This is a genomic window from Sphingosinicella sp., assembly GCF_041916975.1.
Taxonomy (GTDB): Bacteria; Pseudomonadota; Alphaproteobacteria; order Sphingomonadales; family Sphingomonadaceae; genus Sphingosinicella.
In genome coordinates, this window is sequence record NZ_JAYRYK010000001.1 from 1563513 (window position 1) to 1676058 (window position 112546).

At 64.7% G+C, this 112546-nt stretch carries 104 protein-coding genes and 1 tRNA gene (2 of these 105 only partly in view); 51 read left to right on the top strand and 54 right to left on the bottom strand.

What is annotated here, in order from left to right:
• Positions 1–1694, bottom strand: the 5' portion of a protein-coding gene (locus tag ACE3TJ_RS07280; protein WP_374595322.1) for a TonB-dependent receptor. It extends 520 nt beyond the left edge of the window; 1694 of the gene's 2214 nt are visible here — the first part of the coding sequence; its start codon is at positions 1692–1694; its stop codon lies off the left edge, out of view.
• A gap of 322 nt (positions 1695–2016) precedes the next feature.
• Here ACE3TJ_RS07280 and ACE3TJ_RS07285 point away from each other — a divergent pair, with 322 nt between their 5' ends.
• Together ACE3TJ_RS07285 and ACE3TJ_RS07290 are read left to right on the top strand one after the other, a co-directional pair.
• Entirely contained in the window at positions 2017–2778 is a 762-nt protein-coding gene (locus tag ACE3TJ_RS07285; RefSeq protein ID WP_374595326.1) for a TetR/AcrR family transcriptional regulator, read from the top strand.
• Positions 2779–2879: 101 nt separating this feature from the next.
• A complete protein-coding gene (locus tag ACE3TJ_RS07290) occupies positions 2880–4763 on the top strand; it encodes an amidase (RefSeq protein WP_374595328.1) in 1884 nt (627 codons plus the stop codon).
• Between the two features lie 13 nt (positions 4764–4776).
• On the opposite strand, the gene ACE3TJ_RS07295 is transcribed toward ACE3TJ_RS07290, so the two are convergent.
• From ACE3TJ_RS07295 to ACE3TJ_RS07315, 5 genes are all read right to left on the bottom strand, one after another.
• Positions 4777–6357: a serine hydrolase domain-containing protein gene (locus ACE3TJ_RS07295; RefSeq protein ID WP_374595330.1), complete on the bottom strand. Its 1581-nt coding sequence runs from the start codon at positions 6355–6357 to the stop codon at positions 4777–4779.
• Positions 6354–7826, bottom strand: coding sequence for an amidohydrolase family protein (locus ACE3TJ_RS07300; RefSeq protein ID WP_374595332.1), 1473 nt, complete (start codon positions 7824–7826; stop codon positions 6354–6356). Before ACE3TJ_RS07300 ends, ACE3TJ_RS07295 begins: the two co-directional genes overlap by 4 nt.
• Before the next feature lie 316 nt (positions 7827–8142).
• Positions 8143–8922 (bottom strand): hydroxyacylglutathione hydrolase C-terminal domain-containing protein, encoded by a 780-nt coding sequence (locus ACE3TJ_RS07305; RefSeq protein ID WP_374595334.1) that lies wholly within the window; start codon positions 8920–8922, stop codon positions 8143–8145.
• Entirely contained in the window at positions 8922–9368 is a 447-nt protein-coding gene (locus ACE3TJ_RS07310; protein WP_374595336.1) for an SRPBCC family protein, read from the bottom strand. The genes ACE3TJ_RS07305 and ACE3TJ_RS07310 overlap by 1 nt, the downstream gene beginning before the upstream one ends.
• Positions 9365–9925 carry an Lrp/AsnC family transcriptional regulator gene (locus ACE3TJ_RS07315; RefSeq protein WP_374595338.1) on the bottom strand — a complete coding sequence of 187 codons (561 nt, stop codon included), beginning with the start codon at positions 9923–9925 and terminating at the stop codon, positions 9365–9367. The genes ACE3TJ_RS07310 and ACE3TJ_RS07315 overlap by 4 nt, the downstream gene beginning before the upstream one ends.
• Before the next feature lie 190 nt (positions 9926–10115).
• Here ACE3TJ_RS07315 and ACE3TJ_RS07320 point away from each other — a divergent pair, with 190 nt between their 5' ends.
• Genes ACE3TJ_RS07320 through ACE3TJ_RS07345 form a run of 6 tightly spaced genes read left to right on the top strand, consistent with a single transcriptional unit; the run spans position 10116 to position 15887 of the window.
• Positions 10116–11108, top strand: a complete 993-nt coding sequence (locus tag ACE3TJ_RS07320; protein WP_374595340.1) for an aromatic ring-hydroxylating dioxygenase subunit alpha — start codon at positions 10116–10118, stop codon at positions 11106–11108.
• 18 nt (positions 11109–11126) lie between these two features.
• On the top strand, positions 11127–11564 hold the full coding sequence (locus ACE3TJ_RS07325) for a nuclear transport factor 2 family protein (protein WP_374595342.1): 438 nt from the start codon (positions 11127–11129) through the stop codon (positions 11562–11564).
• 34 nt (positions 11565–11598) lie between these two features.
• The gene (locus tag ACE3TJ_RS07330; protein WP_374595344.1) at positions 11599–13791 is read left to right on the top strand and encodes a TonB-dependent receptor; all 2193 of its coding nucleotides are present in this window, start codon (positions 11599–11601) and stop codon (positions 13789–13791) included.
• A gap of 11 nt (positions 13792–13802) precedes the next feature.
• The gene (locus ACE3TJ_RS07335; protein WP_374595346.1) at positions 13803–14201 is read left to right on the top strand and encodes a RidA family protein; all 399 of its coding nucleotides are present in this window, start codon (positions 13803–13805) and stop codon (positions 14199–14201) included.
• The gene (locus ACE3TJ_RS07340) at positions 14198–14638 is read left to right on the top strand and encodes an SRPBCC family protein (RefSeq protein WP_374595348.1); all 441 of its coding nucleotides are present in this window, start codon (positions 14198–14200) and stop codon (positions 14636–14638) included. The genes ACE3TJ_RS07335 and ACE3TJ_RS07340 overlap by 4 nt, the downstream gene beginning before the upstream one ends.
• 4 nt (positions 14639–14642) lie before the next feature.
• Complete coding sequence (locus ACE3TJ_RS07345; protein ID WP_374595350.1) at positions 14643–15887, top strand: NAD(P)/FAD-dependent oxidoreductase; 1245 nt, start codon at positions 14643–14645, stop codon at positions 15885–15887.
• Between the two features lie 162 nt (positions 15888–16049).
• Here ACE3TJ_RS07345 and ACE3TJ_RS07350 read toward each other — a convergent pair whose 3' ends face one another.
• The 4 genes from ACE3TJ_RS07350 to ACE3TJ_RS07365 are packed head-to-tail and all read right to left on the bottom strand — an operon-like array spanning position 16050 to position 20181.
• Positions 16050–16688: a hypothetical protein gene (locus tag ACE3TJ_RS07350; protein ID WP_374595352.1), complete on the bottom strand. Its 639-nt coding sequence runs from the start codon at positions 16686–16688 to the stop codon at positions 16050–16052.
• A complete protein-coding gene (locus tag ACE3TJ_RS07355) occupies positions 16685–17386 on the bottom strand; it encodes a hypothetical protein (protein ID WP_374595354.1) in 702 nt (233 codons plus the stop codon). The genes ACE3TJ_RS07350 and ACE3TJ_RS07355 overlap by 4 nt, the downstream gene beginning before the upstream one ends.
• Positions 17386–17928 carry a hypothetical protein gene (locus tag ACE3TJ_RS07360; protein ID WP_374595356.1) on the bottom strand — a complete coding sequence of 181 codons (543 nt, stop codon included), beginning with the start codon at positions 17926–17928 and terminating at the stop codon, positions 17386–17388. The genes ACE3TJ_RS07355 and ACE3TJ_RS07360 overlap by 1 nt, the downstream gene beginning before the upstream one ends.
• A gap of 9 nt (positions 17929–17937) precedes the next feature.
• Complete coding sequence (locus ACE3TJ_RS07365) at positions 17938–20181, bottom strand: TonB-dependent receptor (protein WP_374595358.1); 2244 nt, start codon at positions 20179–20181, stop codon at positions 17938–17940.
• A gap of 174 nt (positions 20182–20355) precedes the next feature.
• Here ACE3TJ_RS07365 and ACE3TJ_RS07370 point away from each other — a divergent pair, with 174 nt between their 5' ends.
• On the top strand, positions 20356–21654 hold the full coding sequence (locus tag ACE3TJ_RS07370) for a LuxR C-terminal-related transcriptional regulator (RefSeq protein ID WP_374595360.1): 1299 nt from the start codon (positions 20356–20358) through the stop codon (positions 21652–21654).
• A gap of 6 nt (positions 21655–21660) precedes the next feature.
• On the opposite strand, the gene ACE3TJ_RS07375 is transcribed toward ACE3TJ_RS07370, so the two are convergent.
• The 3 genes from ACE3TJ_RS07375 to ACE3TJ_RS07385 are packed head-to-tail and all read right to left on the bottom strand — an operon-like array spanning position 21661 to position 26169.
• Positions 21661–23526 carry an AMP-binding protein gene (locus ACE3TJ_RS07375; protein WP_374595362.1) on the bottom strand — a complete coding sequence of 622 codons (1866 nt, stop codon included), beginning with the start codon at positions 23524–23526 and terminating at the stop codon, positions 21661–21663.
• Positions 23527–23530: 4 nt separating this feature from the next.
• Entirely contained in the window at positions 23531–23926 is a 396-nt protein-coding gene (locus tag ACE3TJ_RS07380; protein ID WP_374595364.1) for a 2,4'-dihydroxyacetophenone dioxygenase family protein, read from the bottom strand.
• Between the two features lie 26 nt (positions 23927–23952).
• On the bottom strand, positions 23953–26169 hold the full coding sequence (locus ACE3TJ_RS07385) for a TonB-dependent receptor (RefSeq protein ID WP_374595366.1): 2217 nt from the start codon (positions 26167–26169) through the stop codon (positions 23953–23955).
• Positions 26170–26449: 280 nt separating this feature from the next.
• On the opposite strand from ACE3TJ_RS07385, the gene ACE3TJ_RS07390 reads away from it, so the two are divergent.
• The 6 genes from ACE3TJ_RS07390 (at position 26450) to ACE3TJ_RS07415 (ending at position 31207) form a co-directional block, all read left to right on the top strand.
• On the top strand, positions 26450–27442 hold the full coding sequence (locus tag ACE3TJ_RS07390) for a helix-turn-helix domain-containing protein (protein ID WP_374595368.1): 993 nt from the start codon (positions 26450–26452) through the stop codon (positions 27440–27442).
• Positions 27443–27519: 77 nt separating this feature from the next.
• The gene (locus ACE3TJ_RS07395) at positions 27520–28302 is read left to right on the top strand and encodes an SDR family NAD(P)-dependent oxidoreductase (protein WP_374595370.1); all 783 of its coding nucleotides are present in this window, start codon (positions 27520–27522) and stop codon (positions 28300–28302) included.
• Positions 28299–29279, top strand: a complete 981-nt coding sequence (locus ACE3TJ_RS07400; RefSeq protein WP_374595372.1) for a thiamine pyrophosphate-dependent dehydrogenase E1 component subunit alpha — start codon at positions 28299–28301, stop codon at positions 29277–29279. The genes ACE3TJ_RS07395 and ACE3TJ_RS07400 overlap by 4 nt, the downstream gene beginning before the upstream one ends.
• Positions 29266–30303: an alpha-ketoacid dehydrogenase subunit beta gene (locus tag ACE3TJ_RS07405; protein WP_374595374.1), complete on the top strand. Its 1038-nt coding sequence runs from the start codon at positions 29266–29268 to the stop codon at positions 30301–30303. Before ACE3TJ_RS07400 ends, ACE3TJ_RS07405 begins: the two co-directional genes overlap by 14 nt.
• A gap of 4 nt (positions 30304–30307) precedes the next feature.
• Positions 30308–30538, top strand: coding sequence for a biotin/lipoyl-containing protein (locus ACE3TJ_RS07410; protein ID WP_374595376.1), 231 nt, complete (start codon positions 30308–30310; stop codon positions 30536–30538).
• 6 nt (positions 30539–30544) lie between these two features.
• Complete coding sequence (locus ACE3TJ_RS07415) at positions 30545–31207, top strand: biotin/lipoate A/B protein ligase family protein (RefSeq protein WP_374595378.1); 663 nt, start codon at positions 30545–30547, stop codon at positions 31205–31207.
• Positions 31208–31250: 43 nt separating this feature from the next.
• On the opposite strand, the gene ACE3TJ_RS07420 is transcribed toward ACE3TJ_RS07415, so the two are convergent.
• The 4 genes from ACE3TJ_RS07420 to ACE3TJ_RS07435 all read right to left on the bottom strand — a co-directional run bounded on the left by ACE3TJ_RS07420 (position 31251) and on the right by ACE3TJ_RS07435 (position 36691).
• Positions 31251–32402 (bottom strand): serine hydrolase domain-containing protein, encoded by a 1152-nt coding sequence (locus ACE3TJ_RS07420; RefSeq protein WP_374595380.1) that lies wholly within the window; start codon positions 32400–32402, stop codon positions 31251–31253.
• A 25-nt stretch (positions 32403–32427) separates the two neighbouring features.
• Positions 32428–33462, bottom strand: coding sequence for a DUF1611 domain-containing protein (locus ACE3TJ_RS07425; protein ID WP_374595382.1), 1035 nt, complete (start codon positions 33460–33462; stop codon positions 32428–32430).
• An 8-nt stretch (positions 33463–33470) separates the two neighbouring features.
• The gene (locus ACE3TJ_RS07430) at positions 33471–35771 is read right to left on the bottom strand and encodes a TonB-dependent receptor (RefSeq protein ID WP_374595384.1); all 2301 of its coding nucleotides are present in this window, start codon (positions 35769–35771) and stop codon (positions 33471–33473) included.
• Positions 35772–36025: 254 nt separating this feature from the next.
• Complete coding sequence (locus ACE3TJ_RS07435; RefSeq protein WP_374599345.1) at positions 36026–36691, bottom strand: helix-turn-helix domain-containing protein; 666 nt, start codon at positions 36689–36691, stop codon at positions 36026–36028.
• Between the two features lie 108 nt (positions 36692–36799).
• On the opposite strand from ACE3TJ_RS07435, the gene ACE3TJ_RS07440 reads away from it, so the two are divergent.
• Positions 36800–38425 (top strand): amidohydrolase family protein, encoded by a 1626-nt coding sequence (locus tag ACE3TJ_RS07440; protein ID WP_374595386.1) that lies wholly within the window; start codon positions 36800–36802, stop codon positions 38423–38425.
• Positions 38426–38457: 32 nt separating this feature from the next.
• On the opposite strand, the gene ACE3TJ_RS07445 is transcribed toward ACE3TJ_RS07440, so the two are convergent.
• Positions 38458–40821 carry a penicillin acylase family protein gene (locus tag ACE3TJ_RS07445; RefSeq protein WP_374595388.1) on the bottom strand — a complete coding sequence of 788 codons (2364 nt, stop codon included), beginning with the start codon at positions 40819–40821 and terminating at the stop codon, positions 38458–38460.
• Between the two features lie 70 nt (positions 40822–40891).
• On the bottom strand, positions 40892–43696 hold the full coding sequence (locus ACE3TJ_RS07450) for a TonB-dependent receptor (RefSeq protein ID WP_374595390.1): 2805 nt from the start codon (positions 43694–43696) through the stop codon (positions 40892–40894).
• A 320-nt stretch (positions 43697–44016) separates the two neighbouring features.
• Between ACE3TJ_RS07450 and ACE3TJ_RS07455 the strand changes: the two genes are divergently transcribed.
• Positions 44017–46404, top strand: a complete 2388-nt coding sequence (locus ACE3TJ_RS07455) for a penicillin acylase family protein (protein ID WP_374595392.1) — start codon at positions 44017–44019, stop codon at positions 46402–46404.
• Between the two features lie 76 nt (positions 46405–46480).
• Positions 46481–47119 (top strand): helix-turn-helix domain-containing protein, encoded by a 639-nt coding sequence (locus ACE3TJ_RS07460; protein ID WP_374595393.1) that lies wholly within the window; start codon positions 46481–46483, stop codon positions 47117–47119.
• A 10-nt stretch (positions 47120–47129) separates the two neighbouring features.
• Here the strand turns inward: ACE3TJ_RS07460 and ACE3TJ_RS07465 are convergent, their stop codons facing one another.
• Complete coding sequence (locus tag ACE3TJ_RS07465; RefSeq protein WP_374595394.1) at positions 47130–48206, bottom strand: NAD(P)/FAD-dependent oxidoreductase; 1077 nt, start codon at positions 48204–48206, stop codon at positions 47130–47132.
• Positions 48207–48286: 80 nt separating this feature from the next.
• Here ACE3TJ_RS07465 and ACE3TJ_RS07470 point away from each other — a divergent pair, with 80 nt between their 5' ends.
• Entirely contained in the window at positions 48287–49924 is a 1638-nt protein-coding gene (locus ACE3TJ_RS07470) for an amidohydrolase family protein (protein WP_374595396.1), read from the top strand.
• Here ACE3TJ_RS07470 and ACE3TJ_RS07475 read toward each other — a convergent pair.
• Both ACE3TJ_RS07475 and ACE3TJ_RS07480 read right to left on the bottom strand, forming a co-directional pair.
• The gene (locus ACE3TJ_RS07475) at positions 49921–51135 is read right to left on the bottom strand and encodes a cytochrome P450 (protein WP_374595398.1); all 1215 of its coding nucleotides are present in this window, start codon (positions 51133–51135) and stop codon (positions 49921–49923) included. The genes ACE3TJ_RS07470 and ACE3TJ_RS07475 overlap by 4 nt on opposite strands.
• A 4-nt stretch (positions 51136–51139) precedes the next feature.
• Positions 51140–52558, bottom strand: coding sequence for a serine hydrolase domain-containing protein (locus ACE3TJ_RS07480; RefSeq protein WP_374595400.1), 1419 nt, complete (start codon positions 52556–52558; stop codon positions 51140–51142).
• Positions 52559–52759: 201 nt separating this feature from the next.
• Here ACE3TJ_RS07480 and ACE3TJ_RS07485 point away from each other — a divergent pair, with 201 nt between their 5' ends.
• On the top strand, positions 52760–53503 hold the full coding sequence (locus tag ACE3TJ_RS07485; protein WP_374595402.1) for an HPP family protein: 744 nt from the start codon (positions 52760–52762) through the stop codon (positions 53501–53503).
• A gap of 9 nt (positions 53504–53512) precedes the next feature.
• On the opposite strand, the gene ACE3TJ_RS07490 is transcribed toward ACE3TJ_RS07485, so the two are convergent.
• Positions 53513–53998, bottom strand: coding sequence for an Lrp/AsnC family transcriptional regulator (locus tag ACE3TJ_RS07490; protein ID WP_374595404.1), 486 nt, complete (start codon positions 53996–53998; stop codon positions 53513–53515).
• A gap of 120 nt (positions 53999–54118) precedes the next feature.
• On the opposite strand from ACE3TJ_RS07490, the gene ACE3TJ_RS07495 reads away from it, so the two are divergent.
• Genes ACE3TJ_RS07495 through ACE3TJ_RS07510 form a run of 4 tightly spaced genes read left to right on the top strand, consistent with a single transcriptional unit; the run spans position 54119 to position 58640 of the window.
• Entirely contained in the window at positions 54119–55174 is a 1056-nt protein-coding gene (locus tag ACE3TJ_RS07495) for a Leu/Phe/Val dehydrogenase (protein ID WP_374595406.1), read from the top strand.
• 17 nt (positions 55175–55191) lie between these two features.
• Complete coding sequence (locus ACE3TJ_RS07500; RefSeq protein ID WP_374595408.1) at positions 55192–56421, top strand: 3-methyl-2-oxobutanoate dehydrogenase (2-methylpropanoyl-transferring) subunit alpha; 1230 nt, start codon at positions 55192–55194, stop codon at positions 56419–56421.
• A gap of 13 nt (positions 56422–56434) precedes the next feature.
• The gene (locus ACE3TJ_RS07505; protein WP_374599347.1) at positions 56435–57439 is read left to right on the top strand and encodes an alpha-ketoacid dehydrogenase subunit beta; all 1005 of its coding nucleotides are present in this window, start codon (positions 56435–56437) and stop codon (positions 57437–57439) included.
• Positions 57440–57443: 4 nt separating this feature from the next.
• Positions 57444–58640: a dihydrolipoamide acetyltransferase family protein gene (locus tag ACE3TJ_RS07510; protein WP_374595410.1), complete on the top strand. Its 1197-nt coding sequence runs from the start codon at positions 57444–57446 to the stop codon at positions 58638–58640.
• A 1-nt stretch (position 58641) separates the two neighbouring features.
• Here ACE3TJ_RS07510 and ACE3TJ_RS07515 read toward each other — a convergent pair whose 3' ends face one another.
• Together ACE3TJ_RS07515 and ACE3TJ_RS07520 are read right to left on the bottom strand one after the other, a co-directional pair.
• Entirely contained in the window at positions 58642–59313 is a 672-nt protein-coding gene (locus ACE3TJ_RS07515) for a peptidylprolyl isomerase (RefSeq protein WP_374595412.1), read from the bottom strand.
• 53 nt (positions 59314–59366) lie between these two features.
• Positions 59367–60182, bottom strand: coding sequence for a ferredoxin--NADP reductase (locus ACE3TJ_RS07520; RefSeq protein WP_374595414.1), 816 nt, complete (start codon positions 60180–60182; stop codon positions 59367–59369).
• Positions 60183–60377: 195 nt separating this feature from the next.
• Here ACE3TJ_RS07520 and ACE3TJ_RS07525 point away from each other — a divergent pair, with 195 nt between their 5' ends.
• Genes ACE3TJ_RS07525 through ACE3TJ_RS07535 form a run of 3 tightly spaced genes read left to right on the top strand, consistent with a single transcriptional unit; the run spans position 60378 to position 62906 of the window.
• Entirely contained in the window at positions 60378–61796 is a 1419-nt protein-coding gene (locus tag ACE3TJ_RS07525; protein ID WP_374595416.1) for a cytochrome ubiquinol oxidase subunit I, read from the top strand.
• Positions 61793–62797: a cytochrome d ubiquinol oxidase subunit II gene (cydB, locus tag ACE3TJ_RS07530; protein WP_374595418.1), complete on the top strand. Its 1005-nt coding sequence runs from the start codon at positions 61793–61795 to the stop codon at positions 62795–62797. The genes ACE3TJ_RS07525 and cydB overlap by 4 nt, the downstream gene beginning before the upstream one ends.
• Positions 62784–62906, top strand: a complete 123-nt coding sequence (locus ACE3TJ_RS07535) for a DUF2474 family protein (protein WP_374595420.1) — start codon at positions 62784–62786, stop codon at positions 62904–62906. The genes cydB and ACE3TJ_RS07535 overlap by 14 nt, the downstream gene beginning before the upstream one ends.
• A 4-nt stretch (positions 62907–62910) precedes the next feature.
• On the opposite strand, the gene ACE3TJ_RS07540 is transcribed toward ACE3TJ_RS07535, so the two are convergent.
• Together ACE3TJ_RS07540 and ACE3TJ_RS07545 are read right to left on the bottom strand one after the other, a co-directional pair.
• Positions 62911–63303, bottom strand: coding sequence for a PilZ domain-containing protein (locus ACE3TJ_RS07540; protein ID WP_374595422.1), 393 nt, complete (start codon positions 63301–63303; stop codon positions 62911–62913).
• Positions 63304–63572: 269 nt separating this feature from the next.
• A complete protein-coding gene (locus tag ACE3TJ_RS07545; RefSeq protein ID WP_374595424.1) occupies positions 63573–64481 on the bottom strand; it encodes a LysR substrate-binding domain-containing protein in 909 nt (302 codons plus the stop codon).
• A 312-nt stretch (positions 64482–64793) separates the two neighbouring features.
• On the opposite strand from ACE3TJ_RS07545, the gene ACE3TJ_RS07550 reads away from it, so the two are divergent.
• Positions 64794–65108 carry a hypothetical protein gene (locus ACE3TJ_RS07550; RefSeq protein ID WP_374595426.1) on the top strand — a complete coding sequence of 105 codons (315 nt, stop codon included), beginning with the start codon at positions 64794–64796 and terminating at the stop codon, positions 65106–65108.
• 122 nt (positions 65109–65230) lie between these two features.
• Positions 65231–65304 (top strand) — tRNA-Gly (locus ACE3TJ_RS07555).
• A 3-nt stretch (positions 65305–65307) separates the two neighbouring features.
• On the opposite strand, the gene ACE3TJ_RS07560 is transcribed toward ACE3TJ_RS07555, so the two are convergent.
• Together ACE3TJ_RS07560 and ACE3TJ_RS07565 are read right to left on the bottom strand one after the other, a co-directional pair.
• Positions 65308–65718: a hemerythrin domain-containing protein gene (locus ACE3TJ_RS07560; protein ID WP_374595428.1), complete on the bottom strand. Its 411-nt coding sequence runs from the start codon at positions 65716–65718 to the stop codon at positions 65308–65310.
• A gap of 62 nt (positions 65719–65780) precedes the next feature.
• Positions 65781–66407: a TetR family transcriptional regulator gene (locus tag ACE3TJ_RS07565; RefSeq protein ID WP_374595430.1), complete on the bottom strand. Its 627-nt coding sequence runs from the start codon at positions 66405–66407 to the stop codon at positions 65781–65783.
• A 213-nt stretch (positions 66408–66620) separates the two neighbouring features.
• Here ACE3TJ_RS07565 and ACE3TJ_RS07570 point away from each other — a divergent pair, with 213 nt between their 5' ends.
• Genes ACE3TJ_RS07570 through ACE3TJ_RS07600 form a run of 7 tightly spaced genes read left to right on the top strand, consistent with a single transcriptional unit; the run spans position 66621 to position 72553 of the window.
• On the top strand, positions 66621–68819 hold the full coding sequence (locus ACE3TJ_RS07570) for a TonB-dependent receptor (protein WP_374595432.1): 2199 nt from the start codon (positions 66621–66623) through the stop codon (positions 68817–68819).
• A gap of 26 nt (positions 68820–68845) precedes the next feature.
• Positions 68846–69241, top strand: coding sequence for a cytochrome c family protein (locus tag ACE3TJ_RS07575; RefSeq protein WP_374595434.1), 396 nt, complete (start codon positions 68846–68848; stop codon positions 69239–69241).
• Between the two features lie 22 nt (positions 69242–69263).
• Entirely contained in the window at positions 69264–70409 is a 1146-nt protein-coding gene (locus tag ACE3TJ_RS07580; protein ID WP_374595436.1) for an amine dehydrogenase large subunit, read from the top strand.
• Positions 70410–70417: 8 nt separating this feature from the next.
• Positions 70418–70969 (top strand): MauE/DoxX family redox-associated membrane protein, encoded by a 552-nt coding sequence (locus ACE3TJ_RS07585; RefSeq protein ID WP_374595438.1) that lies wholly within the window; start codon positions 70418–70420, stop codon positions 70967–70969.
• Positions 70966–71592, top strand: a complete 627-nt coding sequence (gene mauD / locus ACE3TJ_RS07590) for a methylamine dehydrogenase accessory protein MauD (protein ID WP_374595439.1) — start codon at positions 70966–70968, stop codon at positions 71590–71592. Before ACE3TJ_RS07585 ends, mauD begins: the two co-directional genes overlap by 4 nt.
• Complete coding sequence (locus ACE3TJ_RS07595) at positions 71589–72098, top strand: methylamine dehydrogenase light chain (protein ID WP_374595441.1); 510 nt, start codon at positions 71589–71591, stop codon at positions 72096–72098. The genes mauD and ACE3TJ_RS07595 overlap by 4 nt, the downstream gene beginning before the upstream one ends.
• Before the next feature lie 2 nt (positions 72099–72100).
• The gene (locus ACE3TJ_RS07600; RefSeq protein WP_374595443.1) at positions 72101–72553 is read left to right on the top strand and encodes a cytochrome c; all 453 of its coding nucleotides are present in this window, start codon (positions 72101–72103) and stop codon (positions 72551–72553) included.
• On the opposite strand, the gene ACE3TJ_RS07605 is transcribed toward ACE3TJ_RS07600, so the two are convergent.
• From ACE3TJ_RS07605 to ACE3TJ_RS07645, 9 genes are all read right to left on the bottom strand, one after another.
• Complete coding sequence (locus tag ACE3TJ_RS07605; RefSeq protein ID WP_374595445.1) at positions 72526–73206, bottom strand: hypothetical protein; 681 nt, start codon at positions 73204–73206, stop codon at positions 72526–72528. The two genes, ACE3TJ_RS07600 and ACE3TJ_RS07605, sit on opposite strands and share 28 nt — an antisense overlap.
• Positions 73203–74309, bottom strand: coding sequence for a class II histone deacetylase (locus tag ACE3TJ_RS07610; RefSeq protein ID WP_374595447.1), 1107 nt, complete (start codon positions 74307–74309; stop codon positions 73203–73205). The genes ACE3TJ_RS07605 and ACE3TJ_RS07610 overlap by 4 nt, the downstream gene beginning before the upstream one ends.
• Before the next feature lie 11 nt (positions 74310–74320).
• On the bottom strand, positions 74321–76024 hold the full coding sequence (locus ACE3TJ_RS07615; RefSeq protein WP_374595448.1) for an amidohydrolase: 1704 nt from the start codon (positions 76022–76024) through the stop codon (positions 74321–74323).
• A 23-nt stretch (positions 76025–76047) separates the two neighbouring features.
• Positions 76048–77574: an HD domain-containing protein gene (locus ACE3TJ_RS07620; protein ID WP_374595450.1), complete on the bottom strand. Its 1527-nt coding sequence runs from the start codon at positions 77572–77574 to the stop codon at positions 76048–76050.
• A complete protein-coding gene (locus ACE3TJ_RS07625) occupies positions 77571–79292 on the bottom strand; it encodes an amidohydrolase (protein ID WP_374595452.1) in 1722 nt (573 codons plus the stop codon). Before ACE3TJ_RS07625 ends, ACE3TJ_RS07620 begins: the two co-directional genes overlap by 4 nt.
• A gap of 26 nt (positions 79293–79318) precedes the next feature.
• The gene (locus tag ACE3TJ_RS07630; RefSeq protein WP_374595454.1) at positions 79319–80992 is read right to left on the bottom strand and encodes an amidohydrolase; all 1674 of its coding nucleotides are present in this window, start codon (positions 80990–80992) and stop codon (positions 79319–79321) included.
• A 94-nt stretch (positions 80993–81086) separates the two neighbouring features.
• A complete protein-coding gene (locus ACE3TJ_RS07635) occupies positions 81087–83453 on the bottom strand; it encodes a TonB-dependent receptor (RefSeq protein WP_374595456.1) in 2367 nt (788 codons plus the stop codon).
• Between the two features lie 47 nt (positions 83454–83500).
• Complete coding sequence (paaK, locus tag ACE3TJ_RS07640) at positions 83501–84796, bottom strand: phenylacetate--CoA ligase PaaK (RefSeq protein WP_374595458.1); 1296 nt, start codon at positions 84794–84796, stop codon at positions 83501–83503.
• A complete protein-coding gene (locus ACE3TJ_RS07645) occupies positions 84793–86220 on the bottom strand; it encodes an aldehyde dehydrogenase family protein (protein ID WP_374595461.1) in 1428 nt (475 codons plus the stop codon). Before ACE3TJ_RS07645 ends, paaK begins: the two co-directional genes overlap by 4 nt.
• Positions 86221–86516: 296 nt before the next feature.
• Between ACE3TJ_RS07645 and ACE3TJ_RS07650 the strand changes: the two genes are divergently transcribed.
• On the top strand, positions 86517–87170 hold the full coding sequence (locus ACE3TJ_RS07650) for a TetR/AcrR family transcriptional regulator (protein WP_374595463.1): 654 nt from the start codon (positions 86517–86519) through the stop codon (positions 87168–87170).
• Between the two features lie 9 nt (positions 87171–87179).
• On the opposite strand, the gene ACE3TJ_RS07655 is transcribed toward ACE3TJ_RS07650, so the two are convergent.
• The gene (locus ACE3TJ_RS07655; RefSeq protein ID WP_374595465.1) at positions 87180–87650 is read right to left on the bottom strand and encodes an Lrp/AsnC family transcriptional regulator; all 471 of its coding nucleotides are present in this window, start codon (positions 87648–87650) and stop codon (positions 87180–87182) included.
• Positions 87651–87853: 203 nt separating this feature from the next.
• On the opposite strand from ACE3TJ_RS07655, the gene ACE3TJ_RS07660 reads away from it, so the two are divergent.
• The 3 genes from ACE3TJ_RS07660 (at position 87854) to ACE3TJ_RS07670 (ending at position 91175) form a co-directional block, all read left to right on the top strand.
• Entirely contained in the window at positions 87854–88462 is a 609-nt protein-coding gene (locus tag ACE3TJ_RS07660) for an RBBP9/YdeN family alpha/beta hydrolase (protein WP_374595466.1), read from the top strand.
• Between the two features lie 29 nt (positions 88463–88491).
• Positions 88492–88653, top strand: a complete 162-nt coding sequence (locus ACE3TJ_RS07665; RefSeq protein WP_374595468.1) for a YezD family protein — start codon at positions 88492–88494, stop codon at positions 88651–88653.
• A gap of 80 nt (positions 88654–88733) precedes the next feature.
• Positions 88734–91175: a TonB-dependent receptor gene (locus ACE3TJ_RS07670; protein ID WP_374595470.1), complete on the top strand. Its 2442-nt coding sequence runs from the start codon at positions 88734–88736 to the stop codon at positions 91173–91175.
• Positions 91176–91233: 58 nt separating this feature from the next.
• Here ACE3TJ_RS07670 and ACE3TJ_RS07675 read toward each other — a convergent pair whose 3' ends face one another.
• Together ACE3TJ_RS07675 and ACE3TJ_RS07680 are read right to left on the bottom strand one after the other, a co-directional pair.
• Positions 91234–91791 carry a tetratricopeptide repeat protein gene (locus tag ACE3TJ_RS07675; protein WP_374595472.1) on the bottom strand — a complete coding sequence of 186 codons (558 nt, stop codon included), beginning with the start codon at positions 91789–91791 and terminating at the stop codon, positions 91234–91236.
• Between the two features lie 61 nt (positions 91792–91852).
• A complete protein-coding gene (locus tag ACE3TJ_RS07680) occupies positions 91853–92050 on the bottom strand; it encodes a YdcH family protein (protein WP_374595474.1) in 198 nt (65 codons plus the stop codon).
• A 245-nt stretch (positions 92051–92295) separates the two neighbouring features.
• On the opposite strand from ACE3TJ_RS07680, the gene ACE3TJ_RS07685 reads away from it, so the two are divergent.
• Entirely contained in the window at positions 92296–92454 is a 159-nt protein-coding gene (locus ACE3TJ_RS07685) for a YdcH family protein (protein WP_374595476.1), read from the top strand.
• Between the two features lie 45 nt (positions 92455–92499).
• Here the strand turns inward: ACE3TJ_RS07685 and ACE3TJ_RS07690 are convergent, their stop codons facing one another.
• From ACE3TJ_RS07690 to ACE3TJ_RS07725, 8 genes are all read right to left on the bottom strand, one after another.
• Positions 92500–93171, bottom strand: a complete 672-nt coding sequence (locus ACE3TJ_RS07690) for a tetratricopeptide repeat protein (RefSeq protein ID WP_374595478.1) — start codon at positions 93169–93171, stop codon at positions 92500–92502.
• A complete protein-coding gene (locus tag ACE3TJ_RS07695; RefSeq protein WP_374595480.1) occupies positions 93168–93539 on the bottom strand; it encodes a cytochrome c-type biogenesis protein CcmH in 372 nt (123 codons plus the stop codon). The genes ACE3TJ_RS07690 and ACE3TJ_RS07695 overlap by 4 nt, the downstream gene beginning before the upstream one ends.
• On the bottom strand, positions 93536–94075 hold the full coding sequence (locus tag ACE3TJ_RS07700) for a DsbE family thiol:disulfide interchange protein (protein ID WP_374595482.1): 540 nt from the start codon (positions 94073–94075) through the stop codon (positions 93536–93538). The genes ACE3TJ_RS07695 and ACE3TJ_RS07700 overlap by 4 nt, the downstream gene beginning before the upstream one ends.
• Positions 94072–95964: a heme lyase CcmF/NrfE family subunit gene (locus ACE3TJ_RS07705; RefSeq protein ID WP_374599349.1), complete on the bottom strand. Its 1893-nt coding sequence runs from the start codon at positions 95962–95964 to the stop codon at positions 94072–94074. The genes ACE3TJ_RS07700 and ACE3TJ_RS07705 overlap by 4 nt, the downstream gene beginning before the upstream one ends.
• A gap of 105 nt (positions 95965–96069) precedes the next feature.
• Positions 96070–96921 carry a diacylglycerol kinase family protein gene (locus ACE3TJ_RS07710; protein ID WP_374595484.1) on the bottom strand — a complete coding sequence of 284 codons (852 nt, stop codon included), beginning with the start codon at positions 96919–96921 and terminating at the stop codon, positions 96070–96072.
• Between the two features lie 35 nt (positions 96922–96956).
• On the bottom strand, positions 96957–97415 hold the full coding sequence (gene ccmE / locus ACE3TJ_RS07715; protein WP_374595486.1) for a cytochrome c maturation protein CcmE: 459 nt from the start codon (positions 97413–97415) through the stop codon (positions 96957–96959).
• Complete coding sequence (gene ccmD, locus ACE3TJ_RS07720; protein ID WP_374595488.1) at positions 97412–97546, bottom strand: heme exporter protein CcmD; 135 nt, start codon at positions 97544–97546, stop codon at positions 97412–97414. Before ccmD ends, ccmE begins: the two co-directional genes overlap by 4 nt.
• Positions 97543–98265: a heme ABC transporter permease gene (locus ACE3TJ_RS07725; protein ID WP_374595490.1), complete on the bottom strand. Its 723-nt coding sequence runs from the start codon at positions 98263–98265 to the stop codon at positions 97543–97545. The genes ccmD and ACE3TJ_RS07725 overlap by 4 nt, the downstream gene beginning before the upstream one ends.
• 169 nt (positions 98266–98434) lie before the next feature.
• On the opposite strand from ACE3TJ_RS07725, the gene ACE3TJ_RS07730 reads away from it, so the two are divergent.
• From ACE3TJ_RS07730 to ACE3TJ_RS07740, 3 genes are all read left to right on the top strand, one after another.
• Complete coding sequence (locus ACE3TJ_RS07730; protein ID WP_374595492.1) at positions 98435–100573, top strand: M3 family metallopeptidase; 2139 nt, start codon at positions 98435–98437, stop codon at positions 100571–100573.
• A 159-nt stretch (positions 100574–100732) separates the two neighbouring features.
• A complete protein-coding gene (locus ACE3TJ_RS07735; RefSeq protein ID WP_374595494.1) occupies positions 100733–101338 on the top strand; it encodes a PEP-CTERM sorting domain-containing protein in 606 nt (201 codons plus the stop codon).
• Positions 101339–101629: 291 nt separating this feature from the next.
• Positions 101630–103075 carry a DEAD/DEAH box helicase gene (locus ACE3TJ_RS07740; protein ID WP_374595496.1) on the top strand — a complete coding sequence of 482 codons (1446 nt, stop codon included), beginning with the start codon at positions 101630–101632 and terminating at the stop codon, positions 103073–103075.
• Between the two features lie 56 nt (positions 103076–103131).
• On the opposite strand, the gene ACE3TJ_RS07745 is transcribed toward ACE3TJ_RS07740, so the two are convergent.
• Positions 103132–104190, bottom strand: a complete 1059-nt coding sequence (locus ACE3TJ_RS07745; protein ID WP_374595498.1) for a hypothetical protein — start codon at positions 104188–104190, stop codon at positions 103132–103134.
• Positions 104191–104347: 157 nt separating this feature from the next.
• On the opposite strand from ACE3TJ_RS07745, the gene ACE3TJ_RS07750 reads away from it, so the two are divergent.
• Entirely contained in the window at positions 104348–104869 is a 522-nt protein-coding gene (locus ACE3TJ_RS07750) for a DUF2061 domain-containing protein (RefSeq protein WP_374595500.1), read from the top strand.
• The gene (locus ACE3TJ_RS07755) at positions 104866–106137 is read left to right on the top strand and encodes an MgtC/SapB family protein (protein ID WP_374595502.1); all 1272 of its coding nucleotides are present in this window, start codon (positions 104866–104868) and stop codon (positions 106135–106137) included. Before ACE3TJ_RS07750 ends, ACE3TJ_RS07755 begins: the two co-directional genes overlap by 4 nt.
• On the opposite strand, the gene ACE3TJ_RS07760 is transcribed toward ACE3TJ_RS07755, so the two are convergent.
• Entirely contained in the window at positions 106124–107131 is a 1008-nt protein-coding gene (locus ACE3TJ_RS07760; protein ID WP_374595504.1) for a DUF6607 family protein, read from the bottom strand. The genes ACE3TJ_RS07755 and ACE3TJ_RS07760 overlap by 14 nt on opposite strands.
• A gap of 17 nt (positions 107132–107148) precedes the next feature.
• Complete coding sequence (locus tag ACE3TJ_RS07765; RefSeq protein ID WP_374595506.1) at positions 107149–109329, bottom strand: TonB-dependent hemoglobin/transferrin/lactoferrin family receptor; 2181 nt, start codon at positions 109327–109329, stop codon at positions 107149–107151.
• Between the two features lie 105 nt (positions 109330–109434).
• On the opposite strand from ACE3TJ_RS07765, the gene ACE3TJ_RS07770 reads away from it, so the two are divergent.
• A complete protein-coding gene (locus ACE3TJ_RS07770; protein WP_374595508.1) occupies positions 109435–109875 on the top strand; it encodes an addiction module antidote protein in 441 nt (146 codons plus the stop codon).
• Here ACE3TJ_RS07770 and ACE3TJ_RS07775 read toward each other — a convergent pair.
• Positions 109858–110421, bottom strand: coding sequence for a hypothetical protein (locus ACE3TJ_RS07775; protein WP_374595510.1), 564 nt, complete (start codon positions 110419–110421; stop codon positions 109858–109860). The two genes, ACE3TJ_RS07770 and ACE3TJ_RS07775, sit on opposite strands and share 18 nt — an antisense overlap.
• 19 nt (positions 110422–110440) lie before the next feature.
• On the opposite strand from ACE3TJ_RS07775, the gene ACE3TJ_RS07780 reads away from it, so the two are divergent.
• From ACE3TJ_RS07780 to ACE3TJ_RS07790, 3 genes are read left to right on the top strand one after another with little or no spacing between them, the layout of a single operon-like run.
• Complete coding sequence (locus ACE3TJ_RS07780; RefSeq protein WP_374595512.1) at positions 110441–110680, top strand: hypothetical protein; 240 nt, start codon at positions 110441–110443, stop codon at positions 110678–110680.
• Between the two features lie 59 nt (positions 110681–110739).
• Entirely contained in the window at positions 110740–110904 is a 165-nt protein-coding gene (locus ACE3TJ_RS07785; protein ID WP_374595514.1) for a Flp family type IVb pilin, read from the top strand.
• A 59-nt stretch (positions 110905–110963) separates the two neighbouring features.
• Positions 110964–111581 carry a glutathione S-transferase family protein gene (locus ACE3TJ_RS07790; protein WP_374595516.1) on the top strand — a complete coding sequence of 206 codons (618 nt, stop codon included), beginning with the start codon at positions 110964–110966 and terminating at the stop codon, positions 111579–111581.
• A 19-nt stretch (positions 111582–111600) separates the two neighbouring features.
• Here ACE3TJ_RS07790 and ACE3TJ_RS07795 read toward each other — a convergent pair whose 3' ends face one another.
• Entirely contained in the window at positions 111601–112182 is a 582-nt protein-coding gene (locus ACE3TJ_RS07795) for a TetR/AcrR family transcriptional regulator (RefSeq protein WP_374595518.1), read from the bottom strand.
• 134 nt (positions 112183–112316) lie between these two features.
• Here ACE3TJ_RS07795 and ACE3TJ_RS07800 point away from each other — a divergent pair, with 134 nt between their 5' ends.
• Positions 112317–112546, top strand: partial view of an amidohydrolase family protein gene (locus ACE3TJ_RS07800; RefSeq protein ID WP_374595520.1) — the beginning only. 844 nt of this gene lie beyond the right edge of the window; 230 of the gene's 1074 nt are visible here — the first part of the coding sequence; the start codon lies at positions 112317–112319; its stop codon lies off the right edge, out of view.

Here is a 112546-nt window from a genome sequence, read left to right on the forward strand (position 1 = left end):
ATCGCAGCGTCCTTACGCTTCGTCACGAAGGCCGACAGATTGACCTGCAGCAGATCATCCAACCAAACGCCCTTGTAGCCGAGCTCGTAGGTCAGCGACTTTTCCGGGTCGAACGGAATGTCCTCCGCCCGGCTCGCCTCGTTGTTGAAGCCGCCCGCCTTGAAGCCCGTCGCGATACGGGCGTAGATGTTGTTCTTGTCGTTCGGACGGTAGGAGAGCGTTCCCTGCGGCGAGAAGTTGTTCCAGCTCTTCTTCACGTTGCGATCCATGAACCAGGGCGCGCCCTGCAGCTGGAAACCCGGGAAGAAGATGGGTGCCCCAACCCCGATATCGGCACCGGTGCCGAAGAACGGTATCGCGCTCGGCGTCTCCACGAAGAAGTCATAGGTCTTGCGCTCGTTCGTGTAGCGCGCGGAGCCAGTGAGATCGACCTTGTCCGACACATGCCAAGTCGCTTCGACGAAACCCGCCCAGGACCGCGTATCGGTGGTCGCCGAAGTGATCGGCGAAAGCGTGCCGAGATTGATGAAGTTTGGCGGCAGCGCCGGCGGATTGTTCGGAACCATACCGATGGGAAGGTTGAGGATACGGTAGAAATCGCTGGTTTCGTTTATGTAGTTGAGACCGACCACATAATCGAAATTCTCGCCCCGATCGGATACGTAGCGCGCTTCCACGAACCAGTTGTCCTGCTCGCTCTGGCGAACGGCGCCGCCGGTCCCCACGAACGGGGCGAAGCCGGTGCGCGAGTCGACGTCCATGGATCGGAAACTGACGATATTCGTGAACGTCCCTTCCCCGACGCGCCAGTTGAGCGTCTGGTAAAGGTGCAGGACATCACGCTTGACCCCGTGCTCGCTGGAATAGACCAGCGCGCCCTCGTCTTCGCCGGGAGGTGTCGTGCGCGAGCTGAGGATGATCGCCGCAGGCTGATCGGCATCTAGCCATTCGGCGGTCCACGTCACGTCGAGATCATCGTTGACGAGCAGCTTGGCCTGCCCGCGCAGCCCTGCCGAACGAACGGCATCGAGCTGGTCGCCCGTCACCGATGAAACGGCCTTTCCACCGTCCTGATCGATAAGGAAGCCGTTGATCCGGACGAAGAACTTGTCCGCAACGATCGGTACGTTGATCGTGCCGCGATACTCCTGCCGATCGAAGTTCGCCGCCGTGAACGCGAAGCGCCCTTCGATCCGGTTCACCGGTTGATTGGTGATGACGTTGATCGCGCCGCCAATGGCGTTTCGGCCATAAAGACCGCCCTGCGGCCCCTTTAGGATTTCGAGCCGCTCCAGATCGGTGAATTCATCGAGGCCGACGACGGAAGAGCCGATATAGACGCCATCCTTGTAAAGCCCATACCCCGGTTCTTCCACGTCGGTAAGACGCACGACGCCGCGAATCGCGATGCTGCCCGTGAAGGAGTCGTTCTGGAAATCGTCGAAATCGACGTTCGCCGCGTATTGGAGCGCATCCTCAAGACTGTTGACGCGCAGATCTTCAAGAAACTTTTCGGAGAATGCCGTGATGGACATCGGCACCTCGATCAGCGTTTCCTCGCGCTTGCGGGCCGTGACGATCAGCACGTCATCCTGATTGGCCCCCGCTTCCGCGGCATATGCCGATACGACAGGCATCCCGAGTATGCTCGTCGCCAGCAGCGCCCCGCACACACCCATTTTCAGTTTCTGCATAAATCATACCCCCATTTTTGCTGCGATCTCTGCGGATCGCGTACCGCTGCCAAACGAATCAAGTTTATCCTTGATTTCAAGTTTATACTTGGTTTTTTATGCCGTTCAAAGCGGTGATTTTTATGTTTAATTACAGTAAGTTAGAAATACTCTGGCTCCGTAAGCACGGATTCTTTCTGAAAAATGAGGCGCTTCGCGGCCTACAGGGCAGGTCCGGCGCGCGACGCGCTCATTTTGATTTTGTCGGGACGTTGCGTATTGAGGCAGGTGCAGGAACGGGGCACCCCCGGCGATCGGAATCTTTGGGGCAGAACAGGCGACCATGGCCAAACCGGGTACGACGACGACGACAACACCTCTCCCTCAACGCAAACGGCGCAAGAACGCGCGCAAGACGAGCCCCGAGCCGCCGAGCACGGAGCGCGGCAAGATCGCGCGCGAGAAGTTCAAGAAGGCGACCGCGAAGCTCCTTGAAAGCAAGAGCTATCGCGACCTGACGCTTGCGGACATCGTCCGCGCCGCAAAATTCAACATCGCGACCTTCTATTACTATTTCAAGGACAAGCAGAGCATCGTGCGTGAGGTCATACAGGATCTCTTTCCCCACGATTCCCTCGTCGCCGAATACCGCAGCAACAGCGTCGCGCTGGACGAACTCTTCGGGATCATCTTAGAAACCACCAAGGGCCAGACCGTGGCCTATTCGCAGCATCCCGGTCTCATGCGCAGCATCGCGCAGCTCGCGGACGACGAGCCGGAGCTTGCGGAAATCCTCTACAAGCGCGACCAGATGTGGACGGAGCTGATTGCCGAAGACATTCTGCTGCGCTTTTCCGCGAACGCCATGAAACCCGAATTCGCCCGGGCGCTTGCGGAACTGCTGAACGGAAACGTGAAATCGTTCCTCACCGATATGTATGTTATCAGGAAACCGTCGCTCACGCAGACCTTCAAGTCGGAAGAGGATGTCGCCCGGTTTCTGGCGATATTCTGGTGGCGCGCGCTGTTCCTCAGCAACCCGCAGTCGTCGGATCTCGGGCCGTTCGACGAATTCAGCCGTCTGATGCAAACCACGCTTGAATAGCCCCAGGCCAATAAGCATGGGCCGCAGGGCGTGACATGGCGAACGCGCGCGGTATCGTCGGCTGCCGTTCAAAGGGCTCCAAAAAAGGGGGAGACATCCGCATGACGATCGCCAGGCTGAATGCGCTCACCTGTGCCGGTATGCTGCTGCTGGCGACGGCAATGCCCGCCGCGGCAGGAGCGGATCGCCTCGTGTTCGAAACGTCGATCCCTGAATTGCAGGAGGCGATGGCCGAAGGCAAGGTCACGTCCCGCCAGCTTGTCGAGGCGTATCTCGCGCGCATAGCTGCTTACGATCAACGCGGCCCCAGGCTGAACGCAGTGATCACGCTCAACCCGCAAGCGCTCGGAGATGCGACCCGCATGGATCGCGAGCGCGCCGAAAAAGGCCCGCGCGGCCCGCTTCACGGTATCCCCGTTCTCATCAAGGACAATTTCGCCGTCACCGGGCTTCCCACATCCGATGGCACGCTGGCGCTGGCGACCTACACCGCCACAACCGATGCCTTTCAGGTGCGCCGCCTGCGCGCGGCGGGCGCGATCATTCTCGGCAAGACGACGATGCACGAACTCGCGATGAGCGTGATCACCGTCTCCTCACTCAGCGGCGAAACCCGCAATCCCTACGATCCCCGCCGCACGCCCGGCGGATCGAGCGGCGGCACCGGCGCAGGCATCGGCGCGAGTTTCGCAGCGGCGGGCATGGGAAGCGATACCTGCGGATCGATCCGCATCCCGGCCGCCTATCAAAGCCTGTTCGGGATGCGCGGTACGTCTGGGCTTTCCAGCCGATCGGGCGTCGTCCCTCTCTCTTCGACGCAGGACGAGGCCGGGCCGCTCGCGCGCACGGTTACGGACCTTGCGATCATGCTCGATGCCACAGTCGGGGCAGACCCCGATGATCCCATCACGAAGGCGATGGCGGAAAAGCCCGCCCCCGCCTATCGGGACAGGCTTCGCCCCGGCGGCTTGAAGGGTGCGCGGATCGGGGTTTTGCGTACCCTGTTAACACCCGAAATGATGGATGCGGCGATGCGCGACAAGACGCTCGCGGCGCTTGAAGCCATGAAGACGGAAGGCGCCGAGATCGTCGATGTCACGATTCCCGATCTCGATCCTACGATGAAGGCCGCGAGCGTGATCGCGCACGAGTTCACACGCGATTTCGCCGCCTATCTCGCGCGCCATCCCGGCGCACCGATCGCTTCGGCTGCCGACATCGCAGGCAAGGGCCTCGTCCACGAAGCCGTGGATGCGCGGCTGAAACAGCGCGCCGCGGTCGGCGCGCACGATGCGAAGGCCTATGCCGAAGCCCTCGCAAAACGGGCGGTTGCCCGGCGCACGATCCTGGAAGCAATGGCGACGGCAGACGTGGATGTCCTTGCTTATCCGACCGCCTTGCAGCCGCCGCCGCTTCGGGGCGCCGAGATGTTCGGCGTGGGCACGTGCATGATAAGCGCCGTCACCGGCCTCCCGGCTCTCTCGGTACCGCTCGGGCTCAGCGTCAATGCGCTGCCCGTAGGGCTCGACCTGCTGGGCAGGCCGTTTGAGGAAGCAAAATTGCTGAACCTCGCTTACGGCTGGGAACAGGCCGCGCAACCGCGCACACCGCCATTCAGCACGCCGCCGCTCGCAGGCGGAAAGCCCCCGGCACCGTCACATTTCAAGGTGCGCACGGCCGACAAGGGCCCGCGCGCCGAGGTGGCCTTCATCTTTGATCCGCTCGTCGCAACGCTGCGCTACGATGCCCGTCTCGACCATCTTGGAGACGACACGCCTGTCGCGCTCACACTGCAGCGCACCGAAGACGGGAAGCCCGGCGCCATCATCGCAAACCTGCTGCGACCCGGGCAGCAAAAGGCGAAAGGCGAGCTGCAACTCGATACCCGCGCCCGTGCCGATATCGCCGCCGGCCGCCTTTACCTCCGGCTCTATACGCGCGCGCATCCGCTTGGTTGGGCAGAAGCACCGCTGCAACGGCAATAGTGGTCGCTCCCGCTCAGGGCGTCCGCGTAAATTTCACGGCCCAGGCGCGGCTATCACCGTAAGTCAGGCCGCTCACCTTCCCAGAGACGTCGCGCAGGAAGCGAACGGTCGCATATTTGCTCGTAAACAGGTCTGTGGATGCGGGCTGCAACGGCTGCGCGGCAAGGCTCGGCCGTCCTGTTGTCGCGATCGCCAGTCCGCCTTCGGACGTACGGCTGACCACCATGCAGAATGGATTGTCGTCGCTGCAATACTGACCGACAAAAGGAACGGGGTCGACAGTCTCGACCGGCTCTATGCGCTGATAGCGCAGCTTCTCGCCATTGGCTTCGACGACGAGATCGTTGCCGCGCCCGAACACGAAATCCGTACCGGAGAGACTCCATCGTCCCGGTCCGACCGGATCAAGCGCGGTACCGTCTGCCCATAGGGTTCTATCGGCGCGCGCGGCAATCGCGATCGGCGCACCCGTGGCCTCGCCCACATAAAGACCTTCAGGCAGCTTGCCGGAGGGCTTGTGGACGGGCACGGGGCTCAAACCAGAAAGATAATGTTCGGCAACGCTCTGACCGATCGCCACCGGATCGACATCGCCGGCATTGCACAGGAGCGCGATAGACAGGTGCTGTGCCGGATAGCGCGCGAGCCACGCCCGGTAGCCGCCCGTCGACCCCGAATGGGCAACCTCTGCGACCCCGCGATGCTTCGAGACACGCAGCCCGGAAGCATAGACGATCTGCGTACCGTCCGTCAGGACACCGGTACGTTCCATCGCCGCGCGAAAGCCCGCTCCCAAACGGTCGGCATCAAGCGCGGCATTCCATGCCAGCAGGTCCTTCACCGTCGTCAGCAGGCCGCCATTGCCGTGCGCGTCTTCGATCGGCTGATCGATCACATAGGTGTCGCCTTCGCGCGCATAGGCCGTCGCTCGTCCGGGAACCAGCGTTCGGTACCGTTCGCGCCACTGCGTGCTCGTCATGCCGAGCGGATCGAAAATGCGCGCCTTGGTGAAAGCCGCAAAACTCTGTCCGCTCACGCGCGCAACAATAATTGCGGCCAGATTGAAGTTGGTGTTGGAATAGCTGTAGTGCGCGCCGGGCGGATAATTGAGCCCCTTCTGCCGCGCGGCGATGGCCAGCACGTCGTCGTTGTTGGCGCTCCGGCTGTTGCGCGGCCAGCCTTCCATGCCGCCGATCGATCCCCAGTCCCGTAGGCCGCTGGTGTGCTGGATCAGGTGCTGGAGTGTGATCGGCGTGCCGTAATCGGGCATCTCGGGCAGATATTTGCGGATATCGTCCGAAAGCGACAGCTTGCCATCCCGCGCTAGCAGCACAATCGCCGCCGCCGTGAACTGCTTGGAGACCGAGCCGGCTTCATAGATGCTGCTCGGCTGCGCGCGAACGCGCTCCTCGATATCCGCCATGCCATAGGCACGCTCCAGAACGGTCTGGCCGTCTTTCTGGGCGCTGACCGTACAGCCTGGAACACTCTCGCCCGTGTAGCGCGCGAAGATGGCGTCAATACCGTCGTCCGCCTGCGCCGATGCGGGAAGCGCTGTCATCGAAAGCGCAAACGCGGCTGCGATTGTTTTCATTCGGTCGTTTCTCCACGAATTGCGCGGCCGGGGCGCGCGGACGCGATCAGCTTGCCGTCCCGGATAACGAAGGTGCCGCCCACCAGAACGTGGCGCATTCCCCTCGCCGGTTCTGCCGGCTTTTCATAGGTTGCGGCCGCACCCACCGTAGCGGGATCGAAAACGACGATATCGGCATCCATCCCGATACCGATACGCCCCTTGCGTTTCATGCCGGGTGCGACGGGCTCCAGAAGCTGCGCGGGGAGCAGCGTCGAACGGCGGATCGCATCGGCAAGGCCAAGCAGGCCTCGCTCACGAACATATTCGCCGAGCACCTTCGTGAAGGTGGCGGCCGAACGGGGATGACCGGCAACACCGGCAGGCAGCGGCCAGACCGCTTCGGTCACGATCCGGTCCTTCACGGAATAGCGAACCGCGTCACTTGCGATGATCCCGTCTTCAAGAACGAGCGCCTGCTCGATCAACGCCCGCTCCGTCTCGATCGTCTCGTTCAAGTAGTGCACGATCACCCGTTCCTCCGGCTTCGCCTCGCGCAGCTCCGCAAGGCGCCCCACCGTTGCAGGCCGCTCGCCAGTGGCGATAAACTCGATGTTCTCCGGCCCGATATCCAGCAGGGGCAGGTTCTCGGGCGCAAGAAACGGCGCCCCGATCGAAGTCGAGCCCGCGCCCCAGGGATAAGCCTCGCTCGTCACGGGAATACCATAGGCGCGTGCCTTGGCTATCATGCCGGTGAGCCGCGGAATGTCGCGCAGGCCCGAGCTGTTGATATGGCAGAGATGCATGTGCGCGCCGGTCGTTGCGGCAGTGGAGATCACCTCCCCGAATGCTTCAAGCGCACTGTCCGGATCGCGCCCGTTCTTGGTGCGGACATGAGTGAATACCGGCACACCGCGCTTCGCGGCGAGCGCCGCCACGTCCCAGTACTCGGTCCGATTGGTCCGGGTGGAATAGCCGACCGGCGTCCCGACACCGAGGCCTCCGGCATCGAGCCCCTCCGACACTCGCGCCAGAATCGTTCCGATTTCAGCACCCGTCGCAAGATCCTGCGCGCGATCCCCCAGCACCTCCCGCCGGATTCCCGACCACGCCACCGAATAGCCGTAGTTGATCGGGCGCCCTTGCTGGGCAGCCGCGCGATAGGCGTCTGCAACCGGCCATGCGCCGGTTTCAAGTTCGAGCGCGGTCGTCACTCCATCGAAGGCCTGCAGCCAGCCATTCGGAATGGTCATGCCGTGCGAGTGCACGTCGATGAAGCCGGGTGCCACGACAAGCCCGTCAGCGTTGATCGTAACACGGCCCGAGAGCGGCTCCGTCGACATGGCGGCAATGCGGCCATCGGCAATCGCCACGTTCCGAACCGAATCCAGACCGGTTGCGGGATCGATCACCCGTCCGCCGCGGATGACGATATCGTACGCGGTGTTTGCCGACACCGATGGCGCGAGCGGCACGCCAGCCAGAACCACCAAAAAGCTCGCGACAAAAGCCCTCAGACGGTGAATGTTTCTGCCTGCGCCCATAGCCGCCCCGCTCCCCTGCCCCGGACATTCGCAAAAACCATTCTAGAGCCGGGACAAATGATAACCTCCACAAAATCCGCCATCTTCCATAACCGATGGCTATGGCTTCCAGGGTAGCAGGTCGCACGCCCCGGGCTCGACGAGCGCCGCAGCGAAACATGTCTTCAAATAGACCCTCGACACCACCGAGCGAGATTCGATCAGGTGCACCCAGGGCGTATCCTGACGCCGCCGGAGGAGAAGGAAATACTTACCAGGCCCGCTACCAACGATCGCGGCGCGCTCTGATCGCGAGGAAAACATCCGCATCTCTCGCCGAAGCTGGAAGTTCGAGATTTACGCGGACTTCACTGCTGTCGGGCCGTAAGAACAGATTGATCGCGCGCTCTTCGCCGATCGTTGTGAAATGCGGTGCTGTGCCGTCCGACGCCGCGAGCAGAGATGCCAGAGCGCGCGCGGCCGCATTGCCCGGCTCGATGGACAGCGTGAAGGCAAGGTTGCGTTTCAGGTAATCGTGGCCCGGATAGACGCGCGTCTCGTCGGCGAGCGGTGCGAATACGCCGCTGATCGTTTCTTGAAGCGTTGGTGCGTGACCGCCATAGCCGCAGTTGCCGACGCCCGCGCCGAACAGCGTATCGCCGGAGATGACGAAGGGTGTGCCGCCCTCCTCCTCACCGAATAACGCTATGCTCGCCATCGTGTGTCCCGGCACGGCGCGGACCGTCACGCTTTCGACGCCGACCGAAATCGTATCGCCGTCAACCAGCAGGTGGTCCAAACCTTCGAGCGTGCCCGCCGCCGCGCGCGGCGCCATCACCACCGCGCCAGTTCGCGCCTTCATCTCGGCGTTCTTGCCTGCATGGTCCCAGTGTTCGTGCGTGTTGACGGTGCTGGTGATTGTCACGCCCAGCGCCTCAGCCTCTGCGACCATGCGCGGGACATCGTAGGGATCGACGGCGATCGCCTCTTTCTTTACGCTGCACACCAGAAGATAGTTGATGTGATCGAAGGCGTTCCGCAGCGGGATCGGAACGACACGCATCAGACGTCTCCGGCCGCCACCGCCGCGTGCACGTTCGCGATGAACAGCCGGTAGTTTTCTTCCGACACCGCCCGCGCCTCGGCCTCCGGCATATCGACGGGAACGAACGTCGAGCGCATCAGCAGCACGCAGGCAGAGGCGCCCGCCGGAATGATCTTCGCAAAGCCGCAATAGTCGGCGAACGGCACGACGTCGCCCGTATCGATGATGCGGAACATCATCTCCATTTCCGCCTCGTTATAATGATCGAGACGCTCCTTCACGTAGCCGTCGCCGATATGCCCTTCGGTACGCATCGTGCGCACCATGCCGAGCCCCTCGCCTTCGAATTCGATCGAGGAAACGAAGCCCTCCTCGGCGCGCCGCTGGCCTTCCTCGGTCGCGAACAGCTTCCAGACCCGATCCGCAGGGGCCGCGACACGAACCGCACGCTCGACCGTGATCATGACTGCTCCTTCCCACGCAGGGTTGGGCGACGATCGCCCTCCAGATTCCACTGCAGCTTCATCTTGTGCACCTTCAGAACCATGCAGGTTTCGATGAGCGCGATGTCCGGTTGCCCGTAGCAATGCGCCGCCAGAAAGGCGCGGTAGTGCTCGTGCGACTGGTGATAGGTCGCCATGCCGAGATCGAAACGGCCGAGCGTCGATGTCAGATAGAAGACCTCCGGAACCGCGGACAACCGCGCGATCACCGCCTCGATATCGGCGCCGCCCGCCACCTTGATGAAGGTCTGCGCGTTGAAATTATAGCCGAACGCCTCGGGCATGGCCTCGGCCTGGATCGTGATGATGTTCTCGTCGATGAGCTGGCGCACGCGGTTGCGCACGGTTCCTTCCGAAACGCCGAGCGCCGTCGCGATCGTCGAATAGGGCATCCGCCCGTCCTGCTGCAGCAGTGCGATGATCTGGCTGTTGAGCGCATAGACATCCCCCGCCGAGTCGAGAGGATTCGGCTGCTGCTTGTCTCGTGCGTCGCGCGATGCGCCCTTGCGACCTGCCATCAACGGCCCTTCCCCGGTCAGGATTTCACGCAACCTGATACGGAAAGCCTGATGTAACCGCAACGCAGAAATGGATTTCTTACGAATTTCATTTCATATCAAACATTGCTTTACGAATATCGTATTGACTCTGAGCCCGGGCCGAGGATATCGAAGCGTCCGTACACAAATGTATCTTTCCGAGGGTGAGATGACGGCAGGCGCAGTGCGGATCGCAGACCGACCGAGGCCGGAAGCAGAAGGCTCCGGGGACGTGTTCAGCCAGACGTGGTTCCCCGTCTGCCTCTCCGAAGAGGCAACCGAAGGCGCCGTCAAAGGCTTCGACTTCCTCGGCGGCCGCGTCATCGTCGTTCGCGACGCCGATGGCCGCGCGCAGGTGCTGAGCGCCTACTGCCCGCACCTCGGCGCGGACCTCTGCACCGGCGAGATCGTGGATGGCACCGTGCGCTGCCCGTTCCATTTCTGGCGCTACGGCCCTGACGGCCGCTGCGTGGCGACAGGATCGGGCGACCCCATTCCCCCGACCGCCAACCTCTTCGCATTCCCGACGGTCGAGAAATTCGGCTGCATCTTCGCCTTCAACGGCGCCGAGCCGCTGTTCGATCTTCCCGACTTTCCGGGCGCCCCCGAAAAGCTCGTCTGGAAGATCGGCGAATACGATCGCCTGATGCCTGCGGACCCGTGGGTGATCTGCTGCAACACGCCCGACATGCAGCACATCCAGGTGGTGCACGGCATCAGCTTCGACAACGGAATGCCGCATCAGGATGTCGAATGGACACGGCATTCGATGGTCTATCATTTTCGCGGCAAGATGCGTGACGGAACCGCAATCGAATTCCGCGTCGGCATCTTCGGCACCAATATCTATTGGCAGGACGGCTACGTGGACGGGCGCTGGTTCGGCTTCGTCGCGCCGATGGGGCTGCCCGAGCCGGGCAAGTCCCGCCTGTTCTTCGCCGTCGCGGTGGGCGCGGACGATGCCGACCCCGAAGGCACGCAGGCGTTTCTGGACGCGATGTACGACATGGAAGTCCGCATCGCGACCGAAGACCTGCCGATCATCGAACGCGCCCGATTCCGGCCGGGCACGCTGACCAAGGCGGACCGGACGCTGGGGCGCTTCCTGCAATATCTGCGCGACCATCCGCGCGCGCATCCATCCGCCGATTTCATCGGCTGACGACACGGGGAGACGCACATGTCCGGCATCACCGACACCGATCTCGACGACATTCTGGCACTCTGCCCACGCCTGTATGCGGCCGTGGGCTGGAATGCGCAGAAGGCGCCCGACTGGGGCACCTTCCGTGCCTGCTGCCACCCCGATGCGACACTCGCTGCGCTGAGTTCCGGTACCGCAAGCCCGATTCCGGTGGAGACGTTCGTCGTCGCCATGAACGAGCAGCGGGCGACGGGCGCGCTCACCGATTTCAGCGAAGTGGAGATCGCGCGCCACGTGGAAGCCTTCGGCAATGTCGCGGGCGTGCGCAGCAGCTTTGTCGCCGAGATGAACGGTGAAAAACGCAGAGGCGTCACCTTCGCGCAGATCGTTCGCCACGAGGGCCGGTGGGTCATCCTGTCGGCGATCTGGGACAATGAAGGTGACGGGAAAACCATACCGGCGAGCCTGATTTGAACGGGCCGTCAATCAAAAGGGAGCGGAGGGAAACATGAGGAGCAAGGTGAAGAGCACGGGCCGTTTCGTGCTGATGATGTCGACGGCGTTTTCGGCACTTTGCGGTACGGCCGCCGCGCAAGAGCAGGCGCGGACGGGTGCGAGCAGTGGTGGCTTCGAGGAAATCATCGTGACGGCGCGCAAACGCGAGGAGAACCTGCAGCAGGTCCCCGATACGGTCACGGCCTTTTCCGCAAGCGTGATCGAGGAACGCCGCCTTGAACGGATCAACGACTTCCTCGCCGTGACGCCCAACGTCCACATCACCAACGATCAGGACACGGCGACGAACAACATCTCGATCCGTGGCCTCGGTTCCAACCGCAACCAGGCAGCCGCTGTGGCATTTTCGGTGGACGGCGTGATCCTGCCGGATGCCGACGCCTTCACGATGGACCTGACCGACGTCGAGCGACTGGAAGTGCTGAAGGGCCCGCAAGGCGCGCTCTACGGCAAGGGCGCCATCGCCGGCGCAATCAACATCACCACGAAACGCCCGACGAACACGTTCGAAGGCGAGGCGAAGCTCAGCTACGGCACGGGCGACGCATGGCGCGTGTTCGGCGCGGTAAGCGGCCCGATCGTGCCCGATGTCGTGCTCGCGCGTGTTACGGTCTCGCATCGTGACAGCAACGGCACGATCAAGAACGATTTCGATGGCCGAACGCTCGACCGCAACCGCCAGACGCGCGTTTCGGGCCGTGTGCTCATCCAGCCGAGCGATGATTTCAGCATCGATCTGCGTGCCGCGCACATGGATGAGAAAGGCGGCGCTCTCTGGTTCAGCCTCGTCGACGTGCTCGGCACAACGGGCGGCGAGATTACGGAGGACATGGCGACGAAGCGACCCAATCTCGACGGGCCGTCATCGACGGATCGGACCGTGACCGATCTTTCAATGTCGCTGAATTACGACACGTCCATCGGCACCTTCACGTCGATCACCGCATGGGACAAGATCGACGTCGATTTCAGCGAAGATCTCGATATCTCGCCTTATCCGATGGTGCCGCTCGCCCGGCAGCTTCGCGTGACCGAGAGCTGGAGCCAGGAATTCCGCCTGACCTCGCCGAGCGCCGAGCGTTTCCGCTACATCATCGGCGGCTATTACCAGCATTCGAAGCGCGACGTGACGACGCTCGCGCAGCTCGATCTCTGCCTGTTCGCGGGTAGCTGCATCACCCCGGACGGATTCGAATCCTCGGGCGTGGTGGTGGACGCGACGCTCGCGAACACGCGCCTCACCTTCAACCAGTATGCCGTGTTCGGGCAGGTCAACTACGACATTCTCGAAACGCTCGAGCTGACCGCAGCGCTGCGCTACGACACCAACAAGGCGAAGCAGGACGACCGCCTCGCCTCGGAGATCGACAAGGCGACGTTCTCGAAGCTACAGCCCAAGCTGTCGCTCGCCTACAAACCTTCGGACGATCTGACGCTCTACGCGACCTATTCGCAGGGCTTCAAAAGCGGCAGTTTCAATCCGATCGCGGCGGGATCAGCCTTCCCGCGCGTGATCGGCAAGGAAACCTCACGCAACTACGAGATCGGCGCGAAAACCTCTTGGCTCGATCGGCGCGTCATCTTCAACGTCGCGGCTTTCTACACCGAGCATCTCAACCCGCAGATCTTCCAGCTCGATGCCGTCACCTTCACGCAGGGCTCACTCAATGCGCGCAAGGCGGCGATCAAGGGCTTCGAGTTCGAACTTGCCGCACGCCCGGTCAAGGGCATCGATCTCAATGCCGCGTTCGGTTACATCGACACCGAGATCAAGGATTTCGACGGCGTGACCGACGCCTATGTCGGCCAGCAGTTGCCGAACGCGCCGAAATACACGCTGAACCTCGGCGCCCAATACGCACACGATCTTTTGGACAGGTTGACCGCGAAAGCGCGCGTCGATTTCAATGCGCAGGGCCGGCAGTCCTTCCAGGACTTCCAGCTTCCGGCGGCGCCGAACGTGTATCTGTTCCAGAAGGCCTATTCGACGGTCGATGCGCAAATCGGCCTTGAAGCCGGACAGTGGGCGATCAGTGTCTTCGGGAAGAACCTGTTCAAGGAGCATTATGCAACCTCGGCCTTCTCACGCTACATTTTCGGGGCAGCGCTGGTGCCGCTCGCCAGCGATGCGATCCAGCCCGATCCAGGCCGGACGTTCGGCGTCGAAGCGCGCGTGAAATTCTGAAAGGCACCGGCATGATCGACAGGCAGACGTTTCACCTCCGGCCCGAAGGAGAAAAGGCGTTCGGCTACGCGCAGGCCGTGCGGAGCGGCAACACGCTCCACATCTCCGGCTCGCTCAGCGTCGACGATGCGTTCCGGCCGGAGTTTCCGGGCGACATGGCCGCGCAGATCGGCAGCGCCTATGGAGCGATCCGGCGGACGCTCGATGCCTTCGGCGCAACGATGGCGAACGTGGTGAAGGAAAACATCTACGTGACCGACATGGATGCCTTCATCGCGGCGAACGGCGCTCGCATCGCGCACTACGCTGGGCTCGACCTGCCCGCCACGACCGCTGTCGAGGTGCGCAGGCTGGCGTTCCCCGAATGCATGATCGAAATCGAGATCACGGCAGCACTGCCGACAGCATGACCGGGAAGAGCGATATCGCCTGCACGGGCGAGGCGCTTATCGCCGCCGACGCCGATGCTGTGTGGGCGCTGATCGGCGACCTGCGCAACATGGCGATCATGGAGGGTCTGGTTGAACAGCTGGAGGTCGAAGGTGATGGAGAGGGTGCGGTGCGCAGACTCATCCTGCCCGATGGTGCGATCGTGACCGAAGCGATCGAGCGCTACGACAGTGAAGCGCGCTCCTATGGATACCGCATCCTCGATCCAGGCCCCCTGCCATTCAGGGATTATACGGGCGCGGCGCGCGTGATGCCGGTATCCAAGGGTACGTGCCGGCTTGTCTGGGAAGCGAGCGCCACGCCGCTGGTTGATGCGGACGCCGTGCGCGCTGCGATCCAGGGCAACATCGACCACGTACTTCGCGTCGTCTCGGCGCGCTTCGGATCGGGAGCCTGAATGCTTGTCTGAAGTCTGGACCGTCGACAGCTCACCCCGGTTCGATGCACTCGAAGCGGATACACATGCTGATGTTGTCATTGTGGGCGCCGGATACCTGGGGCTTGTCGCAGCGCTCGCGCTTCGTGCGCGCGGAGCATCCGTCATCGTTATCGATACAAATGCGCCCGGCGCCGGCGCCTCCGGCCGTAACGCCGGGCATTTTGCGCCGATGATGCTCGGCGGCAAGAAAACGCCGGAAAGCACGGTGAAGCTTCTGGGTCCGGTGCGCGGAGAACGCTGGAACCGGCGCGTGGCGGGTGCGGGCCGCGCTCTTACCGATCTCGTCGCCGATAACGCCAACGCCTGCGATCTGAAACCGGGTTACCTCTGCGTGGCGCGCACAGACACGAGCCTGGACCGCGCGGAACGAAACTTCGCCGCATGGGCGCCGTTCGGCGGGATATTCACGCGTCTGGATGCCGCCGAGATCCAACGCCGCACAGGCACGCGCCGCTACGCGGGCGGCATCTTCTTGCCCGAAGGTGGCACCCTGCATCCTCTGAAACTCGCTCTCGGCCTTGCCGTGGCGGTGCAGGCGCGCGGTGGACGTGTCCACGGGCGCACCCATGCGACTGTCATTGAAAGGCAGGGCCGCGTATGGCGTGTAAGAACGTCGCGCGGGCATGTTGATGCGCCCCATGTTCTGGTGGCGGCCGGCGTTTCAGCCGCGCCGCTTTTTCCGGAAACGGCAGCCGGTGTCTATCCGATCGGGTGCAACATCGCGGCCACCGCACCGCTTGCCGCGCCGCTGATCCCCGAAGCACAGGCGTTTGTCGATCTCGATGCTTCGGCGATCTTCTCGCCCGCGCTCGACGCCGAACAACGCCTTGTCGTCAGCGCACTTTCGGAAACGCACAATCCCACCCTGCCCTCCGCCGCCAAGCCCGCCGAAAGGCAGCTCGCACGCGCCTACCCGAATTTCACGCCCCGCTTCCAAAGCCTTTCATCGGGGACGATCGGCATGACCCCGGATGGCCTGCCACGCATCTTCCGCCTCGGCGAAAACCTCCACGCCGTCGCCGGATGCAACGGCTTCGGCCTCACGCTCGGGATCAGCGCCGCGCACGAAGCCGCCGCCCTTATCGGCGGCGCGCCCGAAGACGACCTCGCGCTGCCGGTCCTGACGCCGTCTCCGCTCACCGGCGCACGCATGATCCCATGGGCCATGCGAACGATTGCCGTGCCTATCATGAACAGGATTGGATAACCCACTCCTGAGCGACTCAAAGTCGCTTCTTCGGTTTACTGGCTCATTTCGGGGAATTCGACAGGACGGCTTTCGCTTGCCTTGCGAATGGAAGCAGCGGGAGCGCCGCTATCGCGACCCTCGGAAGGATATACACTGCGTCGGGTCCGTCAGGGCCCGACGCTATTTCTCGACGAACAATCGCAGTTCCACGGTCCCCGTCAGCACGCCGTCGACCGAATAGTGCGTCAGCCGATCCACCTCGACGAAGCTGCCCGCGATATCCGCGAATTCACCGCTTCCGCCAACGATCCGGCCCCGGCCACTGGGCAGAGGGCCGACGGTGGTGGTGACGGTCCAGTCTCCGGACCACGGTTTTCCGGTTGCCATGGTTGGCCCGACGATATCCGTGACGAGCCGGCCGGAGCGTTCGATCTGGTGCAGGTAGATCATGCCGCGACCCGGAATGGCGAGGGTCCAGGCTGTCGGCCAGCTTGTGTCGACGGCGGATGGGTCGGCGGGAAATATCTCCAGTTCCGAGGCGAAACCCACAACCTTGCCCCCGGCATCGGCGAGCTTGCAGATCAGTGCGAGCGTGTTGTCGAGCGACGGCTCGGCAAGGGCCGCGATACCCTCCGGCCCACGCCGCATTTTCACGGCGCCGCCCGTCGTCAGCGCAACGCCGTGATCAGGCAGTTGCACGAAGAACGAAAGAACCCTCTCGCCGGGCAGTGGCGTAGCCGGGTCGGCGCTTGCGGTTTGTGATGCCCCCAGAAGCAGCGCGGCGGCAAGAAGCGAACACCTCAGACGATTGGCCATCATTTTCCCTCCGCATGATCACGTGAAACCAGCAGGTCCATCACGCCCTCGAAAATCGCGTCGGGCTGAAAGCCGCGCAGCTCGGCGACTTCGACAAAGCGCCCATTCCGCCCGGCAAAGACGCCCGTCCCCGCGATGACCTCGCCATAACCCTGCGGCAACGGCCCCAGCGTGTTGAGGTGAAGCCAGCGCCCATGCCAGGGGTCTCCCTTCAAGAGGCTCGGCAGCAGAAAGCGGGTCACGAGCGTCCAGTTGTCTTCGGTCTGGTAGAGGAACAGTACGCCGCGTCCCGGCAGCACCACGGTCCACGTCGTGTGCGTCATCAGCCGGCCGCGCAGGAAGCTGCTGTCCTCGTGCGCCGCCTCGAGTTCTGTCGCGAAGCCGACGATGCGATTGTCGGCGTCCCGAATATGGGTGATGAGCGCGAGTCCCATGCTGACGTTGGGCTCAACGAGCGGCGGCGTTCCCGCCGGCCGATTAGGAAAGATCGCCGGGGTCGGCGACGTCGAAACCGACACCAGATCGCCCGAAAGTCGCAGGCGGTAGGTTTCGTGATCCGGCACGGCAGCCAGAAACGCCGGCAGCACATGTTCGGTCCGGTTCACGTGGCGAAACGGAAAGGCATAGAGCGCGGCCAGCACCAGCACCGCGCCTGCCAGCGCACCCGCCAGTGCCGTAACCCCTTTGAGCAGAACACCCATCAGCGCTCTCCCGTGCCTGTCAGCGCCAGCGCATAGCCGGCACCGCGTGCGGTTTCCTCCAGGCGTCCGCGGAATGCTGCGAACGTGCCCGTTCCCCCGAGCACGTTGCCGCAGGCCGCCGCCGCGTCCGCCGAGCAGTTCGTGGCGAGCGTTCCGCGCCGGGTGATGACGAGCGTCCACAGCCGGTCCGGCCGATCAGGACTGTCCGTCGTCAGTGTGTAGCGGCTGGCGACCCCGATCACCGTGCCACGCGCGTTCCGAAGCTTCGCCGTCAGCACAGAACTGCCCGCCGACGGCCCGCCGACGGGCGCAATACCGACGGGAAACGCCCGTACTCCCTGGCTGCCGTCGCTGGTATGCGCGATGATGTCGACCGGCCGGATCTCGAACCGTTCGACGAAATGCCCATCGGCTGCGCGCGTACGGATGGGCGTCGCGCCCGGCGGGTCGACCGGTGGAATGGCGAGCAGGGCCACCATCGCCAATGCGCCCACCGCAGCCCCGCCCATGCCATAGCGGAGACCTGTCGCTATCCGGCCCATGCGCGCGCCCTAGAAACGCACGCGGGTGGTGAGCGACCACTCGCGCGGCCGGCCATACTGCGCACTTGCAAAGCCGAGACTGTCGAGCGTGCTGACGGCGGTCGACTTGTAGCGCTTGTCGGTGACGTTGGTCATCGCAAGTGTCAGTGCGTAGCGCCCATCCCCGGGCTCGAGCGTCGCCTGCAGGTTGAGCAGGCCATAGCCGTTCTGCGTCACGGCCGGCAGGTTGTTGACCTCGTAGTAGATGCGGCTGCGATAGTTGTAGTCGCCGCGCAGCGTCAGCGTGCCCCAGTCTCCCAGCGGCACGCCATACTCGGCAGAAACCGACGAGGAAAACTTCGGCGTGGAGGCGAAATGCGACGCCGTGGTGATCGCGGCGCCCGCCGCGACATCCGTGAACTCCGCATCGATGAGGCCGGCCGAGGCGGACAGCAGCAGCCGCGGCGCGGGCGCCGCCGTCACTTCCAGTTCGGCGCCCATCACACGCGCCTTCGCCGCGTTCTGCACGACGACGACCTGCACGCCGTCTTCGTCGGCGGTGCTCAGCATGAACTGGATATCGCGGTAGTCATTGTAGAAACCCGCGAGATTGATGCGCAGCCGGTTGTCGAGCCAGTCGGACTTGAGGCCGAGTTCATAGCTCCAGAGCTTCTCCGGCACGTAGGGCTGCACCTCGTTGGCGGTGGAGGAACGGCCGTTGAATCCGCCGCTCTTGAAGCCGCTCGCCGCCGAGGCATAGACCATCACTTCCGGCGTCAGCCGGTAGTCGAGGCCGAAGCGCGGCGATACCGAGTTCCAGTCCTGCGAACGCCGCGTCGGATCGATCAGATAGACATCGGAAAACGGCAGATAGAGCAAGGTGTCATAGCGCTTCTTCTCGTGCGTGTAGCGCAGGCCGAGCGTGGCATTGAGGCCGTCGGCAAGCGCGTAGCTGGCCTGTCCGTAGAGCGATGTGCTGCGCGTGATCTGCTTCGCCTCGATCCGGCGCGAAATATCGAGGCCGATGACCGGCAAAAGTTCCGGATAGATCAGGACGTCGATCGCACCTCGCGCGTTCTCGTGCAGATAATAAGCGCCCACCACCCATTTCAGTCGGTCGTCGAAGGACGTGCCCGACAGTTGCAGTTCCTGCGTGAACTGCCGCTGGCGGTTATCGTCCCGCTCATCGACGATCGTCAGCGGCGATCCATCCGGGTCCGTCTCGAACACGGATTTCAGATGGCGATAGGCGGTGATCGATTTCAGCGTCGTGTTGCCGAAGCTCCATTCGAGCGTGCCGTTGACACCCCAGACATCAAGGTCGTTCCGGTTGCCGCCCGTGGCGTAGCTCTCATAGGGATTTTCGGTGATGTAGCTTGCATCATAGGGCGCGACGAACATGTTGTAGAGCCCGACAAGCGGCGCCTCCGAAATCTCTTCCAGATGCACCTGCGAGAAGGTCTCGCGCACACGCGTCTTGTCGAAGGACAGCATCACCTCGACATCCTCGTCGGCCTTCCACCGCAGCGAGGCCTGAACCGCGGCGCTGTTCTCGCTTCCCTGCTCCTCGCCGGTCAGCAGACGCGTTCCGAAACCCTCGGCATCACGCGTGCTCAGCGCCACCTTCGCGGCGAGCTTGTCGGCGATCAGCGGCACTTCGGCCTTGGCCTTCACGTCAAGGCGGCTGAAGCGGCCGACACGCCCTTCCACCATGCCCGAAGCCTCGGTGAGGCTGGGTTTCGTGGAAACGATGTTGATGGCGCCGCCGATCGTGTTCTTGCCGTAAAGCGTGCCCTGCGGGCCGCGCAGCACCTCGATGCGTTCGATATCCACGAGATCGAAAATGCTGCCCATGGAACGGGCGAGATAGACGCCGTCGACATAGACGCCGATGCCGGGATCGGTGGTCAGCAGATAGTCGGACTGGCCGACACCGCGAATGAAGGCCTGGCCGGAATTCCGGCCGCCGACGCCGCTTGCATGGAATTGCACGTTGGGCGCGTGCTGGCCGACGTCGGCAAGGCTGACGATCTGGCGCCGCGCGATGTCCTCGCCGGAGAGGACAACGATCGAAACCGGCGTGTCCTGCAGCTTTTCCTCACGCTTGCGGGCCGTGACCGTGATTTCCTCGATGCCGAAATGTTCATCGTTCGCCGCATCCGGCGCCGCCTGCACGGGGTCCGCCAACAGTGCCGAAAATCCCGCGGCAAGTGCCAGCAGCGAAACGCCCCGGCAGTGCCGAAGCATGGCAATACGCTGTGTCTGATCCTTCATGGTATCTCTCCCCCGATCTTGGATCTTGTTGTTGGGGATTGAGTAGGACCGCGCCGGACCCCGCCACAAGCAGCCAGACAGGATCAATTTCATGGCAAGAATTGATCAGTTTGAGACGCCCGGGAATCGCTGCTATTCTGCCGCCGTGCGCGCGGCGGCCCTGGGGAGGATGGCGTGGTGACAGCATTGCAAACGGCCGAATACCGGCAGATCCTGAGCATCGGCGCCGACGTTCTCAAGTGTCGCGGCACCGACGAGCTTATCGAGGCGATGATGCCGCGGCTCAGCAGCCTGCTCGCCTGCAAATCGATGTTCATCGCGGTCACCCACTCCCGCCAATGGGCCTGGCAGAACCTGCATAGCGTCGGCCTCGATCAGGAATTTCCGCTTCTGATGGAGCGGATGTACCAGCAGGATCCCGGGCGCACGGCGCTGATGCGCAGCCAGAGCCGCCGCCGCACCGGCATCCTCAATTCCGATATGATCTGGCCGAACGCACGCGAACCGCGAGACGCTTACTACACCGCGCTCTACAAGCCGCGGGATATTCGACACGCGCTCGCACTCTCCATCCCCACAGACGACGATCTGTTCGCCACCATCGTCATGCACCGATCGCATCGCGACGGTCATTTCAGCACGCGCGACGAGCAGGTCGCGCTGGCGCTGCTACCGTTCCTCAAGGGCGGGATCGAACGTATCTGCTACCGCGAGCGGGAGGCGCAGGGCGCCTGGCTTCTCGAACAGTTGCGCAGGGAGTATCGCGAACGTGATCTGCTGATCCTCAATGATCAGCTCGATCCGGTTGCCCGGTGGCCGCAGCAATCGCCGCTGCTGCAACAGCTCCTCGCCGATATCCGGCGCAGTTCCCGCCAGCCACCCCTGTTCGCGCCCGATCTTGCAGCGCTCTGCCGCCAGAGTCTCGCAGGTAGCGGCGATGACCGACAGCAACACAGGCTGGGCAGCGACGGTCATGCGCTGGACGTCATTCTCAGCCGATATCGTCAGGGGCAACGAACGCTTCTGGTCATCAGCGCGCCTTCAAATGCCGCGCAGGACTCCAACCGCGATGCGATCGCCTTTTCGCGCCTCACCCCGCGCGAGACCCTCGTCGCCCGGCAAGCCGCGCGCGGCGCGCGCAATGATGACATCGCCCACGACCTCGGCATCGCATCATCCACCGTCGCCCATCATCTCTCCGCCGTACGGCGGAAGACCGGCCAGCGGACGCGCTGGCAGCTGGGTATCACACCGGCGCTGCTTGATCGCGTTTCCCTGCTGCCGCTAGGACGACGCCAGAAGCAGATCCTTCATGCGCGATTGCTGGGCAAGACCGTGAGGGCGATCGCCGACGATCTGAAGATCAGCGATACGACCGTCCGCAATCACCTGTGCATGACCTATCGCCGTCTTGGCGTTTCTGGCCTGCGCGGTGTGCTGGCGCATCTTTCTGCCGAGGCTTCCAGCCTCTGAACGCCTCTAGGCGCCGCGAAGCTCACGCTTGATGATGTCGATCGTGTCCGGGTTCTCGATGGTCGGCGGCACGGGAACGTCCTCGCCGTTCGCGAGGCGGCGGATTACGGCGCGTAGGATCTTGCCGGACCGCGTCTTGGGCAGCGCGGCGACGATGTGGACATTCTTCAACGCCGCAACCGGTCCCAGGTCTTCGCGTACCAGCGTGATGATCTCGTGCGCGAGATTGCCGTCGTCTTGCCGTCCGGCTTTCAGAACCGCGAACGCGACGGGCACCATACCCTTCACCGCATCGTCGGCACCGATCACGGCGCATTCGGCGACGGCGGGATGCGTGGCGATGATCTGTTCGATCTGCCCGGTGGAAAGTCGATGACCGGCAACGTTGATCAGGTCGTCGGTGCGGCCCATGATGTTGACGAAACCGGCTTCGTCGATGTGCCCGGCGTCGCCCGTTTCGTAGTAGCCCGCGAAGGTCTCGAACGCGCGCCGGAAGCCGGTCTCGTTGTTCCACAGCGTCGAATAGCAGCCGGGCGGCAGCGGTGCGGCGATCACGACGTGGCCCGTGCCGCCGGGCGCCACCGGATCGCCGTGGTCATCAAGCACCGCGAAGGTGAAACCCGGCACGGGGAACCCCGCGCTCCCCGCCTGCCGCCGCGTGTCGCCAAGACCAAGACAGGTCGCGGCTGCGGGCCAGCCGAGTTCGGTCTGCCACCAGTGATCGATCACCGGCATCGCAAGCTGCGTCTCCGCCCAGTGGACGGTATCGGGATCGGCGCGTTCTCCGGCCAGGAACAAAGCGCGCAGGCGGCCGGTGCCGGTTTCGCGGATGAAGCGGCCTTCGGGGTCTTCCTTGCGGATCGCGCGGATCGCCGTCGGCGCGGTGAAGAACACGTCGACGCCATGCGCCTCGATCGTCCGCCAGAACGTGCCTGCATCGGGGGTGCCCACGGGTTTGCCTTCGAACAGCACCGTCGTGCAGCCCGCGATCAGCGGCCCGTAGACGATGTAGCTGTGCCCGACGACCCAGCCCACATCGGACGCCGCCCAGAACACCTCGCCCGGCTTCATCCCGTAGATGTTCGCCATGCTCCATGCGAGCGCGGCGGCGTGGCCGCCGTTCTGGCGCACGACGCCCTTGGGGATGCCGGTCGTGCCCGAGGTGTAGAGGATATAGAGCGGGTCCGCGGCATCGACGGACACGCACGCCGTCGGCTCCGCCTTCGCATATTCGGCCGACCAGTCGAGGTCGCGCTCCGCCTGCATCGACGCAGCGACCTGCGGGCGCTGCAACAGCATCACATGCTCCACGCCGTGCTCGGCAAGTTCGAGCGCATGGTCGACGAGCGGCTTGTAGGGAACGACCTTCTGCCCCTCAATGCCGCACGAGGCGGTGAGCAGCAGCTTTGGCTTCGCGTCGTCGATGCGCTTGGCAAGCTCGGGCGCCGCGAAGCCGCCGAACACCACCGAATGCACCGCGCCGATCCGTGCGCACGCCAGCATGGCGAACAGCGTTTCGGGGATCATCGGCATGTAGATGACGACACGGTCGCCCTTCACCACGCCGCGCGCGGCAAGCATTCCCGCCGTGCGCGCAACCGAATCCTGAATCTCGGCATAGCTTATGCTGCGGCGCGCGCCCGTCACCGGGCTTTCGTAGATGACCGCGACATCGCCGCCACGTCCCGCCGCCACGTGGCGATCGACCGCGTTGTGGCACGTGTTGAGCCGCCCACCCGCGAACCAGCCCTGCCCTTCTGTCCAGCCCTGCGGTGGCGGCGTGTCCCAATCCAGCGCTTCTGCGGCCTTCAGCCAGAAGGCTTCGGGATCGGTGACACTGTGGGCGTAGGCGTCGCTGTAGGTTCGGCTCATGGTCTCAAACGGCTATTGCGGTCATGTCCTCGAGCAGTTTGTGATCGAGAATCGAGGCCACATCACCCTTATCGTCCAGAAAAGCAATTGGACCAAAGTTGGTGAAGAGCAGTTCCGTATACTCCGGGAAGTTGGTGTAATCGTGCACCACGTCGAGCGGTTCGTAGCCGTATGTCCCGGCCGCGGCTTCGCCCATCCGGTAGCACATGCGCCCCTTGATCACGTAATATTCGCCCGCGCCGAGGTGGCGGTGCGGCCCGAAGAAACTGCCCGGCTGGGCACGGAACAGCACGGTCCAGCGGCCGGTTTCCATGCTCGAATAGAGCAGGCAGACCTCGATTCCCTCCTTCATGGGCGCCCACCTCATCTCGGCGGGGGTCGTCAGGCGTTCGTCGATCATGGTGGTAAATTACCCTTTCCCGGTGGTCAGAAGCGCAGCGACAGTTCAACACCGTAAGTGGCGCGCTCGCCGTAGTAGCGCGGCACGAAACCGAAGCCGCTCGTGTCGGTGGCGTCGACGATATAGGCCTTGCCGGTCACGTTCTTGGCCCAGGCGGCAAGCTCCCACCCCTTCGCCGGATCGGCGAGCGTGGCGCGGAGGTTGAGAAGGCCGTAGCCCTCGCCGGAGCTGATGAGATCGCTCTGCGCGTTGTTGTAATATTTCTTGCCCGTGTAATTGTATTCGGCGCGCCAGCGCGTTTCGAACTCACCGACCGGGATCGTCACCTGTGCGAAGGTGGAAAGCGTGAACTTCGGCGCGCCGGGCAGGCGATTGCCGGAGAAGTCGCGCGGTTCACCCGTTTCGGGATCGATCGCGCCCGACAGGTAGTTCTTGTACTTCGCGTCGAGGATGCCGAGGTTGAGGCCGAGATCAAGCCAGTCGGTCGGCAGCGCCGTTGCTTCCAGCTCGATACCCTTGATCTCGGCGTCCGCGGCGTTGTCGAGGCCTAGTGTGGGCACCGTGCTTCCCGCCTGCCGGTTGACCGAGAGAACCTGCAGGTCGGTGTAGTCGTAGTAGAACGCCGAAACGTTGAGCCGCAGGCGGCGGTCGAACAGCGTACTCTTGATGCCGATTTCGTAGGAGGTCAGATATTCGGGATCGACCTGCGTGCGTTCCGCAACGCTGGTGATGATGCCGATGTTGAAGCCGCCCGCCTTGAAGCCCTTGTCGATACTCGCGTAGGCCAGCACATCGTCGGTGACGTTATAGTCGGCGGCCACGCGCCACGAGAAGGACTTGAACGTATCCTTCATCCGCGCAAACGGCACCAGTGGCACGGGCGCGCCATCCGGAATGTCGGCATCGAAGAAGCCGGGCACGAGATCGGCGCGGTGGGTCGCGCGCACCTTGTCGATCGTGTAGCGCCCGCCGAGCGTTACGCGGAACGCGGGCGCCACCGCATAGGTTGCCTGGCCGAAGATCGCGTAGGCCTTGTTCTTGCGCGTCGCGCGCGTGATCAGCGGCAGCGCGCCGTCGGCGAAGCTGAGTTCGCCGAGCAGGTCGGCGTTGCTGTCCGCATCCAGATTTTCCTGGAAATAGAAGAGCCCGCCGATCGCGTTGAGGGGACCGCTGTCGTAGGCGAGCTGGAATTCCTGGGTGACCTGCTCGGCATCGGTCAGGAAGGTGATCTCGTCGATGCGGAAGGGGCCGCCGTCGACGTCGACGCGGTTGTCGACGTCGCTTTTGTCGTAGCCGGTGATCGATTTGAAAGTGAGATTACCGATACTCTGCGTGATGTTGAGGTTGATGAACAGGTTGTCGCTGTAATTGCGCGATGGACCGTTGAAATTCAACAGGTTAGCGTTATCCGGATAGGGATCGGTGTAGCCGAAGAGATCGGCGCCGTTGATCGTGCCGACGGGCTTGTTTTCGAGATAATCGCTGCGGTCGCGGCCGCCGCCGATGGAGAGGCGCACGTCTGTGTCGGCGCTGGGGTGCCAGCGCAGGATGGCGCGCGCGGCGGCTTCGTCGACGTTGATCGTGTCCTCGCCCGTGTAGAGGTTCGTCTTCTCGCCGTCGCGGCGGCGGACGATGCCTGCGACGCGCAGCGAGAGACCTTCGCCGAGCGGAAGGCTTGCCGCGGCTTCAGCCTCGAACAGATCGAAGCGGCCGTAGCCGAAGCGGGCATTGCCTTCGAATTCGTCGCCCGGCAGCTTCGAGAAAAACTGGATCGCGCCGCCTGTTGTGTTCTTGCCGAACAGCGTCCCCTGCGGGCCGCGCACCACCTCGATGCGTTCCAGATCGAACAGCGAGAAAATCTGGCTGCCCGTGGAGGCGACCACCACATCGTCGCGGTAGATGCTGATCGGACCGATGGAGGAGGCGTTGAAATCGTTGTTGCCGACGCCGCGGATGAAGATGTTGGGCACGCCGCCGAACGTCTTGATTTCAAGGTTCGGAACCTGGTCGCCGATCGAAAGGCTGTTGGTGAAACCGGCCTCGCGGATCGCCGTGTCGCTGAACGCCGTCACTGAAACCGGCACGTCCTGAAGGTTCTGCGCGCGCTTCTGGGCGGTGACGACGATCTCTTCTATGCCAGTCGTAGTGCCAGTCGCAGTCTCCTGCCCCAGCGCCGGTGCGCTCACCGCGAGCGCGGACACGGCAGCGGCGGCATGGAGCGACGAACGAAAACGGCTTTTCATAAAACTCCCCCTCAAGGTTATGCGGGCGCCCTGCATGGGAGCGCCATGTTCATACCGTCTTTTAGGCGGCGGACGGCGCTTCGATCATGCACCTGAGCGCCGCAAAATTTGGCTGGCTGCGAACCGCGCCGCGCGCCTGAAAGCCGCGGTTTCCGGAAAAGCAAGCAAGCGACTTGCACAGGGACGACGCAACTCTTGGGTGAGCGCGAACCCACGTGCCATGCCGATTGCATCCGGCCCCGGACAGGCATAGCCTGCCGGGTTGGGGAGGGTTGGACATATGCTTCTGAGCGAAGAGCGGTGGAGTTCTGCGTCGCTGCCGCCGCCACGGCAGCTGCCCGGCTTTCAGGAGGTGCTGGACCGCACGCATTTCCACTGGAGCCTGGCGGGCGCGGACAAGGAGCGCTACGGCGCCAAGGTCCGCCGCCGCGCGATCAATGACTTCGTGTTCACACAGGTCGTCTGCGACCCCATCGCGGGCTTTCGTACCGTCGACGACGTGAAACGCGGCGAGGACGATTATTTCTGCCTTCTCTATTTCGAAGAAGGCGAATGCCTGCTGCAGCAGGGCCGCAACGAATCGGTGGTGCGCCGCGACATCATTTCGGTGTGGGACAGCACGCGCCCCGCGATGTTCGAAAACACGCGCGAGCTGCACCAGCTTTCGATCCTGATCCCGCACCGCATGGCGACGACGATCGTGCCGGGCATCGAGGACATGTGCGGGCTTTCCGTGGACGGCAGCGCCGGGCTCGGCTCCATCCTGCTCTCGCACCTGCGCCAGATCCATAAAACGGTCGAGACCGTGGACCCGCAGGACCGCACCGCCGTGCTGCGCGCCACGGTCGAGCTGCTCGCCGCCGCTTTCCGCCCGGAGCCGGACCGCATCGCGGGCAGCGCCTTCCGCCGCGCGCTGCTCGGCCGCGTTCAGGAACATATCCTCGCGCATCTTGGCGATCCGGCACTTTCGGCCGCGACGATCGCGGCGGCATTCCGCTTCAGCCCGCGCTATCTCCACCGCCTGTTCGAGGAATTCGGCGTGACGGTCGGCACATGGATTCGCGAGCGGCGGCTGATGGCGGCGCGCAGCGACCTCGCGAGCCGCACCTTGGCGGGCTACAGCATCACGCAGATCGCGATGCGGCACGGCTTCGCCGACGCCTCGCACTTCAGCCATGCGTTCCGCGACGCCTTCGGCCTCTCCCCGCGCGACTACCGGCAAACCGCGGCGCGCGCGGCGGATGACGAACGGAGTTCCCTCCTGTCCAAGTAAGCCGCCGTTCTGGCGCAAGCCACGACAGCCCCGCTCCCGTAGGTCTTTTTCACAAAAGACGTGCGGAGGGGAGGCTTATGGGCAGGTTGCAAGGCAAGATCGCGCTGGTGACGGGCGCGGCGCAGGGAATCGGCGCAGGTGTGGCGCGGGCGATGGCACGCGAAGGCGCAGCGGTGATCGCCGCCGATCGCAATGTCGCGGGCGTCGAGGCGCTCGCCGCCGAAATCGGTGCGGAGCCGCTCGCGCTCGACGTGACGAGCGAGGCCGACTGGGCCAAGGCCGCCGCGCACATCGATGCCGCGCACGGCAAGCTTTCCATCCTCGTGAACAACGCGGGCGTCGAACTCGTGAAGCCGATGACCGAGCACAGCCTTGCCGACTGGCGCGGGCTGATGGCGGTGAACGTCGACGGGCTCTTCCTCGGCTGCCGCACCTTTCAGGCGCTGCTCGCGAAGGGCGGCAGCGCGGGCCATCCGGCGAGCGTCATCAACGTGTCCTCGATCGCCGGTCTCGTCGGCTACCCCGACCAGCTCGCCTACAATACGTCCAAAGGCGCCGTCCGGCACATGACGAAAAGCCTCGCGATCGAATGGGCCGCGCACCGGCTGCCGATCCGCTGCAATTCGGTCCACCCCGGCTGCATCCGTACGCCGATGCTGGAAATGGCCGTGGAAGGCTGGGTGCGCGAAGGATCGATCCCGGCGGACGATCCGTGGGCGGCGGTCGCCGCGCTCTGCCCGCTGAACGCCGTGGGGCTGCCCGAGGATATCGCGATGGGCGCGGTCTATCTCGCCAGCGACGAAGCCCGCTTCGTCACCGGTATCGAGCTCGTCATCGACGGCGGATGGGTGGCGCGATGAGCAACCGCAGCGACCGGCTCTGGATGTACGGGACGATGGTGAAAAGCCGCCATTTCGAAGCGCTCATCAAGCCCGCCTATTTCGAAGGCAAGACGCCCGTGTTCAACATGGCGAAGGGGCCGCTTCCCGGCGAGATGCACCTGTCGGACGGGCAGGAGCCGTGCGCTGTGGGCGTCTGCGCGCACCTGCGCCCCGGCGACACGGTGACGGCGACGCATCGCCCGCACCATGTCGCCATCGCCAAGGGCGTAAACCTCGATGCGATGGCGGCGGAGATTTTCGGCAAGGCGACGGGCCTTTCCGGCGGACGCGGCGGGCACATGCACCTGTTCGACGCGCGCGTGAATTTCGCCTGCTCGGGCATCATCGCGCAGGGCCTCGGCCCCGCTGTCGGCGCCGCGCTCGCGAGCAAGCTGCGCGGCGAGGATCATGTGGCAGTCGCCTTTCTCGGCGAAGGCGCGGCCAATCAGGGCGCGTTTCACGAAGCGCTCAATCTCGCCGCGGTCTGGAAGGTGCCCGCCATCTTCGTGATCGAGGACAATGCCTACGGCATCTCGGTCGCGAAGCGCGATTGCACGGCGGTCGCGCGCAATGCGGACCGCGCCGCCGCCTATGCGATGCCCGGCCACTTCATCCCCGGCAACGATCCCGATGCGATCCATGCCGTGGCCGGAGAGGTGATCGCGCGCGCGCGGCGCGGCGAAGGCCCGTCGCTGATCGAGATCGAAACCTGCCGCCTTGAAGGCCATTTCATGGGCGATGCCGAGGGCTATCGCCCGGCGGGCGAGGTCGAGCGCCTGAAGGCGGCCGACCCGATTCCCGCCTATCGCGACCGCCTGCTCGCCCACGGCTTCGACGCCGCCGATCTCGACAAGGCGGAAGCCGATGCGCGCGCCGCCGTCGATGCCGCGTTCGCTGCCGCGCGCGCCGCAGCCTACCCCCAGCCGGAGGAGGCGTTCGCCCATGTCTTCGCCTGAAACCATCACCGCGCCCCGCCCCGCACGGCGCCTCACCATCGCGCGCGCCATTTCCGAAGCGATCGGCCAGGAGATGGAGCGTGATCCCGCTGTCCTCGTGATGGGCGAAGATATCGGCAAGCTCGGCGGCGTGTTCGGCACAACCACCGGCCTCCTCGACAAATTCGGCGCGGAACGCGTGCGCGATACACCGATTTCGGAAACCGCATTCATCGGCGCGGCGGTCGGCCTCGCGGCTTCCGGAATGCGGCCGATCGTCGAATTGATGTTCGTCGATTTCTTCGGCGTCTGCATGGACGCAATCTACAATCTTGCGGCGAAGCAGAGCTATTTCTCGGGCGGACAGGTGACGTGCCCGATGGTGCTGATGACAAGCGTTGGCGGCGGATACGGCGACGCCGGGCAGCACAGCCAGACGCTTTATGCCACGTTCGGGCATCTGCCCGGCCTCAAGGTCGTCATCCCTTCGAACGCGCACGATGCGAAGGGGCTGATGCTCGCCGCGATCCGCGATCCGAACCCGGTGATCTTCATGTATCACAAGGCGCTGCAGGGCATGGGTTGGCTCGGCACCGTGCAGCGTTCGATCACCTATGCGCCCGAGGGCGATTATGTCGTGCCGCTCGGCAAGGCGGCGGTTGTGCGCGAGGGCAGCGACATCACGCTCGTCGGGCTCGGGCTCAGCGTGCATCACGCGCTCGATGCGGCGGCGCGGCTCGAAAAGCAGGGGCATTCCGCAGAGGTGATCGACCTGCGCAGCATCGCGCCGCTCGACCGCGAAACCGTGCGGGCCTCCGTGCGCAAGACCGGGCGTCTGCTCGTGGTCGACGACGACTACATGAGCTACGGCGTCGGCGCGGAGATCATCGCCAGCGTCTGCGAGGCCGGAATTCCGCTTCGTGCCGCACCGCATCGCATCGCCCATCCCGATATCCCCGTGCCGTTCACGCCGGTGATGGAACATTTCGTGCTGCCCGATGCCGACAAGGTGACGGCGGCGGCACTCACCATTCTGGAGCCCTGATCCGATGACCGATATCACCGTTCCCACCGGCCTCTGGAACGACGGCGACGAGGCCGCCATTTCGGCATGGCTCTATGCCGATGGTGACGCTGTCGCGGAGGGCTCCGTGATCGCCGAGATCATGGTGGAAAAATCGAGCTTCGAACTCATCGCACCGGCTTCCGGGACGCTCCATATCGGCGTTGCTGCCGAAATCCCCGTTACAGCGGGAGAGGTCGTCGGCCGCATCGGCTGAACCCTCTTGCTCGATGCTCTTGCCCATGCGCTCGCGCCCGACGCGCCCATTGCGCGCGGGAGCGGCGAGGCAGCGATCGCGGAGGATAGGCTGCGGCTCGATGCGCTGCTCGGCGAAGGGCGCGCAGGCGAGCGCGTGCGGCTCTGGACGAACAGCCGGTGCCTCGTCACGACGCGGCGGTTCTCGCGCATGGAAACTTTCGCCGGCGCAGCGGCCGCCAGTGATGCGCGCGGCTGGCCCGTGTTCGTCCGCGCAAGCGGCGGCACGACCGTCGTTCACCGGCCGGGCATTTTGAATTTCAGCCTGTACGATATTGCGCCCACCGGCACGGTCGATATCAACGCGCGGTTCGAACGCTTCACGCACCGTCTGATCGCCGGGTTCGCCGCCATCGGCGTGGTCGCCGAAACGGGCTGGGTGGCGGGCAGCTATTGCGACGGGCGTTTCAATATCGTCTCGGGCGGGCAAAAGATCGCGGGGACGGCGTGCCTCGTTCGAAAGCGCGGCGGGTGGCTTGGCGTCCTCGCGCACGCGGTGATCTGCATCGACGGCAACCCGCGCGCCGATCTCGCCGCGATCACGGAATTCGAACGCGCGCTCGGCCTCGATATTCCCTACGCGGCCGCGGCTCACACGACTCTGGCGGCACGAATTCGGATGGCGCGCTAAAAGGCATTGGCGGGCCGGAATTCCTTCCGACCCGCCGGGGGATTTATTTCTTGGCCGGAAGCCCGAGCGCGATGCGTTCGATCTGATCCGCGATCTTGCCGGCGCCGACATCCTTGCCGATGCCGTTCGCGATAACGGACACGGTGAGGCGATCCTTCGGGAATTCGTTCAGCGACGAACTGAATCCGAAGATCCCGCCGCCGTGACCGATACGCTGGTGCCCGTCGATGTCGGCGGTGAACAGCGCGTAGCCGTATTCGAACGGCGGCATGTCGCCCGGCCGATCCTTGACGGCCGACCCGCTGTTCTGCCCGTTGTTCAGCTTGCCCGGCGCGATCATCGCCTTGAACGATGCGGGCTTCAGAACTTTTCCGCCGAAGAGCGCCGCGTTCCAGCGCGCAAGATCATTCGCCGACGAGCGCATGGAACCCGCGCCGCCCGGCACCGTCATCGAAATGAATGCGGCGTTCTTGAACTGATTCGGGCCGGCGCCGTCGTAGCCCGCGACGCGGCCGGGCACGATGACGCTTTCATCGTCAAGCGCCGTGTGCGTGAGGCCGAGCGGGGCGAAGAAACGGTCCTGCAGGACGGTTGCGAGCGGCTTTCCTTCCGCCTTCTCGACGACGCCGCCGAGGATGTAATAGGCGGTGTTGCTGTAGTTCCAGCCCGTGCCCGGCTCGAAATCCTGCATCTTCGGCATCTTCGCGAAATGCGCGACCCATTCATCCGTCGTGCGCTTCAGCCCGGCCTCCTGAAGGAAGCTCGGATCGTCGGTGTAACTGTGGATGCCGGAGGTGTGATGCAGCATCTGCTTCAGCGTGACATCAGCGGCGCGCGGAAAATCGGGGTAGTATTTCGAGAGCTTGTCGTCGAGCGAGAGCTTGCCTTCCTCCTCGAGCTTCAGAAGCGCCGCCGCCGTGAATTGCTTAGTGACCGATCCGATGCGGAATATGCTGTCGTTGTTCACCGGCACATTGAGCTCGAGATTGGCGGAACCGTAGCTCTTCACGAGAACGGGCGCGCCATCCTTGTAGACGGCGACCTGAAGACCCGGGCTTTCACCGGCGGCAATGGCATCCTGCACGGCCTTGTCGATGGCGGCCGCAACTGCGCTGGTGTCGGCTGCGAATGCAGTCCCGCAAAACAGCACGCTGATCGCTGCACCGGCTGCAAGCGTTCTCCTGGACAGGGTCATATCTTACCTTTCAAATTGAGTTTGGTCATACTGCCGCGAATGCGGCCTCAAGCGTCCCAGCAAGCATTTCATCAACAACCGTCTCGATCCCGAAACGCAGCGGATCGAAGGCAGGAAGACCGGCCCGTGCGCCCGCGTTCTCGATCGCGCGCCGCGCCGCATCCTCATCGAGCGCCGATGTATTGAGACTGACGCCGACGAAGCGCGCGGCGGGATTCGTGCGCTGCGCGTGCGGCAGATAGGCGGCGATCGCGGCCTCGATCGTGGGCAGCGGATAGTCCGGGAAAAAGCTCGTCATGGTCCGCGCCGGATCGTGGCACAGCACCAGCGCATCAGGCTGGCTGCCGTGCAGCAGGCCGAGCGTTACCCCCGCATAGGCCGGGTGAAAAAGCGCACCCTGCCCTTCGATCACGTCCCAGTGATGGGGCGCGGCGTCGGGAGACAGGGTTTCAGCCGCGCCGGCGATGAAATCCGCGACGACGGCGTCGATCGCGATGCCGCTGCCCGAGATCATGATGCCGGTTTGTCCGGTTGCGCGGAAGGTGGCGTCGATACCCCGCGCGCGCATTGCCTGTGTCAACGCCAGCGCCGTATATTTCTTGCCGAGTGCGCAATCCGTGCCGACCATCAGCGCGCGCCTGCCGGTGCGTTTTCGGCCCGTCGCAATCGGAAACACGGTCTTGCTGTGACGCACGTTGTGCAGCGTGCGCGCCAGCCGGTCCGCGGCTTCGGCGAGGGCCGGAAATGCTTCCAACCGGACATGCAAGCCACTGACGATATCGAGACCCGCTTCAAGCGCTTCGAGCAGAACGCCTTGCCACGCCGCGGGCAATTGCCCGCCGACCGGTGCGACCCCGATCAGAAGCGACCGCGCACCGCGCGCGGCCGCTTCTGATGGCGTCAGGTCCGGGAGACCGATATCGATCGTCGCCGGTGTCAGCCGCAACTGACCGACGCAATCCTCGCGTGCCCAATCCCGCACCCCAAGCGCCGTCTTGGCGAGCGTCGGGGTTTCGGCGTCCGCCAGAAACACCAGATAGGGTTTTGCAATATCGGTCACGAACGGCTTCAGTATTTGAAGCCGAGCCGCATACCGAGCGTCCGCGGCTGGATGATCGTGCCCCTGCCGATAAGCCCCGCGCCGCCGCCGCTCGAATAGTTCGTCAGCCCCTGCGAGTCGGTCAGATTGCGGGCGAACGCCTCGACCGAGATCTGTCCGAACCGGGCACCAAGCCGCAGGTCGAGGGTGTTGTAGTCCGGAATTCGCGCGTGGTTCGTGGTGGCCGGCGACGTCGAAAAGTCGCTGTACCGCGAGCCGACATAGGTCCACGTCACACCGCCCGACAGGGTTGAACCCTCATCAAGCTCATGAACGTAATCGATCGAAACCGAGTTCTGGAATTCCGGCACGTAGGGCAGGCGCTGGCCCGACAGGCCGCCGAAGGCGGGTGCATCTTCGGTGAGACGCGCCCGCGTGTAACCGCCCGTCACCGCAAAGGTAAGCGGCTTCACCGGGTTCAGGCTCAGCGTGTATTCCAGTCCCTCACTGCGTGCGCTGCCGCCGTTGCCCTGAACAGAGAACGTTTGACCATTTGTTTCGGAGACGAAGTCCGTGATGAGCTGCACGTCCGTCCAGTCGATGCGGTAAATCGCGACATCGAAATTGAACACGCGGTCAGCGGTCGATCCCTTGACGCCCACTTCGTAGTTGGTGGTGTTGTCGGAATTGTAGAACGTCGGGAAATCTTCCGGTGCACCGGGCACGATCAGCACAGGGCCGCCGGGGCGGTAACCGGTCGCGAGACGCGCATAGAGTGAGATATCGTTGTTCAGTTTCAAGCGCGGGGCGATCGAATATGTGAACTTGTTTTCGGTCGTCCGGATGACCGGATTTACGATCGGGTCCGGACCGCCGCTGCCGATCAGTCCCGGATCGCTCGTAACCTGCGAGCGCTGCTTGTTGTGCGAATAGCGACCGCCGATCGAAATTTCGAAGCTTTCGCCGAACTTTAGTGTGGCTTCACCGAAACCCGCATATTCCTTGTATTTGGCCGGAAGCGTGCTGCCGCCGAGCGGAAGCGGCGAATCCAGTATGACTGATTCATCATCCTGCTGCACGGCATCGTAATATTGATCGAAGGTGATATCTTCGTTCGTGTAGAAGCCGCCGATCTGCCAATCGAACCGCATGAAGCCGGCATCGACGTCGGTATTCGAAGCGAGCCTGATCTCTTCGTTGAACTTCTTGAAGCTGTCCTCCTGGCGCCCCCAGAGCGCGATCGGTTCACCGTAAACGCCACCGAACAAATCCGCCGCCGTCAGGCCGGGCGCAAGCTGCAAATGCGAAATGTCGCTACGGTAGAAGGATTTGTATTTGCTGTAGCTGGTCGATGAGAACAGGCTCACCCCGCCGAGATCGTAATTGATGACACCGTTGTAATATTCAAACCGGCGGAGTGAGCTTTCCGGTGCGTACGTGTTCAGAATGGGCTCGCCGCCATTTGCGACCTTCGACGCCACGGAGGGCTGAGCGTTCAATCCCCCAACGAGTTCGAGCGAGCCGCTGCCGTCGAAATCGCCGCGCTGCAAAGCCGCCGTCAAACGTATGCTGAGCGCTTCCGTCGGTTCGATTTGAAGCTGCCCGCGCAGACTGTATTGCTCACCGCCGTTGACGTCTTTTTCGTCGCGGGTCGGATTATCGATATAGCCGGCGACATCCTGATAGGTGCCGGTGACGCGCAGTGCGGCGATTTCGCCGAGCGGGACGTTCACGGCACCCTGTGCGATCCAGCCGGTTCCGCCATGGCGCACGGAATCAAAGCCCGCCTGACCGCGCGCTTCGAATACGCCGAGCCTCGGCTTGTTGGTGATGTAGTGCAGGAGACCACCCTGCGCCGTCGCGCCGTAGAGCGTGCCCTGCGGCCCGCGCAGCACTTCCACGCGGTCGAGATCGAACGCCAGAAGGTCTGCCGTGAGCAAGGAGCCGTTGAACAGCGACGAGGCCGACGAAACAACGATGTCGTCCACCATCGTTGCGACCGATGCCCCCGAGCCGCCCGCGTTCTGGCCGCGCAGCACGAGGCGTGTGCCGCCGTTTCCGGTCGCCTGGATCGAAAAGCCCGGAACCTGCGATGCGAAATCGGCGATCTGCGTGAGATTGCGCCGCTCCATGTCTCCGCCGCTGATCGCGCTGATGCTGAGCGGCACGTCGACGAGACGCAGCTCGCGCTTAGTCGCAGTGACGATGATTTCGTTGCCCGTCAGCTCTTCAGACTCCCCGCTTGCGGTTTGCGCGATTGCGGGTGCGCTGATCAGCAAAGCCAGCGCGGAAACCGTTGCCGAAAGAGACCGATTCTGTCGTTGAAACATTTGTCATTCCCCCACATTTGCGAATGGACCGCCATTTAGCGTGCCACACGTCCCAAAAGCCCGTTCGGGCCAGTCCCATCCCAATGCTATCGAACGCCTCCTCAATGTCAACAATGTTTCTATTTTGGAAACGAATTGACGCTCCCTTTTCCGACAACGTGTGGAACCGCGGACACAGGTCAGCGAACGCCGGGGGGATTCACGTTGGAAAGGGAAGCGCAGCGCTCCCCTCCCAACGCCCAGGTTCCAGGATGTCAGCGCGTCTTTAGTTTGCGGGCGCGGGGCCGGGGTGGCGGATCATCGTGCGTGCGCGCGGCCTCGGCAGACGGCTCTCCATAGACGAAATCGTCGGCTCGCTCCGTGCAGACGGCGATGATGTCCGTGCCGCCCGGCGTCTTCGAGAGATAGGCGTGGCCCATGCGGCTATCGATATAGATGCTGTCGCCGGGCTCCAGAATCTCCGGTTCGTAGAACTCGCTGTGCACTTCGAGCACGCCGTCGAGAACGTAAATCCACTCCTCGCCGTCATGGCTGATCAGCGGCCCGAACTCCTCCAGCGTCGCGGCATGCACACGCCCCCTGATCGGCACGATGCGCTTGCGGCTGAGTTCGGGCGAGACGTACAGATAATCGTAGCTGCCTGTCTGGATGTTGCGCCCCTCGCCCTTGCGCGCGACGCTGCGCCTGCCCCCGGCATGAACTGCCGTTTGCGCGGTGTCGGTGAACAGGCTGCCGATATCGACGCCAAGGGCGCCCGTCAGCTTTGTAAGCTTGTCGTAGGTGAGGCCGAGGCGATCGTTTTCCATCTTCGAAAGCGCCGACACGGAATAGCCCGTGCGCTCGCTCATCACGCTGAGGGGAATACCGCGGGCCGTCCGCAATGCCTTGATTTTCTGGCCCAGGCCACCCTGCTCGATCATCTTACTCACCGTTTCAACTACTGGGAGGGACTTATCGCAACTGCTTGCCAAGGACGCAATGTTTCCATATCGGAAAGCATTGGAAATTCGATCCGGGGAAGGGAAACCATGTCGAAAGCCGCACTTCTGCTTCTGGGAATGGTGGCGCTGTCCACCCCCGCCACCGCACAGAGCTATGACCTCCTCATTCGCGGCGGCACGATTTACGACGGGTCGGGCAAGCCGGGCTATGTGGGCGACGTGGCCGTCAGCGGCGGAAAGATCGCCGCCGTGGGCAAGCGCGTGCGCGGCAACGCGGCAAAGGTGATTGAAGCGCGCGGCCTTGCCGTGACCCCCGGCTTCATCGATGCGCACAGCCATGTCGATTTCGGCTTCGAAGAGCGCACCGGACCCATGATCGACGAGCAGGACCTCCTCCAGGGCGTGACGACGATCGTGATGGGACCGGACGGCTATTATTCGCCGGAAAACATCAAGCAGCGCGCAGCGCAGCTGAAAGCGCGCGGCTCGGGCGTCAATTACGCCTGCTACGTCGGACACAACGGCATCCGCGACCAGCTCATGCCCGGCGTCCAGCGTCCGGCGAATGCCGAAGAGACCGCCGCCATGGCGGCGCTGGTCCGTGAGGGCATGGAAATGGGCTGCGTCGGCCTGTCGACCGGTCTGATGTACAACGGCGGCATGTTCAGCGACACGAACGAAGTCGTCGCGCTGGCGGAAGTCGTGAAGCCGTTCGGCGGCACCTACGATTCGCACACGCGCAACCCCTCCCTGCAGATGCTGAAATCCGAGAAGGAAGCCATCGAGATCGGAAAGCGTGCCGGGATTCCCGCGAAGCTTGGCCATCTGAAGGCCACAGGCCTTATCAACAAGGGGCGCATCGGCGACGTGATCGCCGCGGTCGAAGAGGCACGCGCCGCAGGGCAGGAGGTGGTTGCCGACCAGTATCCCTACGACGGGGCCGCCACCGGGCCGCTCGCCGCCATCTTCGTGCTGCCGGGCGGCAAGGAGATGCCGTCCGCCCCCGACGTTCGCGCGGCGCTGAAGGATCCGAAAATGCGCGCTGTCGTCCGCGACCTGACCGAGCACGGCGAGGCCGGCGGCTTCTCGTGGGTCAAGGCGGTCGGTTACGGCAACATGCGCATCGTCGATGTGCCGGGGGCGCCCGAACTCGTCGATCAGAACATCGAGCTGTTGGCGAAGGCTTGGGGGATGGCGCCGTTCGATCTCGTCGCCCGACTCGTCCAGGATCACGGCGACGCGCTGCTCATCACGCTCGGCACGATCGACGAGGGCGACGTGCGGAAGCTCATGGTGCAACCATGGGTGATGATCGCGAGCGACGGCGGCTACAGCGCGCCCGAGGGAGCCGAGATCGACCCCATGGGCTATCATCCGCGCGCGACGGGCAGCTTCGCCCGTGTGCTCGGGCATTACAGCCGCGATCTGAAGCTCTTCCCCCTTGCCGAAGCCGTGCGCAAGATGTCGAGCCTTCCCGCTGCGCATCTTAACCTCACCGATCGCGGCCTGCTGAAGCCCGGCCTCGTCGCGGATATCGCCGTCTTCGACCCGGCGAAGGTCACCGACCGTTCAACCTACGCACGGCCGGCGCTCCGCGCCGAAGGCATGGTCGCCGTCGTCGTCAACGGCGAAACGGTGCTGGAAAGCGGCAAGGTCACGGGCGCGACACCGGGCCGCTTCGTTTCGCGCGGGTCGGCGCCGTCCAGGAAATAGAGGTCGCGTAAGCCCCCCGTAGCTGCCAGGAGTCAACGACCGGGGGTCAGGCTGATCACGTGCTCGGCGACTTTCTCGATCGCCGGGCGCGTATACGTCATCGGTGCGAATTCACCCGCGAGCCATCCGGGCACGAAATCCCCATAGTGCGAGCTTGATGCGTCCGCCGACTGGCCGGGCATGTTCATGAACACCGATTTGTCCCAGTCGCCGACGTCCATGACGATGCGAACGGACGGCCCGTGCACGGCGGCGAGATCCTTGCCCGGGGCCGCCATCGCGATCGTCGTTGCCGATCCGCCCGCCGGGCGCGGCCCGATCGTCATGGCCCTCAGTTCGTCGGCACCAAGGCGCGTGCCGAAGGGAGGCTTCAATTCGAGTGTGTGCACGCCGCCCCACGTCCAGCTTTCCATGTTCGGCCCAAGCCTCCGACGCAGTTCGCCGAGCGTGGCGGTAAAGCTCTCCCGCAGCACAGTTTGCGTTGTGGCAGCAGCGTCCGGCCCGAGCACGGCATCGCGCGTTTCGAGGATACGAAGCGCCGCATCCGCCGCCACGCGCGGCGCCAGCGGCTGCGCATCCGGGGCGACGGCATGGGCAACGAGCGCGGCGCCGAGGTGCGATGCGAGCCAGGTGCCGGCGATCGCCGCGGCGGCGCTGTCGGCGCGCATGTCGCCGTTCCAGTTTCGCAGCAGGCCGAGCGCCTGCGTGCTCTCCGCGTCCCAGCCCTTCACGTCTTTCAGCAGCGCTAGAAGCCGCTGTGCGGAGAGGTCATGGATATCCATCTGCATCGCTGCGGCATCGGCTGCTGAGACACGGTCCTTGCCCGAGAAGAGCTGCGCAAGGCGTTCGTAGCGGCTGCGATCGGCGAATTCGTAACCGAGCGGTACGTCGGCCGGATAGTCCTTCGGCACGTTGCGTTCGTTCGCGGTGGCGATCCAGCCCTCTGCGGGGTCCTTCACGCTCGGAAGGCTGCGCGGCGCGTGGAAGCCATTCCACTCATAGCGCCCGTCGCCCGGAACCGGCATCAGCCCGTCCCAGTTCGGACGCACGGGCGCGAGGCCAGCCGCCGTCCAGCCGATGGCGCCGTCCGGGCCGGCCCAGATGAGATTGAGCGGCGGCGTGCCCCAGTGATCTGCGGCCGTTCTGAAATCCTCCCAGCTTGCGGCGTTCGCAAGCCATGAAGCGGCTGCATAGGCGGAGGTGCCGGGCTCCGACCACACGGAGCGGACCGCATAGGCGCGGTTGTCCTTCGCACTGCGATGGATGACGGGGCCGTGCCGGGTAAACGCCAGGTCCACCGCAACCGGTTTGCCGCCCTTCACCGGGATCGTTTCCCGGACCATGCGCATCTTCTCCCAGCGTCCGCGATAGCGATACCTGTCCGCGTTACCGGACTGCGTTTCGTAGACGTAGACGTCTTCCTGATCCGTGCTGAAGATGGTGAGACCGAACGCACCTTTGCCGTTGTGGCCGAAGGAAATGCCAGGCACCCCCGGCTCACCCGCGCCGATCAGCGACAATCCCGGCGCTTCGATATGCACGACATAGCGCAGGCTCGGCACGGTAAGCGCGCGATGCGGATCGTTGGCGAGGATCGGCCGCCCGGTGGTGGTACGCGATCCCGCGACCACCCAGTTGTTGGAGCCGTCCTTCACATCGTCGGGGAGGGACTCCGCCACTTTCGCGAGCGCATCGAAATTCACGGGGCCGGTGGCGAGCGCGTAATCGTCCATAACGTTCGCATCGATCGTGCAGGGATCGAGCCCTTCAGGCACCTGCGGCGTGTGATCGGGATAAAGACGCTGCGTCGCGCGCGCCGCATCCAGCCCGCCCTTGCAGATGAGGCGGGCGCGCTGAATCTCGGAGCGCGCGTTCATCACTAGCGCATGCGTGCGGATGCGCACGACATCCTCGGCGCGCCAGCGCGCGGGCTTGCTGTCGGTAATCGCGAACTCGCGCGGCAGCGGTTTCGTGCCCGCGCGCACCGCGTCGACATAGGCATTGATGCCCGCGACGAAGGCTTCGTAGTTGTCCTGCGCCCCCGGCCCGTAGCGGCGCCATTCGCTCGCCATGTCGCCGCGATAGAGAAACAGGCGCGCGGCGCGGTCCTGCTCGACATGCGTTTCGCCGAAGCTTTCCGACAGGAGCCCAAGGCCCCGCTTGCGCCACAGGTCGATCTGCCACAGCCGGTCGCGCGCGACGTTGTAGCCCTGGAGGAAATAGGCGTCGTGCGTGTTCGCCGCGTAGATGTGTGCCAATCCCCAACGATCGACGATGATCTCCGCGGGCGCTTTAAGGCCGCGGACCTTCGCGGTCTCGGTGGCAGGTCCGGCGTGCGCGGCAATTGCAGAAAGCGATACGGCCAGCGCCGCGAATACCCGAAGTCGCCTGATCAAACCCTGCCCTCCCCTTGTATCGCCCGGGCTGTCTATAACAGCCCGGGCCGGAAGCGGAAGGATGGCGGGATCAGAACTTCATCCGCGCGCCCACGGTGAAATAGCGGCCGACCATGTCGTAGAGCGCGCCGTTGGTTGCGAACGGCGCCTGGAAGGTCGAGCCGACGATCGGCGGATCCTTGTCGAGCAGGTTCTTCACCGAGCCGTAGAGTTCCATCTTCCACCCGTCGCCCTCGCCGATCTCGTACGATGCGGAGAGGTTCAGGTAGAAGCGGCTGGAAATGTCGTTGTCGTTGATGTCGTTCGGCCCGAACGTCACATCGAACACGCCGCCGCCGACATAACGCCCCGAAAGCCCGAGCGACAGCGGCCCGGTCGTGTAGACGAGGTTCGCCATGCCCGTCCAATGCGGCACGCCGGTTCCCTGCGCCTGCCCCGCACGGTCGACCGAGGTGACGCCATCGCCGGTGATGAGATCGGCGACATAGGTGGCGAGCACGCGCAGGCTGAGCGTGTCCGATCCGATCGCGGTGCGATAGGCGAGTTCCGCGTCGACACCCCGCGTCTGCACGGTCTGGATGTTGACGAAGAAATTGTTGATGTGCCGGATGCTGTCGTCGGGATTGAGTTCGATGAGGTCGCAGAGTTGCGTGTTGCCGCCCACGAAGCAGCGATCGATGATGTTCTGCGTCGTGAGCGTGCCGATCGCGCCGCTGATGTCGATGTCGTAGTAATCGACCGAGAGGCGAAGGCCCGGCAGCATCGCGGGTTCGAGCACGACGCCCGCCGTCCACGTATCGGCCTTCTCGGGCGCGAGCCCCGGATTGCCGGCGCTCAGCGAGCTGACGAAGGGCGATGAACCGTCGCGCGGATCGCGAACGTTCGCGAAGCTGAGCCCGGAAACGCTGAACAGCTCGGTGAGGTTCGCCGCACGGATATCGCGGGAGAGCGTGCCGCGCAGCTTGATGCCCTTCGTCGGCACATAGGTGCCGCCGATCTTCCACGTCGTCACACTCGCGCCGGTGCTGTAGTCCGTGTAGCGCAGCGCGCCGTTCAGTTCGAGAAGCTCGGCAAGCGGCGCGTCGCTCAGCAGCGGCACCACCGCCTCGGCATAAGCCTCCTTCACGTCGTAATGACCCGCGAGGCTCTTGGGATTGCCGATCATGAAGCCGTTCGCCTGCGAGATCGCGTCGGCCACCGATTTCACCGACTCGCGGCGATATTCGAGACCGAACGCCAGCGACACCGGCCCCGCCCACGTCGAGAAGGGCTCGCCCGAAAAATCGAGCGCGGCAGCGTGCTGGCGGATCTTCGATTCGACGACCTGATCCTCGGTCACGTAATCGATCGCCGCGGCCGAAGGCGATCCGTAGCCGAACAGATTGATGGGCACGCAGCCCGGATTGGTGGCGAGGTTCCGGCAGACGGGCTGCTCGGTCAGCGGATCGATGATCGAATCGATCGCCGCCGTCATCCGCGCGTTGACGAGATTGCCGAGCGACCGGTCGGTGCGGCGTGTTTCGCCATAGGTGTAATAGGCCGACCAGCGCCAGGTATCGCCGAAATTGCCGTCGAGCGAGGCAACGGCGCGATACACTTCGCCGTCGAGATCGGTGGTGATGTAGCCGATATCGGTGTTGATCCGGCCCATCTGGAACTGGGTGATGCCGTTCGTCTCCATCGTGCTGCGAACGGACTCCGGCAGGAAGGCGTTCTGCTGCGAGATCGTGTAGGGCGAGAGGGTGAAAGACGCGGTCGTCGCGTTGGTGCTCCTAGACCGTGCATAGGACCCTTCGAGCGACAGGCGAACATTGTCGGCGATGTCGTAGTCGAACATTGCGTAGACGCTGCGCCGGCGGTGCGGTGTCACCAGCGAGATGTATTTGCCCTGATTGATACCGTCTCCGCCGACCATGTAGGTCGAGCCGAGATAGCTGCCCGTCGTGAACGGCGAGACCGTGCCGCCCGGTCCGAACTGGAGGAAGCGCAGCGGCCCCGCCGTGACGATGAGCCCGCCTTCCGTCCGGTTCGATTGGTGGACATCACGCGAAAGGATGCGCGCGGGCTCGCCGTTCGTGGGCGTATAGAGCGGGTTCACGAACACCTGCCAGCCCTCGGCGCCCCATTTGCGGTCCTGCTGGTCCAGAATGCCGCGGCTGTCGAAATATTCGCCCGAGACCACGAAATGCCCGCGACCGTCGGCGATATCGGTGCCCCAGCTTGCCGTGATCTGCGTTTCCGCATTGTCGCCGCGGCTGCTGATCCCGGCCTGCAGCCCGAGTTCGAGACCTGTTTTCTCACGGTCGAGGATGAAGTTGACGACGCCCGCGACAGCGTCCGAGCCCCACGCGGCGGAGGCGCCGCCGGTCACGACCTCGACCCTGTCGATCAGCCCCTGCGGGATCAGGTTCACGTCCACCGTGCCCGCGATCGTCGATTGCGTCGCTGAGGGGACGAACCGGCGGCCGTTCACCAGCACCAGCGTGCGCGGCGCCCCGATGCCGCGGAGGTTCAGGAAGTTGGCGCCCGAGGTCGCGGTGCTGTTGCCGCCCGTCGCTGGCGTGGTGTTCGGCAGGAACGAGGGGATCTGGTTCACCGCCTCGGCAAGCGTCGATGCGCCCTGCAACGCGATATTATCGACATCGAGCATCGTCGTGGGCGTCGGCGCGGTGAAGCCGCTGCGCATGATGCGCGAGGCCGTGACGACGATGTCTTCGTTTCCGGAATCCGCTTCCTGCGCAAGCGCCGCCTGAACCGGCATCATCGGAAACGCGGCGGAGAGCAGCGCGGCCTTTGCCGCCAGACGGCGCCCCCGCTGCCAAATGCCCGCACGAACCCGTTGCCGCGCACGCGGCTGCATAACAGTCTGTCCCATTGCTTCCCCTTCGTCCCCACAGGCCACCCTCATGACCCGTGCCAATCCTTCAAAAGGATTTTCCTATATAGCTCCAACTTTTCCTATAATGTCAATCCGACTCATGTCGCGGCTCTCCCGGCAGGCCGAATGATCCCACAAAAGATGATGAAATTTCACTCAATACATTGAAATATAAATACTATATCTAAAAATGTGATCAATGGGGAAGGCTGCAACCGCTCTTGCTGGCACCCTGTCGAAATTAGTGTATATGAAAAATCGATCATATCGGAGACCATCTCCGGCACATCGGCAATCGCCAGCAGGACGTCCGGGGCATGAAAAAATTCGGCAAGACAAAATGGATACTCGGCGGCACCGCGTTCGCGCTGCTGGCGCTCGCCGCGGGCACATACGGATGGCTGCGCACATCGCTGCCCGACTATTCCGGCACACGGCAGGTCGCCGGGATCAGCGGCACCCTTGAGATCGTGCGCGATGCGCGTGCCGTGCCGCATATCTTCGCCGCGACACGTGACGACGGCTATTTCGGACTCGGCTTCGTCCATGGCCAGGATCGGCTCTGGAATCTCGAAATGACACGCCGCGCCGCACACGGGCGCCTTGCGGAAGCGATCGGCAGCGACGGGCTCGGCACCGACAAGCTCGTTGCCGCGCTCGATATCGAAGCCATCGCCGATCGCACCGAGCGCGGCTATTCGCCGTCAACGCGCAGTGCCATCCGCGCCTATGTCGCGGGGATCAACGCGGCGCTCGATGCGCGGCGCGGGGCGCTGCCCCCTGAATTCCTGCTCACCGGCACCGCGCCGGGGCGCTGGGAGGCGCGCGACGTCAGCCGCGTCGCCGGGTTGCTGACGCTCGGCTTTGGAGACTGGCGCGACGAGCTGTTGCGCGCCCGCCTGCTCCCCGCGATCGACTGCGATGCACTGCGTTCGCTGTTCGCCTCCGCTGCAGACGTCAGCCCGGTGACGCATCCGGATGCACCGCAGGCGCCGGGCGCGGCGGCAGACACGTGCGGCGCAGTGGCGCTGAAGCCCGTGAAGACGGCATTCGCCGAACCGCTCCCCTTCGGCCGCGCGCTCCCCGCATCGAACAGCTGGGCGGTCGCGGGCACGCGCACGGCGAGCGGCAAGCCCCTGCTCGCCAACGATCCGCACGGGCCGCTCACCGCCCCGGCGGACTATTATCCCGTCCGCATCGTCGGCGCGGATTTCGAGCTGGTCGGCGCCTCCCGCCCCGGCCTTCCGGGCCTCGCGACGGCGCGCAACCGCGACATCGCGTGGGGCATCACCGATGTGATGGCGGACCAGACCGACCTCTTCGTCGAGCGCGTCGATCCGGCCGATCCGACGCAATACATGACGCCTGCGGGGCCTCGGAAATTCGTGACGCGCACGGTGACGATCCCGGTGAAGGACAAGGCGCCCGAGCGCATCGTGCTGCGCTACACCGCGCACGGCCCGGTGCTTTCGGACATCGACGACGAAGCCGCCCGGCTGGTGCGCGAGCAACTGCCGCCGGGCCATGTCGTTGCGCTCGCCGGTGTCGACTTCCCAGGCGGCCAGCCGATCATGGAGGCCTTCGTGAACATCGCGGCAGCGCGCGACTGGCCGGAATTCGAACGCGCGATCGCGAACTTCCATTTCCAGCACAATTTCGCGTTCGCCGATCGTTCGGGCACGATCGCGATGGCGACCGCCGCGCGCATCCCGCGCCGCGGCGGGGACGGCTTCCTGCCCGCGCCCGGCTGGGACGCGCGCTTCGCGTGGACCGGTTACGCCTATCCGCGGGAGATGCCGCGAACGGTGAACCCTGCATCGGGCTTCGTCGCCAATGCCAACAACCGCACGCTCAACGGAGACCACCTGTACGACAGCACCGCGTTCGAGCCGGGCTGGCGCGCCGCGCGCATCGTCCAGCAGCTCGGCACGGCGAAAGGCGCCGATCGGGAAACGATGCGGAAGCTCCAGCTCGATACGGTTTCGGCGCAGGTCGGCGCGATGAAACCCATCCTCGCCGCGATGACCCCCGCCACGGCGGACGGCCGCGCCGCGCTCGCCGCGCTGCGGCGCTGGAACGGCGACATGGCAACCGGCAGGGCCGAGCCACTGATCTGGTCGGCGTGGTACAGGGCGGCGGTAACGGCGCTTCTGGAGCCTAGGCTCGGCGCGCTTGCGAAGGACTATCTCGGCGCGACGCGCCCGCGCCTCGAACGCCTGCTCGCCGGGGAAGGCGGATGGTGCGCGCGCGATGCCTGCCGGGCGCTCGCCGCCCGCGCGCTCGACACGGCGGTGAAGGATCTGCGCGCGCAATATGGCGACATGGACACATGGCGCTGGGGCGACGTGCACCGCGTGCGCTTCAAGCACGACATCTTCTCGCATCTGCCGCTCGTCGGGGCGCACCTCGTCGCCTCGCCCGCCGCGCCGGGCGACGCGACGACGGTGAACGCCGGGCTCAGCAATCTCTGGGGCGACGATCCCTACGCGGATGTCTACGGCGCGCGCTATCGCCAGATCGTCGATCTCGCCGATCCCGCGCAGAGCCTTTACATGATCGCGCCCGGCATGTCGGGCAACGTGCTGTCGCCGTGGTTCGGGCATATGGCGGAAGACTGGGCGGCGGGGCGTTATTTCCCGCTCACGGGCAGCGCCGCCGAACTCCGCAAGGATTCGGTGGGTGCGCTGACGCTGAAACCGCGATGATCAGCGGCTGTTCCGCTTTCCATCCTTTTGACCTATTGCGGTTGTCTGTTCGTTGAAACTTGCCGGGAGCGTATGGATGGGCCGACCGCCCACGAAACTCGCTGAAGCGCTGCGCGCGCTGCGCCGCCGCATGGGGCTCACCATGTCGGAAGTCAGCCGCCGCACGGGCATCGCCATCTCGACGCTGTCGAAGGTCGAATCCGGGAAGATGTCGCTCACCTACGACAAGCTCACGCAGCTCTGTCAGGGTCTCGGCGTCGATTTCGCCGATCTGCTCGGTGGTTCGTCTCCGGCGCAGGGCGACTCCTCGGCAAAGGGGCGGCGCAGTATCAATCGCATCGGCGAAGGCGTCGTCGTGCGCACCGAGCATTATGATCACTGCTATCTCAGCACCGACGTGTCGGGAAAAGCGTTCGTGCCGCTTGTCGTCTCGCCGCAGTCGCATTCCTTTTCGGACTTTCCCGACTACGTGCGCCACGGCGGCGAGGAGTTCGTCTACGTCCTCGAAGGCGCGCTCGAGGTGCACTCCGAATATTACAAGCCGGTGATCCTGCAGGCAGGCGAATCCATGTGGATGGACAGCCAGATGGGCCACGCCTACGTCGCGCATGGCGACACGCCGTGCCGCGTGATCGCGGTGTGTTCGGGGAACGAGACCGAGCTGATCGACGCGGTGAACGCCGTCGATCATCACCCGCCGCAAAAGCCGGAATAAACGCCGGCGTTCAGGTGATGCGTGCGGGATCGAGCGCGCGCAGCAATTCAGGCGTCACGCCTTCAGGAAGCGCCGTGCCGCTTGCGAGCGCGGCAGTGATGGCGCCTGCAGCGGGCGCGGTCTGCACGCCGTAGCCGCCGAGTGCGGCGAGCCAGAAGAAGCCCGGCACCGCGGCGTCCGCGCCGATCAGCGGGCTTTCGTCGGGTACAAAACTGCGCAGCCCCGCCCACGTGTGCGTCACGCGCCGCACCTCCTCGCCGGTGAGGCTCTGGTAGCGATCGATCGCGACGGCGATATCCATGTCCTCCGCCCAGCTGTCGCACGGCGGCGAGGGTGTCCGGTCTGCCGGAGATACCATCAGCTTCCCGGCTTCGGGCTTGAAGTACACGCTCTCCTCGACGTCGACGACCATCGGCCAGTCCTCAAGGTTGCTGCCTGCGGGCGGATCGATCAGCGCCGCGCTGCGCCGCAGCGGCTGGATGCCCTTCGGCGCAGCCCCGAACAGCGCACCCACCGTGTCCGCCCACGCTCCCGCGGCGTTGATCACGACCGGCGCGGATACATTTTGCGCGCCATTGGAGACGTGCCAGAGTCCGCCCTGCCATTCAGCCGAACGCACGTCGAAGTCGGTCAGAAGCGTGCCGCTATTCGCCTTCAGCGTTCGTGCGTAGGCCATGTGCATCGCGTGCACGTCGATGTCCCGCGCATCCGTTTCCAGCCACGCGTGCGAGAGGGTTTCGGGCCGCAGCAGCGGCATCAGCGCAGCGGCGGCTTCCGCCGAAATGCGTTCCCGGCCCGGTACCGGCCCACCCGGATCGCCGTCCTTCCGCGCAACGACCAGGATGCCGCGCCTGCGCCCCAGCATCTCCTGCCCCGCTGCCGTGAAGGCACGCGCGCTGATCGCGGTCAGCGCCTGCACCACCTCATTGCCGTAGCTGTGCACGAAAATCGCTGCGGATCGGCCGGAGCTGTGGTGGCACGGCTGGCTTTCGCGTTCGAGGAGCAGCGTCTTGCCGCACGCCGAAAGCGCCGCAGCGGCTGACAGGCCGACGATGCCGCCCCCGATAACGATGAAATCGAAACGCATGTTGCAACCTTGAATGACCCCTATGTTTCCTATACGCTAAAATCAATTCGTCTAGCGAAAACTGTAAAGGGCCTCTCCGCGTGAAGATCATCAACTTCAACGTCTCCAAAACCTGCCTGAAAGCGGCTTGCGCGGTCGCGGCGCTGGCCCTTGCCGCCTGTGCCGGACAGCCCGAGCGGCTGGACCTGCTCGTGCGCGGCGGGCTTGTCTATGACGGCACGGGATCGCCGCCCCGCGCGGCTGATGTCGGAATCGCAGGCGGCCAGATCCGGTTCGTGAAGAAGGCGTCGCGCGTCGTCGCGGCACGCACGATCGATGCCAGCGGCCTCGCCGTCGCGCCGGGCTTCATCGATGCGCACAGCCATGCCCCCGAAGCCGTCGAACGCATCGAGGGGCCGTTCATCGATGCGCAGGACCTGTCGCAGGGCGTCACCACGATCATGGCGAGCCCCGACGGCGGCCTTTCACCGCGCGTGATGCGGCAGCTGAGCGGTATGCTCGCCACAAAAGGCATGGGGGTCAACCACGGCTGCTACGTCGGCCACAACGGTATCCGCGAAGAGGTGATGCCGGAGCAGCGCCGCGCGGCGACGCCCGAGGAGATCGAACGCATGGCGGCGCTGGTGCGCGAAGGGATGGAGATGGGCTGCGTCGGCCTTTCCACCGGGCTCATGTATGACCCCGGCATGTTCGCGACCGAGGCCGAGGTGCAGACGCTTGCCGCCGCAGTAAAGCCCTATGGTGGCACCTACGATTCGCACACGCGCGATCCCGGCTTCCACATGGTGGAATCGGAACGCGAAGCAATCGAACTCGGCAAGGCCGTGGGCATCCCCGCAAAGCTCGCACACCTGAAAGCCACGGGCCTCACCAACAAGGGCCGCATCGGCGAGGTCATCACGATGGTCGAGGCGGCGCGCGCGCAAGGCTTCGACATCGTCGCAGATCAATATCCGTTCGACGGCGCGACCGTGCGCGCGGTCTACGATCTCTTCGTCCTCCCCGACGGGCGCGGCGACCGGAAGGTGACGGAGGCGGAGGTGCGCGCCGCGCTCGCCGATCCTGCCCGCCGCGCCGCCGTGCGCGAGGCGACGGAACACGGCGTCGACAAGGGCTTCTCTTGGATCAAGGCCGTCGGCTACGGCAGCATGAGGATCGTCGATGCGCCGGAGAACCCCGACCTCGTCGGCGAGAACCTCGAGCTGCTGGCGAAGAAGCGCGGTGTCGCGCCGTTCGATCTCCTCGCCGATCTCGCCGCGCGCAACGCCGTTCGCGTCACGCTCGGCACGATCGACGAGGCGGATATCCTGGAGCTGATCGTGAAGCCGTGGGTGATGGTCGCGAGCGACGGCGCCTATGTCGACGCGCAGTCGCTGGCACGCGGCTATGCGCATCCACGCGCGAGCGGCAGCTTCACACGCGTGCTCGGCCATTACAGCCGCGACCTCAAACTCTTCCCGCTCGAAGAGGCGATCCGCAAGATGACGGGCTTTCCCGCCGCGCATCTCGGCCTTGCCGATCGCGGCCGCCTGATGCCCGGACTCGCGGCGGACGTCGTGCTGTTCGATCCCGCCACCGTCGCCGCGCGCGCCACCTATGCGGACCCTGGCGCCCTTTCCACCGGCATCGTCACCGTGATCGTGAACGGCAAGGTCGCTTTCGAGAACGGCAAGCCGACCGGCGTCACCGCAGGGCAGTTCGTGCCAAGGAAACGCTAGGCGCGCTCGATCTCGACCGGCAAGCTGGCGAGCCCGCGCAGCGTGTTGTTGTGGCGGCGGACGACGTCGCCCGCGATGCGAAGGCACTTTACGCGCCGCACGAGCGCGTCCAGCACCAGCTCGCCTTCCATCCGCGCGAGAATCTGCCCGACGCATTGATGAATGCCGGCACCGAAGCCCACGTGGCCGAGTGTCTTCCGCGTGATGTCGTACCGCTCCGGTACATCCCACTGGCGCGGATCGCGATTGGCCGAGGCGAGCATCATCAGGATCTTGTCGCCTTCCTGCACGCGCGCGCCGCCGATCTCGGTATCGCGCGTCGCGGTTCGGAAGAAGGTCTGCACCGGCGATTCGAACCGGATCGCCTCGTCGAACGCCGCCTTCGCAAGCGCCGGCTCGGCGCGCAAACGTTCCCACTGATCGGGGAAACGCGCGAGGCAATAGAGCGTCGCGCCGATCGCATTCACCGTGGTGTCGAGCCCCGCCTGCAGCAGCGCCCGCACCAGCAGCGGCGCTTCGTCGTGGCTGATCTCGCCGCGATCGGCGGCTTCGTGGATCACAAGGCCGAGCCCCGGCGACAGATTCTCGCGCCGGCCCTGTTCCTCGATCCAGTCGAAGCTCGCCTGCGCGCGCGACGCCTCGAACAGCGCGTTGCGCGGGCCGAAGGAATTGAACAGCATCTCGGCGTGCGGCAGTAGCTTTTCGCGCCCCTCGCGCTTCATACCCATCGCATCGGGGAACACCCGCAGCGGATAAGCTTCGGCAAGATCGCAAACGGCATCGAACCGTCCGGTTGCAACCACCTGCTCCACGATCGCCTCGGCTTCCGCCGCGAAGCGCGCGCGCAGCCCCTTGAGCACGGGCGGCGAGAGCGCACGGCTGAGGACACCGCGCGAACGCGTGTGGAGTGGTGGGTCCGCCTCCAGGATCAGACTCGGCAGGCGGAAGCGGCCGTGCCGCTGGAAATCCTCCATGCCGACGCCGCGCGCCGAGGAAAAACGCTCCCAGTCCGTAAGCGCCTCGCGCACGTGCTCGTACCGCGCGACCGCCCCGATATTATATTGCCCGAGCCACACGAACGGCCCCGCCTCGCGCATCGCCTCGTGCGCCGGAAACGGATCGTCGAAGAACGACGCCGAGAACGGATCGATATCGAGCACGGGCACGCCCGGCGGCGGCGCTGTGTCGTAGATGGCGTAGGGTGACAACATCGGCTTATGCCCCGGTGCGGTGAAACGGCATGTCGCTGCCGTGATAATCCAGAAACAGCGTCGCGCCTTCCCCTGATCGTTCGAACCTGAAGGTCTGTTCGCTGTCGCGCGGGGAAACGAAGCGATTGTCGCCGAGATGGATGAGCGCGATCTCCTGCTTCTCGCCCGGCTGCCCGCCCCGGCTCGGCGTGCCCGTCTCCAGCCACAGCTTGCCGTCATGCAGCGAGAAGCGCAGGCGGTCGATCCCGAGACGGCGGTTGCCGACAACATATTCCCCTGCAATCCAAGACGCGGCGGCCATGTCGAACGGCGTGTCGATCCGTTCGGGTTCATGTTGGCCGAGGAAGATTCGCGCGATGCGGTTCGAGAGCGTCATCGCGCCGAAATTCTCGCCCTGGCTGTTGGCGACGACCGCCACCGACAATTTCTGATCGGGATAGTGCGCGAAATGTGCCGAGAAGCCGTAGATCGCGCCGGCGTGCGAAAACCTGCGAACACCGCCGAGGTTGCCTTCGACAAGACAGCCCTGCGTATAGCTGTTGCGCGAGCCGTCGCCGAGCGTGCCGTGTGCCAGCAGGCGTTCGCGCACGCTTGGCGCCGTCTTCTTTCCGAACAGGCCGTCGGCGAAGCGCAGCAGGTCAGGCGCGGTCGAAACGGCGGCGCCCGCCGAGAACGGCACCAGCCAGTCGTAGCGCGTGGCAGGCGTGAACGCGCCGTCCCGGCTCTGATAGCCGAACGCGCGGTTCGCCTCTCCTTCCGGCGCTGCCGCGAAGTCGCTGCGTTTCATGCCGAACCGCGCGAATATTTCGCGCTTCACATAGGCGTCGTAGGGCGCGCCGCCCACCGCCTCGATGATGAGGCCGAGCAGGTAGGTGTTCGAATTCGAATAGCTGAAGTTTTCGCCCGGCGCGAAGCGCAGCGGTTTTGCCGCGAAGAACGCCGTCATGTCGTCCCGCGAAAGTCCCGTCGGCTTGCGATAGGGGAAGTCCTTCATCTCGATATAATTCTCGATGCCCGAGGTGTGATCGAGGAGATGCCGGACCGCGACGTCGCGCGCCGGTGCGGCAAGGCCGGGAAGATAGCGGGCGGCGGGCGCCGACGTATCCACGCGGCCCGCGTCCGCAAGCTGCTGGACCGCAAGGCAGGTCATCGGCTTGGTGATCGAACCGACCGGAAAGCGCGTGTCCGCATTCACGGGGATCTTGCGCTCGACGTCGGCGAAGCCGAAGCCGTACTGATAGACGACCTTGCCGCCGCGGGAGACGGCGACGGCAATCCCCGCGAAGGGCCCATCCTTCAGCGCCGCGCGTGCCGCGGCGTCGGCAGCGGCAGCCTCCGCAGCAGTACGGGTTTCTGCGCGGACCTCCGCGGCGCCAACCAACACGAGGACAATCGACACGGTGCGAAGCATGGGCTGTTTCATGCCGAATTCCTTTTCATGGGACGCGGATGGCAATTAGCGTATAAGAAAACTATTCTTATACGCAATAGCATATGCACCAAACCACAAAGGCTCTGCCGCGCGCAGGACGCCGTTGCCGGAGCCTCTCCGACAGATTCTGTTTGGGAACGCCATGTTTTCATTTGTTGTTTGGAACGCACGCGGGCGTCTATCCGCAGCCGCATGAACAAAGTGCGTTCCCGGGTTTTCAGGCCGCTCATGGCGGGCGCCAGCTTTTCCGATCGGCTGGTGGCATGCATCGGTGCGCTTGCGGGCATCGCGCTCACCGGGTTCGTCTGTTCGCATCTGCCGCTGGCGCCGCATCAGATTCCCGTCCTCGTGGCGCCGCTTGGCGCCTCCGCCGTCCTCGTATTCGCCGTGCCGGCCAGCCCCCTTGCGCAACCTTGGGCCGTAGTGGGCGGCAACACCATCTCCGCGCTCATCGGCGTCGGCATCGCCGCGTCGATACCGAACGTCCCGCTCGCAGCCGGGCTCGCGGTTGGCGGGGCGATCCTCGTGATGTCGCTGCTGCGCTGCCTGCATCCGCCGGGCGGCGCGGCCGCGCTCACGGCGGTGATCGGCGGCGCGCAGATCACCGAGATGGGCTACGCGTTCGCATTCATGCCGGTCGCGCTCAACTCGCTGCTCCTGGTCGCGCTCGGCTGGGCGTTCCACCGCGTGTCGCGCCACTCCTATCCTCACCGCGCCGCCGATGCGCCCGCTGCTTCGACCGGCATTGAAATGGCCGACATCGACAAGGCGCTCGCCGAACTCGGGGAAACCTTCGACGTGAGCCGGGAGGATCTGGACAGCCTGATCCGCGCGGCGGAGCGCCATGCAGACGCCCGCCGCAGCATCGGCCACCGCGCCGAACGATCGCAGCCTGCTGCTAACGACCGCCTGGCACCCCCGGAGAAAGCCGCCTAGGGCTGCGCCTTACGCCGCCACGTCGCTCTCCAGGATCGGCAATTCCGTCGTCGATTTGATCTCCGACAGCGCCACCATCGAATGCACCTCCTGCACGCCGGGAAGCTGCGAGAGCTTTTCGAAAAAGAAGCGTTCGTAGGTTTCGATGTCGCGCGTCACGATGCGCAGCATGAAATCGACCGGGCCGAGCAGCACGAAGCAGTCGAGCACTTCGGGAAACTCGCGGATCGCGTCGGAGAATTCGTGAAGATTGGAGCGGCCGTGGCGGGTGAGCTTCACCTGCGCGAACACCTGCGTGTTGAGGCCCATCTTGCGCCGATCAAGCAGGCTCACCTGCCCTTTGATGTAGCCCGCTTCTTTCAATCGCTGGATGCGCCGCCAGCAGGGCGCCTGCGACAAGCCGACCTCTTCCGCGATCTCGGTCGTGGGGCGCGACGAATCCTTCTGGAGGAGGGCGAGGATCTTGCGTTCGAATGTGTCCAGCTCTTCAAGCATGTTCTATTCCAGCATTTCATCATTACAGAATAAATCATTCCCTATATCGCCGGATGACCACATACGAGCAATTTTTATCAGCCGGATGCGTGTTAGGCTTTTGCGCGAAGGGGAGGTCCGATGGTCCACCGGCCGCACGAAGCCAGCGATTTTCAGGAAGACATCCACGTCGTCAGCAATGCGGACGGCGAGGCGATCGGTGTCATCGCCATTCACTCGACCGCGCTCGGCCCGGCGGCGGGCGGCTGCCGCTTCTGGCACTACGACAGCCAAGCCGACCTCACCGCCGACGCGATCCGGCTCGCGCGCGGCATGAGCTACAAGAACGCAGTCGCCGGACTGCCGCTCGGCGGCGGCAAGGCGGTGTTGCAACGCCCGGCCGGCAGCTTCGACCGCGCCGCGCTGTTCCGCGCCTTCGGCAATGCCGTGGAAAGCCTTAGCGGCGCTTACGTCACCGCCGAAGACGTCGGCACCACCGTTGCCGACATGGAGCGCGTTCGCGAGCGCACGCGCTTTGTCGCGGGGCTCCATGCGGAGCCGGGCAAGAGCGGCGGCGATCCTTCGCCATGGACGGCGCGCGGCGTATTCGAATCGATGCGCGCGGCGGCACGCTTCGCACTCGGCAGCGATCTCGAAGGTCTTACCGTCGCCGTGCAGGGTACGGGGAACGTCGGCGCGGCGCTCTGCCGGATGCTGCGTGCGGCGGGTGCGCGGCTCGTGATAGCGGATGTCGATCGCCGACGCGTTGACGCGCTCGTCGCCGAACTCGGTGCGCGTGCCGTCGGCGTGGACGAAATCGTTGCCGCCGATGCGGATATCTTCGCGCCGTGCGCGCTCGGCGGGGCACTGAATGCCGGAACGATTCCCGCCCTGAAGGCCCGTCTCATCTGCGGCGCGGCGAACAACCAGCTCGCAACCGAAGCGGACGGCGAAACGTTGATGGCGCGAGGCATCGTCTATGCGCCGGATTACGTCGTGAACGCGGGCGGCATCATCAACGTCTCCGCCGAATATCTCGGTGAGGCGCCCGAGGAGGTCGCGCAGCGCGTCGGCGAGATCGCACCGCGCCTCACCCGCATTCTCGAAGCCGCCGCAAGCGACAACACGCCGCCCCACATCGTCGCAGACGCGCTCGCACGCCGCATCATCGCGCGCGGGCATCGCGCCGCAGCCTGAAATCCAAGAGAACCGCCATGCTGAAGAACAGTTCGCGCCTGCACATTCCCGAGCCCGGCTGCCGCCCCGGCGAAACCCCGGACATGTCGCACATCAAGGTGCCGCCCGCGGGCGAAGTTCGCCGCCCTGCCGAAGATGTCGACCCCGCCGAGATTCGCGATCTCGCCTGGGCGCTGATCCGTGTGCTGGATGACGACGGCAATCCAGTTGGCGACTGGAACCCGGAGCTATCCGCAGACGTGCTTGAAAAAGGCCTGCGCGCGATGATGCTGACGCGCGCTTACGACGCGCGCATGGTGCGCGTACAGCGGCAGGGCAAGACGAGCTTCTACATGAAATCAACGGGCGAGGAGGCTGTCGCCGTCGCGGCGGCGCTCGCGCTCGAATACGGCGACATGTGTTTCCCTACCTATCGTCAGCAGGGCCTGCTCGTGGCGCGCGACTGGCCGCTCGTCGACATGATGAACCAGGTCTATTCGAACAGCCGTGACCGCCTGAAGGGCCGGCAGATGCCGGTGTTCTATTCAAGCCGCGAGGCGGGCTTCTTCTCCATCTCCGGCAACCTCGGCACGCAGTACAGCCAGGCGGTCGGCTGGGCGATGGCCTCCGCCGCCGACAGCGACAACCGCATCGCCGCCGCGTGGATCGGCGAGGGCGCGACGGCTGAGGGCGACTTCCATCACGCGCTCACCTTCGCCAGCGTCTATCAGGCGCCGGTCGTCCTCAACATCGTCAACAACCAGTGGGCGATCTCGTCCTTCTCCGGCATCGCGGGCGGCGAGCGCACGACGTTCGCGTCGCGCGGGCTCGGTTACGGCATCCCGTCGCTGCGTGTCGACGGCAATGATTTCCTCGCCGTCTACGCCGTCACGCGCTGGGCGGCGAACCGGGCGCGCAGCGGCCTCGGCCCGACGGTAATCGAACTCTTCACCTACCGCGCGGAGGGCCACTCCACCTCCGACGATCCAAGCAAATACCGCCCCGGATCGGAGGCGGGCGCGTGGCCGCTCGGCGATCCCATCGAACGGCTGAAAGCACACATGATCGGCGCCGGTCTTTGGAGCGAAGATCAGCACGCGGCGCTGGAAAAAGAACTTGATGAAGTGGTCCGAGCGGCAGGCAAGGAATCCGAAAGCTATGGCACGCTGAAGGAAGGCGCGCGCATCCCGGCCTCCACGATGTTCGACGACGTCTACAAGGAGATGCCGCCGCATCTTGTCGAGCAGCGCAAGCAGGCGGGGGTATAACGCCGTGGCGACGATGAACATGATCGAAGCACTCAACAGCGCGATGGACGTCGCGCTGACGCGCGATCCCGCCGTCACCATCTTCGGACAGGACGTCGGCTATTTCGGCGGCGTATTCCGCGCGACAGACGGACTGCAACGGAAGCACGGTCTCACCCGCGTATTCGACGCGCCGATTTCCGAAGGCGGCATCGTTGCGGTTGCGGTCGGCATGGGCGCTTACGGCAAGCGGCCGGTCGTCGAGATTCAGTTCGCGGATTACATCTATCCCGCCACCGATCAACTCATCTCCGAAGCCGCGCGGATGCGGTATCGCACGGGCGGCGAATGGTGGTCGCCGATCACCGTGCGCAGCCCCTATGGCGGCGGCATCTACGGCGGCCAGACGCACAGCCAGAGCCCTGAAGGCATCTTCACCCATGTGGCGGGCCTAAAAACGGTGATCCCGTCCAACCCCTACGACGCCAAGGGGCTGCTGATCGCAGCGATCGAGGACGACGACCCCGTGCTCTTCTTCGAGCCGAAGCGTCTCTACAATGGGCCCTTCGACGGGCATCACGACAAGCCCGTGGAGCCGTGGTCGAAACACCCGGCGAGCGAGGTGCCGGAAGGGCATTATGTCGTACCGCTCGGCAAGGCGAACATCGTGCGCGCAGGCAGCGCCGTCACCGTGCTCGCCTACGGCACGATGGTGCATGTCGCGCTCGCGGCGGCGAACGAAACCGGCATCGATGCGGAGGTCATCGACCTGCGCACGCTGATGCCGCTCGATCTTGAAACCATCACCCGGTCCGTGAGCCGCACGGGCCGCTGCGTCGTCGTTCACGAAGCGACGCGCACTTGCGGTTTCGGCGCCGAACTCGCCGCGCTGGTGCAGGAGCATTGCTTCTTCGATCTCGAAGCCCCGATCGAGCGCGTGACGGGCTGGGACACGCCTTACCCCCACGCCTTCGAATGGGAATATTTCCCCGGCCCGAAGCGCGTCGGCGATGCACTCCGCCGCGCGGTGGAGGCGTAAGGGCATGGCGAATTACGTCTTCAAGCTCCCCGACATCGGCGAGGGCATCGCCGAGGCCGAACTCGTCCAGTGGTACGTGAAGCCCGGGGACACGGTCGCGGAGGATCAGCCCCTCGCCGACGTGATGACCGACAAGGCGACCGTGGAACTCACCTCGCCGGTTTCCGGCACGATCGTCGCCATCCACGGCGAGGTCGGGCAGCTTCGCCAGATCGGCTCGGCACTCGTCGAATTCGCGCTCGAAGGTGAAGCGCCCGCCGAACCCGCGACGGAAACCGCCGAAGAAGCGCGTCCGCCGGTCGCAGCCGCGCCGGAACCCGCTGCCCCGGATTCCGCAACCACACGGCCGAAAGCCTCGCCGCTGGTGCGGCGCCTCGCCAAGCAGGCCGGTGTGCGGCTGGAGGAGGTGATGGGCTCAGGTCCCTATGGCCGCATCCGCCGTCCGGATTTCGAGGCGCACGTCGCAGGGCTGCGGCAACCGCAAGCTGCGCCGGCCAGCGCGGACGAATTCACCGAGGTGAAGCTCGTCGGCCTGCGCCGCAAGATCGCCGAGAAGATGGAAATCTCCGCGCGACGGATTCCGCATTTCGCTTATGTGGAAGAGGTCGATCTCACTGCGCTTGAAACCGCGCGCGCGCAGCTCAATGCGTGCTATGGAAACGACCGTCCGAAGCTGACGCTGCTGCCCTTCTTCATCCAGGCACTCGTCCGCGTACTACCGCAGTTCCCAAAGATCAACGGGACCTACGACGACGAGACCGGCATCGTCCGGCGCTACACGCCCGTCCATGCGGGCATCGCGACGCAAACCGATAACGGTCTTATCGTGCCGGTCGTGCGAAATGCGCAAACCCTTGGCCTCTGGGATCTCGCTGAGGAGATCGCCCGCCTTGCCGCCGCTGCGCGCGAGGGCACCGCGAAGCGCGACGAACTCTCCGGTTCCACGATCACGATCACCAGCCTCGGCACGCTCGGCGGCATCGCAACAACGCCGGTCATCAACCATCCCGAGGTCGCGATCATCGGCCCCAATCGCCTCGTCGAACGCCCGGTCGTGCGCGGCGGCGCGATCGAGATCCGCAAGATGATGAACATCTCCTCGTCGTTCGACCACCGCGTGGTGGACGGCTACGATGCGGCGCGGTTCATCGGCGAGGTGAAGGCGCTTCTGGAAACCCCGACGCTGCTGCTCGCGCACTGAGTTATTGGCTTCGGCGCGCCGTCAGGATGCGTATCGGGGCCGCGATCATCTGCCCCTTCATCACGCCTGCGCCCAGCGTCGGCGAAGTCGGCGCGTTCATGATCTTGCGCACCGTCTCCATGCCCTCGACGACATGGCCGAACACGGCGAAGCCGAGATTGTCGCCGGGCTTCGAGGGATCGGCATTCAGCGATTCGAGCGCGCCGACGGTGATGAAGAAATCGCCGTCCGCGCTCCCCGGCGCGCCGCGCGCCATGGAGATCGCGCCGTCGGTGTGCGAAAGCCCGGTCTTCGTCGTCGGCTCGTGCGCGATCTTGGGCAGCACCTTCTTGGGGTTGCCCTGCGTCCCGCCCTGGATGAGCCCGTAGCTGCCGTCGTCGGTGAGCTTCATGGCGCGGTAGAACACCGTACCGTCCATCCGCTTCTGGTCGACGTAGCGCAGGAAGTTCGCTGTCGTCAGCGGCGCCCGCTCCTTTTCCAGCGCCAGCACGATCGGGCCCTCGCTGGTCGTGATTGCAACGCGCACGGTCTCGTAGACCTTCTCCGGCGCAGGCGGCGGCGCGGGCGGCGCTTCGGCGGGCGTTGCCAAGGTCTGCGGCTCGGTTTGCGCGAACGACGGCATGGCGGCGGCAACGGCGAGCAGCACGGTGCAAAGGGCGGTCAGGCGAATCATGCCGGCAAGGTTAGTGCGGCTTGCCGTCCGGCGGAATCGCAAATCCGCCTCCCTCAGCCGACGAACGCGCGTTCGATCACATAATGGCCCGGCTCCGCGTTCGATCCTTCCGCAAAACCGCAAGATTCGAACCGCGCGGCGAGCGAACGGATCATCGTCATGCTGCCGCACATCATCACGCGGTCGATTTCGGGGTCGAACGCCTTGGGTCCGGTGAGCGGCGGGCCGAACAGCGTGCCATCTTCGATCAGCGCATCGATGCGGCCGGTGGTGCGGAACGGCTCGCGCGTCACGGTCGGCAGATAGGAAAGCTGCAGCAGCGCCTGGTCCTGCACCAGGGGATCGCCCGCCAGATGGCCTTCGAGCTCGGTTCGGTAGGCAAGATCGCTCACCTGCCGCACCGAATGGACAAGCACGATCTGGTTGAACCGCTCGTAAATGTCGGGATCGCGGACGAGGCTCATGAACGGCGCGAGACCCGTGCCGGTCGAGAGCAGGAACAGCCGCCGTCCCGGCAGCAGGGCGTCGGCGACGAGCGTGCCCGTGGGCTTCCGGCCGAGAAAGAGCTGGTCGCCGGGCTTCACGCGCTGGAGCTGTGAGGTGAGCGGGCCATCGGGGACCTTGATCGACAGGAACTCAAGTTCCTCCGCCCATGCGGGGCTCGCGATCGAATAGGCGCGCAGCAGCGGCCGCCGCTCGCCAGGCAGGCCGATCATCACGAACTCCCCCGAACGGAACCGGAAGCTCGAAGGGCGCGTGATCGTGAAGCTGAACAGATGCTCGTTCCAGTGCCGCACGGCGCGCACGATTTCCACGGTCAGCGCATCGGACGGCGCGAGGATACGGGCTGCCGCGGCGCGGTCACTCATGGGTCGTCTTTCGTCTCAAGCTGGCGAATCGCATGCCTTTCTACGCTATTGCGAATGATTTGCAAATAATCATCGTCTGCACACTCAACTGGACAGAACGTCGCGGAACATCACGTCGCATTGCGGCGGTCGCAGCGGACGCCGAAATGTGGTAGCCAGGTCAAACAGATAGGCTGACGGCAAGGAGTCGCCGCTGTGTTCGAATCACTCTTCGGTTCCGTGGATGCCGTGCTGCTGGCGCGCATCCAGTTCGCGTTCACGGTCAGCTTCCATTTCATCTTCCCCGCCTTCTCGATCGGGCTGGCGAGCTACCTCGCCGTGCTCGAAGGTCTGTGGCTGAAGACGGGGCAGAGCCATTATCTCGATCTTTTCCGCTACTGGCTGAAGATTTTCGCGGTCACCTTCGCGATGGGCGTCGTCTCGGGCATCGTCATGTCCTACCAGTTCGGCACGAACTGGTCGGTGTTCTCCGACAAGGCCGGGCCCGTCATCGGCCCTTTGATGGCCTATGAAGTGCTCACCGCCTTCTTCCTCGAAGCGGGTTTCCTCGGCGTCATGCTGTTCGGCATGAACAAGGTGGGAAAGAAGCTGCACTTTACGGCGACGCTGATGGTGGCGATCGGCACGTTCATCTCGGCCTTCTGGATTCTCAGCGTCAATTCGTGGATGCAGACGCCGACCGGCCACATCATGGGCGAGAACGGCCAGTTCCTGCCCGGGGAGAGCTGGTGGGCGATCATCTTCAACCCCAGCTTCCCCTACCGCCTCGTCCACACGGTGATCGCCGCCTATCTCACCACGGCATTCGTCGTCGGCGCGGTGGGCGCATGGCATCTTCTGAAAGACCGCGTGAACCCGCACGCACGCATCATGTTCTCGATGGCGATGTGGATGGCCGCGCTCGTCGCGCCCGTCCAAATCTTCGCGGGCGACATGCACGGGCTTAACACGCTCGAACACCAGCCGGTGAAGGTGATGGCGATGGAGGGCCACTATCAGAGCCACCCGCAGGGGGCGCCCTTCTATCTCTTCGGTATCCCGAACAGCAAAGAGCAGCGCATCGACTACGCGATCGCGATTCCCAAAGCCTCGTCACTGATCCTGAAGCATGATCCGAACGCGCCTCTTGCCGGCCTCGACACCGTGCCGCGCGACGAACAGCCGCCCGTGGGCATCGTGTTCTGGTCGTTCCGCATCATGGTCGGCATCGGAATGCTGATGCTCGGCATCGGCATGTGGAGTCTCCTCGCCCGCGTGAAAGGCCGCCTCTACGACTGGCCGCTGCTGCACCGCGCGGCGATGGTGATGGGGCCGTCGGGGTTCGTCGCCGTCATCGCGGGCTGGGTGACGACGGAGGTCGGGCGCCAGCCCTACACCGTCTACGGCCTGCTGCGGACCGCTGACAGCGCCTCGCCGCTCGCCGCGCCTGCCGTGGGGGCCTCGCTCGTCGCCTTCGTCATCATCTACTTCGCGGTGTTCGGCGCCGGCACATGGTACATCCTGAAGCTGATGTCGCACCGGCCGAAATCCGGCGAAGCGGGCGTCGAGGCCGAACCCGGACCGGTTCGCACAACGGGCATCACCCCCGCACCCGCGCTGGAGAGCGGACAATGAGCGTCAACATCGATCTCACCACCGTCTGGGCGTTCATCATCGCCTTCGGCATCTTTGCCTATGTGGTGATGGACGGGTTCGATCTCGGCATCGGCATCCTCTTCCCGGTCTTCAAGGGCGAGGAACGCGATCAGGCGATGAACGCCATCGCGCCGGTGTGGGACGGCAACGAGACATGGCTCGTACTCGGCGGCGGCGGGCTTTTCGCCGCCTTCCCGCTCGCCTACGCCATCATCCTGCCCGCCACCTATCCGCTGATCATCGCAATGCTGCTCGGGCTCGTGTTCCGCGGCGTCGCGTTCGAGTTTCGCTGGCGTGATCCCGGCCACCGCGCCTTCTGGGACATGGCGTTCACCGGCGGCTCGATCGTCGCGGCGTTTTCGCAGGGCATGATCCTCGGCGCGATCCTGCAGGGCATCGATGTCGATGGCCGCGCCTATGCCGGCGGCTGGCTCGATTGGCTCAGCCCCTACAGCCTGCTCACCGGCGCGGGCGTCGTCGCGGGCTATGCGCTGCTCGGCGCGACATGGCTGATCGTGAAGGTGGAAGGCGGCGCGCTCGATCATGCCTACCGCCTCGCGGGCCGCGCCGCGATCGCGACGCTGGCGCTGATGATCGCGGTCAGCCTTGCAACGCCCTTCCTCGAACACCGCTACTGGCAGCGCTGGTTCGACATGCCGAACATGCTCTTCACCAGCCAGGTGCCGCTGCTCGTCGCGATCGTCACCTACTTTCTGTTCCGCACGCTGAGGAAGCGCGCCACGTGGTCGCCCTTCCTGCTCGCGCTCGGCCTGTTCCTGCTCGGTACGATCGGCCTTGGTATCAGCATGTTCCCCTATGTGGTGCCGGACAGCGTCACGATCTGGGATGCCGCCGCACCGGAGCGCAGCCAGGTCTTCATGCTCGTGGGCGTCGTCCTCGTCATGCCGCTCATCCTCGCCTACACCGCGTGGGCTTACTGGGTGTTCCGCGGCAAGGTCGGCAGCCATGGCTACCACTAAGACCGAGGCGTCGCTCTGGAAGCGCCTCGCATGGATGGCGGCGATCTGGGCGGCGAGCGTCGCTGTGCTCGGCGTCGTCGCGATGCTGCTGAAGGCCTGGCTGCGCTGAACCTTCAGGCGGGTTCGTCGACGCCCAAATGCCGGCCGGTCGCCCGCTTGTGCGCCCGCAGGATCTTCACGACGTCCGCCTCTCGGTCGAACTGCATCCCGAACCGGCCGTGCTCCGCCCAGCGCACGACGCCGGCGAGCGGCGCGTTACCCGGCAGGTCCACCACCACGCGCGCACCGATCTCAGGGTAATAAGGACTGCGCAGCCGCATCCCGCGCGCGGAAATCTCCACCACGGTCGCCGGGCCCGCCCACCCCCGCGTCCGCATCCGCGCCGACCAGAACAGTGCCAGAGACCGCGTGGCACCGCGCCGCTCCGGCCCGCCCGCGAGGGCCTTGCCGCCATCGCCGCGCCACGTGGGAAGTACGCCCTGCAACCTTGCAAAAAACTGGATCATCTGAGCCGCCCCTTGTCGAAGCCCGTGATCCCCCGCAGCGCCGGTGTGCCCCCAAAAACGTAAACAAAACCTTAAAATACACTCGCGGAAGTTGATTTTGCTGCCAGCGTTGCAATTCCTGCAACGATCGATGCAGACTTTGCGGTGGTCAGCAGCCCTTCGCAGGTGCAACAAAGGGCCCGCCAGAAATGGCGATCCTCCCCAAGGATTTACTATTAGGGCCGGCCTTCGGGTCGGCCCTTTTCTTTACTCAGGCTGTTGCAGGAAGTTCAGGCGGTGGCGGAAAGCGCCCCGACCTCGGGCCGCACCGCGGATTCGGCCTGAAGCCAGTCGCGGAAGCGCCGTAGTGCAACGTCGGATGCGCCCGGCTTCCGGGAAACCCACCAATAGCTGTAGGGTGTCGCGACACTTTCACCGAACGGCCGCTCGAGCCGGGCGTCGCCTTCGTAGAAACGCACCGAATCCTCCAGCGTCAGTGCGATGCCGAGCCCGGCCTCCGCCGCTGCGATCAACATCGGGCCGCTGTCGTACTGTTCGGTGCGCCCCATGGCGCGCTCGTCGAGCCCCATCGCCTGCAGCCACAGCGGCAGCACCTTCGAAAGCCCGCCGTGCAGCAGCAGCGTGTGATCGCGCAGCGCCTCGCGCACCGGCGTTCCTGGTGCCACAAGGCCCGGCGCACAGACCGCGAAGCCCGCCTGCGGTTTCAGCTCGCACGAATCGACGCCCTCGGGCACGGTTTCCGCAAATACGATGATGGCATCGAGGCTGGCACCCAGCTTCTCGAACGGCGCGCCCGACGAATCGAAACGCAGGGTGATATCGGGATAACGCGCGCGAAAACGCGCGAGGCGAGGCAGCAGCCACGCGCTCGCATAGGAGGGCGGCACGCCGATCGCGAGGCTGCGTTCGCCGCCTGAACGCACCTCGCCCAGGATCCGGCCGATCGCATCGAAATGCGGCGCGATCTGCGTGAACAGCCGGGCGCCTTCGGGCGTCGGCTTCAGTTCGTGGTGCCGCCGTTCGAAAAGCGGCCGCCCAACGTGCGCCTCCAGCGACTGGAGCCGCCGGCTCAGCGCCGAAACGGAAAGGTTCAGTTCGTTTGAGGCCGCGCGCAGGGTGCCGCCGCGGTAGGCCGCGACGAACGCTTCGAGTGAACCCATCGGCGGCAGGCGGCGCATGTTACGCTGCCGTGGCCGGTCCGGCGAGGCACCGGATACACATCATGGCCTCTCTGGCTTCCACCCGCTCCGCACCTTTGCGAGCGGCGATTGCAGGCACATTGTTGCAACGCAGCATAATTTTGGCAAGAGTTGAAACCTCGTTCGGAATTTTTCCTGATCGGGCATCAAGCCATTCCATAGACTTACACACATCGTTGCAAAACTGGAAACCCACGTTGCCAAGGTCGCGATGGTCGAAGGGGGGCCATTTCATATGCTGCGTCGCACAAACGAACGGTTCCGATCGTTTGCTGAGCAGGGAGACCCATCATGAAGATCATTCTCGGTCTGGCCGCCGCGAGCATGATCGCCGGCGTGTCCGCGCCGGCTGCCGCCGCACCGTACAGCTACTATCACTCGCGCATCGATTTCACCCACGCCTCCACGGGCTACGAGGTGTCCGGTCGCCGCACCGCGAGCGGCGTGCTCCACCTCAAGGGCGAAAACCCCGACACCGGCAAGACGTTCGCACTTCGCGTTTCGCGCAAGGGCCACATCACCGGCACGTGGGAAGGCGCCGCAGTCGACCGCTGGGTCGGTGGCGAGGATGCCCCGCAGCTGCTCGCCCAGCGCGATTTCAACTAACGATCCGTATCTTGATGAAAGGGTCTTGCCGGCATCCCCGGCAGGGCCCTTTCGCGTTTCCGGGTATCGCACGCCGTTGACCTTTGCCGCCGGCTTGTGGCAAGCGGGCGCAGCCTCGGGGCGCGGGTGTAGCTCAATGGTAGAGCAGAAGCCTTCCAAGCTTACGACGAGGGTTCGATTCCCTTCACCCGCTCCAGCGCTACGACTGCGCCATCTCCTCTTCCCGTAGGGGATAGAGTTCGATGTTCTCGCGGCGGATGCGGAGGTCGAGCGCTTCGACAAGTGCCCACGTCGCGGTCTGGAAGGCTTCCCATTCGCTCGTGATGCGATCTTCGCTCCATTCGAGCATGTAGGCGTTGAAGGCGTCGGCGAGCCCGCCCATCTCGCGCTGGAAGTCGAGCGCCAGCGCCGAGACCCGCGCCGAACCATCCCGGATCAGTGCGGGATAGAGCCATTTGTCCTCGATCGCGAGATGCGCGATCAGCACGCGCGCAAGCCGCCAGCGGGACTTCGCGACCTCCAGACGGTCGCGCGCGATCACGGCATTGATGAGCGCCTCGGAGGTTTCCCCGATCTCGTCGTGCTGCTTGCGGAGCGTCTGTGTATCCATCGCCTGCCCTTTTCGCAGCGCAGCATCGGCGGGACACGTTGCTATCCGCTTAATGCGTTCGTTCAGGCAGGCCGCGCGCGCGGCAGCACGACGGGAAGATAGAGCGACAAATAGGCGCAGGTGGCGCGCCCGGCCTCATCGGTAAACGCCTCGGTGATGCGGCCGTGCCGGATCACCGAAAGCCCGAAGAACAGATCGGCGATCTCGATCGCGCGGAAGAAGATCTCCGGCGTGTCGGCAAGCTCGGGAAGCTCGAAATTCCGGGAAATCTGGTCCTTCAGCTGCCCGGCGATGGCGAAATCGTTCTGCCGGTCCTTCAGCTTGATTGCCGAGGGTGTCTTCGGGCCGATCAGCAGCTGCATGGCATCGCGGTTCGCATTGAAGAACGCCGCGCCACGGCCCACGAAGAGGGTGGCCGCCTGCCGCCAGTCCGCGCAGTCCGCCATCGAAAGACCGTCGAGATCCTTCAGGATTTCGGCTTCCATGTCGCTCGCGGCGGCCTCGAAGACTTCGAGCACGTGGGAGAAGAAATGGTACGCGGAGCTTTTGGGAATTCCGGCCGCGTCCGCCACGTCCGTTAGCGAGATCTCGTCGATCTCCCGTTCGCGCAGCAGCTTGCGGCTCGCTTCGACGAGGATCGCCCGGCGCGTGCGTCCCCGCTCCTGTGTCCGTCTCGCCGATCCGCCCACGCGCCGCCTGTCTGCCTATTACCTCTGCCTTGACCTTGCGTTCACTCATTGAATCCACCACGTCAAGTCAATTCGAATTTAATCCGGTTATAATTCCAACATTGCCCCCTTTTCGCCCCTAAGAGGGCACGCTTCCCAACTTTACAAATCGAATTGATTCGAAATATAGTGCCCGAAACGACGCGAATTGCGTTTCAGGGAGGGGAAAACCACATGCGCAGCAATCCGTTCATCCGTCCGTCGCTGAGGCTCGTCCTGCTTGCGGGCGCCGCGTTCGCGCCTGCCGTGGCCGCGGCGCAAGAAGCCGCCGTCATTGACGACGCGATCGTCGTCACCGCGCAGAAGCGCGAGCAGAATCTGCAGGACATCGGCCTCTCGGTCTCGGCGCTCGGGGGCGCCGCGCTCGATTCGATGGGCCGGCAGGACGTGACGGCGCTCGCCGGGCAGGTGCCGAGCCTTCAGGTCGCGCAGTACAGCCCCACGATCACCGTCTTCAACATCCGCGGCGTCTCGCAGAACGACTTCGCCGATTCGCAGGAAGCCCCGATCGCCTTCTACAACGACGAGGTTTACGTGAGCGCGCTCGGCGCGATCAGTGGCCAGATGTTCGATCTGGAACGCGTCGAGATTCTGCGCGGCCCGCAGGGTACGCTTTTCGGCCGCAACGCCACGGGCGGCCTCGTGCAGGCGATCACCAAGCGGCCGACGAACACGTTCGAAGGCTTCGGCACGCTCACCGTCGGCAGCTACGGGCAGATCGCGACCGAAGGCGCAATCAGTGGTCCGCTTTCCGACACCGTCCGCGCGCGTCTCTCGCTCACCACCAACCATCATGGCGGCTACATCGAAAACCGCATCGGCAAGGATCTCGGCAACTCCCGTTTCTTCGGCGGGCGCCTGCAGGTAGAGGCCGATGTCGGCCCGAACGGAACGCTGCTCGTGAAGCTGCAGGGCCTGCGCAACAAGGACGAGACGAGCGGCGGCCTCTACACGCACGTCGCGGCGGGCTTCAATGAAGACGGCCTCGGCTATGCGCTCGGCCCGAACGAGGACTTCTGGGAAACGTGCGGCGGCTGCGATGCGTTCGGCTATCGCGATTCCGATGATGACCCCTTTACCGGTGAATTCGATTACGGTGGTTATTTCGACCGTAAGTTCTGGAGCGCCACAGCGCGCTATGAACATGATTTCGGCGGCATGCAGCTGACCTCGATCACGGACTATCAGGATCTGAAGAAACGCTACGCCGAAGACAGCGATATGTCGGCGCTTCCGATCTTCCATTATGATACGGCGCAGGATCTCTATCAGCTTTCGCAGGAACTGCGCCTTTCGGGCGAAAGCGATCGTCTCACCTGGCTCGGCGGCATTTACGGCCTGAAGATCAAGACCGAAAACGCCTACCAGATCGATGGCAGCGCGATCCTCGGCTTCATCGAAAATTATGGCGGCACGCAGAAAACCGACTCCATCGCGGTATTCGGTCAGGTCGAATACAAGGCGAGCGACCAGTTCAGCCTCATCATCGGCGGTCGCTACAGCTGGGACTGGAAGAAATACGATTACGCGCACGCCGAAAACGGCGTCACCGATTTCGTGTTCAATTCCTCCACGAACCCCGATCTCGCGAAGCAGACGTTCAAGAACTGGTCGGGCAAGATCGAGCTCGATTACCGCCCCACCGATGATGTCCTGCTCTACGTCAGCGCCAATCGCGGCACCAAAAGCGGCGGTTTCGGCATTCAGGCGTTCGCGCCGATCGATCCCACGACGCTGCCTTATGATCAGGAGGTGCTCACCAATTACGAGGGCGGCTTCAAGGCGGAGTTCGCAGACCGCATGGTCACGCTGAACGGCGCCGTCTTCCATTATGATTACAAGGACTATCAGGCCTTCTCGCTTGATGGGCTGTCGCAGTTCGTCACCAATCGACCGGCAAAGGTTACGGGCTTCGAAGGCGAACTGATCCTGCGGCCCGCAACCGGCCTTATGCTGTCGGCATTCCTCACGCATCTCGATACCAAGGTGAAGAACATCACCCTCCCCGCCGGCCGCGTCACCGATCGCAAGATGCCGCAGGCACCGGAATGGAGCATCGGTGGCATGCTGCGCTACGCCGTTCCCGTCGGCCCCGGATCGCTCGCGTTCCAGACAGACTGGAAATACGACAGCAAGCAGTATTTCTCGACCTTCAACGCCCCCATCGATCTTGGCGCCTCGCACCTGGTCGGCAACGTCCGCGTGTCCTTCACGACGGATGACGATCGCTGGGTGATCGCTGCGTTCGCCAACAACGTGACGGACAAGGAATACCGTATCTACAATCTCGATCTCGGCGCGGTGCTTGGGCTTTCGAACCAGACCTACGCGCGTCCGCGCTGGATCGGCGGCAGCGTCACTTACAACTTCTAGTATCATCCGGGAGGGACACGGGTTTGATGCGTTCAAGGTTGAAGCCGGCAGGGTCAAGGCTGGCAAGGACAGGACTGGCCGCACTCGCGGTGCTTGCATCGGCTCCGGCACACGCCGCGGGCGATGCCGCCGCGGGCGCCGCCGTGTTCAAACGCTGCGCCATGTGCCATTCGGTAGACCCCGGCAAGAAGCTCGCAATGGGCCCAAACCTGTCAGGTGTCGTCGGCCGCAAGGCCGGTGCGGGCGAGTTCAATTATTCGCCCGCCATGAAAGGCTCCGGCATCGTCTGGACAGCGGACAAGCTCAACGCCTTCCTTCTGAAACCCGCCGCGACCGTCAAGGGCACGCGCATGGCCTTCGCGGGCCTGCCGAAGCCGGAGGATCGCGCCAATGTCATCGCCTATCTCGCCACGCGGAAATAGCCTGACCCGCCGGAGGACCGATATGAAAACACTCACTGCCTTAACCGCGCTCTGTCTTGCCACCGTTGCTGCGCCTGCAACGGCGCAGCTTCAGCCTGAAGAACTGACGCAGGAAACGCTCGCCGAGGTGATGCAGCCGCACTGGGTCTGGGTGAACGACGTTTCGTTCGACCGTATGCTCGACGGCCGCGCCTATCTGCTCGATGCCGACAGCGGCCAGATGCTCGGCATGATCAGCGGCGGCTACGGCCACGGCTCACTGCTGCTTGCCGAAGACGGCAAGACGTTCGGCGTGCCCTCGATCCATCTCTCTCGCGGTGTCCGCGGCAAGCGGACCGATGTCGTGACCTTCTACAAGACCTCGGACCTCAAGGCCGGAACCGAAGCGATCATTCCGCCGAAGCGCTTCAGCGGTATGCCGTTCATCTCGTCGGCGCCGGTGATGCCGGGCGGTCGTTTCGCTGTGCTTTACAATTTCACGCCCGAACAGTCCGTCACCGTCGTCGACATGCAGGCGCAAAAAACCGTCGGCGAGTTCGTGACGTCGGGCTGCGGCCTCGTCTTCCCGACCGGGCCATCGAAGTTCTTCCTGATCTGCGGCGACGGCGCGCTGCAACCCGCGACGCTCGACGCCGAAGGCAAGGTCACGCTCGGCAAGACCTCGAAGAAACTCTTCGCAGACGATGATCCCGTTACCGAGAAAGGCGTGTGGACCGGCAAGCAGTGGCTGTTCTTCACGCCCTCCGGCAAAGTGCACGTGATCGATCATGCGAAGGACGTGCCCAGCCTCGCGAAGACATGGTCGCTGATCACTGCGGCCGACACCGGTTGGCGTCCGGGCGCGCTGCAGACCGCCGCGTACCACCGTGCTACCGGGCGTCTCTACGTGCTGATGCATGAGGGCGGCCCCAACACGCACAAGGATCCCGGCACCGAGATCTGGGTCTATGACGCCGCGAAGCAGACGCGCATCCAGCGCATCCCGCTCGACGGCATGGCGCTCTCCGTTGCCGTCAGTCAGGACGCGAAACCGCTCCTCTACACGGCCATGCCCGGCGAGACCGATTTCAAGGTGCGCGACGCCATGACCGGCGCGCTCATCCGCAAGATCGAAGGGCTCGGCGGGTTCATGACCGTTATCCAGCCTTCGCCGGTGACCGGCCAGTGACGGGGCCAATGACGGGCATCGATATCCTCCCTGTTCTGGTGGCGAACGTGCTGCTCGGCAGCCTGTTCCTGCTCTCGGGCGGCGGCAAGCTCAGGGACTTCCCGGGCTTTGTTGGAACGCTCGGCAACTATCGGCTTCTGCCGGCGGCGCTTGTCCGCCCGGCGGGTGCGATGATCGTCCTCGCCGAACTCGCCCTCGGCGCAGCGGCGATCATCGCCGTCCCTCTCGGCAGCCAGATCGCGATGCTCGGCATCGCCGGACTGCTCCTCGCCTATGCCACCGCGATGGGCATCAACATCGCGCGCGGCCGCGATCACATTGATTGCGGCTGCCTGGGCTTTGGCGCGGCGCAGGCAACGCTCGGCTGGGAGCTGCTGCTGCGCAACATCGCGCTCGCGACATTCGCGTTCGCCGTATTCGCGCTTCCCTTCAGCGCCCGCCCGCTCGGCGCGATCGATTGGATTTCGGGCATCGGCGCGATCGCGGCGTTCGCGCTGCTCTATCTCGGGTTCGGACAGTTCAGCGCAAGCGGTCTGCGCGGAAAGGCGGTGGTGAGATGAACGAGGTTTTTCTGGCAGCGTTCGCGCTGCAATGGGTGGCGATCGTCGGCCTCGCGCTGATGATGGTCGGCCTCCTGCGGCAGGTCGGGCTGCTCCACGAACGGCTCGGCCCGGTCGGCGCGCTGACGCTCTCGGGCGGCGCGAAGGTTGGCGAGACGGCACCCATGTTCGAGCTGCCCAGCCTCACCGGCGACGCGGTACGCATCGGCGGCATCGCGGCCGATAGCCGCTCGACGCTCGTGTTCTTCCTCTCCCCCACCTGCCCGGTGTGCAAATCGATGCTGCCGGTGCTGCTGTCGGTGGCGAGGGAGAACGTCGCCACCACGCGCCTCGTCTTCGCCAGCGACGGCGATGAAGCCGCGCAGATGAAGATGATCGTGCAGCAGAAGCTCGGCGATCATCCCTTCGTGCTTTCCACCGATCTCGGGCGCGCGCACGGCGTCGGCAAACTGCCTTACGCGGTGCTGCTCGGCGCAGACGGCCGCGTCGCCTCAAAGGGCCTCGTCAACAACCGCGAGCATGTCGAAAGTCTGTTCGAAGCACAGCGGACAGGCATCGCCTCGATCCAGGACTACATGGCGCGCCGCGAGGCGAGCGCCGCAACCACAGGAGCTGCTCAATGACCAACAGGCTCGACAGGATCATGGAGCGGCTGAGCCGCACCGCTGCGCGTGGCATGTCGCGGCGCAGCTTCTTCGGCCGCGCCAGCGCCTTCGGCATCACCGCTGCCGCGATGCCGCTGCTCCCCGTCTCACGCGCGAACGCGGCGCAGCAGCCCGGCGAAAGCGGCGATCCGCAGTCGTGCGATTACTGGCGCTACTGCGCGATCGACGGCTTCCTTTGCTCCTGCTGCGGCGGCAGCACCTCCTCGTGCCCGCCGGGCACCGAGCCTTCGCCGATCACATGGGTCGGCACCTGCCGCAATCCGGTGGACAACAAGGATTACGTGATCTCCTACAACGACTGCTGCGGAAAATCCGCGTGCGGCCGCTGCATGTGCAACCGCAACGAAGGCGACACGCCCGTCCACCAGCCCGCCGGTTCGAACGACATCAACTGGTGCCTCGGCACCGAGGTCGGCGTCGTCTACAATTGCTCGACCGCCGTCGTTCTAGGCGCCGCCGACTAGGGATGCGTCTCGTTGTCCTTCCCGTGCTGCTGTGCGCCGCCGCCGTGGCGGCACACGCGGGCGGCATTGCGCCCGACCTTACGCGCAACGGCCGCTCGCCGCACGTCAATTACATGACCGAATGTCAGGGCTGCCACCTCCCCGACGGCAGCGGCCAGAAGGGCAGCGTGCCTTCGATGAAGGCCGAACTTCACCGCTTCCTGAAGGTGGAGGGCGGCCGCGAATTCCTCGTGCAGGTTCCGGGCTCGGCGAATTCGAAGCTCAGCGATGCTGATCTCGCCGCCCTGCTCAACTGGCTGCTCCCGAAGATGGGCGGCATCACGGCCGACGGCTTCAAACCCTACACGCCGGAGGAGATCGCAACGTATCGGTCGCAGCGCCTCGTCGATGTCACCGGCACGCGCGCGGCGCTCGTCGCGAAGTTCGATCAGCCGGAAACGTCGAGCGTCAACTGATAGAGCGCCGCACAGTCGGCGCCGCATCCGCTGGCGCCGGTCCACGCCTCGATCCGCTGCACCGCCGCATTCGCCTCTGCATCCGACGCCGCTGAAAGCTCGAACACCACGAGCTGGTCCGGCACGGCAACCGGCTCATGCATCAGCACGTTGTAGACCCGGTACGGCGTCGCACTGACCGCGAGCCCCGCTTTCACGATCGCCCCCAATTCCTTCGCCGCCACGCCTTTAGAACGGTGCAAATAGATGTGCGTCGGCTTTCCCGCGCTCTCGCTCCGCGCACCTTTCCCATCGCGCTTGTAGTAGATGCGTTCGGTCACCTTGATGAGGTCGGTCCCGCGCCCGAGCTGGTCCATCCGCCAGCTCGCCATCAGCATCGCGATAATCGTCTTGTCCATGTCGGACGACGCGATCGTGTAGAGCGCAACGTACGGCCGCTGCTCACCACCCACGGCGTGCCCGCGCCGCGCGCGTTCGTATCCGGGCACCACGAGCACATCGGGAATATCGATCTCGTTATACCAGTGCTCGAATTCCGCCTCGCGCGCCGGATCGACATTCTGCGATTTCACCATCATCAGCCACTCGCTGCCGAGCGCCGCGGACGACAGCGACAGCAGCAGCGCGGCTGCGGCGATGCGGAGCGGAGTCATCCGAGGTCCGCGACCAGCCGTTCGACCCATGCTCTGTGGAATTCCGCCGCCTCCGGCCCCGGTTGCCAGCCAAGTGCCATTTCGAGCACCGGATCGACCACCGCCGTCCGCTCGCCGCTCAGCGTCTCCAGCACCGCGTGGCCGCAGAACGGCACGTAAGCTTCCGCATAGCCGCCCTCATGAACGACGACGAGGCGCCCGCCGCACAGGCGGTTCGCGGCGTCCATCATCGTCTGCGTGAGCATGCGGTAGCTTTCGCTGTGCAGCAGCATCCGCGCCAGCGGATCGACGCTGTTCGCATCGAGCCCGCACGCAACGATGATGAGCTCCGGCTGGAATTTCTCAAGCGCGGGAAGCACCAGCGCCTCGAACGCGTGCACGTAGATATCGTGGCCGCCGCCGGCAGGCAGAGGAATGTTGAGGTTGTAGCCGAGCCCCTTGCCCTCGCCGCGATCCTCCGCGCCGCTGTATCCCGGCGGGAAGCAGCGGTCCTGATGCACCGAGATCGTCAGCACGTCGTCGCGGTCGTAGAAGATCGACTGCGTGCCGTTGCCGTGGTGCACGTCCCAATCCACAACGGCGACGCGCGAGATGCCGTGCCGCGCCTTCGCCGCCTCGATCGCGATCGGGATGTTCGCGAGCAGACAGAACCCCATAGACATGTCGGCAAGGCAGTGGTGCCCGGCGGGACGGCAGAGCGCATAGGCGTTGTCGACCTTGCCGGAGAGCACGTCATCGACCGCCGAGATTGCAAGCCCGCACGAGATCATCGCAATCTCGAAGCCGCCCTTGCTGAACGGTGCGAGATGCCCGATATCGCCGCCGCCCGCGTCACTCGTCGCCTTGAAGCGATCGATGTAATCGCGTGGGTGCACGCGGCAGACGTCCTCCACCGTCGCTGGTGTCGACTCCGCCATCACCAGCTTTCGTGTCAGCCCCGAAACGTTCGCGAGGCTGAGCAGACGCCGCTTGGAATCGGGCGTGTCCGCGCCCGCCGTTCCGCCCGGCGGCTGTACCCAGTCGCCCACGGGGAGGAACAGCGCCTGCATTCCGGTCGCGTGCCAGAAGGTGCGTTCGTCGGTGTAGAACCCAGTGCGCGGCATGGCTTTTCCTCTCAGTTCGCGGTCAGCTTGGGCGGATTTTCCGCATCATACACCTTCTCGCCGTCGATGAAGGTCATCCGCACCTTAGTCGCATGAACTTCGGTGACCGGTACCTTCCACGGGTTCTTTTCCGTGACGATGATGTCCGCGCGCATCCCTGGCTCGATCGCGCCGACGATATCGCGCGTGCCCATCAGCGCGGCCGCGTTTTCCGTGAAGATGCGGAACGCGTCGTCGAGCGACACGCGCTCATCGGGCGCGATCACCGTGCCGCCGCCGCCGGGCGCCTGGCGCGTCACCATCGTTTCGATCGCGAGCCACGGATTGACCGACGGTACCACCGACCAATCCGACCCCGCTACGACATTTGCCCCGGTGTCGAGAGCATCCTTGATCGGGATCACGCGCTTCATCAGCTCCTCGCCGACGGCGCGGCGCATATCGACGTCTGTGATCGGTGTCGGATACCAGATGTAGGGCGAAAACTCCCACGTCAGATGCAGGTCGCGCACGCGCGGAATGTCGGTGAGATCGGCGAAGGTCGTGTGGCCGACGTCGTGCGCCGATCCGGCCCAGCCGTTGACCTTGCGCGCATATTCGGCCGCCGAGATCGCCGAGCGCACCGCGCCATCGCCGACGGCGTGGAACTTCACATGCAGCCCCATGCGATCGAACTTCGCCACGGCCGCGTCGAGCGCCGGTTGCGGGATCAGCAAGATGCCCTTGTTGGTGGGGTCGGTGTTCGAAACGCCCTTATAGGGTTCAAGCATCGCGGCGGTGTGGCTTTCCAGCGGCACGCCGTCCATGAAGATCTTTACGCAGTCCGTCTTGAACCGCGGCTTCGCGTAGTTTGCGCGCGTTTCGATCAGGCGTTCGCCCATGGCGTCGCCCGGTGCCCAAACGATGCACCCGCGCACGCGCTGCTTGAGGAGGCCTTCGCCCGAAAGGTCGGACAGCGTCTTCATGTTGCTGTCGCGGACCGTCGCCTCTGTGTAGGACGTGATCCCGTAAGAGAGCATCTGCGCCGTCGAGAGCATCAGCGCCTTGCGGTTCATTTCCTCGGTCGGCGCGGGCATGATGTTTTCAATGAGATTGGTTGCCAGTTCGCGGAACACGCCCGTGGGATTGCCCTTTGCATCACGATCGATGATGCCGCCCTCAGGGTCCTTCGTGTCGCGCGTCACACCCGCGAGTTCGAGTGCCTTCGAATTCGCCCAGATGCTGTGATGCGATTCATCCGAAAGCACCACGGGATTGTTTGGCGCAACCTTGTCGAGGAAAGCGCGCGTCTGCTCGCCCTTCTTGAACACCGCGCCCACCCAGTTGCCGCCGGTGATCCAGTCGCCGGGTTTCGCGGCTTTCGCACATTCCTTGACGCGCGCAGCAATGGCGGCAGGCTTCGCGCCATAGCCGAAGCTGCACGAAAACTGCTCGAGCCCCGCAAAATGGCTGTGCACGTGCATGTCGTGGAGGCCGGGGAGAACCGCCGCGCCCTTCAGGTCGACGACGACCGAATTGGGCCCGCGAAAGGCGTCCGTGGCTTTTGCATCGCCCACCGCGACGATCACGCCATTGCGGATCGCAAGCGCCTGCACCCAGCCCGCCGGTGTCCGCACGTCGCCGTTCAGCAGGATCGTGTCCGCGGGCGCTTCCGCCGCCGCCGCGCTGCCGATCACCGAAAGGGCCAGCACGCTCCCCGCAATCGTTTTCAGCATTCCCTGTCTCCCCTGCTTGCTCATTAAAGTGTCGAGAAATCTTCCGTCTGCGCGTGCAGATCGCGAAGGAAGGCTTCGAGCTCGGCCTTGCGCGCCGGCAGCATCGCCTTGCCCGCGGGCGTGAGCACGCGCTCCGGCACCTTTGCGAGATTGGCTTCCAGAAACTTCGCCATGTCCGGCCCTGCGGGCTTGCCGCCCTGTGCATCGACGAGCGCCATCACGCGTGCGACGCCCACGGCGCCCAGCCAGTCGAGCGCATCGGCATCGTGCAGATAAAGTGCCTCCGGCGTCTTTGGCTCGCGGTCGAACATATGCGTGCGGATCGCGTCGCGCACCGCAGCGAGCTTGCGTTCGGGAAAGCCGCTGCCTTTCAGAACCGTATCGACGATAGCGGCAGCACGATCGGCGTGATCAGTGCCCTGCTCTTCCCATTTCGGGAAGGCCGCCATGTCGTGGAGATAGGCGGCGGCGAACATCACGTCGTCGTCGAGGCGGACACCGTCCGCGCGCGCAAGCTGCTGCGCCAGAACATAATCCCGCACGCTGTGCGAATAGCCCCATGCGGGATTGCGAAACTCGTTCGCGGCGAGTTCGCGGACCTTCGCACGCCATGCCGCCTCGGCGCGGTGCCCTACGCTCGAGGGGCGAGCCGGCACATGCTCCATGGCGCTGTATTTCAGGAAGAAGTCGGCCTGTTTGTAACCCGGGTAGAGCGCGATCATCTTCCCCATCGCCTCTTCGGGCGATTTGGAGGCTGCAGTCACGGCGAGGAAATCGTCGATGTAGCGCACCGACGGATCGAAGATGCGCATGTCGGTAGGATCGCCGTGACCGGGATAAATTTTGGGTGTCTGCTTCGCGTAGCGCGCCTTCAGTGCCACGAGCTCGGCGCGCCAGTTCTTCAGGTCTTCGCGGCTGATATCGTCGCCCATCCAGAAATGGACACGGTTGTAGCCGAAATCGGAAAGGAACAACGCGTTGAGATCGGGGCTGTAGACCGTGGTGATATAAGGCGTTTCGGCACGCATGTAGTCGGTGGAAAGTTCGAGGCTGCCGCCGCCCACCATGTCCAGCTTCGGGGCGTTCAGAACCTCGATATTGCGCTCGTAGTCGAAGCCTTGCGGGTGCTCCGGCGTCTTCGGTTTCAGCGCCGGATCGAGCGGCGGTTCCGCACCGGTTTCGCCGCCGGTATCCATGTAGATCGCGTAGCGCTTGATGTCCGCCTTGATGTCCTCGTTGGCGACGACGATCTTCGCGTCCGGGAATTCCTCGCGGAACACCGCCATGCCGGTAAAATGATCGGTGTGCCCATGGCTGATGAGGATATGCGTCAGCGGCAGCTTCATCGCCTTGATCATCGCGGCGAGCTTGCGCGCCTCGTTCGCCTTGCGTTGCACGTCCATCACCACGAGCGATTTTCCGTTCGAGAACACAAACGAATTCACCGTGGCGAAATCACCCTTGTAGACCGAAACCGTTTCCACCCGCTCGGCAAGGGCGGGCGATGCCGCGGCCGCGACGAGCAGCGCGAAGGCGAACACCGCCTTCATCGTGCGCCTGCCTTGGCGCGGTCGAACACGACCTCGCCATCAATGTAGGTTTTCTGCACCTTGATCGTGTGAATATCCGTTGCGGGAATTCGGAACGGGTTCTTGTCAATCACGATGAAATCGGCGCGCTTGCCGGCCTCGATCGTGCCGAGGTCCTTCTCCAGCCCGAGGCGCGTTGCGGCGTTGATCGTGAACATGCGGATCGCCTGTTCCAGCGTGATCGCCTGCCCGGCACCGAACGTCCGCACGCTGCCGCCGGGGTTCTGCCGCGTGATCGCCGTTTCGATGCCGATCCACGGATCGGGCGCGGGGATCACCGCCCAGTCCGACCCGGCGATCACCAGCGCACCCGCCGCGAATCCATCCTTGATCGGCCAGACGCGTTCGATGCGCCGCGCACCGACCGCCGTGGTGATGTCGTCGTTGATCGGCTGCGGATCCCACAGATAGGGCGAATATTCGATCGCGCTGTTCAGCGCCTTCGGGCGCGGCAGATCGGCGGGATCGACGAATGTCGAGTGCCCGACCTGATGGATCGGGCCGCCATTGCCGTTCTGCTGCCGCGCATAGGCAATGGCATCGAACGACGCGCGCACGGCGGCGTCGCCCGCCGCGTGGAACAGCACGTTGAGGCCGAGCTTGTCCCATTTCGCCATCAGCGGATGCAGCTTCGCGGGATCGAACAACAACAGCCCACGCGCGGGGGCATTGGGCTGTCCCGCCTCGTAGTCCTCCAGCATCGCGCCGGTATGGCTCTCGGTCGGTACGCCATCCGCGAAAACCTTGATGCACGTCGGCTTGAAGCGCTCACGCGTGTACGATGGAATCGCGGCGATCGTCGCGTCGAGATCGGGGTTCGGATGCCCGGCGTGGCTGTAGGCGATGCACGCTTGCACGTGCTGCTTCAGCTCGCCCTTGTCGGCGAGCGCAGCATAGGTTTCGAGATCGTCGCGAAACGCCATCGCCTCGACATAACCGGTGATCCCGAACGACAGCAGGTAATCGAGGTTCTTCTTCAGCTCCGCCTGCGTCCTTTCGGCAGGCTGCGGCGGAAGGTGGCGCAGCACGAGATTGCGCGCCGTCTCGCGCAGCACGCCCGTCGGCAGTCCTGCCGCGTCGCGCTCGATGATGCCACCTTCCGGATTGGGCGTGTCCTTCGTGATGCCCGCAATGGCGAGCGCCTTCGAATTCACCCACAGGCTGTGGCCGCTCACGTCGAACAGCATCACGGGATTATCAGGCGATACCGTGTCGAGCGTCGCGGCGGTGATCGGCGTGCCCGCAAGAACGGAGGCTTGCCACTGGCCGCCCGCAACCCATTCATTCGGCGCGGCGGCCTTCGCACAGGCGCCGACACCAGCGAGGAGTTCGGCGGCGGGAAGGTCGGGCGAAATGCTGCAGCGCCCTTCGCCGCCCTTCGCCTGCAGCACGGGATGCACGTGCATGTCGTAGAGACCGGGAAGCACGGTGCGGCTGCCGAGATCGACCTCGCGCGCGCCTTTCGCGGCCTTGCGCACATCCTCGTCATTCCCGACCGCGACGATGCGCCCGTCCTTCACCGCGAAGGCATTCTTCCACCCTGAAGGTGTGTAAACCTGCGCGTTCCGGTAAATCGTTGTCGGCGAGGCCGCGTAGGCGGCCGAGGCAAGCACGGCCGCGCCCGCCGCGAGCAAGATTATCCGCGCGCTGCGCTTGGCCCTTACCGACGTTGAAGCCATGCCCCACTCCCTTCCACGAATGCCGTTTATTCCCCAGACGTGCCGCGATCGAACACGACTTCACCGTCGATGTAGGTTTTCTGCACCTTGATCGTATGAATGTCCGTTGCCGGGATGCGGAACGGGTTCTTGTCGATCACGATGAAATCGGCGCGCTTGCCCGCCTCGATCGTGCCGAGTTCCTTGTCGAGGCCGAGGCGTGTTGCGGCATTGATCGTGAACATACGGATCGCCTGATCGAGCGTGATCGCCTGCCCGGCACCGAACGTCCGCTTGCTGCCGCCCGGGTTCTGCCGCGTGATCGCCGTCTCGATGCCGAGCCAGGGATCGGGCGCGGGCACCACGATCCAGTCGGACCCCGCGATCACGAGCGCGCCCGCATCGAAGCCATCCTTGATCGGCCACACGCGCGAGATGCGGGGCTCGCCGACGGCCTTGGTGATATCGTCGCTGATCGGCTGCGGGTCCCACAGATAGGGCGAATATTCGAACGCGGCATTCAGCGCTTTCGCGCGCGGCAGGTCCGCCGGATCGACGAAGGTAAGATGTCCAACCTGGTGCATCGGGCCATTGTTGCCGTTCTGCTGCCGCGCAAAGGCGACAGCATCGAGCGATGCGCGCACTGCCCAATCCCCGGCGGCATGGAACAGCACCGTGAGGCCGAGCTTGTCCCACTTCGCCATCTGCGGGTTCAACGTTTCGGGATCGAACAACAACAGCCCCTTCGCGGGCGCATTGGGCTGCCCCGCCTGATACGCCTGCAGCATCGCACCCGTGTGGCTGTCGGTCGGCACGCCGTCGGCGAACACCTTCACGCACGTCGGCTTGAAGCGCTCGCGCGTGTATTTCGGGATGTCGGCGATGGTCGCATCGAGTTCGGAATTCCCGTGCCCGGCCATGCTGGTCGCGATGCACGCCTGCACATGCTGCTTGAGCGTGCCCTTGTCGGCAAGATCGGCATAGATTGCCAGATCCTCGCGCATGGCGACGGCCTCGACGAAACCGGTGATCCCGTAGGACAGCAGATGGTCGAGGCTCTTCCCGAGCAGGCGCTTCGTTTCCTCGATCGGCTGTGGCGGTATGTGCCGCGTCACCAGTTCGCTCGCCGATTCCCGAAGAAGACCTGTGGGGTTTCCGCCCGCATCGCGCTCGATGATGCCGCCCTCGGGATTGGGCGTATCCTTCGTGATGCCCGCGACGGCGAGCGCCTTCGAATTCGCCCAGATCGAATGTCCGCTGATATCGACGAGCGTTACCGGATTGTTCGGGGACACGGCATCGAGTGTCTGCGCATTCATGGGGCCATCGGTGATGCTGGACGCCTGCCACTGGCCGCCGGTCAACCATTCGCCGGGCGCTTTCGCTTTCACGCAGGCGGCGATGCTGTCCTGAATCTGTTTCGCACCGGCTTCCTGCGGGAGCTTGCAACTGCCGGTGTAGCCCCGGGCGTCAAGCGTCGGGTGCACGTGCATGTCGAACAGGCCCGGAAGCACCGTGCGCTTGCCGAGATCGACGGCGTGCGCCGCGCCCGGCGTCTTGCGGATGTCCGCGTCGCTGCCCACGGCAACGATACGGCCCTCGCGCACGGCAAACGCCGTCTGCCATCCGCCCGGCGTATAAACCTGTCCGTTGTAGTAAACCGTGGTGGGCGATGCGGCGAATGCCGGCGATGCAAGACAGGCCGCAATCAAAATCGCCACGCGCCGCTTCTGAATCGAAACCATCGCTCTCCCCACCCCCAATAATTCTGTGAAAAGGCCGCAGCTGCATCTGCAACTGCGGCCCTTCGATTTACTAGAACCGGTACGCCGCGGTCACGCCGAACGTACGCGGACGCACGATGTTCGAACGATAGATCGTCGCGTTGTTGTTGTCGCGCGCCCGGCGGCTGGACCACACGGCCTGATCGAGCACGTTATTCGCGAACATCGACAGGTCGATACCGTTCAGACGGTAGCCCGCGCGCAGCGACAGCGCCCGGATCGCCGGAGCATTGCTGAGCGTCGGATCAACGCCGCCGTTGCGTGGATCGAGGCCCGGCGTCAGGCTCGTCTGGTGCGCCCGGTAATCGAAGTCGGCGCGCACATACGCATCGTCTTCTTCACGCAGCGAGAACTCGTGCTGCGCGTGCACCGAAACCGTCCACGGCGGTGTGGTCACATGGTTGCCTTCCGTCACCAGCGGCACGGTGGCGAGCGGGCCGCCGAAGAACGTGTCGAGGAACTTGGCGTTGGTGTAGCCCACTTCCGCCTGCAGCGTGAAGTCGTCCGTCACGCGGTAGTCGAGCTGCAGATCGAAGCCGCGGCTGCGTGCCGAACCAAGGTTCGCCGTGAACTGGAAGCCGCAGCCGCCGAGGCCGACGACCTGCTGGATGTTCTTCCAGTCGATCTGGTAGACGCTGCCCTGCACGCTGAGACGCCCGCCGAGCGTACGGCTCTTCACGCCTGCCTCATAGCTCCACACCGAGTCCGATTTGTACGTTTCGGGGCGACCGTCCGGATAGCCGAGCGGATCGAGATCGCTCGCCTGGCACGGCGTACCGACCTGCGGGTTGTAACCGCCGGGCCGGAAGCCCTTCGATGCGGACGCGTAGATCAGGTTCGCCGGATCGACCTGGAATTCGATGCCGAACTTGGGTGTGAACGGCTTTTCCTTCTGCGTGCCGATGTCGGTCACCGGCGGCCCCACAACAGGCCCCTGTGCGAACGAGTTGATGTTGAACTTGGTCTGGCCGTAGCGCAGGCCCACGGTCAGCGTCAGCTGATCCATCGGCTTGAAGTTCACCTGACCGAATGCCGCGACCTGCGTGTCCTTCGAACTCGTCGCCTGATCGTAGATGAGGCGCCCGTCGACAAGCGGCGGGAAGAACGGGATCAGGAACGGCGCGTATTCGAAGAGGAAACGGTCTTCCACCTGCTGGATCGAGGTCTGCTTGGCCTTCTGGTAGAAGCCGCCGACCACCCACGTGAAAGGCGAATCCGTGTTCGCGGACTGCAGACGAATTTCACCCGTGGTGATCTTCTGCGTGTTCACGAAATCGCTGAAGCCTTCCTGGTCCGGGAAGATCGGGAGCGTAATGCCCGTGAACAGGCTCTGGTCGAACGTCGTGTAGTCCGAACGGAACGTCTGCTTGCGATCGAAATACGAACCGATCGCGGTGAGATCGACGCCGCCGAACGAATACTGCACGTTCAATGTCGGCAGATAGAAACGATCGCGGCCCGATTCCTGCACACGATTGCCGTTCAGGAACACGCCGTTGTCATAATCGGAAAACTGCGCGTCCGGCACGGTGAAATCGGCGCGGACGTTGTCCCACGTCTCCGGGCTGTCGTTGGTGTAGATCTTCTGATACGCGATCGACGGCGTGATGCGGAGTTCCGGCACCGGCGACCAGGTGAAAGCGACGCGGCCGACATAGGAATTCTGGTAGTTCGCGTCGTCGTCGACCACGCCCTTGTCTTCGAAGCGCACGCGATCGATGAAGCCGCCGTCGCGGCGGTAATAGCCGCTCACGCGTACGCCGAGCTTGTCTTCCACGAGCGGCACGCCATAAGCAACGCCGGCTTCATAGCTGGGGCCGCCGTTTTCGGTGAGCGCGGCTTCCGCACGCACGTATCCGGACGAGCGGGTCAGGCTCGGCTGCGGCGAGATGAAGCGGATCGTGCCGCCCTGCGAACCGGCGCCGAACAGCGTGCCCTGCGGGCCGCGCAGAACTTCGACGCGTTCCAGATCGAAGATCACCGGATAGGCGTTGCCGCCGCTGTAACCGAGCGAGCGGATCTGGATCGGCGTGTCGTCGATATAGACGCCGGTCGTCGCCGCACCCGCGGTCGAATTGATGCCGCGGATCGAGATGTTCGTCGTCGTGTTGGTCGCTTCGAAAACGACGCCCGGTGTCTGCCGGATCACGTCGGCGAATTCACGTACGCCGCGGCTGTCGAGCGTTTCCTGCGTGAAGGCGCTGACGCTGAGCGGCACCTTGCTGATCGCCTGCGACTGGCGCGTCGCGGTGACGACGATGTCCTCGAAGCCGCCGACGACTTCTGTGTTGTCGGTCGCGGCCTGTTCGCCGCTCTGCGCGAACGCAGCGGCAGGCAGCATCAGCGCCGCGATCGCGACGGATGATTTTGCCAGAGTGCGGATTGTTTCTCTTTTCATCATTACCCCCTTCTGAGTGTTTTGCTGGATGACGAATTACGCTTTGCTCAGGAACTCAGTGTTCTCTTGTCGATGACTCTGCTTGCTTTCCCCTGCGACCGTGGGAGTGCGCCTGCGGGTTGGATGTCGATCTTCACACTGATCCCCACCATGGTCTTGATGCGGTGGGCGAGCGTGTAGGCGTGCTCGGCGTGGGTTGCCGCGTCGGTGTCCTCGCGCGCCTCGACCGAAAGCCGCACCATGTCCATCCGGTCCGGACGGGTGAGCTCGATCAGGAAGTGCGGCGCAAGCGCAGGCACCGACAGGATGTGCTCCTCGATCTGGCTCGGGAACACGTTCACGCCCCGGATGATCATCATGTCGTCGCTGCGGCCCGTGATCTTCGCCATGCGCCGCATACTGCGCGCCGTGCCCGGGAGAAGCCGGGTCAGGTCGCGCGTGCGGTAGCGCACGATCGGCATCGCCTCCTTGGTGAGCGAGGTGAACACGAGCTCGCCCTCCTCGCCGTCAGGGAGCACTGCGCCCGTCTCAGGGTCGATCACCTCGGGATAGAAATGATCCTCCCAGATGGTGAGGCCGTCTTTGGTCTCCACGCACTCCTGCGCCACGCCAGGCCCCATCACCTCGGAAAGGCCGTAGATGTCGACCGCGTCGATCGCGAAGGCGCTCTCGATCTCGGCGCGCATCGCCTCGGTCCACGGCTCGGCGCCGAAGATGCCCGTCTTCAGCGAGCTCGTCGCCGGGTCGATGCCCTGCCGCCGGAACTCGTCGAGGATCGCCAGCATGTAGCTCGGCGTCACCATGATGATCTCAGGGCTGAAGTCGGTGATCAGCTGCACCTGCTTCTCGGTCTGCCCGCCCGACATCGGGATCACCGTGCAGCCCAAAGCCTCCGCGCCGTAGTGCGCGCCGAGGCCGCCGGTGAAGAGGCCGTAGCCGTAGGCGACGTGCACCTTCATCCCCGGGCGACCGCCTGCCGCATGGATCGAGCGCGCCACCAGCCCCGACCATGTCGCAATGTCGGCCTTCGTGTAACCCACCACCGTGGCCTTCCCCGTCGTTCCCGACGAGGCGTGGATGCGCGCCAGCTTCTCCTGCGGCACCGCGAAGAAGCCGAACGGATACGCATCACGCAAATCCGCCTTCGTCGTGAACGGGAACTTCGCGAGATCACTCAGCGACACGAGGTCGTCAGGGTGCACACCCGCCGCGTCGAACTTCGCACGATACGCAGGGTTGCCATTGTAAGCGTGGCTCAAGCTCCGCTTGAGACGCTCCAACTGCAATGCGCCCAACTCATCTCGCGACGCCGTCTCAATCGCGTCGAGGCCGATTCCGCTCACTGATGGATAACCTGCACGGTCGTGAACTCGGCAAGGCCGAGGGTTCCGAACTCGACACCGATGCCCGATTGCTTGACGCCGCCGAAGGGTGCGTCGGGGCGGATGGCGCTGTGATTGTTCACCCACGCGCTGCCGCATTCGAGACGACCTGCAAGCGCCGCCGCCTTGTCGATGTCGCCCGACCACACCGAACCGCCGAGGCCGCTCGGGTTGTCGTTCGCGCGCGCCAGCGCATCTTCGATATCGCTGTAGCGGATCACCGGCAGCGCCGGGCCGAACTGCTCCTCGTCGACGATGGCCATGCCCTCTTTCGCCCCGGCAAGGATCGTCACCGGGTAGAACAGACCTTCGCCTTCCATCGGCGCGCCGCCGCACAGCGCCTGCGCACCGTCCGCGATCGCTGCATCCACCAGCGTGCGCACGCGATCGAACTGCATCCGGTTCTGCACCGTGCCGAGAAGGCTGTCCGCATTGCGCCCGTCGCCAACCTTCACGTTCGCCGCATAAGCGACAAGCCGCCTGCACACGTCATCGTAGATCGAATCGTGCACGTAGAGCCGCTTGATCGCCGCGCAGGTCTGGCCATTGTTGATGAATGCGCCCCAGAACAGTTTCTCGGTGACGGCATCGAGATCGGCATCGGGCAGCACGATCGCCGCGTCATTGCCGCCAAGCTCCAGCGTCAGCCGCTTCAGCGTATCCGCTGCGCTCGCCATCACCCGCTTGCCCGTGCGCGTCGATCCGGTGAATACGATCTTGTCGATCCCGGGATGCACGGACATCGCGCGGCCGACCTCGTCCTCGCCCGCAACCGCATTGAGCACGCCCGGCGGCAGCGCCGCCTGCAGCAGCTCAGCGAGCCGCAGCGTTGCGATCGGCGTATAGGGTGAAGGCTTCAGCACCACGGTGTTGCCCGCGCGGATCGCCGGCATGATGTGCCAGATCGCGATCATCACCGGGAAGTTCCACGGCGTGATCGAGCCGACGACGCCGATCGGCTTCCGGTGCAGCGTCACCTTGCCGGCGGCATCGTCCTGGATCGTCTCCACGGGCAGGTCGAGGCTCGCGGTGTAGCGCGTCCATGCCGCCGAGCCGCCGATTTCCCACTGCGAGCCCATGCCGCCGAGCGGCTTGCCCTGTTCAAGCGTCACCAGCTCGGCAAGCTCCGCCGCATTCGCTTCGATGATGTCCGCCATCGCGTTCACCGCCGCCCTGCGTTCCGCGTCCGGCGTTGCCGCCCAGCCCGGGAACGCGCGCCGCGCCGCCGCGACCGCCGCATCCAGATCGGCCGCCGTCGCCGCGGGACACCGCGCAAACACCGTCCCATCCGCAGGGTTGATCACATCAAAATGGCGGCCAGCCTCAACAGACCGGCCTTCAATCACGAAATTATAGCTTTGAGGCATCAAACGTTCCCGGCCCATTTGGATACGGGATGCGCGCGTCCACGATCGGCTCCTTGCAGCGGACCCGTTCAAGAACTCGAACATTAACCCGTATATCTTCGAGTTAATTTTTCATTTGTCTAATGCGGTGCAGATTGAAACCGCCTCCCGCCGCGCGCATCCCGTATAATTATTCAGAAAAAATGCGAGGTTATGCGCGCCCTGCCCGCTTTGCACCCATCCCCATCCCTCATTTGTGCTTAAATCGAATTTCTTCGACTATTGATGAAAACAGGGGGGTTGTCAACAGCCCGAAAACGATGGAAACGGGGCAAATGATCACCAATGTGAAAAGCAGGCCGCCCGCGCGAAAGGCGACACAGGCGCGCGGCCGAGCCCGGCGCGCAGAACTCCTCGAAGCGGCGCGCGCCATGCTCGACACGCAGAACATCGATCAGATCGGCATGATCGCGGTCGCGGAAGTCGCGGGCATCCCCGCCTCATCGGCCTACCATTTCTTCCCCGAGATCGGCGATCTCTGGAAAGAGCTCGTGCGCACGATTGCCGTGGTACAGGCCGCGGAAGACCTGATGCTTCCCGAGGTCGATGAGTGGGAAACGCTCATCGAACTGTCGCTCTTGCATCACCAGAAAGCCTTCAACAGCAACCGCGCCGCGCGCCAACTGATGCTCGGGCCTCACACGCCGCCCGAAATCAAGAACGCCGGCTGCAAGGAGGACTTTCGATTCGGCACCGCACTGTGGACGGCCGTGCGCCGCCAGTTCGTCCTCCCCGGCCTCGCTGATTCACGCGAGCTGTTCTTCAAGGCGCTGCTGATTTCCGACGTGTTCTTCTCGCTCTCCGTCGCCGATCGCGATCACGTCACCGACGAAGCGCTGGCCGAAGCGAAGCTCGCGATGATCTCGTACCTGCGCGCCTACCTGCCGACCCGGCTCGCGCGCGCCGGCGAGACGGAGGCCGCGGCCTAGAGCAGCAGCCTAGACAGGCACTGCGCTCACTGGAACGGGCGTCGCCTTCATCTGCTCCATGGAGAAGGTGGAGCTGACATCCGACAGCCCCGGCACCTCGCTGATCAGCCGCTGATAGACGCGGTCGTAGTGCTGGATATCGCGCACCAGCATCTTCAGCAGATAGTCGACATCGCCGCTCATCCGGTGGCACTCCACGATCTCGGGGATCGCGCGGATCGCCGCGGCAAACCGCTCGAGCCAGGCCTTGTCGTGCGCCGAGATGCGGATCGAGACGAACACCGTCATCGCCAGCCCCAGCGCAGGCGCGTTCACCACCGCAACGCGGCGCTCGATGATCCCGGCCTCCTCCATCTGACGAATCCGGCGCCAGCACGGATTCGCCGACAGCGCGACCCGCTCTCCGATCTCCTGGATCGAAAGCGTGGCATCCCGCTGCAGGATTTCAAGGATTGCCCGGTCTTTGGAATCGAGTTTCATTGCGTTAGGATATCCAAGATTTTCGTTCCAAAATCTCTAACTTGCGCAGAGCCGGGCGCAAGCCCTTCCTTGGCAGCTACGCAACGCCAGGCCCACCCACGTCGGCGTTGAACCGTTTTCTATAAGAGGCGAAACGTTTTCTTTTTTGCATTGTCTACTCTTTAACTTGTATATATTCTCTACTCATTGAGTGGAGATATACGATGAGCGACATCGCGACACCCCGCGTGCTGTTCGTGCCGGGCTATGGCAATTCAGGCCCACGGCACTGGCAGACGCTGTGGGAACAGGCCCGCCCCGATGCCGCGCGCGCCGAACTCGGTAACTGGGACCGGCCGAAACGCGCCGGATGGGTCGCCCGACTCGACGCGGCGATCAGCGCCTCCCCCGCCCCCGTCATCCTCGTCGCCCACAGTCTCGGCTGCATCACGGCTGCATGGTGGGTCGCCCAGCACGGCCAGAGCTACGGCTGGCCCATCGCCGGCGCGCTCCTTGTCGCGCCCCCTGATTGCGAGCGCGAGGAGGGCTGCCGCTTCGATACCTTCCGCGGCCTGCCAAACGTGTTCCTGCCTTTCCCGTCCATCGTCGTCGCCAGCCGCAGCGATCCCTATGCCGAGTTTTCGTGGGCGAGTTTCCTTGCCCGCAGCTGGGGCAGCTTTCTCGTCGACGCGGGCGACTGCGGCCACATCAACGCAGATTCCGGCATCGGCGACTGGCCGTTCGGCGCACGCCTGCTCGATCGCCTCATTTTCGCGGCGCAGGACCGCGAACGCCCGCATGTCGAGTCGCGCCAACACTGCGCCGCGCTCTGACACATCGACATCATCCGGGGGACATCCACATGACCGAAGCCACGCCGCAGCCCGTCACGTCGACGGAGGAGGCTCTGCAGACCATCCGCGAGGCGCTCGGGCGTCTTCGCTACGGCACGATCACGCTCACCGTCCACGATGCGCGGATCGTCCAGCTCGACATTACCGAGAAGCGCCGCTTCCCGGCCTGAACCTATTCACAAAAAAACCAATCTGGCACCGACCGGACCACCGGAGGCGCCGCGATCCATCAAACAGGGAGTTCGTTAAAATGATCGCGCGTCTTCTGTTCACCGCAGCGGCGGTTACGCCGTGGCTCATCCATGCCGCACCGGCCTTTGCCGAAGAGGCGGCCGACGCCTACGAGGCGGTCGACACCAGTGACGCCATCGTCGTCACCGCGCGCCGCCGCGCGGAAAATCTTCAGGACATTCCGGTCGCGGTCGCCGTCGTCGGCGGCGAGGCGCTCGATGCGCAGGGCACCTACAACATCAGCAAGCTGACGCAGTTGCAGCCGACGCTGCAATTCTTCTCCACCAATCCGCGCAACACGTTCATCAATATCCGCGGCATCGGCGCACCGTTCGGCCTCACCAACGACGGCTTCGAGCAGGGCGTCGGCGTCTACATCGATCAAGTCTATTACAACCGCATCGCCTCGGCGACGCTCGATTTCGTCGACGTGGAGCAGATCGAAGTGCTGCGCGGTCCGCAGGGCACGCTCTACGGCAAGAACACCACCGCCGGTGCGATCAACATCACGACGCGCGCGCCGAGCTTCGAATTCGAAGGCAAGGCGGAAGTCTCGCTCGGCAATTACAATTTCAAGCAGGCCAAGGCATCGATCTCCGGCCCGCTCACGGAAAACCTCGCGGCGCGTCTCAGCCTGTCGAGCACCGATCGCCGCGGCACGATCTACAACGTCGCTACCGACACGTGGATCAACTCGCAGGACAATATCGGCATCCGCGGCGCGCTGCTGTGGGAACCGAGCGACACTCTCAGCATCACCTTCGCGGGCGATTTCAATCTTCAGAATCCGATCTGCTGCGGCCAGATCTACGCCCGGGTCGGCACAACGCAGCGTGCGCTCAATCGCCAATATGCGGCACTCACCGCGCTGTTCCCCGGCTATCAGGTGCCGAGCACAAACCCGTTCGATCGCCTGACCGATCTTGATGCGGATATCGCAGCGCGCAACGAGCTTGGCGGCGCGTCGCTCCGCGCGGAGTGGGATCTCGGCGCGGGCACGCTCACGTCGGTCACCGCGTGGCGCTATTGGCACTGGGGGCCCAAGAACGACCGCGATTTCACGGGACTACCCGTCTACACGAAGGTCAACAACCCGACTGTTCAGAACCAGTATACGCAGGAGCTGCGCTACGCCCACGAAGCGGAAAAACTGGATTTCGTCGTCGGCGCGTTCGCCTTCTATCAGGAAATCCGTACCAGCGGCATTCAGGAGACGGGTCCGGCGGCAAGCGCATGGCTGCTCAATCCCACGAACGCACTGTCGCGCAACCCCGCGGTGCTGAACGGCATCGTCGCGGAGAACGATATTCGCCTCGACAATCTCAGCCTTGCCGCGTTCGGCAAGGTGAACTGGCATGTGACCGATGCGCTCACGATCTCGCCGGGCATCCGTATCAACTACGACAAGAAGGAAGGCCTCTACGATTCCGTCGTGATCGGTACCGCCTCCGATGGCACGCGCCAGCTCATCACCAATGATCCGACACATCCGTATTACACCGATCCGTGGACGGCGGCGCAGCGCGGCACGCAGGCATCACAGTTTTTCGAGCCGAACTTCAGCGACTGGAATCTCTCCTACGATCTCAACATCGCCTACGAGGTCACGGACGATATCCTCGCCTACGCCACCTATGCGCGCTCGTTCAAAACGGGCGGCATCAATCTGAACGGCGTTCCCAGCCGGTCCGATGGCACACCGGCGCTCGACGTTGCCCAGATAAAGCCCGAGAAGGTCGATCACTTCGAAATCGGTCTGAAGACGCAGTTCTGGGATCGCGCGGCAACCTTCAACGTCAGCGCCTACTGGACCGAGATCAACGACTTCCAGGCCAGCGTGATCAGCAACGTCAGCGGTAGCAACGTGCTGCGCGGCTATCTGGCGAATGCCGACAAGGTACGCGTGCGCGGTATCGAGGCGGATTTCTCGGTCCGTCCGTCGGAACGCTTCAACGCCTATCTCAGCGGCGCGTTCACGGATCACGAGTTCGTGAAGTTCGTCGACGCGCCCTGCCCGCCCGAGCTGGCAGGCGGCGGCACGGGCACGCCGGCAGGCCCCGCTGCAACGCCGGGCGCCAACAGCCCTGCGAATTGCAACGTGTCCGGCCAATGGCTGCCCGGCGTTTCCAAATGGGCGTTCTCATGGGGTGCGGAATACAATGTTCCGGCAACGATCCTTGGCCGTGAAGGCGAAGCGTACCTCGGTTATGATGCGAACTATCGCTCGAAGTTCTCATCGAACGCCTCGCGATCAATCTACACGGACATCAGCGGCTACTCGCTGCACAACTTCCGTGCCGGTTTCCGCACCGAGAGCTTCGACATCTTCGGCTGGGTGCGCAACGCCTTCGATCAGAACTACTTCGAATCGCTGGCGGTCACGCCCGGCAATACCGGTCTGATCTCAGCGCAGCTTGGCGACCCGCAAACCTGGGGCGGCACGATCAAGTTCACGTTCTGAACCACCCTGTGACCCTGCGGGCGGCTCGTCCGGCTTCATGCCGGGCGGGCCGCTTGCTTTATTGCTCAATCACCTTGAACCGGGTCAGCTCGTGCGCCGGTTCTGCCCAATCGGGTTTCAGCGCCGCCGCCTGCCGATAATCATCGTAGGCTTCGCGCACCCGGCCGAGCTTCTCGTGCGCGACACCGCGCGCATACAGCGCGATCTCGGGCCGGTTCGGCGTCAGCGCGATACCACGCGACAGCAGATCGACGGCAAGCGTCTCGCTGCCACCGCGGTGCAGCACCGCGATCCCCTTGTTGATGTAGGCTTCGGCAAGGTCGTCATCGATGCCGAGCGCCGTGTCGTAGTCGGCAATTGCATTGGCATAATCGCGGCCCTGCATGAACAGGATGCCGCGGTTCACATGCGTCGCCGCCCGCTCGGAGCTGGAGAGCGCATCCTGTTTCAGCGCAAGGTTGCAATCCGCAAACGCCGTGCGCCCGGCCCGGTTGAACTCGGCCGCCTCGTAGCATTTGCGGGCATAGCCGTCGCCAAGGATGGTCACGGCCGCGTCAGCGGCCCCGGCGGCGGGAACCACGGCCAGAACGGCCGCGAACCACAATCTCTTCGTCATGGCACCACCTCCCTGTCAGGGAAACGATGCAGCACAGTTTACACCTGAAACGCGACCAATCCTAGGCGATGATATCGGGCAGCAGCTGATCGCGCAGACTCTCGATTTCATCCTTCAGCCGCAGCTTGCGCTTCTTCATGCGGGCAAGCTGGAGCTGGTCGCTGCCCGGCAGGGCGCGGATGGCATCGATGGCGGCATCAAGATCGCGGTGTTCCTCGAGCAGCGACTCGAGGCGCTCCTTCACGTCGCTTTCATCCACGTTGCCTGCACTCCGTCCGCCGGTTCGCGAGTCGTCTGGTCATGGCGCTACCATAAGCGCGCGCGCCGCGGCTGCGAGTCGTTTTGATGCGCCGGTGGCATATCGGCCAGATTCTGGGGATGAACAGCCCTCTCTCACCACAGATTGTGGTAAATGCGCGCTTCACCTCTTCCCCGCTGACAAGCGTTTCGAAATGTGTTCCACTCGCTCATCCTGATGCACTTCAGAGCAAAGGAGATCGGACTATGGTCGACACATACCTGGCTGCGCTTTCGGAAAAACACGCCAATCTTGAAAGCCAGATCAATCAGGAAGTCCACCGACCGCTGCCCGACGAACTTCTCATCGCACAATGGAAAAAAGAAAAGCTGAGGCTGAAGGAGGTCATAGCCGGCATCCGCTGAGGCGATTGCCGCGCTGACGGGCACCCGCCCGCAGACCCTTTTGGCTTAACGCTGTTCGAGCGCGGGCGCGTTGTCGTCCGCGCCCGGAAAGCGGCCGCCATCGATGCCCGCCGCCATCATTGCGCGCGCGCCGCGCATGAGCCGTTCGAGTTCGGGCCGGTAAGGTGCATCTTTCGGGCTGCGTGCATAAAGGTCTTCCCACACCTTGAGCGCCTCATCGGGTTCGCCCGCCTGCAGCCATGCGAGCCCGAGGAAGTAGGGCGGGCCGGGATGATCGGGCGCGATCGCCGAGGCGCGTCCAAACGCCAGCCGCGCTGCCGGCGTGATGAAGCCGTCGGCATGGCGCGTCAGCGCGTTGCCGAGCCCGACCCACAGATCCGGTACGTCGGGCATCGCCTTCGCGGCCATGCTGAGACCTTCAATGGCCTGCTCGGTCTTGCCCTGGTGGCTGAGGATGTCGGCGAACAACAGCCACGCGCCGACATCGCCCGTGTTCTGCAGGAGCCGCTGGCGTGCGGCTTCGAGTTGTGGCGCGGCGTTCGCATCGATCGCACGCGGCGGCGCGGGCTTGCTCGGCAGCGCCGGATTGCTCGTCAGCAGATAGCCTGCCAGCCCCACGGCGAGCGCGAAGCCCACCGGCAGCAGCGGCATCTTCATCCGCCACAGCGCCGCGCCGGTCAGCAGCGTCAGCACCGCGATGGCGATCCAGCCGCTCATGCACTCTTCCTCCGGTAAAGCCGCCACACGGCGACGGCGCCGATCGCAAGGAACAGCAACGGCGCCGCCCACAGCACGAGGTTCGCGCCCGTCTTCGGCGGATCGAAGGTCACGTAGTCGCCGTAGCGGCTGACGAGGTAGGATTTCACCTGTTCGGGATTCTCGCCCGCCGCGATCCGCTCGCGCACGACCGTGCGCATGTCCGCCGCCATGTCGGCATCGCTGTCGGCGATCGACTGGTGCTGGCAGACGAGGCAGCGCAGCTCGTGCATCAGCGTACGCGCCGCCGCTTCCTGCGCGGGCGGCAACGCCGGCCCCTCGGCAGCAGCCGTGAGCGCGAGAAAGGCGAGCGGCAATAGCGCCTTCATGAGCTCTTCGCCTCTTCGATATCCCTCAGGATCTCCGCAACCTGCTCGGGCCGGATCTGGCCGATATACTGCTTGCGGATGACGCCCTTGCCGTCGATCAGGAACGTCTCGGGGAGGCCCGACGCGCCGAGATTCAGCACCGCCTTGCTGTTCGGATCCATGCCAATGCGGCGGAACGGATCACCGTGGTCCTTCAGGAACGCCGTGATGTTCTCGGGCGTGTCGCGCACCGCGATGCCGTGGATCACCACGCCCTTGTCGGCGAGTTCCTTCAATTGCGGCGCCTCGACGCGGCACGGCGCGCACCAACTCGCGAACAGGTTCACCAGCGTCACCGTGCCTTGCCGAAGATCACCGTCGTTGAGGCCGGGGTGCAGTTCGTCCATGCCGACAAGGTCCATCGCGGGGACAGGTTTGCCGACCATTTTGGAAACGATCACGCGCTGCTGGGGCTCGCCCATGCGGTAGACGGCAAGCGCGACGAAGCCGAGAAACATGACGAGCGGCACGATCAGCGCGATGCGTCTTGCGGTCATTCCGTGCCCTCCCGCCGCCTGCGGCCCTGTCTGATCGAGACGAGCCCGCCGAGTGCCGCCATCATGCCGCCGATCCAGATGAGCGCAATCATCGGCTGCCACACCAGCCGCACCTGCCAGCGCCCGCTGCCGTCGCCGGGTCCGAGCACGGCATAGAGGTTGCCGGTGAGACGTGGCCAGATGTCAGTTTCCGTCGTTTCGTTGCCGGGGTTCACGAACGTGCGGCGTTCCGGGGCCAGTACCGTGGTTGCGCCCGGCCCGATCACGCTGATGACGGCGCGGATCGCCGTATAGTTCGGCCCCGCCGCGGGTGTGATGTCATCGACCTGCGCCGTATACGGGCCGGCACTCAGCCGTCCGCCGGGCGCGAGATTCGCCAGCGTCTCGATCGTCCCCGCGCCGCTCACCGCGATACCAAGCGTGGTGACGGCGATGCCGAGGTGCGCGAGCGCCGTGCCCCATACGGTCGCCGGAATGCGGCGGACGCGCTTCAGTTTCCGTCCGCGGAAGATCATGACGCTCGCCGCCGCAAGCCACGCCGATAGCGCGACGCCAGCGAGCGCGAGCGGGCTCCGCATTCCGAGCGCCAGCGCAATCCCGATCGCTACGATACCGAGCACCAGCGCGGGCACGAGCCGCCGCCCGAGTCCCGCCCAATCCATCGCCCGCCAGCGCATCAGTGGCCCCGCCGCCATCACCGCGACGAGCGGCAGCAAGAGTGGCAGCAGCGCCGTCTGAAAATAGGGCGGACCGACGGAGACCTGCTCGCCCGTCGCGGCTTCAAGCAGCAGCGGATAGAGCGTGCCGAGGAATACGACTCCGAGCACCGCCGAGAGGATAAGGTTGTTGACGACGAGGCCGCCTTCGCGGCTCACCGGCCGGAACGGCGCGCCCGCCGTCACCGTGCCAGCGCGCAGCGCATAGAGCGTCAGCGCGCCGCCCACGTAGATTGCCAGCAGGACAAGCAGGAAGATGCCGCGCTCCGGATCGACCGCGAAGGCGTGGACCGATGTGAGGAGGCCGGAGCGCACGATGAACGTGCCGACCATGCTGAGCGAGAAGGCGACGACCGCGAGCAGCAGCGTCCAGTTCTTCAGTGCGCCGCGCGCCGCGAGCACGCCCACCGAATGGAACAGCGCCGTCGCCGCTAGCCATGGCATCAGCGAGGCGTTCTCCACCGGGTCCCAGAACCACCAGCCACCCCAGCCGAGCTCGTAATACGCCCAGAAGCTGCCGAGCGTGATACCCGCAGTCAGGAAACTCCACGCGCCGAGCACCCATGGCTTCACCGCACGCGCCCATTCCGGCGTCACGCGGTTCAGCAACAGTGCCGCCACCGCGAACGAGAAGGTGACCGAAAGCCCGACATAACCGATGTAAAGAAGCGGCGGATGGAACGCGAGGCCGGGGTCCTGCAGCAGCGGGTTCATGCCCGAACCCTCGATCGGTGCGGGCACGATGCGCGCGAACGGGTTCGAGGCGATCAGCAGATAGGCATAGAAGCCGAGTGCGATGAAGCCCTGCGCGGAGAGCATCACCGTACGGAACCGCTCACCGAGGCCCTTCGCGCGGATCGCAGCGAGCGCGCCGAACACGGCGAGCACCGCGACCCACAGCAGCATCGAGCCTTCGTGGTTCGCCCACACGCCCGTCCACTTGTAGAGTTCGGGTTTGGCGGTGTGGCTGTTGCCCGCAACGAGCGCGACCGAAAAATCGGATTTCACGAACGCCCACGTCAGCGCCGCAAAGGCGACAGCGCAGAGCACACCCTGCAAGAGCGCGGCCGGCACGGCAATGCGCCCACCATCGGCGCGAAAGCCTGCCAGCGCCTGCGCGAGCGCAAGCCCTGCGGCCAGCCACAAGGCTGCATGGCCGATCTCGGGAATCACTGTTGGCGCCACCCCGGAATTTTCATTGTCAGCGCCTTAGCACCGGCGCGCGCGCAATGCAGCCCGCTTGCGCGCTTTCGTCACGCCTGCAGCGGCGGGAAGCGCTTACGCGTAGTGAATGATGCCGTCGTGAATGCTTATCGTGGTGGGGAGGGCGGTGACGGTGTCACCGTCCGCCTGTACCGGGACGCCCGCATCGCTCGATGCGCTCAGCGTGCCGAACGGCTGTGCCACGACACCCGGCAGGCGGTCCACCTGCTTGCCGCGCAGCAACGCCCACATGAACCGTGCGTAGTCTCGCCGCCGCGCACGGGTCAGAGCGACGAGATGCAGCGTCTCGTCGTTGATCGAGGCGGTGCGTGCGAAGCTCCACGGCCCCGCGAAAAACCGGCCTTTGGCGACGTAGAACGCCTCGCAGGCGATCCGCCGCCCATCGACATCGAGCAGGATCCGCGGGCGCGGCCAATGCCACAGCACGCTAAGGAATGCCGCGCCATAGGCGGCGCGGCCGATCCAGCGCTTGAGGCGCGACGACACGCCGGCCACCGCATAGCTGTCCGGCCCCGCACTCGCGCAGACAAGAAAAAGCTGCTCACCGATGCGCCCAGCAAAGCCCCTGCGTCTGCGATCCGCACACGACACGCGCTCGACGAACGCGTCGGGATCGATCGGGTATTCCGCTTCCCGCGCCAGGAGATTTACGGTCCCGGCAGGATAGGCACATACCGGCACATCAGCCTTTGCCTGCCGTAGCGCCGAAACCACGTGCCGGAGCGTGCCATCGCCGCCCACGACGCACACAAGGCTGAGATCGTCGGCAAGCGCGATCGCCGTGCCCGGCGCGCTGCGCCCGTAGGCGAGCGTATGGCTGCGCTTCCGAAACGCCGTTTCGAGCGCAAGGATGCGCTGCGGCGAAAAACCGCCCGAAACCGGGTTCGAAATGATCTGGACGGTCATCGCGAAAACGATGCCGGTGTAAGGTGAAGAAAACTCTAAGGCGTCGGTTTCTCGGGTCGCGCCTTCGCAGCCGCCTCGGCCTTCTCAACGGCCTTCGCGACCTCCGGCGGCATGTATTTTTCGTCGTGCTTGGCGAGCAGCGTTTCGGCCTTGAACGTCCCGTTCGCGTCGAAGCGGCCGTCAGCGATCATGCCCTGCCCTTCGCGGAACAGGTCGGGCACGATGCCGGTGTAGTCCACCGGCACCGATTCGAGCCGGTCGGTGACGCGGAAATGGATAGTGAGCCCGTCGGCGCTGCGCGTCAGCGAGCCCTTCTCGACCAGCCCGCCGAGCCGGATCGCCTGCCCCGGCGCCACACCCTTCGCCACCACGTCGGCGGGCGCATAGAAATACGCCGCCTGATCCTGCAATGCAGGCAGCGCAAGTGCCGCCGCGATGCCGAGCGCCGCCACAGCTGCGCCTGCGAGCGCGAGCCGCTGGTGCTTGGGCTTCATCGCCGTTCTCCCCGCAGCGCGTCCGCCGCCTTTTCGGCGCGGCGCATCGAAAGCCAGCTCCACAGCACCACGCCGCCGATGCCGACGGCGCCCACGGCATAGGCCGCGATCACGAAGGGCAACGCGTTCATGCCGCATCTCCCGCAAGCCGCGCCCGCCGCGCGGCGATGCGCTGCTCGGCGATGATCGCGCGCATCCGCATCAGCACCGCCGCTGCCATCAGCAGGCCGAGTCCGGCGGCGCTCGTCAGCAGCGGATAGAGCATGTCAGGATGGATGCTGGAGCCCCGGAGCGTGATCGAGGCGGATTGGTGCAACGTGTTCCACCATTCCACCGAAAACTTGATGATCGGCAGGTTGATGAGGCCGACGATGGCGAGCACCGCCGCCGCCCGCGCCCCCCGGCTGCGCTCGTCGAACGCGCCTGCAAGCGCGACAACGCCCAGGAAGAGGAAAAACAGCACCAGCATCGAAGTGAGCCTGCCGTCCCAAACCCACCATGTGCCCCACGTCGGGCGGCCCCAGATCGATCCTGTGAGCAGGCAAACGCCCGCATAGACCGCGCCGACCGGCGCCAGCGCCTCCAGCGCCACCTCGGCGAGCGGATGCTTCCACACGAGGATGGTGATCCCCGCGATGCCGAGCCCGAGGTAGCTCCCCATCGAGATCCACGCGGTCGGTACATGCAGGTACATGATGCGCACGCTTTCGCCCTGCAGATAGTCGGGCGGCGCGCGGAACACGCCCCACCACAGCCCCGCCGCTGTCAGCACAAGGCCGAGCGCGAGCGCCACCACCGTCAGCGGGCGGGCAATCGTCAGAAACCGGGCAGGATTTGCGAACCGATGCATCGACCTGTCTCATAAGCACTGTTTGTCACCGCCGCCAGCGCTTGCGCTTGGCGGCCTCAGGCGTCAATTATGGCGGCATGTCTGCCGTCTGGCCAAGCGAGCGCATTGTCACAGGTCAAATCCGGGTGACGCGCACGGGTGCGGCGGCGATCCCCGACTGGAGACCCCCATGCTTCGTTCCTGCCTTCTCACCGGCGCCGCCGCGCTTGCCATGACCCTCGCCCTTCCCGCGTCTGCCGAAACGCCGCCACCTGCTGCTATTTCCGATGCGGCAGTCAATGCGCTGCTCGCCGAATGGACGGGCCCGAATGGCGGTGTACCGCCGTGGGATAAGGTGCAGACGCCCCTGTTCAAACCGGCGTTCGACAAAGCCTCGGCGCTGTTGCTCGCCGAGGTGGACGCCATTGCGAACAATCCTGCCAAGCCCACCTTCGCGAACACGCTCGAAGCCCTCGAAAAGAGTGGCGAAGCGCTGAACCGCCTCGCCACGCTGTTTTTCGTGATGAGCTGGAGCAAGAACGATCCCGCGCATCAGGCCATCTCGGCAGAGCTTCTGCCCCGCTTTTCGGAGGTGGAAGACAAGGTGAACTTCAACCGCAGGCTCTTCGAGCGCGTGAAGGCCGTTTACGACGCGCGCGAAACGAGCGGCCTCAACGCCGAACAGAAGCGCCTCGTTGAAAAGAGCTACGAGAATTTCGTGCGCAGCGGGGCAAGCCAGCCGCCCGAAAAGCAGGCCGAACTCGGCAAGCTCAACCAGCAGCTCGCCACACTCTTCAACGATTTCAGCAACAAGGTGCAGGCTGACGAAGACACATGGGTCACGCTCGGCGAGGGCGATCTCGGGGGCCTGCCGCCCGCGCTCGTCGCCGGCTACAAGACGGCCGCCACGGAGCGCAAGTTGCCGGGCTATGCCGTCGTCAACACGCGCTCGGCGGTCGATCCGTTCCTCACCTTCTCCAGCAATCGCGCGCTTCGTGAAAAAGTGTGGCGCGCCTTCATCATGCGCGGCGACAACGCGAACGCGAACAACACGCACGAAGATATCCGCAAGATCGTGAAGCTGCGCGCCGACCGCGCGAAGCTGCTCGGCTATCCGAGTCACGCGCACTGGCGCATGTCGGACACGATGGCGAAAGACCCGCAGAAGGGCCTCGATCTCCTCATGCGCGTCTGGCCCGCGGCCCGCGCGCGCGTCGCCGAGGAAGTGGCTGACATGCAGAAACTCGCGAACAGCGAGGGCGCGAAGATCACGATCGAACCGTGGGATTATCGCTACTACATGGAGAAGGTGCGGAAGGCGCGCTACGACCTCGATCAGAACGAGTTCAAGAACTATTTCGAGCTCGAGAACATGATCGCCGCCTCCTACCACATGGCGGGCAAGCTCTACGGCTACAGCTTCAAGGAGATCACCGGCACGCTGCCCATGTTCCACCCGGACGTGCGCGTCTATCACGTTACGAACACGGCGGACGGCACGCACGTCGGCTATCTCTACCGCGACGATTTCGCCCGCCAGTACAAGCGTTCGGGCGCGTGGCAGAGCACCTATCGCGGGCAGGACAAGCTCGGCGGGCGCCAGCGCGACGCGATCGTTTCGAACAACAACAATTTCACGAAGGGCGCGCCGGGTGAGCCCGTGCTCATCAGCCTCGATGACGCGCGCACATTGTTCCACGAGTTCGGCCACGCGCTCCACGCGCTCGCCAACGACACCACCTATCCCTCGCTCGGCGGCACGCCGCGCGATTTCGTGGAGTTCCCGAGCCAGGTGCACGAGAACTGGGTGCTGACGCCCGAAATCCTCGATACCTACGCGCGCCACTACAAGACCGGCGCGAAGATGCCGCAGGCGCTGATCGACAAGTTGAAGGCCGCAGAGACCTTCAACCAAGGCTTCGAGACGGTCGAGTTCCTCGGCTCGGCCATCGTCGACATGAAGATCCACATGGACCCGTCGGGCGTGATCGAACCTGCGCAGGCCGAAAAGACCATCCTCGGCGAGATCGGGATGCCGAGGGAAATCGTCATGCGGCACCGCCTGCCGCAGTTCGGCCACTTGTTCTCGTCGGACGCGTATTCGGCGGGTTACTATTCGTACCTCTGGTCGGACGTGATGGCGGCAGACGCGTGGGCGGCGTTCGAGGAAGCGGGCGATCCGTGGGATGCCGCGACGGCGAAAAAGTTCAAGGACATCATCCTTGCAACCGGCGACGCCATCGACCGCGCCGAGGCATACCGTGCGTTCCGCGGTCGCGATCCGCAGGTCGAGGCGCTGCTGAGGAACCGGGGCTTTCCGACCGATTGAGCGGGCGCGGAAAGTGTCGGAGACTCTTACGAAAGTTATTGAAAATCACTCGCAAATATAGGATTCCTGCGGGACTCCGGCAGTTGGCACGTCACTTGCTTCATTTCGCCTGTGTACCGGGAAGGCATATGTCAAATGCCCCCGACGAGGAGACGAGTTATGAAAAAGTATCTTCTTTCCGCCGCCGCCGTTGGCGCCGTCGCAGCGTTCAGCGCTCCGGCCAACGCCGCGCTGATCACCTGCCCGGCCGCTCACATCGCGGACGGCACGTCCAAGGTGTTCAACGGCAGCAACAGCGCCGTTTCGGCCTGCCAGTACGACAACGCCACCGGCACCAGCACGGTCGCCAACCTGACCAACATCAACGCTTCGGCCTTCTATGGTTTCAGCGACTGGACGGATAACGGCCAGACGCAGATCAACCTCGCCGACGGCGCTGGCGGTTCGGGCACTTGGACGATCAACGGCGTCGATTTCGCCGCTTACGATTACCTGATCGTGTTCAAGAACGGCAACGGCACGCACCTGACCGCGTTCACCTTCAACGAAGAGTTCTCGTCGGGCGGCTGGTCCACACCGTTCACCGATCCGCCGTTCGACCTGCCGGGCGCGAGCAAGTCGCATGACGTGTCACACTACTCGATCGTGAAGCGCTACAACCCGACTGAAGAGCCCCCGGGCGAGGTTCCCGAGCCCGCGATGCTCGGCCTCTTCGGGCTTGGCCTGATGGGTGTCGGCATGGCGCGTCGCCGCCGCCGCGGCTGATCAGACGGTCTTCGTCACGCAAACGGGCGTCCGGAAACGGGCGCCCGTTTTGCGTTTTAGGCGCTGCGCCTTGACGCCGCCACATTTCTCCCCCACATGCCGCCGTGACCGAACGTCGGCCGATAAGGCCCTGACGCGCCCGGCGTGATCGCTTCCTTCGGGGATTGAGCGCGCGTCTTCAGACGGTTCGGCCCACCGGCTTCCCCTCGTCACGCGGGTCGTCACGACACCGCTTCGCGTCCGCGCGCCGTTTCGGCTGCGCGGCACGGACATGTTTTTTGAAAGATTGAAATGACCGATTTTCTCCAGTTCGGCTTGGGCGAGCGTATCGAAAAGGCGCTCACCGAAGCCAACTACACCGTCCCGACGCCGATCCAGCGGCAGGCGATCCCGATCCTGATGAAGGGTCATGACCTGCTCGGCATCGCGCAGACGGGCACGGGCAAGACCGCCGCGTTCGCGCTGCCCTCGCTCGATTACCTGTCGCAGACCTACAAGCCGCTGAAGGCGCGCACGTCGCGTATGCTGGTGCTGGCGCCGACGCGCGAGCTTGCCAGCCAGATCGCCGAATCCTTCCGCACCTACGGCAAGTACCTGCGCCTCACCATCACCACGGCGTTCGGCGGCGTGCCGATCGGCCGTCAGATTCGCGCGCTGCAGCGCGGCGTGGACATCCTCGTCGCCACCCCCGGCCGCCTGATCGATCTTGTCGACCAGAGCGCGCTCGATCTTTCGCAGGTCGAGGTGTTCGTGCTCGACGAAGCCGACCAGATGCTCGATCTCGGCTTCATCCATGCGCTGCGCCGCATCGTCCGCATCCTGCCGAAGAAGCGCCAGTCGCTGTTCTTCTCGGCGACCATGCCGCCCGCGATCGCCGATCTTGCCGCACAGTTCCTCACCGAACCGCAGAAGGTGGAAGTGAAGCCGCAGGCGACGACCGCCGAGCGCGTCGCGCAGCGTGTCATCCACGTGAACGCCTCGGAAAAGCAGGCTCTGCTGACGCTCCTGCTGCAGGATCTCGGCGCGGACATGGATCGCGGCCTCGTCTTCACGCGCACCAAGCACGGCGCCGACCGCGTCGTCCGCCACCTGAAGGGCGCGGGTATCGCTTCGGAAGCGATCCACGGCAACAAGTCGCAGCCGCAGCGCGAGCGTGCGCTCGGCCTGTTCCGCTCGGGCGAAATCAAGATCCTCGTCGCCACCGACATCGCCGCGCGCGGTATCGACGTGCCGGGCGTGAGCCACGTCTTCAACTTCGAGCTGCCGAACGTGCCCGAGCAATATGTGCACCGCATCGGCCGCACCGCGCGCGCGGGCCGCGAGGGCATTGCCATCGCGCTGGTGTCGGACGGTGACGAGCGCACGTACCTGCGCGATATCGAGCGCCTGATCCGCCAGAAGCTGGAGCCGATGCCGCTTCCCGAAAACTTCCTGACCCGCGCCGCGGCGATCGCAAAGCCGGTCGCGCGCACCGGCGAGAACAGCGGCGACCAGCGCGGCTTCTCGCACGGCGAGCGTCGTGACGGCCGCCGCGATGGCGGCCATCGCGGGGGCCCGGGCGGCGGCCATCGCGGCGAGCGTTCCGGCGGCGGCGAACGCCGCGAAGGCGATCGTGACGGCCAGCGCCGCCATTTCGGCGCGCCCAAGCCGAAATATTCCGCAAAGCCCGCGCACGGCGGCGGCAACAGCGGCGGTCGCGGCAATCCCGGCGGCGGTCAACGCCGCCAGGGCCGCTAACCCGGACTCCCTCCCTCTCCCCGGCGGGGAGAGGGTCGGGGGAGAGTGGCTGACCCCTACCTGTTCTTCTGCTGATATTCCTCGCGCACGCGCTGCGCGAGCCGCCCGCTCGCAATATCGTCGTAGGTGGCGATGTTGTTCGAGAGGCCGTCGGACTGCTGCCGCGCGATGCTTTCCATGTCGCCTGAATATTGCGGCAGGAAATACCAGTGCTGCGCGGGCTGGGCGTTATAAAGCGTGCGGAACTTCTCGATGATCTCGCGTTCGGCGATCATCCGGTCGCGCTGCGCCGCCGCGCCGCGCTGCGTCATGTCACTCACCTTCACCGTTTTCGGCCGCATGATGTCCCACCAGGCGAAAGGCAGCGCCGGATCGATTTTCTGCGCCTCGGCGACCATCGCGTCGCCGGCGGCCTCGCTCGGCGCGGCGCGCGCGGCGATCACCAGCAGCGTCGCATCACCCGTCTTGCGCGCCAGCGCCTGCATACCCTCCACAAGCTGCGTGCGTCCCGTCACCGCGTTGCCGCTATCGAAGTAGAGCTGCGCCGCATCCAGCTTTTTCGGTGCATAATTCGCGTAGAGCGTCTGCATCTCGGCGAAGGCCTTCGCCGGGTTGCGCTGCGCGTTCTGGTAGACCCAGGCATTGCTGAAATGATCCTGCGCCGATTCGGGATCGTCGATGATCATCTGGGGCTGCGCCATCTCGTGGAGATCGCCCACCTGATCGCGGATCACGGCGGTATCTTCCTTGATGAGCCCGAGCTGCCGCCCCACGGCTTCGGTCGCGGACTGCCCCTGCCCCACCAGCATGAGGAGAATGAACGCCGCGGTCGCGAACAGGCCGAAGCGGAAGGCATCGCACTGCGTGCACTGCACCACCTCTTCCACCGCCGTGTCGTCCGCCGCGTTCACTATGAACGCGCGCTGGAAACAGAGCAGCCCCGCAACCGCCGTCACCACCGCGAAGATGATCACGAGCACATCGGCGGAGAGAAATTCCGCGAAGAAGTTCACGAGGTCGCCGAACAGGCCGACCGCACCGCCGATAAGCGCGAAGAGCGATGCTCTCGCCGGCCAGATGATCCGCTTGACGATACCGATCCGCGAGTCCGCCATGCCCCACTCCCTCGAATGCCGCGTCGTTTCCCTGACATAACAAGCGCGTAGCGGCGCATCCACCCCTTGCGGAAACCTTGTGTCAGGATTTTCGTGCTTTCTGCGTGGCGGCGCTATGCTAGTTGGCCGTGTGGGGGCAGGCGGTTACGGGAAAGCGATGACGGTGAGGGAAAGCAGCGCGAACACCGTCCACGCGCACGAGAGCCGCGCGCGCAGCCTTGCGAAGGCGATCTCGTGGCGGTTCGTAGGCACGCTCGATACGCTGATCCTGTCATTCCTGGTGCTCACTTTCCTCGCCCCGCATTTCGGCGTGCGCGAAACCGCGACGCAGGCCGAAAATCTGCACACGGCGGGCTACATCGCGCTTGCCGAGGTGATCACGAAAACACTGCTGTTCTTCCTTCACGAGCGCGTGTGGTCGCGGATGCGCTGGGCGGTGTGGACCGATCGGCACGGGCGCCGCATCGAAGGCCTGCGCCGCAGCGGTTCGAAGGCGGCGAGCTGGCGCATCCTTGCGAGCCTCGATACTGCGCTCCTCGCGCTGCTCTTTACCGGGCATCCGCTCACCGCGCTTACCATCGGCGGCGGCGAGGTGGCGACGAAACTGCTTCTTTACGTGCTCCACGAACGCGTGTGGGACCGCATCCCTTATGGCCGCGCGAAGGGCTGGCACACATGACCGGGCTCGCCACCCTCGCCGATCTCGGCATCGCGCTTGCGCTCGGCCTGCTCATCGGCGTCGAACGCGGCTGGAGCGCGCGCGGCGAGCCCGCAGGCGGCCGCGTCGCGGGTTTCCGCACCTTCGGCCTCCTCGGGCTGCTCGGCGGGCTCTCCGGGACAATGATGTCCAGTGCGCTGCTGCCGGCCGTGCTGCTCATCGCCGCCGCCGCGCTCGCGCTGGTCGCGGGCTACGTGCGCGACATGGCGAGGGATGCCAACGCGAGCGTCAGCGCGACCACGACGATCGCCGGGCTCATCACGCTCGCGCTCGGGCTGCTCGCGACGACGGATCAGGTGCTCGTCGCCTCCGTCTCGGCGGGGGTCATGGTGCTGCTGCTCTCGATGCGCGAGGAGCTGCACGCCTGGATTCGCGGTCTCAGCGCCGCCGAGGTGAAGGCGGTGGCGCGCTTCGCGCTCATCTCGATCGTGGTCTGGCCGCTGCTGCCTGACGCCGCCTATGGCCCCTATGATGCCTGGAACCCACGCGACATCTGGCTCGTCGTCGTGCTCGTCTCGGGGCTCTCGTTTATCGGCTATGTCGCTGCAAAGCGCTTCGGCGAGGTGCGCGGCACGCTCGCCACGGCGGCGGCCGGCGCGCTCGTTTCGTCCACGGCCGCCACGGCCGCCCTCGCGCGCCGCCTTGCCGAAGGTGATGATCCGCCCGCCCCTGCCATCGCGGGCATCGCGCTCGCAGGCGCGGTGATGATGGCTCGCACGCTCGTCCTCGCCGCCGCGGTCGCGGGGTTCGTCGTGCCGACGCTGGCGTGGGTCGTGGTGCCGGGCGGGCTTGCTGCGCTCGCCGCCACGGCGTTCGTGATGCGGCACAACAAACATGCGCCCTCGCGTGCAGCGCCGATGACCTCTGCGAACCCGTTCGACATTCTCCCCGCGCTCGGCTTTGCCGCGCTCATCGCGGGCGCAGCGCTGTTCGCGCGCTGGGCGGAGGCGCGCTACGGCGAGGCCGGGCTCGGCGTCATCATCGCGCTCACCGGCACGTTCGACGTCGACGCCGCCACGGTTACGCTCGGCGCGCTGCCGGCGGGCAGCCTCGATCCCGTCACCGCGGGTGCGGTGCTCGGCGTGCCGATCCTGCTCAACACGGCGTTCAAGGCCGCGATCTGCATCGGACTCGCCGGCTGGCGCAAGGGCTGGGCCGCCGCCGCGACGCTGATGTTCAGCTGCGCGGCAGGCGGGATCGGCCTCGCGGCACTGGTTATTGCGGGGTAGCGGCCCGCGGCGGCTGCACCGTCGCCTCAGTGATGAGCTTGCGTGCCTCGGTGATTGCCGCAGCATCCTTCAGCTTGCCGACGTTCACCTCGTCGGCGATCTCCAGCAGGCGCCCGGAGATGACGGTGCCGGTGTCAGCCTTCTCGGCGATGTGAATGCCGCCGCGCTTCGCCGCGACCTCGTCCCAGATACCGCGCACGGCCGCCCAATAGGCTTTCGTCTTCGCCCAGTAATCGTCGGCGGCCTTCACGTTGTAGCCGTCGAACTTCGTGTAGGTATTGAGCACATATTCCTGCACGATCGGGAGCAGCTTGCCGTTTTCCTCGGCCATCTTGGTGTTGTCCTGCCAGTGGATCCAGCCGGTCGGCGTCGGCTGGTGGCGGTTGATCGAGAAGTAGCGGTCGTACACCGGATTTCGCACCGCGTCGCGGCGCGCGAGCGGCCGCCACGTCCAGTTGGAACGCCAGCGGCGAATGCCCGCCTGCGTTTCCCACTGGCCCCACCCGGCGTAGCGCGGGCTGTCGTCCACCTGCCATACGGTCTGCGACCAGCGCCCCGCGCGCATCCGCTCGGGCACCTCTTCCCACACCCAGTTGCCGTCGCCAGCGTACACGAGCACCTTCGCGGGCTCGTAGTCCCAGTCCTGCCGCCAGTGCTTGATGATGAAGGGCTTGTCGTTCTCGTCCTCCACCACGAGCAGGTGCTGCAGCACGATGCGGCGGCCGGTGTCCTCGATCACGCGCACGACCTCGTGCCCGCCCGACCTTTTGGGTTCGAGCGGCGTGTAGTCCGTCGTCCACGGCGTCGATTCCTGCATCTCGAAGCGCACGCGGTAGTTTCCCGCCATCGCGAGAATGTCGGCGCGGTCGGCATCGAACGATGCCTTCTCCGTGGCGGCGGTGCGCGCGGTGACAGGCGCATCGGCAAGCGCGGGCGAAACGGCAATGGCGAGCGCGAAGAGGCTTGCGCCCAGGGTCTGGTAGATCGGTTTCATGATACTCATCCTTGGGCTTAGAAGCGGAACGTCGCGGAGACGCTCGCGGTGCGTCCGGGCTGCGTGTAGGCGTCCTTGATCGCGGAGCTGTCGCCGACGCCGCGCACATCACTCCACCACGCGTATTTCTTGTCGGTGATGTTGAAGATGCCCACGCGCAGAGTAACCGCCTCGCCGATCCGCACGAACGCGGTCGCGTCGAAGATCAGGAAATCGCCCGGCCGCCAGCAGGCGGCGCTGCAGGCGCCGACACTATCGCCGATCGATTTCTGCGCGCCGAATGTCGCGATCAGCTGCCCGCCGAAGCGGCCTTGAACCTCCCGGTAGCCGATCCCGGCCACGACCTTCAGCGGATCGATCGTGTCGAGCGGCGATTTGACGCCGGCCTCGTTGGTCAGCGTGCCGTCGGCGTAGCTGACCGCGAGCGTGCCGGTGAAACCGCCCTGTTTTACCTCCAGCTTCGCCTCCGCGCCGTCCACCTTCGCTGCGTTGACGTTCACGAACTGGTAAATGGCGGGGTCGGCGGGCGTGAAGCTGCCGCTCACCATCTTCTGCAGGATGAAGTCGTCGAACTTCGCGTGGAACACGCTCGCCTCGAAACGCACCGCATCGCTCGTCACGCGGAAACCGCCTTCGATGCTTTCGCTCTTTTCCGGCCCGAGGTTCGGGTTAGGGATCGAGGTGTAGCCCGAAGCGAGGTTCGAGAAGAACTGGTTCACCTGGCTCGGCTCGGGCGCCTTGAAGCCGCGCCCGTAATTGCCGAACAGCCGCACCGCCTCGCCGAGCTTCACCACCACGCCGAACTTCGGCGACACGCGGGAATCGCTCTGCCCTGCGCCCGCGAAGGCCGGCAGCAGCGGATCGTCCTGAGGGGAAAGCTTGTAGTGATCGAAACGCAGCGCCGGGAACAGCGTCACGATACCGTCCGCAAAGCTGATCTCGTCGCCCACATAAAGGCCCGCGAGCGTGTAGTCGGTCACCGGGAAGGCACGCGTCGGATACGTCTCGCCGAACGGCGGCACCGTGCCGTCGCGCACGCCCTTCTGGCGCGTTTCGCTGATGTCGCCGCCGAAGCTGATGCGATGCGCGATTGCACCCGTGGAGAAGCCCGCGCGGAATTCCACCGAGGCGCCGATCACGCGGTTGTCGAAGGTGTTGAGCCGGGTGCGGTCCGCCGCGGGGGTGCGGTCTTCCTCGGTATATTGCCGGTCCTTCGCATCCTGCCAGTAGGCGCCGACGCGCGCGTAATCGATCGCGCCTTCGCCTTCCCACGTCCAGTCGGCGGCGGCGCGGACGCGCTTGCCCGTATCCCATGCCTCCAGCCGCTCAACCGTGGCGCTGAGCCCCGAAAGCACGTTCGCATAGAGCGACGTATCGACATACTCGCCGGTCAGCCGAACCGTGTGTCCACCGCCTGGCTCCCACACGAGGCGGCCGAGCACGGCATCGGATTCGCCGTCCTGCGGGTTCGGCGTCGTGCGCAGCGATCCCGTGCCGTCGTCGGTGCCCTTGTTGTCGAGCGCCTTGTAGTCGCGCCGTGTGTAAGCCACCATGCCGGAGACGGTGCCGCCGCGCGCGGCGAGGATCGCCGTTCCGCTATACTCTTCGTCCGCCGAGCTGTACGCGCCGCGCACCAGCCCACCGAAGCTCTGCCCCTCCCTCAATATGTCCGAAGGATTGCTCGTCACGAAGCTCACTGCGCCCGAAAGCCCGTCGCTGCCATAGAGCGCCGAGGCCGGACCGCGCAGGATCTCCACCGATTTCACAAGGCCGAGATCGACATAGTCGCCGCGCCCCACGCCCTGCGCGCCGAAGCTGAAACCATCGGGCACGCGCACGCCGTCCACCTGGATCAGCACGCGGTTGCCGCCGATGCCGCGGATCGTGAAACCCTCGTTGCCCGCGCGGCCCGTGGTGCCGAGCGCGGCGCCGAAGCGTGCGGGCGCGCGGCGCACCGAAACGCCGGGCTCGAAGCGCACGAGATCCTTGATGTCGGTGACGAGTTCATCGGCAATGCGCTGTTCGTCGATGACGGTCACCACCGCCGGCGCGTCGTCGATCGAGATCGGGCTGCGCGTCGCGGTCACCGTGATCGTACCGTCGTCGAGCGCCGCAGCAGCGTCTGCCGCCTGCGCCGCACCCATCGTCATTCCATAGCAAAGAGCGGCCGCCAGCGCGGCCCGCGAAGTTGAAGTCACTGCTACCCCCAAACAAAATGTCACTGTTGTTACTGCAAGTGATTCTCATTAGAATCGATTCTCGACATCTGTCAATGAGACGCATGTGCAATTCATGGAGCCCGAATGACGAACCCGCTCGAGGACCTGCTCAGAAAGCCCGACCTGCGCGATCTCGCGCGCACGCCGATGCACATGGTGATGGGCACGCGGCTGGTGGTTATTTGCCAGCGCGCCGGGCACGACCCGCGCGATGCGCTTGCCGAGAGGCTGGGCAGCCCGCTCGCCGCAACACGGCTCCTCACCGCCGTGCAGATCGTGGGCGATCACTGGCCGGATTGTTTCCTGATCAGCCCGCCCTGCTGCCGGGGATTGGGGCCTGACGAGATGGCGCTGTCGGCAATGACGGCGGCCGCCGCAGCAAACGACCGACTGCGCTTCGATACCGCCTGCCGTGAAATGCTGGACGCCGAGGCGCGCGACGCGACCTATGCGGCGCTCAGCGCCTTCGCCCGCACGCTGCCGCCGCGCACAGCGGCGTCGGCCTGCTCAAGCCGCGACGGCTAGGACCACGTAGGCCGCCATCGCCGCCGCCAGTGCCGCGATCGCTGCGCCGAACGCCAGCCACACTGCGCGGCGGATCAGCTTCGCCTGTCGTTCCGCGCGCGCCTTGTTGGCGCTGATCATCGTCTGCAGCACCTGCGCCTGCTCGATACGCGCGGCCTTCAGTGTGCGGCGCGCAGACGGCGGCAGAGACCAGTGCTCAGGCGCCCAGTTCGCAGGCTCGTTGCCGGGAAAGAAGAACTGGCGCGGCAGCGCCGAAAGGATCGCCATCACTACCGCGACCAGCAGCGCCGCTGCAAGCCCGAGGCCCAGCACCGCGACGAACGTTGGCGGCAGCACCTCCTTCGGCACGGGGTTCGCAATCACAAGTCCGAACACGGCACCCGCAGCCGTGGTCGCAAAACCCGCGAATGTCAGCGCGCGCTGATCGGCGGCGATGCCCGCCTGAAGCTGGCTCGAAAGCAGCAACTCACCCTCGCGAACGACCTCCGCAAGCACCTCCTCGGTCAGCGTTTCGAACGATTTGAAGCCATTGTCAGCCACGGTCATTCCGCCATAGTATCCAATCATGGCAAAGCCACCAGAGTCGAACTGGAAGGTCGGCACCGGCATGGAGGAGGATGGCTCCGCGCCGTCCGCCCCCTATCCGCCGGAAGCGCCCTACGCGCCGCGCAGTACAGCGGCAGCACGCGGCGGTGGCCGCCGCCTCGTCGTCACCATCGTGATTATTATCGTTGTCGCGGCCGTGCTCGGCTATTTCGTCGTCGATATCCTCGAAACCGCGACGAGCGCGATGAAGGGTCGGTAACGCTTCGGCAACCCGCGCGCCCGATACCTTGTGCTGCAACACCGCAGGGGATCGGATCGATGCGTATTTTTCGCCGTCTTCTCGTCAGCCGCAGGGGCGCAACCGCCATTGAGTATGGGCTCATCGCCGCGCTCATCTCGCTCGCGGCGATCATCGCGTTCCAGATGCTCGGCCTCTCGCTGGTCGACGTGTTCAGCAGCATCACCAACGCCATGACACGCTGATCGACACGCTCAAATGTTCCTGATATGTTCCCTTCTTTCCGATTCGAAGGGGATGGATGATGACCGATCTCGTGCTCTACACGAACCCGATGTCGCGCGGCCGCATCGCGCGCTGGATGCTGGAGGAGGCAGGCGCGGATTACCGCACCGAAATCCTTGAGTACGGGTCCACGATGAAGGCCCCAGCCTATCTCGCCATCAACCCGATGGGCAAGGTACCCGCGATCCGCCACGGCGACACGGTCGTCACCGAAGGCGCCGCGATCTGCGCCTACCTTGCCGACGCCTTCCCACAGGCGAACCTCGCCCCCGCGCCACAGAATCGCGGCAGCTACTACCGCTGGCTGTTCTTTGCGGCGGGCCCGCTCGAAGCGGCGATCGCGGACCGCACGCTCGGCGTCGAGGTGCCCGCCGACAAGCAGATGATGGTCGGCTACGGCTGCTTCGCGCATGTTATGGACACGCTCGAGAAGGCCGTCAGCGCCGCGCCCTATATCGCAGGCGACAGCTTCACCGCTGCGGACGTCTACGTCGGCTCGCACATCTTCTGGGGCCTGCAGTTCGGCAGCATGGAAAAGCGCCCCGCATTCGAGGCCTATTGGAAGCGCCTCGAAGCCCGCCCGGCGCACCTGCGCGCCACCGAACTCGACGACGCGGACATGCCGAGCCAAGCATAGCCGAGTTGGCTATCGTGGTTTAGAGCCTAACGAGGCGGTCGATGATCCCGGCCGCCTCTTCCGCCGCAGCTTCGGCCGATTGGCCGGAGAGCGCCGCGAGCCACGACATGCCGATGCCTACCGCCGCGACCGCGCGCACCGTCTCTTCCGGCGTCCCGGCGATTTCGGTGCCGCCAGCCTTCACCAGCGCCTCCACCACCTGCCGCTGTTCGGCGAGATTGCGTTCGATGACGGGTCGCATCGCCGCGCGCAGATAATCGGCCGAAAGCGCCGCCGCCATGAGGTGCAGCATGGCACTGTCCAGCTCGGCGGAGCTGAGCCCGGTCAGGCGCTTTTCCTTCATCAGCCCCGCACGATATTCGGCCCAGTTCCCGGGGATGGGAACCGCTGTCTCGTATGTTGAAAAATGCTCCAGCGCGGCGACGACGAGATCCTCCTTGCTCGCGAAATAGCGATAGATCGTTCCCGCACTGAGGCCCGCGGCCTTTCGGATATGCGCGATGGACGTGCCTTCGACGCCATAAGCGCCAATGCAGCCGAGCGCCGCCTGCAGGATGCGCTCCCGCTGTGCCGTCATATGGGTAGAATCGCGCTTCGGCATTGGATTTCCCGCTCTTCGATGAGGAGGCCTTTACGGCACACATATCAAAATGAACAGAAATTCATTTTAACTTGACGAATCTCTCAGGATATTCGAAAAATGAATATTAGTTCATTTTATTGGGGGTGGAGACGATGATCTGGGCAAGACAGGCGCGCACCGCGCGCCGCGCGATGCTGACAGCGGCAATCCTGTTCAGCAGCACCGGTGCGCTTGCGGAAACCGCCCCGCGCGCCGATCACCACATGCATATCCAGAGCGCGCTCATCACCGATTGGCTGCAGGATATGCAGAAGGCGATGCCGGGTGTCTTTGAAGGCATCTCCGGGGACATCTTCAAGGTGCGCACGGGCGGCGATGCCGT

Excerpts from the sequence above, each read along its gene's own strand:
- ACE3TJ_RS07285 (WP_374595326.1), top strand. The coding sequence starts at position 2,017 with ATGGCCAAACCGGGTACGACGACGACGACAACACCTCTCCCTCAACGC.
- ACE3TJ_RS07290 (WP_374595328.1), top strand. The coding sequence starts at position 2,880 with ATGACGATCGCCAGGCTGAATGCGCTCACCTGTGCCGGTATGCTGCTG.
- ACE3TJ_RS07295 (WP_374595330.1), bottom strand. The coding sequence starts at position 6,357 with ATGAAAACAATCGCAGCCGCGTTTGCGCTTTCGATGACAGCGCTTCCC.
- ACE3TJ_RS07305 (WP_374595334.1), bottom strand. The coding sequence starts at position 8,922 with ATGCGTGTCGTTCCGATCCCGCTGCGGAACGCCTTCGATCACATCAAC.
- ACE3TJ_RS07310 (WP_374595336.1), bottom strand. The coding sequence starts at position 9,368 with ATGATCACGGTCGAGCGTGCGGTTCGTGTCGCGGCCCCTGCGGATCGG.
- ACE3TJ_RS07315 (WP_374595338.1), bottom strand. The coding sequence starts at position 9,925 with ATGGCAGGTCGCAAGGGCGCATCGCGCGACGCACGAGACAAGCAGCAG.
- ACE3TJ_RS07320 (WP_374595340.1), top strand. The coding sequence starts at position 10,116 with ATGACGGCAGGCGCAGTGCGGATCGCAGACCGACCGAGGCCGGAAGCA.
- ACE3TJ_RS07325 (WP_374595342.1), top strand. The coding sequence starts at position 11,127 with ATGTCCGGCATCACCGACACCGATCTCGACGACATTCTGGCACTCTGC.
- ACE3TJ_RS07330 (WP_374595344.1), top strand. The coding sequence starts at position 11,599 with ATGAGGAGCAAGGTGAAGAGCACGGGCCGTTTCGTGCTGATGATGTCG.
- ACE3TJ_RS07335 (WP_374595346.1), top strand. The coding sequence starts at position 13,803 with ATGATCGACAGGCAGACGTTTCACCTCCGGCCCGAAGGAGAAAAGGCG.
- ACE3TJ_RS07340 (WP_374595348.1), top strand. The coding sequence starts at position 14,198 with ATGACCGGGAAGAGCGATATCGCCTGCACGGGCGAGGCGCTTATCGCC.
- ACE3TJ_RS07350 (WP_374595352.1), bottom strand. The coding sequence starts at position 16,688 with ATGATGGCCAATCGTCTGAGGTGTTCGCTTCTTGCCGCCGCGCTGCTT.
- ACE3TJ_RS07355 (WP_374595354.1), bottom strand. The coding sequence starts at position 17,386 with ATGGGTGTTCTGCTCAAAGGGGTTACGGCACTGGCGGGTGCGCTGGCA.
- ACE3TJ_RS07360 (WP_374595356.1), bottom strand. The coding sequence starts at position 17,928 with ATGGGCCGGATAGCGACAGGTCTCCGCTATGGCATGGGCGGGGCTGCG.
- ACE3TJ_RS07365 (WP_374595358.1), bottom strand. The coding sequence starts at position 20,181 with ATGAAGGATCAGACACAGCGTATTGCCATGCTTCGGCACTGCCGGGGC.
- ACE3TJ_RS07375 (WP_374595362.1), bottom strand. The coding sequence starts at position 23,526 with ATGAGCCGAACCTACAGCGACGCCTACGCCCACAGTGTCACCGATCCC.
- ACE3TJ_RS07380 (WP_374595364.1), bottom strand. The coding sequence starts at position 23,926 with ATGATCGACGAACGCCTGACGACCCCCGCCGAGATGAGGTGGGCGCCC.
- ACE3TJ_RS07385 (WP_374595366.1), bottom strand. The coding sequence starts at position 26,169 with ATGAAAAGCCGTTTTCGTTCGTCGCTCCATGCCGCCGCTGCCGTGTCC.
- ACE3TJ_RS07390 (WP_374595368.1), top strand. The coding sequence starts at position 26,450 with ATGCTTCTGAGCGAAGAGCGGTGGAGTTCTGCGTCGCTGCCGCCGCCA.
- ACE3TJ_RS07395 (WP_374595370.1), top strand. The coding sequence starts at position 27,520 with ATGGGCAGGTTGCAAGGCAAGATCGCGCTGGTGACGGGCGCGGCGCAG.
- ACE3TJ_RS07400 (WP_374595372.1), top strand. The coding sequence starts at position 28,299 with ATGAGCAACCGCAGCGACCGGCTCTGGATGTACGGGACGATGGTGAAA.
- ACE3TJ_RS07405 (WP_374595374.1), top strand. The coding sequence starts at position 29,266 with ATGTCTTCGCCTGAAACCATCACCGCGCCCCGCCCCGCACGGCGCCTC.
- ACE3TJ_RS07410 (WP_374595376.1), top strand. The coding sequence starts at position 30,308 with ATGACCGATATCACCGTTCCCACCGGCCTCTGGAACGACGGCGACGAG.
- ACE3TJ_RS07420 (WP_374595380.1), bottom strand. The coding sequence starts at position 32,402 with ATGACCCTGTCCAGGAGAACGCTTGCAGCCGGTGCAGCGATCAGCGTG.
- ACE3TJ_RS07430 (WP_374595384.1), bottom strand. The coding sequence starts at position 35,771 with ATGTTTCAACGACAGAATCGGTCTCTTTCGGCAACGGTTTCCGCGCTG.
- ACE3TJ_RS07435 (WP_374599345.1), bottom strand. The coding sequence starts at position 36,691 with ATGATCGAGCAGGGTGGCCTGGGCCAGAAAATCAAGGCATTGCGGACG.
- ACE3TJ_RS07440 (WP_374595386.1), top strand. The coding sequence starts at position 36,800 with ATGTCGAAAGCCGCACTTCTGCTTCTGGGAATGGTGGCGCTGTCCACC.
- ACE3TJ_RS07450 (WP_374595390.1), bottom strand. The coding sequence starts at position 43,696 with ATGGGACAGACTGTTATGCAGCCGCGTGCGCGGCAACGGGTTCGTGCG.
- ACE3TJ_RS07455 (WP_374595392.1), top strand. The coding sequence starts at position 44,017 with ATGAAAAAATTCGGCAAGACAAAATGGATACTCGGCGGCACCGCGTTC.
- ACE3TJ_RS07460 (WP_374595393.1), top strand. The coding sequence starts at position 46,481 with ATGGGCCGACCGCCCACGAAACTCGCTGAAGCGCTGCGCGCGCTGCGC.
- ACE3TJ_RS07465 (WP_374595394.1), bottom strand. The coding sequence starts at position 48,206 with ATGCGTTTCGATTTCATCGTTATCGGGGGCGGCATCGTCGGCCTGTCA.
- ACE3TJ_RS07475 (WP_374595398.1), bottom strand. The coding sequence starts at position 51,135 with ATGTTGTCACCCTACGCCATCTACGACACAGCGCCGCCGCCGGGCGTG.
- ACE3TJ_RS07480 (WP_374595400.1), bottom strand. The coding sequence starts at position 52,558 with ATGAAACAGCCCATGCTTCGCACCGTGTCGATTGTCCTCGTGTTGGTT.
- ACE3TJ_RS07485 (WP_374595402.1), top strand. The coding sequence starts at position 52,760 with ATGAACAAAGTGCGTTCCCGGGTTTTCAGGCCGCTCATGGCGGGCGCC.
- ACE3TJ_RS07490 (WP_374595404.1), bottom strand. The coding sequence starts at position 53,998 with ATGCTTGAAGAGCTGGACACATTCGAACGCAAGATCCTCGCCCTCCTC.
- ACE3TJ_RS07495 (WP_374595406.1), top strand. The coding sequence starts at position 54,119 with ATGGTCCACCGGCCGCACGAAGCCAGCGATTTTCAGGAAGACATCCAC.
- ACE3TJ_RS07500 (WP_374595408.1), top strand. The coding sequence starts at position 55,192 with ATGCTGAAGAACAGTTCGCGCCTGCACATTCCCGAGCCCGGCTGCCGC.
- ACE3TJ_RS07505 (WP_374599347.1), top strand. The coding sequence starts at position 56,435 with ATGAACATGATCGAAGCACTCAACAGCGCGATGGACGTCGCGCTGACG.
- ACE3TJ_RS07510 (WP_374595410.1), top strand. The coding sequence starts at position 57,444 with ATGGCGAATTACGTCTTCAAGCTCCCCGACATCGGCGAGGGCATCGCC.
- ACE3TJ_RS07515 (WP_374595412.1), bottom strand. The coding sequence starts at position 59,313 with ATGATTCGCCTGACCGCCCTTTGCACCGTGCTGCTCGCCGTTGCCGCC.
- ACE3TJ_RS07520 (WP_374595414.1), bottom strand. The coding sequence starts at position 60,182 with ATGAGTGACCGCGCCGCGGCAGCCCGTATCCTCGCGCCGTCCGATGCG.
- cydB (WP_374595418.1), top strand. The coding sequence starts at position 61,793 with ATGAGCGTCAACATCGATCTCACCACCGTCTGGGCGTTCATCATCGCC.
- ACE3TJ_RS07535 (WP_374595420.1), top strand. The coding sequence starts at position 62,784 with ATGGCTACCACTAAGACCGAGGCGTCGCTCTGGAAGCGCCTCGCATGG.
- ACE3TJ_RS07540 (WP_374595422.1), bottom strand. The coding sequence starts at position 63,303 with ATGATCCAGTTTTTTGCAAGGTTGCAGGGCGTACTTCCCACGTGGCGC.
- ACE3TJ_RS07545 (WP_374595424.1), bottom strand. The coding sequence starts at position 64,481 with ATGCGCCGCCTGCCGCCGATGGGTTCACTCGAAGCGTTCGTCGCGGCC.
- ACE3TJ_RS07550 (WP_374595426.1), top strand. The coding sequence starts at position 64,794 with ATGAAGATCATTCTCGGTCTGGCCGCCGCGAGCATGATCGCCGGCGTG.
- ACE3TJ_RS07560 (WP_374595428.1), bottom strand. The coding sequence starts at position 65,718 with ATGGATACACAGACGCTCCGCAAGCAGCACGACGAGATCGGGGAAACC.
- ACE3TJ_RS07570 (WP_374595432.1), top strand. The coding sequence starts at position 66,621 with ATGCGCAGCAATCCGTTCATCCGTCCGTCGCTGAGGCTCGTCCTGCTT.
- ACE3TJ_RS07575 (WP_374595434.1), top strand. The coding sequence starts at position 68,846 with ATGCGTTCAAGGTTGAAGCCGGCAGGGTCAAGGCTGGCAAGGACAGGA.
- ACE3TJ_RS07580 (WP_374595436.1), top strand. The coding sequence starts at position 69,264 with ATGAAAACACTCACTGCCTTAACCGCGCTCTGTCTTGCCACCGTTGCT.
- ACE3TJ_RS07585 (WP_374595438.1), top strand. The coding sequence starts at position 70,418 with ATGACGGGCATCGATATCCTCCCTGTTCTGGTGGCGAACGTGCTGCTC.
- mauD (WP_374595439.1), top strand. The coding sequence starts at position 70,966 with ATGAACGAGGTTTTTCTGGCAGCGTTCGCGCTGCAATGGGTGGCGATC.
- ACE3TJ_RS07595 (WP_374595441.1), top strand. The coding sequence starts at position 71,589 with ATGACCAACAGGCTCGACAGGATCATGGAGCGGCTGAGCCGCACCGCT.
- ACE3TJ_RS07600 (WP_374595443.1), top strand. The coding sequence starts at position 72,101 with ATGCGTCTCGTTGTCCTTCCCGTGCTGCTGTGCGCCGCCGCCGTGGCG.
- ACE3TJ_RS07605 (WP_374595445.1), bottom strand. The coding sequence starts at position 73,206 with ATGACTCCGCTCCGCATCGCCGCAGCCGCGCTGCTGCTGTCGCTGTCG.
- ACE3TJ_RS07610 (WP_374595447.1), bottom strand. The coding sequence starts at position 74,309 with ATGCCGCGCACTGGGTTCTACACCGACGAACGCACCTTCTGGCACGCG.
- ACE3TJ_RS07615 (WP_374595448.1), bottom strand. The coding sequence starts at position 76,024 with ATGCTGAAAACGATTGCGGGGAGCGTGCTGGCCCTTTCGGTGATCGGC.
- ACE3TJ_RS07620 (WP_374595450.1), bottom strand. The coding sequence starts at position 77,574 with ATGAAGGCGGTGTTCGCCTTCGCGCTGCTCGTCGCGGCCGCGGCATCG.
- ACE3TJ_RS07625 (WP_374595452.1), bottom strand. The coding sequence starts at position 79,292 with ATGGCTTCAACGTCGGTAAGGGCCAAGCGCAGCGCGCGGATAATCTTG.
- ACE3TJ_RS07635 (WP_374595456.1), bottom strand. The coding sequence starts at position 83,453 with ATGAAAAGAGAAACAATCCGCACTCTGGCAAAATCATCCGTCGCGATC.
- ACE3TJ_RS07645 (WP_374595461.1), bottom strand. The coding sequence starts at position 86,220 with ATGGGCCGGGAACGTTTGATGCCTCAAAGCTATAATTTCGTGATTGAA.
- ACE3TJ_RS07650 (WP_374595463.1), top strand. The coding sequence starts at position 86,517 with ATGATCACCAATGTGAAAAGCAGGCCGCCCGCGCGAAAGGCGACACAG.
- ACE3TJ_RS07655 (WP_374595465.1), bottom strand. The coding sequence starts at position 87,650 with ATGAAACTCGATTCCAAAGACCGGGCAATCCTTGAAATCCTGCAGCGG.
- ACE3TJ_RS07660 (WP_374595466.1), top strand. The coding sequence starts at position 87,854 with ATGAGCGACATCGCGACACCCCGCGTGCTGTTCGTGCCGGGCTATGGC.
- ACE3TJ_RS07665 (WP_374595468.1), top strand. The coding sequence starts at position 88,492 with ATGACCGAAGCCACGCCGCAGCCCGTCACGTCGACGGAGGAGGCTCTG.
- ACE3TJ_RS07670 (WP_374595470.1), top strand. The coding sequence starts at position 88,734 with ATGATCGCGCGTCTTCTGTTCACCGCAGCGGCGGTTACGCCGTGGCTC.
- ACE3TJ_RS07675 (WP_374595472.1), bottom strand. The coding sequence starts at position 91,791 with ATGACGAAGAGATTGTGGTTCGCGGCCGTTCTGGCCGTGGTTCCCGCC.
- ACE3TJ_RS07685 (WP_374595476.1), top strand. The coding sequence starts at position 92,296 with ATGGTCGACACATACCTGGCTGCGCTTTCGGAAAAACACGCCAATCTT.
- ACE3TJ_RS07690 (WP_374595478.1), bottom strand. The coding sequence starts at position 93,171 with ATGAGCGGCTGGATCGCCATCGCGGTGCTGACGCTGCTGACCGGCGCG.
- ACE3TJ_RS07695 (WP_374595480.1), bottom strand. The coding sequence starts at position 93,539 with ATGAAGGCGCTATTGCCGCTCGCCTTTCTCGCGCTCACGGCTGCTGCC.
- ACE3TJ_RS07700 (WP_374595482.1), bottom strand. The coding sequence starts at position 94,075 with ATGACCGCAAGACGCATCGCGCTGATCGTGCCGCTCGTCATGTTTCTC.
- ACE3TJ_RS07710 (WP_374595484.1), bottom strand. The coding sequence starts at position 96,921 with ATGACCGTCCAGATCATTTCGAACCCGGTTTCGGGCGGTTTTTCGCCG.
- ccmE (WP_374595486.1), bottom strand. The coding sequence starts at position 97,415 with ATGAAGCCCAAGCACCAGCGGCTCGCGCTCGCAGGCGCAGCTGTGGCG.
- ccmD (WP_374595488.1), bottom strand. The coding sequence starts at position 97,546 with ATGAACGCGTTGCCCTTCGTGATCGCGGCCTATGCCGTGGGCGCCGTC.
- ACE3TJ_RS07725 (WP_374595490.1), bottom strand. The coding sequence starts at position 98,265 with ATGCATCGGTTCGCAAATCCTGCCCGGTTTCTGACGATTGCCCGCCCG.
- ACE3TJ_RS07730 (WP_374595492.1), top strand. The coding sequence starts at position 98,435 with ATGCTTCGTTCCTGCCTTCTCACCGGCGCCGCCGCGCTTGCCATGACC.
- ACE3TJ_RS07735 (WP_374595494.1), top strand. The coding sequence starts at position 100,733 with ATGAAAAAGTATCTTCTTTCCGCCGCCGCCGTTGGCGCCGTCGCAGCG.
- ACE3TJ_RS07740 (WP_374595496.1), top strand. The coding sequence starts at position 101,630 with ATGACCGATTTTCTCCAGTTCGGCTTGGGCGAGCGTATCGAAAAGGCG.
- ACE3TJ_RS07745 (WP_374595498.1), bottom strand. The coding sequence starts at position 104,190 with ATGGCGGACTCGCGGATCGGTATCGTCAAGCGGATCATCTGGCCGGCG.
- ACE3TJ_RS07750 (WP_374595500.1), top strand. The coding sequence starts at position 104,348 with ATGACGGTGAGGGAAAGCAGCGCGAACACCGTCCACGCGCACGAGAGC.
- ACE3TJ_RS07755 (WP_374595502.1), top strand. The coding sequence starts at position 104,866 with ATGACCGGGCTCGCCACCCTCGCCGATCTCGGCATCGCGCTTGCGCTC.
- ACE3TJ_RS07760 (WP_374595504.1), bottom strand. The coding sequence starts at position 107,131 with ATGAAACCGATCTACCAGACCCTGGGCGCAAGCCTCTTCGCGCTCGCC.
- ACE3TJ_RS07770 (WP_374595508.1), top strand. The coding sequence starts at position 109,435 with ATGACGAACCCGCTCGAGGACCTGCTCAGAAAGCCCGACCTGCGCGAT.
- ACE3TJ_RS07775 (WP_374595510.1), bottom strand. The coding sequence starts at position 110,421 with ATGACCGTGGCTGACAATGGCTTCAAATCGTTCGAAACGCTGACCGAG.
- ACE3TJ_RS07780 (WP_374595512.1), top strand. The coding sequence starts at position 110,441 with ATGGCAAAGCCACCAGAGTCGAACTGGAAGGTCGGCACCGGCATGGAG.
- ACE3TJ_RS07785 (WP_374595514.1), top strand. The coding sequence starts at position 110,740 with ATGCGTATTTTTCGCCGTCTTCTCGTCAGCCGCAGGGGCGCAACCGCC.
- ACE3TJ_RS07790 (WP_374595516.1), top strand. The coding sequence starts at position 110,964 with ATGACCGATCTCGTGCTCTACACGAACCCGATGTCGCGCGGCCGCATC.
- ACE3TJ_RS07795 (WP_374595518.1), bottom strand. The coding sequence starts at position 112,182 with ATGCCGAAGCGCGATTCTACCCATATGACGGCACAGCGGGAGCGCATC.